Raw genomic sequence first — 111163 nt, 5'->3', positions numbered from 1 at the left:
AGGCGGGTCAGCCGGGTGCGGCCCTGGCGGGAGAGGTGGGCGGTGATCCGGCGGCGGTCCTGGTCGTCCTGGCGCCGGTAGACCCAGCCGGAGTCGCACAGCGAGTCCACCAGCCGGCTCAGGCTCGCCTGCGGGATCAGCAGGGCCTGGGCCAGCTCTCCCATCGCGTGCCCCAGGCCGTCCGCGAGGGCGCGCAGCAGCCGCCACTGGTCGACGGTGCAGTCCTCCTCGGCCAGGGCGGCGGCGAGGCCGCCGGAGAGCCGGCGGTGGGCCAGCGTCACCAGCTCGACCAGCAGTGGCTCGGGGGCGGCGGGACGGTCGCCGGAGGGCTCACTCGTGGACGCGCCCGCGGACTCGCCCGGGGACCGGTTCGTGGCCGGGCCGACGGGATCACCGGGACGGGCGTCGATCCCCGGCGCGGCACCAGCTGCGGTCATCGGACGCTCCCTCTCCGGCCTTTCCCGATATCGGCGGTACGACGATACTCGCACCGTGAGCGTCGAGGTGAGCTTGATCGATCCGCTCGACGCGCTGCACTCGGTACGGGAGGGGGCGGCGCTTCGGGTGGGCCTCGTCGTGCCGCAGTCCGGCCCGCTCGGTCTCACCGGCCCGTCCGCGCTGGACGGGGCGCTGCTCGCCGCGCACGAGGTCAACGCGGCCGGCGGTGTCCGGGGCCGCCCGCTGGAGCTGGTGCTGGTGGACGGCGGCGGAGCGCCGGGCCGGGTCGCCGACGAGGTGCGGCGGCTGCTGGACGCCGGGGCGCTGGACGCGCTCGCCGGGTGCCACACCAGCGATGTGCACCGGGCGGTGGAGAGCGTCGCCGCGGGCCGCGTCGCGTACGTCTTCACCCCGCCGCACGAGGGCGGTTCCCGGCTGCCCGGCGTGCTCTGCACCGGCATCGACCCGTACCGTCAACTCGGTTTCGCAGTACGGGATGTGACGGTTCGTCACAGAGTTAGCCGCTGGGCGCTGATCGGCAACGACTACATCTGGCCGCGCGCCGTCCACCGGGCCGCCGAGGGTCTCGCGGCGCGGGCCGGTGCCCGGGTGGTGCTGGAGCGGCGGGTCCCGCTCGGGGCGGTCGAGGAGATGCTCGACCCGCTGCTGGACGCGCTGCGCGCCGTCCGCGCGGACGCCCTGCTGCTCAGCCTGATCGGGCGCGACCTGGTGCACTTCAACCGGGCGCTGCGGCGCAGCGGTCTCGACCGCACGCTCGTGCGGCTCTCCGGCGCCCTGGAGGAGAACGGCCTGCTCGCGCTCGGCGGCGACGACACCGGGACGCTCTACGCCGCGATGCCCTCCTTCGCGACGCTGGCGGAGGAGTGCCGGCAGAGCCTCGCCGAGCGGCACCGGGCGCTGTGCGGCCCGTGGGCGCCGGTCCTGGACGCCTACGCGGTGGGCCTGTACGAGGGCCTGCACCTGCTCGCCGACCTGGCGGCCCGCGGGGCGCTGGCCCCGGACGGTCTGCTGGCGGCGGCCGGCCGGCTGCTGCGCCGCGAGGGCGCGGGCCGGGCGCGGATCCACCTCGCCCGGGCCGAGGGCCTCGGCTTCGCGGTGCTGCCGCACTGATTGCGGGTGCCTCCTTCCCGTCAGGTGGAATGCCGCGGCAAAACCCTTCCATCTGGAAATAGTTGCCTCTACAGTCTCCCCACACACCCGCAGGGTCGTCACGGAGAGAGAGCACCATGGCCGACACACCCGCGCCCCAGGGCATCGAGAGCTACGGCTACCAGCAGGAACTGCGCCGTTCGCTCGGCTTCACCGACCTGCTCGTCTACGGGCTGGTGTTCATGGTGCCGATCGCACCGTTCGGCATCTTCGGCGGCGTCTTCCAGGGCTCCGGCGGCATGGTCGCCCTGGCCTACGTCCTCGGCATGGTGGCGATGATGTTCACCGCCCTGTCGTACGCCCAGATGTCCCGGGCCTTCCCGATGGCCGGCTCGGTCTACACCTACGCGGGCCGCGGCATCGCCGCCCCGGTCGGCTTCCTGTCCGGCTGGATGATCCTGCTCGACTACGTGCTGGTGCCCGGACTGCTCTACCTGATCGCCGGCGTGGCCATGAACTCGCTGGTGCCGTCCATCCCGGTCTGGCTCTGGCTGATCGGCTTCGTGCTGCTCAACACCGTGGTCAACTACCTCGGCATCGAGACCACCAACCGGGTCAACAGGGCGATGCTGATCGGCGAACTCGTCGTGCTGGCCCTGTTCGTGGTGGTCGGGGTCATCGCCCTGGCCAACGGCAAGGGCCGGGGCTTCGACTTCACCCCGCTGTACGACCCGCACACCTTCTCGTGGAGCCTGGCCTTCGGGGCGGTCTCGATCGCGGTGCTCAGCTTCCTGGGCTTCGACGGCATCTCCACCCTCTCGGAGGAGAACCGCGACTCCGCCAAGGCCATCGGCCGGTCCATGGTCGCCGCGCTGCTGCTCGCGGGCACACTGTTCATCGTGCAGACCTGGGTCGCCTCACTGCTGGTCGCCGACCCCGACGCGCTGATCCGGGACGGCGACCCGAACGGCACCGCCTTCTACGACGCGGCCCGCACCGCCGCCGGCGGCTGGCTCGCCACGCTGACCGCCGCCTCCACCGCCGTGGCCTGGGGCTTCGCCAACTCGCTGGTCGCCCAGGCGGCCACCTCCCGGCTGCTGTACGCGATGGCCCGCGACCGCCAGCTGCCCGCCTTCCTGGCCCGGATCCACCCCACCCGCCGGGTGCCCGTCAACGCGACCCTGCTGACCGCCGGGATCTCGCTGGTGCTCGGCCTCTGGATGGCCTCGCGCGAGGACGGCATCACCCTGCTCAGCACCCTGGTCAACTTCGGGGCGCTGACCACCTTCCTGGTCCTGCACGTCGCCGTGGTCGTCCACTACCTCGTCCGCAGGCGCAGCAAGGACTACTGGCGGCACCTGATCGCCCCGGCGCTCGGCTTCGCGATCCTCGCGTACGTGGTCGTCAACGCCAACATCGCGGCCCAGCGGCTCGGCTTCGTCTGGCTGCTCGTCGGCGGGATCGTGCTCGCCGGGCTGATGGCGACCGGGCGCAAGCCCCGGCTGGCCGTCGCCGAGGCCGAGGCCGCCACCGACGGTTCCGCCGCCCGCACCGAGGCCGACACGAACGACGCCGCCACCGACGGTTCCGCCGCCACCGCCGCCGCCCCGAACACCGCCAAGGAGAAGCAGTGAGCCTGCCCGAGATCGTCCGGCTGAACCCGGCCCCGGAGGACTACGCCTACACCTTCGGCGGCCGCGACCCGCTGGTCACCGTCCGGCCCGGCACCGTCATCGAGCTGACCACCGAGGACTGCTTCGGCGGCAAGGTGCGCGGCACCGGCGACCTGCCCAGCCAGGTGTGCGTCTTCCCCTACCTCAACCCGGTCACCGGCCCGATCGCGGTGGCCGGCGCCGAGCCCGGGGACGTCCTCGCGGTGCACTTCGTGGAGATCACCCCGGCCCGGGAGTACGGCATCTCCAGCACCTTCCCGCACTTCGGCGCGCTGACCGCGACCCACTCCACCGCGATGCTCCACCCGCCCCTGGAGGAGCGGGTCTGGGTCTACGACCTGGACGTCAAGTCGGGCGTCTGCCGGTTCCGGGCCCGCACCGGCGACTTCACGGTGGAGCTGCCGCTCGACCCGATGCACGGCACGGTCGGCGTCGCCCCGGCGGCCGGCGAGGTGCTGGCCTCCATCACCCCGGGCGCGCACGGCGGCAACCTGGACACCCCCGAGATGCGGGCCGGCACCACCGCCTACTTCCGGGTCAACGCCGAGGGCGGCCTGCTGGCCATCGGCGACGGCCACGCCCGTCAGGGCGAGGGTGAGGTCTGCGGCACGGCGGTGGAGGCGGCGATGCGCACCACCGTGATCGTCGACCTGATCAAGGGCGGCGGCCCGGCCTGGCCCCGGCTGGAGAGCGACGACTTCCTGATCAGCACCGGCTCGGCCCGCCCGCTGGAGGACGCGTTCCGGATCAGCCAGCACGACCTGGTCGGCTGGACCGGTGAACTGCTCGGCCTCGACCAGCTCGACGCCTACCAGCTGGTCAGTCAGGCCGGGCTGGCTCCGGCGGCGAACGTCTGCGACACCAACTACACGATGGTCGCCAAGCTGCCGAAGAACCTGCTCGGCCGGGCCCGCGCCTACGACGGGCTGCACGACCGCCTGCGCGAGACCGCCGGGGCGTACCTGCGGCACCGGTAGCGGCGCCCCGCCGCTCCGGGCCCGCCGATCCGGACGCATCGGCCCGGACGTGCCGGTCCGGACGCACGACGTCGACCCGCGGGTTCGCCCGCGCGGGTCAAAGTCCCGGCAAATCCCACGGACCCCCACCCAGCCCCCACCCGGGGCCCGTCGGCACCCCCACGCCGACGGGCCCGCGGGGGCGCCCAGGGGCGCCCCGGGGTGTCTCAGGGGTGCGGCGCGCAGACCAGCAGGTACGGGAGCAGCGGCAGCACCGACACCCCGAACCGCCAGACCGGCCGGCGCCGTCCGGTCCCCGGCCGGGCCAGCCGCCGGACCCGGGCGAGCACCCCGGTGGACGCCACCCCCAGGGCCCCTCCGGCCCCGGCCCCGGCCCCGTCGGCCCCGGCGGCCGGAGCCGGGCCGCTGGTCGCCAACGCGCAGAGGGCGGACGCCAGTTCGTCGCGCGACGCCCGCTCCAGCGCCGCGTCGTCCGCCGCCATCTCCAGCAGCAGCGCCACTTCGGAGCGCCCCAGCCGGGCCAGCGGCAGCGGCCCGAGCAGCAGTGCGAAGGTGTCGGCCGGCAGCCGGAACAGGTGGTGGCGGCCGCGGATGTGCCCGTGCTCGTGCGCGACGGCCGCCGCGAGCTGCCGCTCGTCCAGCAGCCGCAGCGCCCCGCGCGACAGCACCACCCGGGAGCGGCGCCCGGGCAGGCAGTAGACGGTCGGTCGGCCGTGCTCCAGCACCAGCGCGTCCCAGCGCCGGTCCGGTACGCCGACCACGTCCAGTACCGTCCGATGCCGTCGCCGGTCCCGTCCGGTGCGCAGACCGACGGCCGTCACCAGGGCGGCGAACAGGGCCCCGCCGACGGTGAGCAGCCACCAGTCGTGGGTGTGCGGCAGGCCCGGCCCGGCCGGTTCGCCGTGCGGGGGGCGGCCGAACAGGTCGAGCAGCCCGAGCAGTCCGGCCGGCCGGTGGGCGAAGGGCTCCACCGCGTGGTGCGCGGTGAGCAGCAGGGCCACCGCGAACGAGGCCATCAGGGCGAGCCAGAGCGCCGCGCCCGTCGCCGGACGGGCCTGGAGCCGGACGGAGCCGGCCAGCCGGCGGGGCAGCAGGACGCCGGTCACCAGCAGGTGGAGGCAGAGCACCGCGAGGGTCACTCAGGGCCCCGGGACTTCACCTGTTCGAGGGCGGCGAGCAGGGCCGAGGCCTCGTCCCCGCTGATCCGGTCGATGAAGTGGAGCAGTGCGCCCGCCCGGTCGGGGGTGGTCTCCAGCGCCTGGTGCATCAGCCGGGCGGTGTACTCCTCGCGGGTGCAGGTCGGTTCGTACACCCAGGCGCGGCCGAGCTTGTCGCGGCGCAGCCAGCCCTTGGTGTGCAGGATGTCCGCGACCGTGGTGACGGTGGTGTACGCGACCGCCCGCTCCCGCTGGAGGTCGTCCACCACCTCGCGCACCGTGGCGGGCCGGCCCCAGGACCAGAACCGGTCCATGATCTCGGCCTCCAGATCGCCGAAGCCCCGTAGCACCGCCCTCTTCTCCCTCGCCGAGCCGACCACCGGCGCCTTTCGCCCGCCGGAACGCGGCCCATGGTACGGCGAGCGCCGGGCGCCCGCCCCCGGGTGAAGGGGACGGGCGCCCGGCGTGCCGCGGGTGGTGCCCAGGTGGTGGTCGGCGGGTGTGCAAGCCGTGTCCGAAGCCGCCGACCGGGGCTGGGGGCGGGCGGCTGCGGTCAGGGCGGCCACCCGCCCGGGACTCAGGACAGCCGCCGCCCGAGCGGGATGCGGGAGCGGGTGAACAGGGCCGCGAGCAGTCCCGCGACCACCGGCAGCAGCAGCACGATCAGCAGCAGCTCGCCCCAGGGCGCGGTGATCAGCGCGGGCTTGGCCCCGAACCCGCTGGCCCGGGACTTCAGCAGCCCCACCGCGGGCACGAAGCCGTTGACCGCGCCGAGCAGTGCGCCCAGCAGGGCGATCAGCGTGCACTGGAGGCCCGCCATGGTCCGCCGGATCCGCGGTGGCGCGCCGACCGCGGCCAGGGTGGCCTGGTCCTGCCGGGAGTCGGCGGCCGCCAGGCCGGTGGCGATCCCGGCCGCGCCGAGCACGACCAGTCCGGCGAAGCCGGTGAGCGCCAGGGTGAGCGCGTCGCTCTTCGGCTGGTAGCCGCGTTCGACCTCCAGCGTGGAGAAGCGGTCCAGTCGGGCGGCGGCCGCCTCGGCCCGTTGCTGCGCCTTGCGGTCGGGCGGGGTGGCGGGCAGCCAGACCGAGCCGGTCGGCCGGGCGGCGAGTCCGAGTCCGGGCAGGGCGGAGGGCAGCGCCAGGCCCTGGGCGAAGTCGGCGGCGGCCGGGTTGTCCACCAGCACCGCGTCGACCGGGACCTCCTGCAGGTCCGGCTTGGGTATCTCGCCGGGCTGCAGCGGAGCGCCGCCCCCGCCGCGCAGGATCATCACGGCCTTGCCGTCGGCGCCCACCAGGGCCCGGTCGAAGACCAGCAACTTCCCTGCGGCCAGAGCCTGTTCGGCGGCCGGGTCATGGATGCCGAACAGGTTGTGCAGCACGGTCGCGTCACCGGCGGCGAGGTGCGGCGGTGCGCCCAGGCCGCGCCGCTCCGGCGGGCCCTTGAGCTGGACGGTGCTGGCGCAGTTGTCGCAGAAGCGGTACTCCACCTGGCCGAGGTCGCCGCGCGGGCCGAGCCCGGACAGCTGCTTCTCCAGCTCGGCGCGCTCCTCGGCGAGCCGGGGCCCGTCGACGTGGCTGGTCAACTGGACGGCGCCGTACGGGGCCTGGGGCCGGTAGTCGCGCCGGTTCTCGGCGTCGGTGCTGGTGGTGTAGACGCCGATGGCGACGGCTCCGGCCACCGCGGCCATCACCGCGGCCACCGCCGGAGCGGTGCGGGAGCGGTGCCGCGCGGAGTCGCGCAGGGCCAGCCGGGGTCCGAGCGGCAGCCGGCCGGCGGCCCGGCCGATCAGCGCGATCAGCATCGGGGTGCACAGCAGCAGGCCGAGTTCGGCGATCACCGAGCCGCCGAGCACGGTGAGGGTGCGGGTGTCGTAGCCGCCGACGCCCGGCCGGTCGCGCTGCACCGAGGCCGCGCCGTACATCGCGAGCACCGCGCCGAGGGCGAGCAGTGCGAGGCCGGACACGGTGACCAGGCGGTTGGGGCCGCGGACGGTGTCCCGGCCGGTCAGCCCGGCGGTGACGCTGCGCCGGGCGGCCTGCAGCGCGGGCAGCGCGGCCGCGAGCAGCGCGGTGGCCAGGCCGATCCCGGCGATGGCGATCAGGTCCAGCGGCGGTACGGCGAAGTGGCCGAAGCGCGCGCCGCCGATCTGCTCGATCCACGGTCGCAGCACGGCGACCACCGCGGTGCCGAGCACCACGCCGACCACGGCCCCGGCCGCGCCGAGGACCAGGCCGCCGCCGAGCACCACCGCACCGACGTGGGCACGGCTCCCGCCGGCCGCGCCGAGCAGGGCGAGCTGGCGGCGCGAGCGGCGGGCGCCGACGGCGAACGCGGGCCCGGCGAGCAGGGCGACCTCCAGCAGGGCCATCCCGGTGACGGTGGCGACGACCATCCTGGTGTTGTTGGCGGCCGTCGGGTCGCTGTAGCGGTGGGCGTCCCGGTAGTAGGGGACGGCCTGCTCCGGCGGCGGGGAGAGTGCCACCGAGCGTGCGGTCAGGGTGTAGCCGTGGGCGTTGAACCGCTGGACCTCGGCCCAGCCGAGGGAGGCGCCGGACGGCAGCCGGACCAGCCAGGCGGACCGGGCGGCCGAGGGCTTCTGCGCGGTGGGTCCGGCGCCGGCCAGTGCGGTGCTCAGCGGGTCGACCAACTCGCCGGGCCGGGCGACGAGTTCGACCCGTCCCAGCTCGCCCGGGTGCTCCACGACACCGGTGATGGTGTAGGTGGTGCCCTCCAGGCCCTGGACGGTGGTGGTGGCGCCGGGCCGGAGCCCGGAGCGGTCCAGAAAGGCCCGGGTGACGGCCACCTCGTGCGGGGAGCCCGGGGCGCGGCCCTCGACCAGGTCGAGCCGGCCGCGCCAGACCGGGTCGCCGAGATCGGCCTCGGTGGTGAGGGTGCGGACCAGGCCCTCGGGCGAGGTCGCGCCGGCCTCCGGGCCGGGCCGGGCCGGGGTGAGCACGCTGCCGGGCGGCAGCAGCGAGGTGATCAGGGCGGCCGGGGCGGTGCTCGCGCCCTTCTCCTGCTCGGCCGTCGGCTGCTCCCCGGGGCGGGGCTGGACGGAGAAGGCGCCGTCCTCGGCGATCGGGGCCTGCTCGACCGTCTGGCCCGGGTCGAGCGAGGTGACCAGGGCGTCCGCGCCGCCCACCACCCGCTCGACCCGTTCGGCCGGGGTCAGCTGCCCGCTGCGGTGGACCACGTCGGCGCCGGTGACGCCGAGGACGGGCAGCGCGATCATGGCGGCGATCAGCGCGCTGCGGCCCTTGGCCCGCAGGGCGTCGCGGCGGGCGATGCGCAGGGCGACCCGCCAGGCTCCGATCCTCACGGTGCCACCTCGCCGAGCACGCCGGTCGGGTGCACCGCGGCGAGGCGGGCGGAGGACCGGCGGCCGGGGGTCTCCGAGGCGACCGCGCCGTCCCGCAGGTGGACCACCCGGTCCGCCCAACTGGCGTGGGCCGCTTCGTGGGTGACCATCATGGCGGCGGCGCCGGCGTCGCAGCGGGCGCGCAGGACGGCGAGCACCGCCTCGCCGGTGGCCGAGTCGAGGGCACCGGTCGGCTCGTCGGCGAGCACGAGCCGGCGCTCGCCGATCAGGGCCCGGGCGATGGCGACGCGCTGCTGCTGGCCGCCGGACATGTCGTCCGGGAAGCGGTCGGCGAGTTCCCCGATGCCCAGCTCCTCCAGCGCGGCCAGCGCCTCCCGGCGGGCCCGGCGGCCCGGGACGCCGTCGAGTTCGCGCGGCAGGGCGATGTTCTCGGCGGCGGTCAGGGCCGGGATCAGGTTGTAGTCCTGGAAGACGTACCCGATCGAGCGCCGCCGCAGGTCGGCGAGCCTGCCGCGGCCGAGGCCGCCGAGCGCGACCCCCTCCACCAGCACCTCGCCGCCGCTGGGCTGGTCCAGCCCGCCGGCCAGGGTCAGCAGGGTCGACTTGCCGGAGCCGGACGGGCCCATCACGGCGACGAACTCGCCCGGGTGGACGGCCAGGTCGATGCCGCGCAGGGCGTGCACCTCGGCGGCGCCCCGCCCGTGCACGCGGGTGACGCCCGCCAGGTGCAGGACGGGTGCGGGCCGGGTCGGATCGGTGTGGGACACACTTCCCCCTCGTGAGCTGCTCAACTGCATATGTCGGTGAACTATATATGCCGGAGGACGTGCTGCGCGGCGGGATGGTTCCCGGACGGTTTCCGGAGGGTTCTCCGGCGGGGGTGATCGGGTTCGGTCAAACTTCTACAAAGCTGTCGAGGATGTGGGCGGAAACCCGGCTCGGGTCGTTCGGGGGCGGTCTATGCTCGGGGCGGTTCGCGGTTCGCGGCTCGCGGTTCACCGCTCGGGGGGTCCGTGCCGTGCCGCGTCGCCGAGCGCGTCACCCGACGCGCGGTCAGCCCCGGGTGCGGCAACCGGCGGGGGGTCGGTGCGACCGCCCTGCGCGCCTACCCGTCGGCCGCGGCGGCGATGGCCATCATCGAGGTCGTCAAGACCGCGCGCCGAACCGTCGGCCGTGCCGACCGCACGTCACCGCCCGCCCCGCACGGACGGTCGGTGGGCGGCGGCTCGCCACCCGTCCGTACCCTCCTCCCGTGAAGGAGGTGCCGTCGTGCACACCCTGACCACCGTCGACTTCCTCGTCCGGCTCGCCACCGGCGTCGCCTGCGGCGCGCTGATCGGCGTCGAGCGCCAGTGGCGGGCCCGGATGGCCGGCCTGCGCACCAACGCCCTGGTCGCCGCCGGCGCCACCCTCTTCGTGCTCTACAGCGAGGCCGTCGTCGACACCGGCAGCCCCACCAGGGTCGCGTCGTACGTCGTCTCCGGCATCGGCTTCCTCGGCGGTGGCGTCATCCTGCGCGACGGCGCCGGCGTGCGCGGCCTCAACACCGCGGCCACGCTGTGGTGTTCGGCCGCCGTCGGGGTACTGGCCGCCGCCGGCAAACTGCAGCTGGCCGTCCTCGGCACGCTCGCCGTGCTCGCCGTCCACCTGGTGCTGCGCCCGGCCGGCCGACTGCTCGACCGGGCCCCGCAGTCCGGCAGCGACCCGGACTCCACCAGCCGCGCCACCATCCACCTGGAGTGCGACCGCAAGTCCGAGACCCACATCCGGGCCCTGCTGCTCCAGGCCCTCGCCGCCTCCGGACTCGCCCCGACCGGTCTGCGGGCCCGCCGCACCGACAGCGGGGACGCCACCAGCCTGCGGGCCACCGTCGCGATCACCGGGTCGGTCGCCCCGGCGCTCGAACAGGTCGTCACCCGGCTGTCGTTGGAGCCGGGCGTGCGCGACCTGCACTGGCACCTGGAGGACGAACCGGAGGACCCCGGCAATCCGGCGCTCGCCTGAGGCCGTAGTGCCGTAGCGCCGTAGCGCCGCAGTGCCGCAGTGCCGTGCAGCCGTGGCACCGAAGGCCCGGCACACCCCGGAACCGCCGCCCGACCCCACCCGAACCGACCGGAGGCCCGATGTTGACCCCCGACCCCGAGCACGGACCGCTGGTTCCGATGCTGCTGGTGCTGACCGTGGTCACCGGAGTGGTGGACGCGGTCAGCTACCTCGAACTCGGCCACGTCTTCGTCGCCAACATGACCGGCAACGTGGTGTTCCTCGGCTTCGCCCTGGCCGGTGCGGCCAACCTCTCCGCCACCGCGTCGCTGGCCGCCCTCGCCGCGTTCCTGCTCGGCGCGCTGGCCGGCGGTCACCTCGCCCGTCGCCTGCCCGGTCACCGCGGCCACCTGCTGACCGTCGCCGTCGCCGTCCAGTCGGCGCTGGTCGCGGCGGCCACCGTGCTGGCGGCCGCGGCCGGCCACACCGGCGACCCGGCCCGCTACACCCTGATCGGGCTGCTCGGCTTCGCCATGGGCGGCCAGAACGCGGTGGTCCGCGCCCTGAAGGTGCCCGACCTGACCACCACCGTGCTCACCATGACCATCACCGCCCTGGCCGCCGACCGCACCGGCCCCCGCCGTCTCGCCTCCGCCGTCTGGATGTTCGCCGGCGCCCTCCTCGGCGCCGTCCTCGTCCTCCGCGCGAACGTCCCGCTCGCCCTCGCCCTGGCCCTCGCGCTGCTCCTCGCCGTCGCCGCCCTCACCCACCGCGCGGCCGGGCCCACCCCCGCCCCGGCCTGGACCCGCCCCCGCTGACCGGGCGGCGACGCCCCCCGGAGCCGCGGTCCTCCCGGTACGCTGCCGTCCCGGCAGGCCGCGGCCTGCGGATCGTCGTGAGGGACAGGAGAGTTGCATGGGCGCCAGCGCCTGGTCGTACGCGGTTCCCCACCGGGAGGACCTCCAGGCCGCCCTGGACGCGCTGAGGGAGAAGGTCTTCGGCGAGGACGAGTCCTACCGGGAGGAGGGGCTCGGATCGCTCGCGGAGCTCATGGTCTCCGGCCGGCTCGACGAGCAGGGAGCCCATTCCGTGCTCGACGTGGTCACCGTGGTCCACTGCGCCGTCGACGAGGAGGACCACGGCGACGTCCGGGTGGTGGAGGGTGCCGAGGTCGTGGAGCTGTTCGGCACCGGCCGGCCTTCGCTGGACATCGTCCGCGCCGCCGAGGAGAAGGGCGTGGGTGACATCGACTTCCCGCCCTCCTTCCGGGGCTCGGGCTGCTGCACGGTCACCTATGGGCCGGACGGCGCTCCTGACGGCCTCTACTTCTGGGGCGTCACCGGCGACTGACGGACCGGGCCCGGGGCCCGGTCAGTCCTCGCTGCGGTGGCCGGCGCGGCCGCTCCAGCGGGGTTCGAGGCGGGCCCAGCCGGTGCTCCAGGCGGTCTCGGCGCGGCGGTCGAGGGCGTGCAGGCGCAGCCGGAGGGCGAGCGCGAGCAGGGCCAGGAGGGCGAGGAGGCCCCCGGCGCCCGTGCAGGCGGCGGAGACCGCGAGGGCCGCGCGGTCGGCCGGGGGAGCGGAGACGGCGCCGGCCCGGTCGACCCAGACGGGGACGCGGCTGCCGGTGACGGCGGAGTGCGGGGCCTGGACGGTGCCGACGTGCCGGGTGCCGTCGGGGGCGGTCCAGGCCGCGTCGGCGTCGATCCGGTTGCTGTAGCCGCCGGCGAAGCGGCTGCCGGCGGCGGTGGCGCGGTCCGGGACGCCGCGGACCACGGCGTCGACCTGCTGCAGCCGTGCGCGGTCGGTGTCGGCCAGGTGGGCGGTGGAGCGGTAGAGCAGCAGGGAGCCGCCCGCGGCGAGGGCGAGCGCGAGCACCGCGCCGAGCAGGGCGGACAGCCAGGCGCGGGCCCGGGAGCGGTCGAGGGGGCGGACGAGCGGCTCGTGCCGGGCACCGAGGGCCCGCCGCAGCTGTCGGCCGGCGCGTCGGGGGAGCGACGCGGGCCGGGCCGGACGGGGTGTGCTGGACACGGTGAGGGCTCCTCAGGGACGCGGGGGCGCAGGGTGGTTCCCGCCCCAATGTCCCCCCGGCGGGCCTCCGCGCACAAGACTCGTGCGCGCCCGGAGGATCGCCAGGGCCGCTCGGCCCCGCAGTCGGGACGTTCGGCCCTCGGCATCCGCCGGGCGGTCCGGGCAGGCTGGGGAGCGGCGGCGCCCTCCCGGTGCTTGGGCGCGGCCGTGGCCCGGTTCGGCCGTGGGGGCGCCGGGTCGAGGTATGGGGCAGGGGGTGGTCGTGGGGTCACCCCCTGCCTGTGCTGTGCCCGGCACCTGCCCGCTCTCCGCCCCTGCCCCGCAGGGAAGCTGACGACGTCCCAGTTCATGGCCGTATTCTGCCCAGATATACACTCGGGGTATACGCCGGGTGTATGTTTCCCACATGAGTGTTCCCTTGACCCTCCTGGGGCTGCTGGAGCGAGAGCCCAGCCACGGTTACGACCTCAAACGCGACTACGACGCCCTCTTCGGCCGCGGCAAGCCCCTTCCGTACGGCCAGGTCTACTCGACCCTCGGCCGGCTGGCCCGCGACGGCAAGGTGATGGCCGGCGAGGCGGAGCCCGGCGACGGGCCCGAGCGCAAGCGGTACGTCATCACCGAGACCGGGGCGACCGAGTTCGAGACCTGGCTGCGGGAACCGGTCGCACCCGAGCCCAACCTCCAGTCCGTGCTGTTCACCAAGGTGGTGCTGGCCCTGATGCTGGGCCGCGACGCCGAGCACTATCTGGACACCCAGCGCGCCGCCCACCTGCGCCGGATGCGCGAACTCACCGAACTGCGCCGCACCGGCGCCCTGGTGGACGCCCTGCTCGCCGACCACGGCCTGTTCCACCTGGAGGCCGACCTGCGCTGGATCGACCTCACCGCCGCCCGCCTGGACGCGCTCGCCGCGGAGGTGAACGGATGACCGCGGTCATCGAGGCCCGGGACGTCGCCCTCGCCTTCGGGGAGACGCCGGCGCTGCGCGGGGCGAGCCTGTCCGTGGAGGCCGGCGAGGTGCTCGCCGTCATGGGCCCCAGCGGCTCCGGCAAGTCGACGTTACTGCACTGCCTGGCCGGCATCCTGGTGCCCGACGCGGGCGAGGTGCTGTTCGACGGGAAGCGACTGGACGCGATGCCGGAGGCGCAGCGCAGCGCCCTGCGCCGCGACAGGTTCGGCTTCGTGTTCCAGTTCGGCCAGCTGGTGCCGGAGTTGACGGCCGAGGAGAACGTCGCCCTGCCGCTGCTGCTGAACGGTGTGCGCCGTGCCGCCGCGCTGGCGGAGGCCCGGCCGTGGTTCGCCCGGCTCGGCCTGGACGGCCTGGAGAAGCGCCGCTCCGGCGAGCTGTCGGGCGGTCAGGCGCAACGGGTCGCGCTGGCCCGCGGGTTGGTGGCCCGCCCGCAGGTGCTGTTCGCCGACGAGCCGACCGGCGCGCTGGACTCGCTGACCGGCGAGCAGGTGATGGAGCTGATGGTCGCCTCGGCCCGCGAGCAGGGCACAACCGTCGTCCTGGTGACCCACGAGCCCCGGGTCGCCGCCTTCGCCGACCGCGAGGCGATCGTCCGCGACGGCAGGGCCCGCGCGCTCTCGGCCGGAGCCGGAACGGTGGCCCCGTGATCGCCTTCTCGCTCCGCCTGGCCGTCAGCGGCGGCCGGGAGGCGGTCGCCCGGCTGCTGATGATCGCGGCGGCGGTCGCGATCGGCGTCGGGCTGCTGCTGTCCACGCTCGCCGGCATGAACGCGATCGAGCGGGCCAACCAGCGCCAGGTCTGGCTCGACACCGGTGCCGCGAGCCGGACCGGGACCGCGCAGGTCGATCCGCTCTGGTGGCGGCCGCACCAGGACTACTACGACGGCTCGGACATCCGCGAGATCGATCTCGCCGCCACCGGGGCGACCTCGCCCGTCCCGCCGGGGCTCGACCGCCTGCCGGCCCCCGGGGAGTACTACGCCTCCCCGGCCCTGGCCGAGCTGCTGCGCAAGGTCCCGGCCGCCGAACTCGGTGACCGCATCCCGGGCCGGATGGTCGGCACGCTGAACGACTCGGCGATGCCGTCCCCGGACACCCTGGCCGTGCTCGTGGGCCGGACGGTCGACGAGGTCAAGGGCGCGCACGGGGCCGTCGCCGTCACCACCATCGCCACCACCCGACCCGAGTGCGGGAACGGCGACTGCCTGAGCCGGGGCATCCGGGGCGATGCGATGGTGCTCATCCTGTCTGTCGTGGGCGGTGCGATGATCTTCCCGGTGCTGATCTTCATCGGCACCGCGACCCGCCTGTCCGCCGCCACCCGGGAGCAGCGGTTCGCCGCGATGCGGCTGGTCGGCGCCACCCCGCGGCAGATCGCGGTGATCGCCGCGGTCGAGTCCACCGTCGCCGCGGTGGCCGGTACGGTCGCCGGCTTCGGCCTCTACCTCGCGCTGCGCCCGCTGACGGCCGACGTGCCCTTCACCGGCGGCCGCTTCCACCTCGACGACCTGACCCTGACCGGGCTCCAGATACTGGGCACCGCCCTGGCCGTGCCGTTGGCCGCAGCGGTCGCGGCCCGGTTCGCGCTGCGCCGGGTCGCCATCTCCCCCCTGGGCGTCAGCCGGCGGGTCACCCCGCGGCCGCCCCGGGCCTGGCGGCTGATCCCGCTGCTGGCCGGGCTCGCGGAGCTGGTGTACTTCGTCGGCCGCCGCCCGGCCACCGGCAACGGGCAGGCCGCGGCCTACCTGCCCGGGTTCCTGCTGGTGATGCTGGGTCTGGTGATCGCCGGGCCGTGGCTGACCATGGTCGCCGCCCGTACGGTCGCCCGCCGCACCGGCCGCCCGGCCACGCTGATCGCGGTGCGCCGGCTCGCGGACGACCCGAAGACCGGGTTCCGCGCGGTCAGCGGCCTGATCCTGGCACTGTTCGTCACCACGTCCACGGTGTGCATCATCGGCACGATCAACGCCAACCGCGACTCGCTGGACGGCGATCCGATGTCCCGGGCGTCCGTGGTGCAGGGCGAGTTCCGGGACGGCCGGCCGCCGCTGGCGCGCTCGACGCCGGAACAGGTGCTGGCCGAGGTGCGGGCGGTGCCGGGCTTCAAGGGCCTCGCGGTGGTCCACAGCAATCCGGACGGGCTCGCGAAGCTCCCCGTGAACCCGCGCCCGGACGCCCCGCTCATGACCCCCGGCCTGGTGTCCTGCGCGGACCTCGCCCGGATCCCCGTGGTCGGCCACTGCGCGGCCGGGGCGAGCGTCGCCGCCGTCCCGCCGCGCGACTTCCTCAACCTCACGTCGCACCCCGACGCCGAGTGGCCCGCCGCCCCGATCTCCGCGGAGGAGGTCGCCGGGCTCCCGGTCCAGGCGCTCTACGCCACGACCGACGGATCGGCGGCGGCGAAGGAGCGGGTCCGGACGGTCTTCACCGCGGCATGGCCGGACCACGACGCGCACACGGTCGGCGACTGGGCCACCGAAGGGCAGCAACGGCTCGCCGGATGGCGGCAGTTGGCGAACGTCGTGCTGCTGACCACGCTTCCGATCGCCGGGTGCAGCCTCGCGGTCAGTGTGGTGGCCGGGCTCTCCGACCGCAGGCGGCCGTTCGCGATGCTGCGGCTCGCGGGGTCGCCGCTGCGCCTGCTGCAGCGGGTGATCGCGCTGGAGAGCGTGCTGCCGCTGCTGGCGGTGGCGGTGATCTCGCTCGGCGCGGCCTTCGCCGCCGCGGCCCTGTTCCTCTCGTCCCAGATGGACTACGGCCTGGTGTCGCCCGGGGCGGTGTACTTCGGCGTCGTCGCCCTCGGCATCGGCGCCTCGGTCGGGATCATCGCCTCCACCCTGCCGCTGCTGAGGCGGATCACCGGGCCGGAGGCGGCCCGCAACGGCTGACCGCCCCGCCCCGCCGCCCGCCCCGCCGCCCGCCCTCAGCGGGCGACGGGGTAGCCGTGCGTCCCGGCCCGCATCCGCGGGGACAGCCCCGGCAGCCAGCTGCCGAGGACCAGCGCGGACGGGTAGAACATCGGCTCCGGCAGCGCGTCCACCGGGAAGCGCTCCCAGCCGGCGCAGGCGTGCGGCTCGGTGACCACGGCCTCGGCCAGGCTGGGCGGCGCCAGCACGGCGGCGGTCAGCCGGGGCCTCCCGAGCTCGTGGTCGAGGTGGACGGCGAGCACCCGCATCTCCTCGGCGGGCAGCACGATGCCGGTCTCCTCGGCGAGTTCGCGGGCCGCGGTCCGCTCGAAGGACTCGCCGAGGTCGACCTTGCCGCCGGGCAGGCTCCAGGTGGGCGGCTCGCCGGCGGTGGTCCGGCGGCCGATCAGCACCCGGCCGTCCCCGGTGGGCACGATGATCCCCGCGCCGAGCAGCGGTGCGGTCGGTGCTGTGCTCAACTCGCCATCTCCTTCAGCAGGTCACCAGTTGGCGCGGTCGTAGTCCTTGAGGAAGCAGCCGTACAGGTCCTCGCCGGCCTCGCCGCGCACGATCGGGTCGTACACCCGCGCCGCGCCGTCGACCAGGTCGAGCGGGGCGTGGAAGCCCTCGTCGGCGAGCCGCATCTTGTCCGGGTGCGGGCGCTCGTCGGTGATCCAGCCGGTGTCCACGGCGGTCATCAGGATGCCGTCGGTCCGGAACATCTCCTCCGCGCTGGTGCGGGTGAGCATGTTGAGCGCGGCCTTGGCCATGTTGGTGTGCGGGTGGCCGGCGCCCTTGTAGCCGCGCGCGAACACGCCCTCCATCGCGGAGACGTTGACCACGTACTTGCGGCGGGACGCGGAGGCGGCCATCGCCGGGCGCAGCCGGCTGATCAGGATGAACGGCGCGGTGGAGTTGCAGAGCTGGACCTCCAGCAGCTCCATCGGGCCGACCTCCGAGACGGTCTGCACCCAGCTGTTGGTGTCCGCGAGGTCGGGCACCAGGCCGCCGGCGTCGATCGCGGTGCCGGCCGCGATCCGGGCGGGCGTGGCGGAGCCGGTGACCAGGGCCAGCGAGGTGACGTCCTCGGCGGTGATCCGCTGCACGTCGCCGCCCGCCTGGTGGGGGAGTGCGGGCAGGTCGACGCTGCCGCTGCCGAAGCGGCCGATGGTGGTGGCCTGCGGCAGCTCGCCGGCCGGCAGCGGCGCGGACTCGGCGTTCACCAGCTCGCGGTAGGACTCCGGCGGGCGGCGCACGGTCTGCGCGGCGTTGTTGATCAGGATGTCCAGCGGGCCGTCGGCGGCGACCTCGTCGGCCAGTGCCAGCACCTGGGCCGGGTCGCGCAGGTCGATGCCGACGATCTTGAGGCGGTGGATCCACTCGGCGCTGTCCGGCATCGCCTTGAAGCGGCGGATCGCGTCGTTGGGGAAGCGGGTGGTGATGGTGGTGTGGGCGCCGTCGCGCAGCAGCATCAGCGCGATGTACATCCCGATCTTGGCGCGGCCGCCGGTGAGCAGCGCGCGCTTGCCGGTGAGGTCGGCGCGGGCGTCCCGGCGGGCGCGGTTCCTGACCGCGCAGTTCTGGCAGAGGTTGTGGTAGAAGGCGTCGACCTCGACGTACCGCTGCTTGCAGGTGTAGCAGGAGCGCGGGCGCTCCAGGATGCCGGCGATCTCGGTGGTGGTGACGGTGGTCAGGCCGAAGGCGCCGGCCGTCTCGTCGTCGATCCGGCTCGGCGCGCCGGTGGCGGTGCGGGCGGTGACCTCGCGGTCGTTGGCGGTCTTGCGGGCCCGGGTCTCCTGGCGGCGCCGCTGCTTCAGGGTGCGGAATATGCCGCCGACGGCCTGGCGGACGGTGATCGCGTCCGGGTGGTCCACGTGCAGCTCGTCGAGCTCGGCGATCACCTCCAGGCAGAGCTTCAGCCGCTCGGGGTCGAGGCCGGGACCGTAGTCGATCTCCTCGGCGTCCCCGATCCGGTCCGGCGCGATGTCCGGCCGCGCGATGTCCGTCTGTTCGATGTCCGTCTGCCCGATGCTCACGCCTGCTGCCGCTTTCCCGTTCGCCACGCCCACACGCGTGAAGCCATGCCCGTTACCGCGTGAATGCTACGGGAGCGGTCCGGACCGGGGCGAAAACCGGACGTCGGAGGGGGTCTTTGGATGATCCTCCATGTCTACGCGCGGAGCATTGATCACGGTTTGTGGACAGCCCCAGCAAAGCTCCTCGAACTGGCTTTTGACCCCGCCCTCACGGAGAATCGAATGCTGGGTGCCGGGCGCCCGAGTGCGCTCCGGCGGCATCGCCGCAACCGCACCCGAGGTGTATCCCCCAGCCAGAGAGCCCTTCTTCATGCGCTTCCTGAACGACCTCAAGCCCTCGTACGACCTGACGTACGACGACGTCTTCATGGTCCCCAGCCGTTCCGCCGTGGGCTCCCGGCAGGGCGTGGACCTCTCCTCGAACGACGGCACCGGCACCACCATCCCGCTGGTCGTGGCCAACATGACCGCCATCGCCGGCCGCCGGATGGCCGAGACCGTCGCCCGCCGCGGCGGCCTGGTCGCCATTCCGCAGGACATCCCCACCGAGGTCATCGCCGAGGTCGTCTCCTGGGTCAAGCAGCGCCACCTGGTCTTCGACACCCCGATCACGCTCGCCCCGGGCGCCACCGTGGCCGAGGCCATCTCGCTGCTGCCCAAGCGCGCCCACGGCGCCCTCGTGGTGGTCGAGGACGGCAGGCCGGTCGGCGTGGTCACCGAGTCCGACTGCCAGGGCGTGGACCGCTTCACCAGCCTGGCCGACATCATGTCCCGCGAGCTGCTGGTGCTGGACGAGGGCATCGACCCGCGGACCGCCTTCGACAAGCTCACCGAGGCGCACCGCAAGCTCGCCCCGGTCGTGGACGGCGAGGGCCGGCTGGTCGGCCTCCTCACCCGCAAGGGCGCGCTGCGCGCCACCCTCTACACCCCGGCCGTGGACGCGGCCGGCAAGCTGCGGATCGCCGCCACCGTCGGCATCAACGGCGACGTCGCGGGCAAGGCCGCGGCGCTGATCGAGGCCGGCGCCGACGTGCTGGTGGTCGACACCGCGCACGGCCACCAGGAGTCCATGATCAGCGCGCTGCGCGCGGTGCGCGGCCTGGACCCGCAGGTCCCGATCGTGGCCGGCAACGTGGTCTCCGCCGTCGGTGTCCGCGACCTGGTCGAGGCGGGCGCCGACATCCTCAAGGTCGGCGTCGGCCCCGGCGCCATGTGCACCACCCGGATGATGACCGGCGTCGGCCGGCCGCAGTTCTCCGCCGTCCTGGAGTGCGCCGCCGAGGCGCGCCGGCTGGGCAAGCACGTCTGGGCGGACGGCGGCGTGCGCCACCCGCGCGACGTCGCGATGGCGCTGGCCGCCGGCGCCTCCAACGTGATGATCGGCTCCTGGTTCGCCGGGACCTACGAGTCCCCGGGCGACCTCCAGACCGCCGCCGACGGCCGCCAGTACAAGGAGAGCTTCGGCATGGCCTCGGCCCGTGCGGTGAGCAACCGCACCGCCCAGGACTCCTCGTACGACCGGGCCCGCAAGGCGCTGTTCGAGGAGGGCATCTCGCACTCCCGGATGTTCCTCGACCCGGCCCGCCCGGGCGTCGAGGACCTGATCGACTCGATCATCGCGGGCGTCCGCAGCTCCTGCACCTACGCGGGCGCCGCCAGCCTGGAGGAGTTCCACGAGAAGGCGATCGTGGGCATCCAGAGCGCGGCCGGCTACGCCGAGGGCAAGCCGCTGCACTCCAGCTGGGCCTGATCGCCGCCGGCGCCCGCCGCGCCCGCGTCCGTACCGCCGGCCGTCCGGCTCCTCGCCTCGGGGAGCCGGGCGGGCGCGGCCGTCACGGGGGCCTGCCGCCCGGTGCCCGGCACGTCTACCGGTCCGCTGCCCGGCCCGGCGTCCGGCACCTGGTCCGGCCCGGCGCCCGGCCCACCGTCCGGCCCGGGTGGGAGCAGTGCTCCGAGCGGGAGCAGCAGGGCGCGGCCGAGCAGTCCGACCGAACCGTCCAGCGCGGCGGCGAAGGCCCGGGCCGCGCCCGGCAGGTACCGCAGCTCCCACAGCGCCTCCACGGCGCTCCAGGCGCCCTCCCGGGCGGCCCCGACCGACCAGACGCCGAGCAGGTGGGGGAGCGGCTCGGCGAGCTCCAGCAGGTCGGGCCCGGGCATCAGCTGCTCCCGGACGGCCGTCTCCACCTCGGCCAGCACCCGGTTGATCCGGTGGTAGTCCTCCTCGACGGCGGCGGGCTCGCAGCCCCGGCGGCGGCAGGTTTCCACGACGGCCAGCGGCAGGTCGTGCTGGATGTGGGCGTTCATCCCGGCCAGTGCGAACTGCAGCGGATGTACTCCCGGGTGGGCGCGCAGCGCGAACAGCGGCCGCCAGCAGGCGGGCGGCTCCCGTCCGGCCGCGTCGGCGGCCACGGCCCGCAGGTAGTGCCCGGCGAACACCACGTCCAGCTCGGCCGTCGCCCGCGGGTCGGCGAAGCACCCGCGGTCCAGCCGGTCGCGGACCGCCTGCGTCACGGTGAGGTAGATCCGGTTGAAGACGGCCACCCCGTCGGCCGGGGGCAGCCCCGCCCCGATCCGCCGCAGCCGGTCGATCACCCGCCCGACCGCGGCCGTCCTCGTGGCCGCCCGCGCCGGCGCTGCCGTCGTACGATCCACCGCCGTGCCGGGCATGCGCCACCCTCCGATGCCGATCGTGCACTGATCGCATCATCGTGACAGCGTGGGCGGGTGCCCGGGGGACGCAGCACGAGCCCGGCGAGCCGGTGTCACACGATCAGGCTGATTCCGTCCGTGGCACGGCAGGTATTCGGTCATGACGGTGCAGGGGCTTTGCCGATTCCCCACCCCCTGCCATCATCCCTGCCGTGATCAACCGACGAACCCTCATCGCCGCGTTCGCCGCGGCCCCGGCCCTCGGCACCCTCGGTGCCGTCGTGGGAAGCACCCCCGCGAGCGCCGCCGCCGACCTGTACCCCTCCAACACGGCCCTCTACGCCAGCCCGACCGTGGTCGAGGGCGTGGACTACGGCCGCCGCTACCGCCGGCACCTGATGGACGACCAGAGCCTGCAGGGCCGCACGTCCGTCGTCCGGACCACCGTCGTCGCTCCGCACGGCGGCGGCATCGAGGTCGGCACCTCCGAACTCTGCCTGGCCGTCGCCGGCTACCACCCGGCCGACCTCGCGCCGACCCCGGCCGCCGGGCCGACGCACGACTTCTGGATGTTCGAGGGCCTGCGCTCCTCCAACAACGGCGAGCTGCACGTCACCTCGACCCACTGCGACGACGGCGTGGCCCGGGCGATGTGCGGCGGCAGCCTCAACGTGGTGTCGCTGCACGGCTGCACCGCCGCCCAGGCCGGTCTGGAGGCCGGTGCCCAGGCCGTGCTGGTCGGCGGCCTGAACGCCACCCTCCGCCAGTACCTGATGGAGGAGTTCGCGGCGGCGGGCATCCGGGCGGTGACCGCCTCCGGCGAGGAGGAGATCGCGGGCATCTCCCCGGAGAACATCTGCAACCGCAGCCTGCTCGGGATGGGCGCCCAGCTGGAGATGACCACCGAGCTGCGGGCCGCGATGTTCGCCCCGGGCAAGAACACCCGCGCCGACCGGGCGACCAACACCCTGCCGCTGTTCTGGAGCTTTGCGACCGCGGTCCGGGCCGCGATCCGGCGGCTGGAAGCGGGCCAGCCCGTCCTCTGACGGGCCGGTCAGCCGGTCAGCCGGTCAGCCGGACAACTGGGCAGCCGGCCGTGGCACGCGCGGCCGGCGTCAGCCCGGCCGGCCACTCCAGGACGTGGCGTCAGCCCAGCTCGTACTCCAGGACGTAGGTGTGGGCGCCGGACCCGTCGACGGTCAGCCGGAACTCCCCGGTGATCCCGGACAGCTCGCCCGCGCCCGTGCCCGGCACCACGCGTATCGTCGTGCCGGTGGTGTCCCAGGCCGTGTGCTGGAGCACGAACGAGCCCGCGCGCCCGTCCAGTTCACCCGTCACGTGCTCCACCGCGACGTACGAGGCCGGGCTGCCGGAGGGGCCCGCGACGGAGAGCATCCGCACCTCGCTCGCCCCGCTCAGCCCGCCCGTGAAGGTCTTGGCGATCCGGACCCGCCCGAAGGCCGCGCCCTCCCGCTCCTCCGTCTCCACCGGCTCGAACGCGGTGAGCTCGAACGACCCGCTCGCCCTGTTCCCCATGGCACCGTCCCCTCGTCGACCGTCCACTGCTGGGCGGCCGGCTCCCCGCCGACCGCGAACCGAGCCTTGCACACCCCACTGACAATCGCGTCCGGGCCGCCCGCCGGAGCAGCGAGCAGCTGGAACCGCCGGAGCCGGCGGCGCGGCCCGGTCACGGCTCCCAGCGGATCGCCAGCACCGCCGCGTCGTCGGCCAGCCCGGTGGCCCCGACCCAGTCGCCGACGTCCTCCAGCACCGCGTCCAGCAGGTCCGCCGGCGAGCCGCCGTGCAGGCCGGGCAGCCGCTCCGCGATCGGGTAGAACCGGCCCCCGGCGTCCCGGGCCTCCGACACCCCGTCGGTGTGCAGGAGCAGGACGTCACCCGGCTCCGGCTCGAAGCGCCGGGCCGGGTACCCGCCGCCCGTGAGTCCGAGCAGCCCCAGCGGCGGCGCCGGGAACGGCGGCTCCAGCTCGCTCACCCGGCCCGCCCGGCGCAGCAGCGGGGGCGGGTGGCCGCAGTTCACCAGCCGCACCGGCCCCCGGTCCGCCGCCACGTCGAGCAGCAGCGCGGTGGCGAACCGCCCCTCGTCCGACGGCCGGGCGGCGAGCGCCGCGTCCAGCCGCTCGGCGAGCCGGCCGGGATCGGGTTCGGTCCGGGCGGCCTCCCGGAACACCCCGAGGACGTCCGCCGCCGTCTCCACCGCCGGCAGTCCGTGCCCCTGGACGTCCCCGAGCAGGATGCGCACCCCGAAGCGGGTCTCCACCACGGCGTACAGGTCCCCGCCGATCCGCGCCTCGGCGGCCGCCGCCACGTACCGCACCGCCACGCGCAAGGGCCCGATCCGCTCCGGCGGCGGGCGCAGCAGGGCCCGCTGCGCCGCCTCGGCCACCGTCCGGACCTGGAACAGCTCCCGCTCGCGGGCCGCCACCAGGACGACACTGGCGGCGCTGGCCAGGGTCGAGGCCAGGACGGTGACCGGCACGCTGATCCGGACCGAGAGCGGCAGCTGCGCGTTGGCCGACTCCAGCAGCCCGACGGTGAGCAGCGCGACCGCACCGACCAGCAGCGGCACCCGGGCCCGCCGGGTGGTCGCGCCGGCCAGCACCGGGGCCACCGCGAGCAGCGGGGCCAGGGTGGTTCCGGGCCCGATCGCCAGTGCGGCCACGACGGCGGCGACCAGCAGCAGGAGCGCGCCGTAGAGCAGCAGCCGGGTCCGCCTCGGCAGGTGCAGCGGCGGCACCCCGTCCGGGCCGTCGGCGGTCACGCGTCCTCCAGTGGTGCCGGTCGGTCGGTCCGGCGGGTCGATCCCGGGGGTGGTCCGGCCGGCCGGTGTGCAGGTCGGCCGGGTCCGGCCGGGTCGGTCCGGCCGCACCCCGGTCCGCCGGCCGCCCGGCGTACGGTCGGAGGCCCCCGGCGGAACGAGGGCCTCCGGTCCACTGTCCCTGCCCGGCCCCGGGTCAGCACCTCGGCCGCGGGACGCGCGCCGGCGCGCACTACGCTGGGCCGGGAGATGAGACGCAAGAGCCGCCGACCGGCCTCCCCCCTCCCGCAGCGCCACGGTGTGGACCCGGTGCACCTCCGGCTGCCGCTCGAAGGCCCCTGGCCGACGGTGCGGGACCACCTGGTGGACCGGCTGCCCGCCGTCCCGGCCGAGCGGATCGACGCGGCCCTGCGGGACGGCGAGATCGTCGGCGAGCACGGCCCCGTCGCCCCGGCGGAGCCGTTCCGGCCCGGCGCCCACCTCTGGTTCCACCGGGACCGGCCCGAGGAGGTGCGCGTCCCCTTCGAGCTGGTCGTGCTGCACCGCGACGAGCACCTGGTGGTCGTCGACAAGCCGCACTTCCTGGCCACCACCCCGCGCGGCCGGCACGTGGCCGAGACGGCGCTGTCCCGGCTGCGGCACAGCCTCGACCTGCCCGCGCTCAGCCCCGCCCACCGCCTGGACCGGCTCACCGCGGGCCTGGCCATGTTCGTCGTCCGCCCGGAGGACCGCGGTGCCTACCAGACGCTGTTCCGGGACCGCCTGGTGCGCAAGGAGTACCGGGCGATCGCCGGGTACGACCCGGAGCTGAGCCTGCCGCGCACCGTGCGCAGCCACATCGTCAAGGAGCGCGGGGTGATCGCCGCGCGGGAGATCGACGCCCCGCCGAACAGCGAGAGCCGGATTGACCTGCTGGAGCGCCGCGACGGCCTGGCCCGCTACCGGCTGCGGCCGCTGAGCGGGCGCACCCACCAGCTGCGGCTGCACATGTGCGGCCTCGGACTGCCGATCCTCGGCGACCCGGTCTATCCGGTGGTGCTGCCCGAGCCGGCCCCGGACGACTTCCGCGGCCCGCTGCAGCTGCTCGCCTCGACCGTCGAGTTCACCGACCCGCTGACCGGCCGCGAGCGCCGTTTCGAGACCCGTCGCACGCTGGCCGCCTGGACCGACCCCCAGGGCTGGGCCGACGGTGCCGCGACCGGGTCCCAGGATGTTCACAGGCCCTGAGGGGCGGTCCGCGCGGCGCGGGCCGTGGTCAGGCCAGCAGCGTCCGGGCCACGTGGTCGGTGTCCAGGTACTCGCGGACGGCGGTGATCAGGCCGTCCGTCACGGTGAACACCCCCAGGCAGCGGTTCTCGTACGCGGCGCCGTTGGCGGCCGTGCCGACGGTGGTCCACTCGGCCACCGCCTGCGGGCCGTCGGCGAGGACGTGGGTGAGGGTGATGACCGGCAGGCCGTCGGCGGCGAACAGGGCACCGACCCGGCCGAGGAAGTCCCCGAAGATCTCCTGCTTGCCGTGCCAGGTGCGGGAGAGCGGGAGGCCGCCCGGGTAACTCCAGGTGGCGTCCTCGGCGAACAGGGCGATCGCGGCCTCGCGGTCGCCCGCCGCGAGGAGGGTGACGTAGTCGGTGACGACGGTGCGGGCGTCGGGGTGCTGCACGGTGGGCTCCTGCGGTTCGTCCGGGCGGGGCCGTCCCGCTCGTGGCACCAGACAACCGCCGGGGCGGCCCGCCGGGCCAACAACCGCGGCGGCGGCCCGACAACCGTCCGTTGTCCACGCGGGTGGGGCGGCCGCTCGGGCGGGTGGGGAGGCCGTTCAGGCGGGCGGGGCGGTCCCCGGGGGCAGCTCCAGCTCGAACCAGACCACCTTGCCGTCCTTGGTCCGGCGGCTGCCCCAGCGGTGCGCGAGCTCGTTGACCAGGTGGATGCCCCGGCCGCCCTCGTCCTCGGTGCGGGCACGGCGGATCCGCGGCACCTCGGACTCCTGGTCGGCGACCTCGACGGTGAGCACCCGGTTGCAGTACAGCCGCAGCTGGGTGGGCGATCCGGCGTGCACCAGGGCGTTGGTGATCAGCTCGCTGGTGAGCAGCTCGGCCCAGTCGGCGAGCGCGTCGAGCCCCCAGGCGGTCAGCGTCTCGCGGGTGAAGCGGCGCGAGTGGGCGACCATGGCGTGGTCCCCGGTGAGCGGGAGGGTGGCGATCCGGTCGGCTCCCCGCGGCCGGACCTGCGCCATGATGACGGCGATGTCGTCCTCGCCGGTGGTCTCGGTGAGCCGGCTCAGGACGGCCTCGCAGGTCTGCTCCAGCGAGTCTCGCCGGTCGGCGACGGTCCGGCAGAGCAGCTCCAGCCCCTCGTCCAGGTCCTGGCCCCGGCGCTCGACCAGGCCGTCCGTGTAGAGCGTGAGGATGCCCTCCTCGGGGAGGGTGAACTCGGCGTTCTCGAAGGCGACTCCGCCCACCCCGAGCGGAAGGCCGGACGGCAGCTCGACCAGGTGCGCCCGCCCCTCGGTGTCGGCGACCACGGGCGGCAGGTGCCCGGCGCTGGCCGCGGTGCAGTGGCGGTCCACCGGGTCGTACACCACGCAGACGCAGGTGGCGAACTGGCCCTCGCCGACCGTCGCGGTCGCCTCGTCCAGCCGGTACAGCACCCGCGCCGGGTCCAGGTCCAGGGTGATCAACGTCCTTGCCACCGTGCGGAGCTGGCCCATCGTGGCGGCGGCCCGGATGCCGTGGCCCATCACGTCGCCGACGATCAGCGCGACCCGCCCGGAAGACAGCGGCACCACGTCGAACCAGTCGCCGCCGACCTCGCTGACCACGCTGCTCGGCAGGTAGCGGTAGGCGAGGTCCAGCCCGAGGGTGCGGTGCACCTCCTGCGGCAGCAGACTGCGCTGGAGGGTGAGTGCGGTGTCCCGCTCGCGGCGGTAGAGCCGGGCGTTGTCGATCGCCAGCGCGGTGCGGGCGGCCAGCTCCTCGGCCAGCGAGCGGTCCTCCGGGCCGAACGGTGCCGGGTTGCGGGTGCGGACGAACTCCGCGCCGCCCAGCACGTGTCCGCGCGCCACCAGCGGCACCATCAGGTACGAGTGCACCCCGGCGTCCAGGCTCGGCTGCACCCGGTCGGGTGAGGCGACGATCCGGCGCAGCTCCTCCTCGGTCACCTCGGCGACCAGGATCGAGCGCCGGGTGCGCAGGCTCTGCGCGTACAGGCCGGCCGACTGCGAGGTCTCGCCCACCTCGTCGGCGGCCTCGTGCATGGTGCCGTCCGAGCCGGTCTCGCCGACCGCGACCGCCCGCATCAGCACCGGTCCCTCCGCCGGGACGGCCCCGGGCTCCTCGCCGCTGAGCACCGCCTCGCGCAGGTCCACGGTGACGAAGTCGGCGAAGCGCGGGATCACCACCTCCACCAACTCCCGGGCCGTGCGGTACAGATCGAGCGTGGTGCCGATCCGGTTGCTGGCCTCGTTCAGCAACGACAGCCGCTGCTGGGCGGCCCACGCCTCGTCCAGCGCCCGCTGCCGGGCGGCGGCCGCGTCGCGCTCGCGGGTGAACAGCAGCGCGTTGTCGATCGAGACGGCCGCCCGCAGCGCCAACTCCCCGGCCAGCGCCACGTCGGCCTCCTCGTACGGGCGCTCGACCAGCGTGCGGTAGAAGCCCGCCACGCCGACCGGCGTGCCGCGCGCGATCAGCGGGACCGCCATGAACGACTGCACGTTCTGCTCCCGGACGGCGGCCCGGCGCACCGGGTCCTCGGCGAACCAGGCCATGCCCTCCTCGTCCATCCGCGGCACCAGCACCGGCTTGCGGTGCGCCAGGCACCACGCGTACGGCGAACCGGGCAGGAAGCGGTGCAGGTTGCCGGTGCGGTCGATCGGGGACAGGGTCGAGCCGCGCACCGAGTGGAAGGCCATCCGCCGCAGCAGCGCCGAACCGTCCACCGGGGCGGTCGCCTCGCGCTCGCCGCGGACCAACTCCTCCAGTACCTCCACCACCACCGTGTCGGCCAGCCTCGGCGTCGCGACCTCGGCCAGCTCCTGGGCGGTCTGGGCGAGGTCGAGCGTGGTGCCTATCCGGGTGGAGGCCACGTTGACCAGCGCCAGGCGCTCCTGCGCGGCCTTGGCCTCGCGCAGCGCCTGCTGCCGGGCCAGCACCGTCCGGTGCTGGCGCAGGTACAGCCGGGCGTTGTCGATCGCGACGGCGGCGCGCGAGGCCAGCTCGTCGCCGAGCGTGATGTCGGCCGCCGCGAAGGATTCCCGCGAGCCGCGCCGCGAGTACACCACCATGCCGAGCGTCGTGCCGCGCGCCACCAGGGGGGTGATCCGCACCGAGCGCGGGCGGTCGCCGAAGAAGGCCTGGCGGCGGCTCTCGTTGAGGCGCTCGCTCAGTGCCGGCAGCTCCCAGGACGGCACCACCACCGTGCGCCCGCCGGTCAGCGCGCGGGCGTACGGGGAGTCCGGCGGCAGCTCGTACACGGCGTCCAGCGGCAGCGCCTCGGCCGGGTACTGGTTGTCGGCGGAGGCGATCGCCAGGCGCCGGACCAGCAAGGGGGCCTCCGGTGGGGACGGCTCGACGCTCCGGCCGGCCACCAGTTCCTCCAGCCCGAACACCGCGCTGATGTCGGCGACCCTGGGCACCATCGCGTCGACCAGTTCCCGGGCGGTCTGCCGCAGGTCCAGCGTGGTGCCGATCGAGGCGGTCGCGTCGACCAGCAGGGACAGCCGCTCCTGGGCGCGGGCCGCCCGGGCGTCGGCGTGGAACCGCTCGGTGATGTCGATGACGGTCGCGCACACCCCGAGCACCCGGCCGCCGCGGTCCCTCAGCCGGAAGTAGGAGGCCGACCAGGCGTGGTCGTGGCTCGGGTCGCCCGGGGTGCGGCCGTGCGCGAGGTCGTCCACCACCGGCTCGCCGCTCTCCAGCACCCGGCGCATCACCGCCTCGGACTCGGGGCCGTTGATCCTGGGCAGCACCTCGGTGAGCCGTCGGCCCAGCGGGCCTTCGACGCTCAGGCCGTTGGCCTCCGCCAGCGCCCCGTTCAGCCGGACGAAGCGCAGGTCGGTGTCGAACACCGCCATGCCCACCGGGGACTGGGTGAAGAACCCGTCGAGGAGGGCCAGGTCGGCCTGGAGCCGGTGCAGCGTGGTCACCTCGGAGGCGACCGCCAGCACCATCGGGGCGCCGCCGGGGCCAAGGATCGGATGGGTGCGGAACTCCAGGTCCACCAGGTGCCCGTCCCGGTGCCGGACCGGGAAGACCCCGGACCAGGGCCGGCCCGCCAGGATCTGCCGGAACAGCTGGAGCACCTCCGGTCGGTGCTCGTCGGAGGTCAGCAGGGTCGCCGCCCGGGCACCCACCGCCTCCTGCGCCGGGTGTCCGAGCAGCGCCTCCGCGTCACTGCTCCAGTGCAGGATGCGTCCGTCGGCGTCGATCAGCGCAGTGGCGATCGGCACCATCAGCAGGGCGTCCCGCCGAGGCTGCCCCGCGCGCTGCGCGTAGTGGTCCACCATGGCCAGAGAACCGTCCCAGATGCCGTCCGGAGATCGTTCCCACCAGCATCTGCCATCTTCGCACGCGCTCCCGGGCGGCCGCTCACCGTGGCAGCGGGCGCTCGGGGCGCTCGGGGCGTTCCGGGCGTTCCGGGTGGACGTCCGGCCACGGTCCGGGGTCGGCGTCCGGTGACCGGCCCGGGTGGCGCCCAAGCGGCGGCGCCGTCGGCGGGAGCCCGGTCCGGCGGGAGCCCGGTCCGGTGGGTGGGCGTCCGCCGGGGCCGACGTCCGGTGCGTCACCGCGGGGCCGTGGGCCGGCGGGCCGGCCGTGCGGCGTCCGTCCCCGCGCCCGAGCGGGCTTCGGCGGTGCGGGCGGCGAGGGCGAGCAGCGCGCCGGCCAGGCAGAGGGCGGCCGCGACCAGGACGGCCCGGTCGGCGCCCGCCGCCAGGGCGCGGGCCGCGGCCCCGGGCTCGGACGAGCTGGGCCGGGCGGATCCGGCGACGGCGACCGTGACCGCCACGCCGAGGGCCGAACCCAGGTAGCGGGAGGCGTTGTTGGCGCCGGAGCCCATCGCCGCCCGGTGCGCCGGGACGCTGCCGATCGCCAGCCGGGCCAGGGCCGCGTTGAGCACCCCGCTGCCGACGCCCGCGACCGCGAGCCCCGGCACCAGCCGCAGCCAGGACGAGCCGGGCGCGAGCCCGTACAGTCCCAGCTCGCCCGCGCCGCAGGCCAGCAGGCCGAGGGAGACCTGGGTGGTGGCGGACAGCCGGGCGGCCAGGCGGCGGGCCTGGAGCGCGGAGACCACCGACAGGCCCGACCACACGGTCAGCACGCCGGCCGCGGCCGGACCGGAGAGGCCGAGTACGCCCTGGAGCAGGGTGGGCAGGTAGCTCATGAAGCCGACCAGCGACAGCCCGGTGAACAGCGCCCCGCCGGTGGCCGCGACGAAGCCGGGCTCGCGGAACAGGGCGAGGTCCAGCATCGGCTCCCGGGCCGTCGCCTCGACCACCGCGAACGCCGCCAGCAGCAGCACCCCGCCGGTCAGCAGTGCCACCGCGGTGGGCCGCCCCCAGCCGTCGCGGCCCTCGGCCAGTCCGGCGATCAGGCAGGAGGTGCCGGCGGCGAGGGTGAGCACCCCGTACGGGTCGAGCGCTCGCGGCCGCTCGGCCCGTGACTCGGTGAGGACGGCGACGGCGAAGCCGGCCACCACGGCCGAGCCCGCCGCGATGCCGCCGCCGACGGCGCGCCACCCGGCCCACTGCTGGACCAGCGCGCCGTACACCGGCCCGACCGCGATGCCGAGGCCGACCGCCGCGCCCCAGACGCCGAGTGCCCGGATCCGGTCGGGCCCGGGCGGGTGGGCGTGGCCGATCAGGCCGAGCGCGGGTGCCAGGACGGCTGCCGAGGCGACACCGAGGAGCACCCGGGAGGCCAGGTAGACGGCGCCGCCGGGGGCGAGTGCGGCCAGTGCCTCGGCGGCCGTGAACAGCAGCACGCCGAAGGTGAAGACCCGCTTGCGGCCGTGGTCGTCGGCGGCGCTTCCGGCGGTGAGCAGCAGCGCGGAGATGCCGACCAGGGTGCCGGTGAGGATCCAGGTGCGGCCGGCGGCGCCCAGGTGGGCGGCCTGGGCGGTGGCGGCGAGCGAGGCGGTGGGGGCGGTGTACGCGACGGTGGTCAGGGCGGTCGCCGCCGCGGTGGTCGCCAGCGTGGCGGCGGGCCGGAGGCGCGGGCCCGGGGCGGTGGGGGCGGTGGGCGAGGCGGGTGAGGAGCCAGGTGGTGTGGGGGACATGGGTGTTCCCTCCGGGGGCCGGACCCTTTGGTCTGGTGAATGAACCTTCTCTCGGGCGGCACGCTACCACCGTCAGTCTGTTCATTGAACCCTCAATGGCGGTGGACTAGGCTGACGCCCATGGCCCTGGGAACCGACTACGAGCTGCAGGAGTGCGCACTGGCCCGCGCCCTGGAGGTGGTCGGCGAGCGCTGGAGCCTGCTGATCGTGCGCGACGCGTTCTACGGGGTGCAGCGTTTCAACGACTTCCTCGCCCACCTCGGCATCCCGCGCGCCGTCCTCACCTCGCGCCTCAACGCCCTGGTCGCGGCCGGGGTGCTGCGCAAGGAGCCGTACCAGCGGGCGCCGCTGCGCCACGGCTATCTGCTCACCGGGACCGGCCTCGAACTCTGGGGCCCGCTCTACCAGCTGAGCCGCTGGGGTGGCCGGCATGCCACCGACGGCGGCTCGTACCACCTCTTCGCGCACGCCGACTGCGGCACCGACCTCGACCTGGTCGGCGTCTGTCCCGCCTGCGGCGGCGGGCCCGTCCCGCCGACCGCGGTCGTCATGCGGCCCAACCCCGCCCGCGCCGGCTCCCACCGGGAGGACCCGGTTTCCCGCGCCCTGGTCCGCCCCCACCCGCTGCTCGAACCGATCGCCTCGGCGGCGCCCCCGACCGGCTGACCGCCGGCCCGCGCGCCGCCGGCCCCACGCCGCCGGGCCCGCACGCTGACGGGCCCGCACGCCGACGGGGCCGCCGGCGTAGTGCCGACGGCCCCGCCCGGGACCGCTGTCACCCGGGAGCGGCGACCGGGGACAGCCCTCAGGAGGTGAAGCGCACCTCCGGGTTGGCGGCGCTCGGCCCGTCGAGCAGCGGCTGCGGGACGCCCTTCAGTTGGAGGTCGAAGAAGGCCCCGACGTACTGCCGGGTGAGCGCGAGGGCGCGCCCGCTCCCGAGCGTGGTGTACGGGCCCTTGGGGAGGCCGAGTCCCTCGAAGAAGACCGGGAGGTCGGTGAAGCTGCCGTGGTCGGAGCCGTCGACGGTCAGCAGGCGCTTCCAGCCGTCCAGCCGGGCCCAGCTCGTGACCCAGGACGGGTCCTCGGCGCCGTCGGCCAGCGGGTGGCCGATCATCATGAACGGCTTGCCGCCGAGGCCGGACGCGGGCACCAGGTAGTGCATGGTGCCGTCCAGGTTGACCCCGGCCCGGATCCGGTCGTCGGTGAGCAGGGCGGGGACGGTGGAGGCGCCGCCCGCGGAGTGCCCGGCCATGCCGATCCGGTCGCGGTCGATCAGCCGGGCGTAGCGCCAGGCCGGGTGCGGGCGGTCGGTCAGCCGGTCGATGACGAAGGAGACGTCCTTCGCCCGGCCCGCCTCCAGGCGCGCCGCGGCCGCGTCGCCGACGACGATGCCGCAGGCCGTGCAGGGGAGCGTCCGGCCGTCGGGGAAGGTGGTCCCGGTGTTCTCGTAGGTGTGGTCGATCACCGCGACGACGTAGCCGTGGCTGGTCAGGTCCTCGGCGAGGCCGCTGAGCGTGGCGCGCGGCATGGTGAAGCCGGGCGACAGGACCACCAGCGGGTAGTGGCCGCCCTGCGGGCGCGCCCCGGACTCCGACCACGTCCGGGTTCCGGACACCGCCTCGGTCGGGATGGTGTTGCCCGCCACCTTTCCGTCCAGCAGCGCCCGGGCGGCCGCGGGCGTCATGTACGGGGCGGGGGTGCCCGTCCCGGCGTGCGCGGGGTAGTACATCGAGACCATCAGCTGACGCGGACCGGAGGCGGGCACCCACGGGTCCGGACGGTTCCGGTCCACCAGGTGCAGGACCTCCTGCCCGACCGCGTACGGCCCGGTCGGGCGGGGGAGTTCGATCCGGGCGGCGGCCCGGTCGGCCGGGCCGGCGGCGGTGTCGGCGGCTGTGGTGCCGGAGTTGACGGGCGGCGCGGCCAGGGCCGGCGCGGCGGCGGCGACGGACAGCGGAAGTGCGAGCAGCAGGGCCGCCGCGGCGGCGGTCGTACGGAGTCGGCTCATGCCAGCGACGGTAGGTCGTGGGCAAGGGAACTGACGTCCGCTCAGCGGCGTACTGATCCCTTCCGGGAAGGGCTGCCGGCGCCCCTTAGGGGTGGGCGTCGGAAGGGCGGGCGGGTGCCCGCCCGGCGGCGGTCGACCGGCGGCGGCCGACCGACGGGAGTCAACCGGCGGCGGCCGCCCTGAGGTCCTCCAGGAAGTCCGCGGCCGCACGGGCGTTGGGCACCGCGAGGGCCAGCGGGAGACCGGCCGAGTGGGTCAGGATCTCCAACTCTCCGAGGCCGGACGCCCGGGCCGAGCGCACCTCCGCCCACCGGTGGGCCTCCGTCGCGGCGAGCGGGTGCGGCGGCCGGTGCACCAGCCCGCCGGCCGTCACCGTCAGCCGCCCCCGGACGAAGCGCACGCTCCCCTCGGTGCGCAGCGTCTCGTGCAGCGCGGCCCGGAACCCGGGGGAGAGGCGCTCCTCCAACTCCCGGAACAACGCGCCCAGGCCGCGCAGGTGCACCAGCTCCAGCGGCTCGTCCGCGCCCGCCGGCCATATTCGCCCGTGCTCGGGCACCCCGCGCGGCCCGCCGGGGGAGTACTCGGTGGCCTCCACGGCGCCCCAGGGCAGCGACGTCTCCCCGCCCTCGGCCGGGACCAGCACCAGCCCGCCCTCGTGGACCCGGACGGAGCGCAGCCCGGGCGCGGGGCGCAGCCGCTCGTAGCCGCTCACCGCCACCACCGCGGCGGCGGCCAGCACGGGCGAGGGCCACCACCCGCCGAGTGCCACGCAGACCGCCACGGAGACGACCACTCCGCAGGAGTGCAGCCACACCCGTGCCGGCCAGGACAGCGGCCGGCACCTCCGGTGCACCCGCACCACCGGGCCGAGCCGACCGGCACCACCGCTCGTTCCGGTGGTGCGGGAAGCGCCGGTCGCACCGGCCGAACCGGAAGCGCCGGCCGACCGCACGCGCGTCGGCGACCACGTCACCGCCATGGCGACCCCCTCTCACTCGGCGGAATCCCCCGTCGGAACCGCGACCGCCGGATCCCAGCATCAACCGCTCGTCGCCGCTGGCGACAGTGCCAATCGGCACCTTTTGGACCGAATCGGCCCCGCCATCATCGCGCCCCGGCCGGGGCCGCCCACCAGCGGGGGTGCGAACGGGGCGGGCCCGCCCTCACCCCGCCGTCGCGAACCCGTTCTGCAGCTCGCGCAGCAGCGCCGTGCCCGCCGGATCGGCCGACCGGCGGGTGTTGACCAGCACCACCACGCCCACCTGCTTCTCCGGGTCGAAGGCGACGAAGGAACGGAAGCCGCCCGTGCCCCCGTTGTGCCAGATCTGGAGGTGCCCGCCCTGCTGGGCGCGCAGCCGGTGCCCGAGCCAGCCCAGGTGCGTCCAGGCGAACGGGTTGACCCGGTGGCGGGTCTCCCGGGTGAGGGCGATCGCCGGCGACAGCGGCGCGTCCGGCTCGCGCGCGGCGGCCAGTTGGGCCCGCAGGAACACCGCCAGGTCGGCGGCGGTCGAGCGGAGCCCGCCCATGCCGGGCACGGCCGCGAAGGTCCAGGGCGGCACCGGCCGGCCGCCCGGCGTGTGACCGTGCGCCAGGCGCGCGGACCGTTCCCCGTCCGGCCGCAGACCGGTGTCCGCCAGGCCCAGCGGCGCACCGACCTCGCGTGCCACCAACTCCTCGTACCCGAGGCCGGACCGCTGCGCGAGGGCCAGGCCGAGCAGGCCCGCGCCGAGGTTGGAGTAGCGGAATCCACGCCCGGGCGCGGACCGCAGTCGCGTCCGCGCGAGCCCGTCGAGTACCCGCTCGGCGGTGCAACCGGCGTACGGATCGGGCATGTTGGGGGACAGCAGCGACTGCAGCGCCATGCCCCGGGGCAGTCGGGGGAGCCCCGAGGTGTGGGTGGCGAGGTGCCGCAGGGTGATCGGTTCCCGGCCCTTGGCCGGGACGACGGCAGGACCGCCCGAGGGCCCGGTGAGCACCTCGGCGAGCGGGTCGTCCAGCCGGACCGCACCGTCGAGGGCCAGCCGCGCGAGCGCGAGCGAGGTGAACACCTTGGTGACGGAACCTATCTCGAACAGGGTGCGCGGCCCGGGCACCCCACCACCCGGACCGGTCCGCCCGGCGCCGCGGATCTCCACAACACCGCCGGCCAGCCCGGCGACCACCGCGCCGACGTGGCGGCCCGCGAGCCGGTCGGCCGTCTGCTGCACGAGGCAGGCGAGTTCGTTCATGGTCGCGAGCCTAGACACCCTCACCGGCCGGATCGTCCGCCCGGAAAACGATATCGACCCCCGCCGGTGCTCCCGCAGACGTACGCCCGCCGGTGCTCCCGCAGGCGTGCGCCCGGCAGTGGCCCGCAGGCGTACGCCCGGCAGTGGCCCGCACGCCGGCGACGTCCTCGACCCGCCGCGCCCCTCAGCCCTCCAGCGCCTCCCGCAGCCGGCCCGCGATCTCCGCCGCCCCCGCCTCGTCCGGATACCGCCGCCGCGGCCAGAAGAACCCGCGCAGCCCGTCCTTCGGATTGCGCGGCACCACGTGGACGTGCAGGTGCGGCACCGACTGGCTGATCCGGTTGTTCGCCGCGACGAAGCTGCCTGCCGCGCCCAGCCCGCGCTCGACGGCCGTCGCCACCCGCTGCACCCGCAGGAAGAACGGTCCCACCTCCGCGGCCGGCAGGTCGGCCAGGGTCGGGTGGTGGGCGCGCGGTACGACCAGCACGTGCCCGGGGAACAGCGGCCGGCGGTCCAGGAAGGCCACCGCGGCCTCGTCGTCCAGCACCCGGTGCGCCGGCTCCTCGCCCGCCACCACCGCACAGAAGACGCAGTCCATCCGTCCATTCAAACCACGGGCGGCCGTCCCGGCACTCCCGCCGACCCCCGCGGATCCGGCTTCACCCGTCCGGCTCCCGCCCGGGTGCGGCCGCTCCGGCGCCGGGCGCACGGTGGCGCCGGGGGCAGGACGGCGGGCGCATCGAGCGTTCCGCGAGGCGGCCCCGCGAGGAGGTGGCCCGGATGCCGGGCAAGTTCGAGGTCTATCAGGACGCCGGCGGCAAGTACCGGTTCCGGCTCAAGGCGGGCAACGGCGAGATCGTCGCCACCGGCCAGGGCTACGCCAGCAAGGACGCCGCCCACAAGGGTGTCGAGGCGGTCCGGCGGGCCGCCGACGGCGCGGCCGTGGAGGACCTTCCCAGGGCGGCCTGAGCGCGCGCCGCCCGGCGACCGGTCCGCCCCGGGGCCGGTCGCCGGGCGTCCCGCGCGGAGCGGGGTCCGTACGGAGCGGGGTCCGTTTGGAGCGGGGTCCGAGCGACCCCGGCGCCCCACTCGTCTCACTCGTACCGGTACAGCAGTGCCTCCCGCTCGTACTGCTCGATCAGCTCCACGGTCAGCGACTCGTCCCGCAGGTGCGAGAGCGTGACCTCCGCCGAACTCGGCTGCGCGTCCTTGGCGAGCCAGTTCTCCGGCTTCCACGCCGAGGAGCGCAGGAAGGCCTTCGGGCAGTGCCCGTACACCTCCTCGACGGCGACCACGATCGCGCTGCGCGGCGGCTTGCCGACGGCGGTCAGCTGCCGCAGCAGCTCGGGGTCGGTCGAGACGCAGGCCCGCCCGTTGACCCGCAGTGTGGTGTCCCGGCCCGGGACGACGAAGAGCAGCCCGACCCGGCCGGTCTCCAGGATGTTGTGCAGGGTGTCCAAGCGCTTGTTGCCGGTGGCGTCCGGAATGGCCAGGGTGTACGGGTCGAGCACCGAGACCAGCCCGGCGGGCCCGCCGCGCGGGGAGACGTCGCAGCGTCCGGCGGCGTCGGTGCTGGCCACGAACACCAGCGGGGAGCAGGCGATCAGGTGCTGGGCGACCTCGTGCAGGTGGTCGACCTGCTTGCGGCGGGCCTGGTCGCCGGGCTGCTCGTAGATCTCCCGCAGCTGGGCGGGGTCGCTGAGCGCGCCCGCGTGGAGGGCGTCGAACAGGCCGCCCGGCCGGTCCGGCGCGGAGGTTGACGAAACGGCAGATTCCGGTGTGGTCGTCATACCGGGAATGTAGCCGAGGCCGCTCGGCGCACCCCGCCCCCGCACTCCCGCGGCCCGCCGTGAAATTCCGCCCTCACCCCTCCCCACCAGCGGTTCCACGTTCATAATGGGGGCCAGGGAGCACTGGGACAAGGCCCGCCGGGCAGCCGGAGGTGGTGGTCGTGATCGTCAGAATCTGGGCCGGGCAGGTCCTCGCCGATCGACTCGATGAGTTCTGCGCGCACCTGGCCGCCCAGGTGATCCCGCAGCTCGGGCGGACCGAGGGCTGCCTCGGCGGCGAGCTGCTGCGCTCGGTGTCCGAGGACCGGCACCGGGTGCTGGTGCTGAGCCGCTGGCGCGACGAGGAGGCCCTGCGCGGGTACGCGGGGCCGATGTGGCGGATCCGGCCGGTCTGGTCGGAGGGTGAGCTGAGCTACCTCGCCCACCCGCCGGAGGTCACCCACTTCTTGCAGATTGCCGCACCGGCCACGCTCTGAGCCGGGCTCTCACACCGACAGCGGCACCGAATGGATCTCGTCCGCGGGGTGCCCGGAGCGGTCGTGGACCCGCTGCACGGCTTCCTTGGACGGCGCGTCGGAGAGGCAGTACACCGTGCCCGATTCCGGGTCCGCCCAGGCCTGCTGGAAGTGGACGCCCTCCTCGCCCTGGATCGCCAGATCGGCCATGTGGGCCTGTTTGAGCTGCTCCTCCGTGATGCCGGTCATCCCGTGGTGGACGTCCATGAACTTCGCCATCGCCCTCGCCTCCGTAGCTTCGACGTGTCATCGACAGGGCCCCGACTACCAGCCTCGCCCCGGCCGTCCGCCTGCGCCACCAGACCGCCGGGCCCGTGCCCGCGGACCGGCTCGCGCGAGCGGCGGACGGCACCCGCCGCGCATTCCCCGCACGCCCGTGAAACAGACCACAGGCACGGGGCCTCCCTGCCGTTGCGCCGACCGTGGCACAATGACGGCATCAAGCAGTGACGTTCAGCGCACTCCGGGGTCGGTGAAAATCCGAACCGGCGGTTACAGTCCGCGACCCGTCCGCAGCCAGCGGCCGGTTGACCAGGTGAAATTCCTGGACCGACGGTTAAAGTCCGGATGGGAGGCGTGCGCGGGCGGACGAAGAGCAGTACCCGTGGGTCCAGTGGCGGAGAACCGTCCTCCGGGCCCCGGTCAGGTGAACGACGGGAGCGGTGTCTCCCGTGCCGGGCGAGCGATCTCCCGGCGGCCTCGGCATCCCCGGCGACGGGTGGTGTCCCCGGCCCGTACGCCGGTGCCCGTCCGTGTCATCTCCCATGCCGCCCCGGAGTCCGCGCCCCAAGCGCGAGGAGAACCCGGGTGTTCACCGGCATCATCGAAGAGCTCGGCGAGGTCGTGTCGATCCAGGAGATCGGCGACTCCTCGCGGATCCGCCTGCGCGGCCCGGTGGTCTGTACGGGTGCCCGGCACGGCGACTCCATCGCGGTCAACGGCGTGTGCCTGACCGTCGTCGACGGCCCGGCGGAACTGGCCGCCGGCACCGGCGAGTTCAGCGCCGACGTGATGGCCGAGACGCTGCACCGCTCCAGCCTCGGCGAACTGGCGCCCGGCTCCCGGGTCAACCTGGAGCGCGCCATGGCGCTCGGCGACCGGCTGGGCGGTCACCTCGTCCAGGGCCATGTCGACGCCACCGGGCGGCTGTTGAGCCGAGAGCCCGGCGAGCGCGACGCGGCGGGCGACCTGCGCTGGGAGGTGCTGCGGTTCTCGCTGCCCGGGACCATCGCCCGCTACCTGGTGGAGAAGGGCTCGATCACGGTCGACGGCGTCAGCCTCACCGTGGTGGAGGCCGCGCGGGACAGCTTCACCGTCAGCCTCATCCCGGCCACCCTCGCGCTCACCACGCTCGGCGCCAAGGGCGTCGGGGAGAGCGTCAACCTGGAGGTGGACGTGCTGGCGAAGTACGTCGAGCGGCTCCTGGAGTCCCGCACCCTCCCGAACCTGGCGAACCTGCCGAACCTCTCCAACCCGTCGGGCCTGTCCGACCTGTCCAACCCGTCCGGCCGGCCGGTCGACGGAACCCCGGGGGAGTCCAAGTGAGCTGGCTCAGCGGCGAGGCGTTCACCGTCCTCGGCGAACACGTCAAGTGGGCCGACATGTTCGGCAACATCCTCGGCCTCGGCGGGCTCGCGCTCGGCTGGCGCCGCTCGGTCTGGAGCTGGCCGGTCCAGCTGCTGTCCGGCGCCGTGCTGATCGCGGCCTACTTCGGCGGCCACGTCCCCGGCCTGATCGGCAAGCAGCTGATCGTTATCGCCACCGCCGCCTGGGGCTGGGCGCAGTGGCGGCGGGGCCGCCGCGACGGCGGCACGATCGCCGTACGGTTCGCGAGTTGGCCCGAGCGGCTCGTGCTGGCGGCAGGCACCGCGGCGGGCACCGTCGCGCTCGCCCTGCTCTTCACGTCCTTCCCCAGCCTGTCCTGGAGCCCCTGGTCGGACGCCTACATCTTCGTCGGCACGCTGGCCGCGATGGTCGCCCAGGCCCGCGGCTGGGTGGAGTTCTGGTTCGCCTGGATCGCGGTCGACGCGGTCGGCGTGCCGTTCGCCTTCAACAGCGGCTACACCTTCTCCGGCCTCACCTACTCCGTCTACTTCGTCCTGGTGCTGCTCGGCCTGCGTTCCTGGTGGCTGAGCACCCGTGAGCCGCGCGCCAAGTCCGCCACCGTCCCGCAGGGAGCCACGGTATGACCGAGATGACCGAGAACCAGTCCAGCAACGGCGCCACCGGGTCCGAGCCCGAACTCGTCCTCGACCCGGTCGAGCGGGCGATCGCCGACATCGCCCTCGGCCGCGCCGTGGTCGTGGTCGACGACGAGGACCGCGAGAACGAGGGCGACATCGTCTTCGCCGCGTCCGCCGCGACCCCCGAGCTGATGGCCTTCACCGTCCGCTACAGCTCCGGCGTGATCTGTGCCCCGATGACCGGTGAGGAGCTGGACCGCCTCAAGCTCCCGCCGATGACCCAGGTCAACGAGGACCGCAAGGGCACCGCGTACACCGTCTCGGTGGACGCCCGCGAGGGGGTCGACACCGGCATCTCCGCCGCCGACCGCGCCCGTACCGTACGGCTGCTCTCCTCGTCCGGCACCCAGCCCGGCGACCTCACCCGCCCCGGGCACGTCTTCCCGCTGCGAGCCGTCGAGGGCGGCGTGCTGGTCCGCCCCGGGCACACCGAGGCCGCCGTCGACCTGGCCCGGCTGGCCGGGCTGCCGCCGGCCGGCGCGATCGCCGAGGTGGTCAACGACGACGGCAGCATGGCCCGGCTGCCCGAGCTGGTCGCCTTCGCCCGCGAGCACGGCCTCGCGATCATCTCCATCGAGGACCTGATCGCCTACCGCCGCCGTACCGAGCTGCACGTCGACCGGGCCGCCGTCACCGCCCTGCCCACCGCGTTCGGGGAGTTCACCGCCGTCGGCTACCGGGGCACCATCGACGGCGTCGAGCACCTCGCGCTGGTGGCCGGCGGTCTGGACGCGCAGGGCCGGCTGCCGGACGACGAGGACGTCCTGGTGCGGGTCCACTCCGAGTGCCTGACCGGTGACGTCTTCGGCTCGCTGCGCTGCGACTGCGGCCCGCAGCTGCAGGCCTCGCTGCAGCGGGTCGCCGAGGCCGGGCGCGGAGTGGTGCTGTACCTGCGCGGCCACGAGGGGCGGGGGATCGGCCTGGCCCACAAGCTGCGCGCGTACGAGCTGCAGGAGCGGGGGCGGGACACCGTCGACGCCAACCTGGACCTCGGTCTGCCCGCCGACGCCCGGGACTACAGCATCGCGGCCCAGATGCTGGTGGACCTCGGCGTCCGCTCGCTCACCCTGCTCACCAACAACCCGCAGAAGCTGACCGCGCTCACCGAGCACGGGCTCAAGGTCAAGGGGCGCGAAGCGGTCGAGATCGCGCCCGGCGAGCACAACCTGCGCTACCTGCGCACCAAGCGCGACCGGATGGGCCACGAGCTGCCCGGCCTCGATTCCTGACCCCGGCCCCGGCCCGGCCCCGGGCCCTGAGCACCCGAACCCGCACGACAGCCACCCGCACCCGCACGACAGACAGAACGGACGTAGAGACATGAGCGGCCACGGAGCCCCCGAGCTGACCATCGACGGCGCCGCCGACCTCAAGGTCGCCGTCGTCGCCGCCCAGTGGCACGACACGGTGATGAACGGCCTGCTGGACGGCGCCCACCGCGCGCTCAAGGAGCTGGGCGTCGCCGAGCCGACCGTGCTGCGGGTGCCCGGCACCTTCGAGCTGCCGGTCGCCGCCAAGCGCCTCGCCGAGCGCGGCTACGACGCCGTGGTGGCCCTCGGTGTGGTGATCCGCGGTGGCACCCCGCACTTCGACTACGTCTGCCAGGCGGCCACCGCCGGCCTCACCCAGGTCAGCGTCGACACCGGCATCCCGGTCGGCTTCGGCGTGCTGACCTGCGACAACGAGGAGCAGGCGATCGACCGCGCGGGCCTGCCCGGCTCCGCCGAGGACAAGGGCCACGAGGCCGTCACCGCCGCCGTCGCCACCGCCGCGGTCCTGCGCGCGGCGCTCTGACGACGAACCGCCCGGTCCCGGAGCACGGACGTCCACTGGACTGTCCACGCTCCGGGACCGTTTACCGTCCGTCCGCCCGCACGCCGTAAGGTGGGCCCATCATGGCTTCGAAGACATTCGAGGAGCTCTTCGCCGAGCTCCAGCAGAAGGCCGCCACCGGCGACCCCTCGTCCTCCCGTACCGCGCAGCTCGTCCAGCAGGGCGTCCATGCGATCGGCAAGAAGGTCGTCGAGGAGGCCGCCGAGGTCTGGATGGCCGCCGAGTTCCAGTCGGACGAGCAGACGGCGGAGGAGGTCTCGCAGCTCCTCTACCACGTTCAGGTGATGATGATCGCCCGCGGACTGACGCTCGACGACGTCTACAAGTACCTCTAGAAACCCCGCTCCCAGAGCACACCCATCCTCCCAACAGGTAAGGAAGCAACCTCCCATGCTGCGCATCGCCGTCCCCAACAAGGGTTCTCTCTCGGGTCCCGCGGCGGAGATGCTCCATGAGGCCGGCTACCGCCAGCGGAAGGACCCCAAGGAGCTCGTCCTCGTCGACCCGAACAACGAGGTGGAGTTCTTCTTCCTCCGCCCGCGGGACATCGCCGTCTATGTCGGCTCCGGCCGCCTCGACGTCGGCATCACCGGCCGCGACCTGCTGCTGGACTCGCACTCCAACGCGGAGGAGGTGCTCGCCCTCGGCTTCTCCGGGTCGACCTTCCGCTTCGCCCGCCCCGAGGGCGTGGACGTCGAGGACGTCAAGGGCCTGGAGGGCCTGCGGATCGCCACCTCCTACACCGGCCTGGTCGAGCAGCACCTCGCCGACCACGGCGTGAAGGCGACGGTCACCAAGCTGGACGGCGCGGTCGAGACCGCGGTGCAACTGGGCGTCGCCGACGTGATCGCCGACGTGGTGGAGACCGGCACCAGCCTGCGCAACGCCGGCCTGGAGGTGTTCGGCGAGCCGATCCTGATCTCCGACGCCGTGGTGATCCGGCCCAAGGGCGCGGGCGAGGACACGCGGGTGGAGCAGTTCCTGCGCCGCCTCCAGGGCGTGCTGGTGGCCCGCCGCTACGTGCTGATGGACTACGACATCCGCGCCGAGAAGGTCGGCTCCGCCGTCGCGCTCACCCCGGGCCTGGAGTCGCCGACCGTCTCCCCGCTGCACACCGAGGGCTGGGTCGCGGTCCGTTCGATGGTGCTCCGCAAGGAGGCCCAGCAGATCATGGACGACCTGTGGAGCATCGGCGCCCGGGCCATCCTGGTCACCAACATCCACGCCTGCCGCCTCTGACCAGGGGGCCCGCCGCCCTCGCACCGCGTGTCCGGGCGACCTGCCCGCCGGCCCGCGGGTAAAGAACGGTTCAATGGGGCGGGGACGCCGACCGCGTCCCCGCCCCTCGTGCTGCCGCAACCAGAACCACCCCGGAGACCCCACGTGTCCACGCCGCCCGTCCAGTTCCCCGTCACCTGGGCGCCGCGCCGCACCCGCGCCGTGCTGCTGCCGGTCTGCGTGCTGCTGGTGGCGCTGTTCTCCGCGATGGCCGTGCTGCTCCCGGAGAACTGGCAGCTCAACGACCGGATCATGATGATGGCCAGCGGCGTCCTGTTCGCCGGCGTCGGCCTGATGCTGGCCCGCCCCCGGGTGAGCGCCGACGCGGAGGGCGTGACGGTGGTCAACTTCGTCCGCCGCCGCCGGCTCGCCTGGGCCGAGATCGTCCGGGTCAACTTCCGCCAGGGCGACCCGTGGGCCACCCTCGACCTCGCCGACGGCACCTCGCTCGCCGCGGTCGGCATCCAGTCCGGCGTCGGCAAGGACCGGGCGATCGCGGACGCCCGCGCGCTGCGCGACCTGGTCGAGCAGCACGCCCGGGTCTGAGTCCGGACCCGCCCCCACCGGGGGTTCTCCGTTCCCGGCGGGCCGAACAGGCTCCTTACCCCCATCCGGGTATGGTCTACGCTGGTAAAAGTAGGGCAAAGTTCGCCCTGCCCGAAATCGAGTGCCCGAACCCGACCAGAGGAGTGACACTCCCCCTCGATGGACGATCCGTCCGGTAGTACCTGCGCCGCCTCGCTTCCCGATCCCGGAAGGCAGGCGGCACTGTGATCACCGCTTGGCTGCTGTTGCTCGCGGCCGTTCTCCTGATCCTCGCCAATGGCCTCTTCGTGGCCGCCGAGTTCGCCTTCGTGACCGTGGAGCGCGGGGAGGTCGACCGGTCCGCCGAGGCGGGCGACGCCAAGTCCCGCCGCGTCGCCGGGGCCCTGCGGCACCTCTCCTTCGAACTCTCCGGTGCCCAGCTCGGCATCACCGTCACCTCGCTGGTGGTCGGCATGCTCGCCGAGCCGGCGCTGTCCACCCTGCTCGCACCCGTGATGTCCGCCATCGGGGTGCCCGACTCGGCCGCCCGCGGCGTCTCCGTGATCGTCGGCATGGTGCTGGCCACCGTCGTGCAGATGGTGATCGGCGAGCTGGTGCCGAAGAACTGGGCGATCTCCCGCCCGCTCCAGGTGGCCCGCGCGGTCGCCGCCCCGCACATGGCCTTCTCCTTCGCCTGCCGCCCGCTGATCAGCTTCCTGAACGGCGCCGCCGACCGGACCGTCCGGGCCTTCGGCATCGAGCCGCAGGAGGAGCTGGCGCACGCCCGCACCCCGGACGAGCTGGTCTCGCTGGCCCGTCACTCGGCCAAGGCCGGCGCCATAGACGAGGAGTCGGCGACCCTGTTCGTCCGGACCCTGGGCCTGCGCGAGCTGACCGCGGAGTCCGTGATGACCCCGCGCGTCGACGTGGCCGCGCTCCAGCGCGACGCCACCGCCTCCGACGTCATCAACCTGACCCGGGCCACCGGCCTGTCCCGCTTCCCGGTCTACACCGACAGCCTGGACGAGGTCACCGGCACCGTCACGCTCAAGGACGCCCTGGCCGTCCCGGCCGCCCGGCGCGGCCTGGTGCGGGTCGGCGAGCTGGCCTCGCCGCCGCTGCTGGTGCCCGAGACGCTGCCCGCCGAGCGGCTGCTCGACCAGCTGCGCCGCCTGCAGCCGATGGCCATCGTGGTCGACGAGTACGGCGGCACCGCCGGCGTCGTCACCGTCGAGGACATCGTCGAGGAGATCGTCGGTGAGGTGCAGGACGAGCACGACCCGGACGACCACCCCGAGCTGTTCCCGCTGCCGCCGGTCAACGGACTGCCGGTCTGGGAGGCCGACGGCCGCGCCCGGATCGACCAGCTGGAGCGGATCGGCCTGAACGCCCCGGACGGCCCGTACGAGACCCTGGCCGGTCTGGTCTCCGACCTGCTCGGCAAGCTCCCCGAGGTGGGCGAGCAGGCCGAGCTGCCCGGCTGGCGCTTCACCGTCACCGGTGTCGACCGCCACCGCACCACCGAGGTCCGGGTGGAGCGCACCACCGCGCCCGCGCAGTTCGACGAGGACCGGGAGGAGGGCCGGTGACCGCCCTGCAACTGGCCGTCGCGCTGCTGCTCCTGCTCGGCAACGCCTTCTTCGTCGGCGCCGAGTTCGCCGTGGTGTCGGTGCGCCGCAGCCAGATCGAACCGCTCGCCGAGGCCGGGCACAAGCGCGCCCGCACCGTGCTGCACGCGCTGTCCAACGTCTCCGCGATGCTGGCCGCCGCCCAGCTCGGCATCACCGTCTGCTCGCTGGGCCTCGGCGCCCTCGCCGAGCCGACCATCGCCTCCCTGCTGGAGGGCCCGTTCCACGCGATCGGCGTCCCGTCCACGCTGATGCACCCGCTCTCGTACGGGATCTCGCTCGCCGTCGTGGTCTTCCTGCACATGGTGATGGGCGAGATGGTGCCGAAGAACATGGCCATGGCCGGCCCGGAGCGGGCCGCGCTCTGGCTCGGCCCGCCGCTGGACCGGCTGGCCCGCTGGCTCGCCCCGGTGATCCGGGTGCTGAACGCCCTCGCCAACGGCATCCTCAAGCTGTTCCGGGTGGACGCCAAGGACGAGGTCGAGTCGGTCTTCACCACCGAGCAGCTGATGTACCTGCTGGTGGACTCCCGGGACGCCGGGCTGCTCGACGAGGGCCGCCAGGAGCGCCTGGAGGACGCGCTGGAGCTGGGCCACCGCCCGGTCACCGAGGTGCTGCTCAAGCCCGAGCAGCTGGTCACCGTGGACACCAAGGCGACCGCCGCCGAGGTCGAGGAGCTGGCGCTGCGCACCGGCTTCTCGCGCTTCCCGGTCACCGACGGCGACCCGGCCGGCCACGGCTACCTCGGCTACATCCACCTCAAGGACGTCCTCGACGTGGAGGACACCTCGGCGCCCGTCCCGGCCCGCCTGTGGCGGCCGATCACGGTGCTGCGCGGCAGCCTCCCGCTGGACGACGCCCTCGGCGCGATGCGCCGGGCCACCTGCCACCTGGCCGCCGTGCTGGACCAGGACGGGCGCACGCTCGGCGTGGTCATGCTGGAGGACGTGCTGGAGGAGCTGGTCGGCGAGGTGCACGACCCGGACCACCGCGCCACGGCCTGACGCCCGCCCGGCAGGTCCGGGCCCCGCTGACGGCGTGTTCGCTCCCGGCGATTTCGCCCAGAGCATGCAGCCGTTCCATGCCGGCCACCCTGGGAGCAGGGTGGTCGGCATGAGACTTCTCCTGCTGGGTGGAACCGAGTTCGTCGGACGGGTCGTCGCCGAAGAGGCGCTGGCCAGGGGATGGGAGGTGACGGCCCTCAACCGCGGCACGCGGCCGGCGCCCGAGGGCGTCCGGACACTGCTGGGCGACCGCACCGCCGAGGGCGGCCTCGCGGCGCTCGGCACCGGGGAGTGGGACGCCGTGGTGGACACCTGGTCCTGGGCCCCCGCGGCGGTGCGCGACAGCGCCCGCCTGCTGAACGGCCGGGTCGGCCACTACGCGTACGTCTCCAGCCGGTCGGTGTACGACTACCCGCTGCGGGCCGGGGCCGGCGAGGCCGCGCCGGTGGTCGCCTCCTCCCCGGACCTCACCGGCGAGGTGCCCTACGCCGAGGCCAAGCGCGGCGCCGAACTGGCGCTGGAGGCGGAGTTCGGCGGGCGGGCGCTGCTGGCCAGGGCCGGGCTGATCCTCGGCCCGCACGAGAACATCGGCCGGCTGCCGTGGTGGCTCAACCGGATCGCCGAGGGCGGCCCGGTGCTCGCCCCGGGGCCGCGCGGGCTGGCCCTGCAGTACATCGACGTCCGCGACCTCGCGGCCTGGACCCTGGACGCCGCGGCGGCCCGCCTCGCCGGCCCGTACAACCTGGTCGGCCCGTCCGGCCACGCCACCATGGGCGAGCTGCTGGAGGCCTGCGTACAGGCCACCGGCTCGGACGCCGAGCTGCGCTGGACGGACCCGGAGCGGATCCTCGCGGCGGGCGTCGAGCCGTGGACCGAGCTGCCGATCTGGCTGGCGCCCGGCGAGCTGTACGACTTCCTGCACACCGGCTCGGTCGAGCGCGCGCTCGGCGCGGGGCTGCGCTGCCGCCCGGTCGCCGAGACCGTGGCGGACACCTGGGCCTGGCTGCGGTCGATCGGCGGCAGCGCGCCGCGGCGGGCCGACCGGGTCACGGTCGGGCTGGACCGGGAGCGGGAGGCGGCGCTCCTCAACGGCTGAACGGGCGGGCGGGCCGGTCCCCGGGCGGGCGGGGGCCGGCCTCCGCCCGTTGCCAGGCACCGCCCGCCGGTCAGCTCCGGCCGTCGATCAGCTCCCCGTACGCCTGGACCAGGTCCGGCAGCCGCAGGGTGGCCAGGTCCTCCCGGCCCGGCGGCTCGCGAAGCAGCGACAGCCGCAGGTCCCGGTAGGCGCAGGACTTCTCGTACAGGGTGCGGATGAACCGGCCGTTGCCCAGCTCGTCGATCCAGCCCTCGCGGACCACGTGGGCGCAGATGCTGGCCAGCTCCTCGGCGGCGTCCTCGTCCCAGCCGTCGCCGTCCCGGCCGGCCAGCGAGGCGCCGATCGCGGTCAGTTCGCCCGGGCGGTAGCTGGGGAAGTCGACCCGGGTGGTGAAGCGGGAGTTGAGGCCGGGGTTGGTGGCGAGCAGCCGGTTCATGCCCTCGGGGTAGCCCGCCAGGATCACCACCAGCCGGTCGCGGTTGTCCTCGGCACGCTTGAGCAGCACCTGGAGTGCCTCGTCGCCGTACGCGTCGCCCTTGGTGTAGCCGGAGTTGGAGAGGCTGTACGCCTCGTCGATGAAGAGCACGCCGTCCAGCGCGGAGTCGATCAGCTCGTTCGCCTTCACGGCGGTCTGGCCGAGGAACTCGCCCACCAGGTCGGCGCGTTGGGCCTCCACCAGGTGGTCGCCGGAGAGCAGCCCGAGGGCGTGGAAGACCCGGCCGAGGATGCGGGCCACGGTGGTCTTCCCGGTGCCCGAGGGGCCGGAGAAGACGAAGTGGCGCTTCGGCGGCTGGACGGGCAGGCCCTGCTCGGCCCGCAGCCGCGACATTCTCAACTGCGCGGACAGCGCCCGCACCTGGCGCTTGACCGGCTCCAGGCCGACCATCAGCGAGAGTTCGGCCAGGGCCGCGTCCAGCTCCCGTTCGTCGCCGGCGGACCGGGGCTCGGGCACGGCGGCGGTCCGGGGCTGTGCCCGGCCGAGGGCGGGCAGCGGCGGGGGCGCGGCGGAGGCCGGCGGCGCGCCCGAGCCGGAGCGTTCCCCGGCGGCCTGGGCGGCGCCGTCGGCCGCGCCGCCGTCCAGCAGGGCGCCGCCGGCGGTCAGGGCGCCGTCCGCCGGGGGCACGTCCACCAGTCCGGCGTCCACCAGCCCGGCGTCCACCGAGGGCCCGCCGCCCGACGGGAAGCCGCCGGACAGGGCGCCGGTCGACACCCCGTCGCCGGAGACGGTCGGCCCGCTCGGCCCGCCCGCGTCCCCGAACTCCTCGCCGTACCCGGGCAACCCGCCGTACCCGGGCAACCCGGTGAACCCGGCCTCGTCCGGGTACTCGGCGTCGAAGCCGGGGGCGTCCGGCAGGGCGGCGTCGGCCGCTCCCGGGCGCCCGCCGGCCGGCAGTCCGTCCGCGATTGCGTCCATGAGTCCGTCCGCGAGCGCGTCCTCGGCCGCGATGGCCGTCAGCCGGGTCGCGGTGTCCATGAACGCCGGGTCCGCCCGGTGCACCGCCCGGTAGAGCGGCAGCGCCGCGGCGCTGCGTCCGGCGCCCTCGTACGCCCGGGCCAGCCAGTACCGCAGTTCCTTGCGCTGGGGCTGTTCGGAGCGGCAGCGGGCCAGCGATACGGCCAGCGGCGCCTGAGCCTGGGCGCACATGTCGAGGCGCACCCGCGCCATGCCGGCGAACAGCCCGGCCTCGATGCCGAGCAGCGGGTCGTCCAGCAGGCGGTCGGTGTCCCTGATCAGCTGCTCCCAGTCCTTGAGCAGGTAGGACCGGCAGGCGTACAGGAAGCGGGCGCAGGGGTCCTCGCCGGGCGCCGGGCACTGTTCCAGCGCCCGGTCCAGCTCGGCCAGGTGGCGGCCGTCCAGCCAGTGCGAGGCGTGCGCCAGCGCGAGGTCGCGGGCGTCCTCCAGCACCGGCTGCACCCACCAGCCCAGCCAGTACCAGGAACTGAGCGGCCGTCGGTGCAGCCGCCGCTGTTCGCCGAACCGCTTCTGGTGGCGGTACATGGCCAGCAGCGCGGCCGAGGTGTCGCTGCGCAGCGCGTGCAGTCCGAGCCAGGCGTCGGCCATGCCCGGGTCCAGCCGGACGGCGGCCCGGAACTCCTCCTCGGCCCGGGTGTACGCACCGGCCGTGTAGGCGTCCATGGCGCGCAGCCAGGCGCGGTCGGCGAGCCGGTCGGGCCCGCCCGCCGTGCTGTCGGAACTGTCCACCGTCGTCACTCACGCCCCCCGCGGTGCGGCCCGGGGCTCGGCCGGCGGGTTGCCTGCGCCTAGCCTGGCCGGTGGTCGTCGACCCCCTTGCGGCGCATCTGCGCCTGCCAGGAATCGTACCGGCGCGGCGCTGATCCGGAAGGGTGCCGAACAGGGTCAAATGCGATCGCACGAGCGGCCGTTGAGCGGCCGGGCGACGAAACGGGCTGCCGGGGAGCGAGTTTCGGAAGGGGACCGGACGGCGTCCCCGGCTCACGGGGGAACAAGCCGGGGGCGCCGGGTCCGAGGCAACCGGAAGCTTTCGTTCCGGCGGCTGAGGAGAACCTAGATCCTGGCGATGTCGCAGGTCAAGGCGGTGGTTGAAGTTTCACCGACGGTGCCCGGGGCGATCCGGCCGGTCACCCCGTCGACCCGCGTCGCGGCGTACGGACGGCTCGGATCGGCGGCGAAATGCGCCGATTCGGCCCGGGCCCAGCCCGCCCAGAACTCGGCCAGTTCCGGACCGTCCCGCTCCTCCCCGCGCCGCCGGGCCGAAGCGGCGTCCAGCTCCATCCAGATCACCCGGGCCAGCCACGGCCGCACCGCCCGCCGGCCCGCGCCGACCCCCTCGACCAGCACCACCGGGGCGGCCGGCACCGCGGCCGTGCCCGCGAAGCGGCGCAGCGTCCAGTCGTACACCCGGTACTCGGCGTCCCGCCCGGCCGCCAGCGGCTCCAGCACCTGCCCGCGCAGCCGTCCGGTCCACCCGAACGGCTCGCGGTGGGTGGCCAGGTCGTCGAGGTGGACCACCGGGGCCCCGCCGAGCGCCGCCGCCAGCCGTCCGGCGAAGGTGGTCTTGCCGGACCCCGCGTGCCCGTCCACCGCGACCAGCCGCACCGGCCCGCAGGAGGGCGGCAGCGCGCGCAGCTCCGCCGCGAGCGCGGCCGGCAGGTCCTCCGGAGCGGGCCGGAGCGGGGGCGGGAAGGGTTCGAATGCAGCCACAACGTCAACCCTACGGTGCCGTAGCCCGCCACTGCGGACAGTTCATCTGTGCAGGTCGTGACGGCAGCGCGGGTTTCGGGCATACTCGCCTTCGCCACGACTGTGAACGGCCGTTCACCGCAACCCGGTGCCGGTCGGTCCGACAAGCCGCACCCCGCCGGGTCAGCCGACACCTCGGTCCGGCGCCCGATCGAGGAGGCGACCACCGCCATGACCCCCTCCCCTGTGAAAGCCGTGGAGCGCCAGCTGCCGAGCGAGGAGGCCCGCGAGCTGCTGAGCCTCACCCGCGACCTGGTCCAGCGCGAGCTCCAGCCGCGTGCGGCGGAGGACGAGGCCGCCGACCGCTTCCCACGCGACGTCTTCCGCACCCTCGGCGACGCCGGCCTGCTCTCCCTCCCGTACGACGAGAAGTACGGCGGCGGCGAACAGCCCTACGAGGTGTACCTGCAGGTGCTGGAGGAGCTCGCGGCCGGCTGGCTGGCCATCGGCCTCGGCGTCAGCGTGCACACCCTCTCCTGCCACGCGCTGGCCACCTTCGGCACCGACGAGCAGCGCGACGCGTGGCTGCCCGCCATGCTCTCCGGCGAGCAGCTCGGCGCCTACTGCCTCTCCGAGCCGCAGTCCGGCTCGGACGCGGCCGCGCTGCGCACCCGCGCCGACCTCGACGGCGAGGCGTACGTGGTGAACGGCACCAAGGCCTGGATCACCCACGGCGGCCAGGCCGACTTCTACAGCGCCCTGGTGCGCACCGGCGTCGACGGCCCCAAGGGCATCAGCTGCCTGCTGGTCCCCGGCACCCAGCAGGGCCTGTCCGCGGCCCCGCCGGAGCACAAGATGGGCATGCGCTCCTCGCCGACCGCGCAGCTGCACTTCGACGGCGCGCGCGTCCCGAGCGAGCGGCTGATCGGCGAGGAGGGGCAGGGCTTCCAGATCGCGCTCGCCGCGCTGGACTCCGGCCGCCTCGGCATCGCCGCCTGCGCGATAGGCGTGGCCCAGGCCGCGCTCGACCTCGCGGTCGACTACGCCCGCACCCGGCGCCAGTTCGGCCGCCCGATCGCCGAGTTCCAGGGCCTGTCCTTCATGCTCGCCGACATGGCCACCCAGATCGAGGCCGGGCGCTCGCTCTACCTGTCCGCCGCCCGGCTGCGGGACGCCGGCCGGCCGTTCTCCAAGGAGGCGGCGATGGCGAAGCTGTTCTGCACCGACGCGGCGATGCGGGTGGCCACCGACGCCGTCCAGGTGCTCGGCGGCTACGGCTACACCCAGGACTTCCCGGCCGAGCGCTACATGCGCGAGGCCAAGGTGCTGCAGATCGTCGAGGGCACCAACCAGATCCAGCGCCTGGTGATCGGGCGCCACCTCACCAAGGGCTGACGCCCGGGGGCCGTCCGGCGGGGGAGCCGCCGGACCGCCCCGATCCCCCCGTACGGCCTCCGGCCGTCACTCCAGGGTGCGGAGTGACGGCCGGAGGCGTTCCCGGCGGAGCGTCAGCTCGCCTTGGCGGTGCGGCCGGTCAGCGCCGGACGACGGCGGCGCTGCTCCGGGATGGCGGCCCGCAGCGCCGCGACGGCCGGGACGGCGGGCGCCACCGGGGCGGCCTCGGGGACCGCGGCGAGCCGTACCGGGCAGTGCGCGACGGCGTGCGAGAACGGCTGGGTGCGCCAGTCCAGCCCGCTCGGAAGCTTGAACAGCGCGTCGAAGCCGGCCGGTTCGGCGTCCTCCTGGGCCTCGACCTCGGCCAGGTCGTCCGTCGGCGTGCCCGAACCCGGGCAGATCGCGGGGGAGAAGGGGTTCCAGGCGGTCGGCAGCAGCGCGTGTTGCGGCAGCCGCTCCTCGTCCGCCACCAGGGCGATCGGGCGGCGGCACTCGGGGCAGTCGACCCGGAAGATGTCCCAGGTCTCCGCCTCGCCGGGGTCGGTGCCCGGCAGGTGGCCGACCGCGAGGTCCTCGCGGTCGGCCATATCGTCGGTCTCGTCGGAGCCCAGCACACGCTGGTCGGTAGCAGGCATGAGGATCCCCCTAGGATCGGGCCCGGCGTGGTCGTCCAGGGCCACAACCAGCACTTCCCTGTGATCCGGACTCATAATCCTGCGGTCCCGTGCACCGTGATGCACCGGGTGTGTCCTTGGCCACACCGGATGCCACATTCGCCCGGCATGTGCCCGCCCGGCACCTGCGAACCCGTCCCGTGCCACCGCGTGCGCCCCCCGTGCTCCCGACCGGGTAGGTTTGCGCACTGTGGAGGATCTCGACCAACGCATCGTCCAGCTGCTCCTCGAGGACGGCCGGATGAGCTACACGGACCTGGGCAAGGCCACCGGCCTGTCCACCTCGGCGGTGCACCAGCGGGTGCGCCGCCTCGAACAGCGCGGGGTGATCCGCGGCTACACCGCGATCATCGACCCCGACTCCGTCGACCTGGCGCTGACCGCGTTCATCTCGGTCAAACCCTTCGACCCGAGCGCCCCGGACGACACCCCCGAGCGGCTGGCCGGCCTGCCCGAGATCGAGGCCTGCCACAGCGTCGCCGGCGACGAGAACTACATCCTCAAGGTCCGCGTCGGCGCCCCCGGCGACCTGGAGGACCTGCTCGCGCGCATCCGCAGCGCCGCCGGCGTCTCCACCCGCACCACCGTCGTCCTGTCCACCCCGTACGAGGCACGCCCCCCGAAGCTCTGACCGCGAACCGGTGGGGTGCAGACTTGGCGGCATGACCGAACGCACCTCCTGGACCGTCCTGCTGCGCGGCGGCGCCGTCTACAGCCCCGCCGACCCCTTCGCCACCGCGATGCTCGTGGAAGGCGGGCACGTCGCCTGGGTCGGCAGCGACGGCGCCGCCGAGGCGTACGCCGCGACCGTCGACGAGATCGTCGAGCTGGACGGCGCCCTGGTCACCCCCGCCTTCGTGGACGCCCACGTGCACGCCACCGCCACCGGCCTGGCGCTCACCGGCCTCGACCTCACCGGCAGCCCCTCGCTGGCCGCCGCCCTGGCCGCCGTCACCGCCTTCGTCGACGCCCGGCCCGAGCCCGGCGGGGTGCTGATCGGCCACGGCTGGGACGAGACCGGCTGGCCCGAGGGCCGCCCGCCCACGCTCGCCGAACTCGACGCCGCCGCCCGTGGCGCCGCGCTCTACCTCTCCCGCACCGACGTGCACTCCGCGCTCGCCACCACCGCGCTGCGCACCCTCACCGAGGGCCTGGCCGGGGCGCCCGGCTTCGACCCCGAGGGCCCGCTCACCAAGGACGCCCACCACGCCGTGCGGCAGACCGCGCTGGCCCGCCTCACCCCCGGGCAGCGCCGCCGGGCCCAGCGCGCCACCCTGGCCCGCGCCGCCGAACTCGGCATCGGCGCCCTGCACGAGTGCGCCGGCCCGGAGATCTCCTCGGAGGCCGACCTGGCCGCCCTGCTGGCCCTGGCCGCCGAGGGTGAGGGGCCCGAAGTCTTCGGCTACTGGGGCGAGTTGGGCGGTGTCGACACCGCCCGCAGGCTCGGTGCGGTGGGCGCCGGAGGCGACCTCTTCGTGGACGGCGCGCTCGGCTCGCACACCGCCTGCCTGCACGCCCCGTACGAGGACGCGGAGCACACCGGCACCGCCTACCTGACCGCCGAGCAGGTCGCCGACCACGTCGCCGCCTGCACCGAGGCCGGGATCCAGGCCGGGTTCCACGCCATCGGCGACGCGGCGGTCACGGCGGTCCTCGACGGCGTCCGGGAGGCCGGCGCCCGGGTCGGCGCCGCCCGGGTCAAGGCCCTGCGCCACCGCGTCGAGCACGCCGAGGCCCTGGACGACAAGGCCGTCGCCGCCTTCGCCGAACTCGGCCTGACCGCCTCCGTCCAGCCCGCCTTCGACGCCGCCTGGGGCGGCCCGGAGGGCATGTACGTCCAGCGCCTGGGCGCCGAGCGGGCGGCCGCCCTCAACCCCTTCGCCGCGCTGCTGCGGGCCGGCGTCCCGCTGGCCTTCGGCTCGGACGCCCCGGTCACCCCGCTCGACCCCTGGGGCACCGTCCGCGCGGCCGCCTTCCACCGGACCCCGGAGCACCGGATCTCGGTCCGCGCGGCCTTCACCGCCCACACCCGCGGCGGCTGGCGCGCGATCGGCCGCGACCAGGACGGCGTGCTCGTCCCCGGTGCCGTCGCCAGCTACGCGATCTGGGCGGCCGGCGAGCTGGTCGTCCAGGCCCCCGACTCCCGGGTGGCGGGCTGGTCCACCGACCCGCGCTCGGGCACCCCCGGGCTGCCCGACCTCACCCCGGGCCACCCGCTGCCCACCTGCCTGCGCACCGTGGTCCGCGGCCGCACGGTGCACCAGCGGTAATCCCCGTGGAACGTCGGGCGGGCACGCCCAAGGGCGTGTCTGACCATTCGCGTCGCGAACCCGGCGGGAATTGTCAGACACGCCCTAGGTTGATCGGCATGACCGAACCGGTGCCCGCCGACTTCACCGTCCCGCGCGAGCTGCTCGCCCCGGAGTTCCGCCTGGAGCCCCTGGGCGAGCGGCACAACGCCTCCGACCACGCCGCCTGGACGAGCAGCATCGACCACATCCGCGCCACCCCCGGCTGGGCCGGCCGCGGCTGGCCGCCCGCCGACGGAATGCCCCCGGAGCGCAACCTCGACGACCTGCGCCGCCACGCCGCCGACTTCGAGGCCCGCACCGGCTTCACCTACACCGTCCTGGAGCCGGACCGCGACGAGGTGATCGGCTGCGTCTACATCTACCCGGACCGCGAGGACCCCTCGGTGGTCTCGGTCAGCTCCTGGGTCCGGGCCGACCGCGCCCACCTGGACGCGCCGCTGCACCGCGCCGTCTCCGACTGGCTCACCGGGCACTGGCCGTTGCGGGATTTCCGCTACGCCCCGCGCTGACCCCGCCGTCACCCTCACCGCACGGGCCACCGACGTTCCGGGGTACCTTCTTCGCACAGCGTCCGAACAGCAAGCCCCAGGAAGATGGTGCGCCGGTGGCCACTCCCGTCACCCAGGAACGGCCCGAGGCCGTACCCGAGCCGCAGGAGCCGGCGCCCCGACCGAGCCGCGGAGCCCGCGCGCTCGCCAGGATCCGCGCCGGGCTCCCGCGCACCGGCCTCGCCGTCCTGGCCGGCCTGCTGCTGGCCCTCGCCTTCCCGCCGTACGACCTGTGGCCGCTGTCGCTGCTCGGGGTCGCCGCGCTCTCGCTGCTGACCCGGGGCCGCACCTTCCGCCAGGGCCTGTGGACCGGCTTCGCGTTCGGCCTGCCGTTCTTCCTGATGCTGCTCAGCTGGCTGCGGGTGGTCGGCTGGGACGCCACGATCGGCCTGTCCGTCGTGGAGGCGCTGTTCCTGGCCCTGCTGGGCGGCGCCCTGGCCGTCACCTCCCGGCTGCCGGGGTGGCCGCTCTGGGCGGCCTGCCTGTGGGTCACCCAGGAGTGGGCCCGCGACCGGCTGCCGCTCGGCGGCTTCCCCTGGGGCCGGCTCGCCTTCGCCAACACCGCCAGCCCGTTCACCCCGCTGGCCGCGCTCGGCGGCGCACCGCTGGTGACCTTCGCGGTCGCCCTCTGCGGCGCCCTGCTGGGCTGGGCCGCGCTGCGGGTGCGCGGGCCCGGCAGGGCCCCGAGGGCGGCCGCGCTGGCGGCGCTCGGCGCGGTGGCCGCGCTGCTGGCCGGCTACCTCGTCCCGGTGCCCACGGCCGCCGACGACACCGTCAAGGTCGCCATCGTCCAGGGCAACGTGCCCAACCCGGGCATGGACTTCCTGGGCCGCCCGATGATGGTCCTCAACAACCACGCCTCGGCCACCGAGCGGCTCGCCGCCGACATCAGGGCCGGCAAGGTCGAGCGCCCCGACATCGTGATCTGGCCGGAGAACTCCTCCGACCTCGACCCGTTCAGCGATCCGCTGGCCCGCCAGCGGATCGACCAGGCGGTCAAGGCGGTCGGGGTGCCGACCCTGGTCGGCACCCTGGTGGACGGCCCGGACGCGCAGCACGTCCAGAACGAGGGCATCGTCTGGGACCCGGTCACCGGCCCCGGCGCCTCCTACACCAAGCAGCACCCCGTCCCGTTCGGCGAGTACGTGCCCTTCCGCGCCCAGCTGATGACGGTGATCACCCGCCTCCAGCGGGTCGCCCGGGACTTCTACCCCGGCGACCACAACGGCGTGATGCAGCTCGGCCCGGCCAGGATCGGCGACGTGATCTGCTTCGAGGTCGCGTACGACGAGATCGTCCGCGACACCGTGGACAGCGGCGCCCGGGTCCTGGTCGTCCAGACCAACAATGCGACCTACGCGAAGACCGGGCAGCCCGAGCAGCAGCTGGCGATGAGCCGGCTGCGGGCCGTCGAGCACGGCCGGGCGGTGCTGATCGCCGCCACCAGCGGCATCAGCGCGGTGATCGCCCCGGACGGCAGCGTCCAGCAGCGCACCGAGGAGCTGACCGCGGCCGAGCTGTCGGCGACCGTCCCGCTGCGCGACGGCACCACCGTCGCCGACCGGGTCGGCGCCGCCCCGGAGTGGACGCTGGCCGTCGGCGGCCTGCTGGCCTGCGGCGCGGCCCTGCTGGCCGGACGGCGCCGGAAGGCGTAGGGCGCGCCACCCGGGCCCGGCCGCCGGAACACCGGCGGCGCGGGAATCGTTGGAGCAGGTGGTGCCGTAGCCGGCCCGGACCTCCCGTGCGGCGCGCAGAGCACCGCTTGGAGTGGATTCGTACCGTGACCCAGCAAGCTACCCCCACCCGTCCGGCCCCGCGCAGCAGGCTCCGCCGGGTGCTGCCGCTGCTGATCACCGCCTGGCTGGTGCTGGAGATCTGGCTGCTGGTCCAGGTCGGCTCCTGGCTGGGCGGCTTCACCGTCGTGCTGCTGCTCGTCGCGGGCGTCCTGATCGGCGGCTCGCTGATCAAGCGGGCCGGGCTGAAGGCGCTGTCGGCGGCGATCGAGCAGAGCAAGAACCCGCAGTCCCAGCAGCCGCAGACCGGCACCAGCATGACCGTGCTGGGCGGCCTGCTGCTGATCGTCCCCGGCTTCCTGTCCGACCTGCTGGCCCTGACCCTGCTCCTCCCGCCCACCCGGGCCCTGTGGCGGGTGCTCGGCCGCCGGGTCGCGGACAAGGCGCTGCGCAGCGCCTCGGTGGCCGGCGCCGACCCGTTCGCGGACGCGATGCGGCTGCAGGAGCAGCTGCGCATCCACCGCCCGGACGGCAAGGTGATCCAGGGCGAGGTCGTGGACCCGGAGGCCGGTCCGCGCGGCCCGCAGGGCCCGGACACCACCTACCGCCCGCCGATCGCCGGCTGACCCGCCCGTTCCGACGGGAGCCCCCGGGGGTACGGAGAACCCGCCCCCGGGGGCTCCTCGCGTGCACGGCACGGCCCGGCGGACGGCTCCGGGAAGGCGGGCGCGGCGCCGGACAACGCGAAAGGGACCCTGGTGACCAGGGTCCCTTTTCGCGTCCTCCCGCTCGGGGCGGGAGAGAGGTGTCAGGCGCTCTTACGGGTGTCTCGCGGGTGCACCGCGAGGTTCATCCCACCGGAGCGGAGCACGGCCAGCCGTTCGGCCAGCACCTCCTCCAACTCCTCGCGCGTCCGGCGCTCCATCAGCATGTCCCAATGGGTGCGCGTCGGCTTGATCTTCTTCTCCTCCGGCTCGTCGCCGTCGAGAAGTGCCGCCTCCTGGCCGCAGAAGCGGCATTCCCAGGTCGCGGGGATCTCCGCCTCGACCGAGAAAGGAACCTCGAAACGGTGTCCGTTCTGACATGCGTACTCGACGGTCTGGCGGGGAGCCAGATCGATACCACGGTCGGTCTCGTAGCTAGTGGCCCCGAGTCGCGTGCCGCGGAGAGCTCGCTCGCTCATGAATCGTGCCTCCCGGGCTTATGGCCCACAGGACTAGTGGTCGCTGTTCTTCGTCGTTCGGTCAACGCTCGGCTTCCGACGAAGATTCCCGTCCCGGGACATGCGTCGTCTTGTAGTGCCGCCCCTGTTTGTACCCACCCGCGCCCGATTTGTCACATCTGGCCGGTGATATCACCCCAGGTGTCACCTATTTCACATCTGGTGATCGAGCGGACTTTCCGTGACGAGCGTACCGGGACGGGATTCGGAGCCGGGCGCCGACCCCTGCCGGGAGCCGAGAACCGGCCGGGGAGGCGGCCCGGGGAGGCGGCCCGGCCCGGCCGTCAGGAGATCGGCCGTGAACGGATCATCGGCTCGCCCTTGGCCAGGTCGACCGGACGGGCCGGATCGGCCGCGGGCACCACCGGCGGGCGGTCCGGGCGCGGCGGCTCGGCGGCGGCCGCCTCGGTGCGGGTGTCCCGGTGCGGCAGCAGGGCGATCACCGCGTCCCGCAGCGCGGCCGGGGCCTCGTCGTCCAGCGGATCGACGGTGGCGGGCACCTGGAGCCGGACCGGGGCGCCGTTGCCGATCCGGGCGTAGCCGCGCCCGATCGGGGCGCGGGCGGCGGGCACGATGTCCAGCGGCGCGCCGAGCGCTTCGCGCCCCTCGTCCGGGCCGGCCGGGCCGAGCACCACGCGGGCCCGGGTGGTGGCGCGGACGGTGGCGGTGATCCGGTCCCGGGCCTCCAGGTCGTCGGCGACCACCACGGTGACCCGGGCGGCCCGGCCGTGGCGCAGCGGGAGCTCCAGGAGGTCCTGCGGGTCGGGGCGGCCCTCGGCCCGGGCGAGCTCGCTCAGCTCGGTCGGGTGGTCCAGCAGCAGCCACAGCGGCCGGGTGACGTCCTCGGGCGGGGCGGTTCCGGCGTGCCGGGCGGCGTTGAGCGCGGCGAGCCTGCGCTCGGTCTCGCCGACGGCCCAGTCCAGGGCGGCCAGCGCGCCGTGCAGGCTGGTCTCCACGGTGTGCACGCCGGGCCGGTTCACCAGGCAGGCGTGCTCGCCGGTGCCCGCACCGTCGACCACCACCAGGTCGGCGTACGGGAGGGCCTGGAGCGCCACCGAGCGCAGCAGGCTGGAGGTGCCGTAGCCGGTGACGCCGAGCACCAGCAGGTGCGGCTCGGCGGAGCGCGGGCCGGTGCGCCAGACCACCGGCGGCTGCTGGACGGTGGTGCCGCCCCGGACGACCGGGATGGTCCGGGCGGTGCCGTCCTCGTCGGTGAAGCCCAGCACGATCTCGCCGGGGGCCGCCACGAAGCGCTGGGCGGCGATGTCGGCGGCCAGCGGGGCGAGGGCGGTGATCCGCAGCCGGTTGGACTCCTCGTCCCAGTCGAAGCGGTACTCGCGGGCCCGGCCGGCCTTGCCCTGGACGACCTGCTCGATCCGGGCCCGGGCGGCCGGCTCGGTGTCGGTGAAGTAGGCGGGGTAGGTCATCTCCAGCCGGGAGAGCCGGCCCTCGCCGTCGAAGTCCCACGCGCTGAAGGCGTTCTTGTGGCTGCCCTCGAAGTGGTACAGCGGGTTGGCGTCCTCGGGTCCGCACAGGTACGGGGTGAGCGCCGAGTAGAGGGCGGCGAGCTTGACGTCGGCGACGTCCGGGGCGGGCGGTGCGGGCGTCGCCCTGGGGGTCCGGCCGGCCCAGGCGGCGCTGGCCATCAGGGTGATCAGGGCGAACAGCAGGCCGTGCGGCAGCAGGTAGACGCCGATCAGCAGGGCGGCGGTCAGGAACAGCGTCGGCCCGCGGCGGTCCTTGGGGGTGGCCTGCCAGCGGGACTTGGCCCAGTCCACGTGGTGGCGCAGGCCGCGGCCGATCACGGAGAGCGGGGCGAACATGTCGGAGGCGTGGTCCCCGGCGGTCCGGGCGATCGTGCGGCCCTTGGTGAGGTGGCGGTGGAGCGGCATTCCTTGACTCCCCGAACGGCGGGACGGGTGGGGTGGCGGGGGTGGGCAACGACGGGGCCCGGGGCGGTGGGATCCGCGCCCGGGCCGGTACGGAGGAGATCTGGACGCGGTCAGAACTTGATGCCGCTGAGCAGGCTGGCGAGGCTCGCGCCGCCCGCGGTGATGCTCGGTGCGATCGAGGAGCCCGCGATGTAGAAGCCGAAGAGGGCGCAGACGATGGCGTGGGAGACCTTTAGTCCGTCCCGGCGGAAGAAGAGAAAGGCGATGGTGCCGAACAGGACGATGCCGGAAATCGAGAGGATCACGTTCCGCTCCTCAGGAAGGGGGACAAGCAGGGGCGTTACAGAAAGTGCACCAATCGTGACAAAAAGTAATAGATGATGGAACGGTGCAAATGGGTGGTTCTGCCGTCCAATACCGTTCCGGTGGCCGGGTGGCGGTATGCGGCCCGGCCGGGGTGGGGCCGGGCGCCGAGGGGATTCGATGTGCCGAGGCATTCCCGGGCGGAGGGCGGGAAGTTTCCGGGGGGTCCGGGAAGTTCGCTCGAATGGCTGCGCAACGCGCGCGGCCGTGTGTCGTGGCGGGCGCGGGCCGTCATCCGGATTCCGGACGCCCGCTGGCCCGTTCCGGCGCCGACCGCTACCGTGCCCTGGGCGCAGCCCCGAGACCGCCCGACGACCCGACCGGAAAGGCCGCCCGCCATGACCGACGCCGCCAGCCAGCAGCCCGCCGACGCCCCCGACGCCGAGGTGACCGCGCTCGCCGGGAAGCTCTTCGACGCCGCCCGGGCCGGGGAGACCGAGACCCTGTCCGCCTACCTGGACGCCGGGGCCCCGGCCGACCTCACCAACGGCCGCGGCGACACCCTGGTGATGCTCGCCGCGTACCACGGCCACGCCGCGACGGTGGCGGAGCTGCTCCGGTACGGCGCCGACCCGAACCTCGCCAACGACCACGGGCAGACCCCGCTGGCCGGGGCCGTCTTCAAGGGCGCCACGGACGTGCTGGACGTCCTGCTGGCCGGCGGCGCCGACCCGCGGGCCGGCGCCCCGAGCGCCGTGGACACCGCCCGGATGTTCGGCAAGGACGACCTGGTCGCCCGGTTCGAGGCCCGCTGAGCGGGGATCGTAGGCTTTTCGACATGAGCACCAGCACCGCCCGGGACACCGGCACCGTCGAGTTCCGCATCACCGGCTACGCCCACCCCGACGCCCAGACCCTGTCGGCCGAGGTGCAGCAGGAGTACGTGCGCCGCTACGGCGACCCGGACGAGACCGTCATGCGCCCCGAGGACTTCGAGGCGCCGGCCGGCCTGTTCATGATCGCCTACCTGGACGGCCGTCCGGTCGCCTGCGGCGGCTGGCGGGCCAAGCAGGCCGGCCCGGACGGCCTGCGCGACGGCGACGCGGAGCTGAAGCGGATGTTCGTGGTCCCCGCGGCCCGCGGCCGCGGCCTGGCCCGCGCGGTGCTGGGCCGCCTGGAGCGGACCGCGATCGAGGCCGGGCGGACCCGCTTCATCCTGGAGACCGGCACCGAGCAGCCCGAGGCCGTCGCGCTGTACCGGTCCGAGGGCTACGACGCGATCCGGAAGTTCGGCATCTACAAGGAGCACGCGCAGAGCATCTGCCTCGGCAAGGAGCTGGCCGCGGCGGTCTGAGCGACCGCTGCGCGGGGAAGGCTCCCGTCGGCCCGAAGGGGGAGACGGATGAGTCACCGAGCACCCGGAGCCGACCGGCTCCCCGACCCGGCCGCGCCCGGCGGGGAGCTGGACCGGCTGGTCGGGGAGGGCGCGCGCACCGTCGGGGCGGGAGCCGTCTGGGCCGTCGGCGACGCCGGCGGCACACTCGGCGGCGGCAGCCACGGTGTGCTCGGGCAGGGGCCGTACGCGCGGCTGCGGCCCGGGCCCGACACGCTGTACGACCTCGCCAGCCTCACCAAGGTCGTCGCACTCTGGCCCTGCGCGGGGGTGCTGCGGCAATCCGGGCGGCTCCCGCTGGACGAGCCGCTCGGCCGCTGGTGGCCGCCGGCCGCCGGACACCCCGCCGGCGAGGTGACGGTCCGTCAACTCCTCGCCCACACCGCGGGGATGCTCCCGTACACCCGCTTCGAGCAGCTCTACGGACGCGACCCCGCGGCGATCCGGGCCGGAGTGCTCGCCGCCCCGCTGCACCGCCCGCCGGGCACGGCCGTCGAGTACACCGACCGCGCCGCCGTCCTGCTCGCCCACCTGGTCGAGGACCTCGGCGGCGCGCCGCTGGACGAGCTCGCCGCGCGCTGGGTCTGGGGGCCGCTCGGCATGACCGACACCCGGTACGGCCCGCTCGGCGGCGCGCTCGCCGCCCGCACCGCGCCCACCGAGTACGAGGAGGGCGCCGGCACCCACCTGTGCGGCGTCGTCCACGACCCCTCCGCCCGGCTGCTCGGCGGGGTCTCCGGCAACGCCGGGGCCTTCTCCACCGCCCGCGACCTCGCCCGCTTCCTCACCGCGCTGCTCGCCCCGCCGCCCGGGGCGCCCTGGGGCGAGCCGTGGATAGACGAATCGCTGCGCGAGCACACCGGCGGCCTCGCCCCCGCCCGCGGCCTGTCCTGGCTGCACGCTCCCGGCACCGACCCGGCCGAGGGCACCTTCGTCCACTACGGCTTCACCGGCACCGGCTTCTGGGTCTCCCGCAGGCTCGGCCGCTGGGCCCTGCTGCTCACCAACAAGGTGCACTACGACCGGGGGATCCAGCAGCTCACCGACCTGCGCAACGCCTTCCGGCGGGCCGTGTTCGGGCAGGCGTCCCCACCGGCACTCATTCGGGTGGATTAGGAGCCGACCGGCTTTCCCGGGGCCGCGATCACGGCAGAGTGGCCGCGAGGACGGGAACCCGGCGGAGGAGGCGCGATGACGGACACCTGGGCACTCTCGGAGGAGGAGTGGCTCGCCGGGATGGTGCGCGCCTACGTCGGCTGCAGCGTCCTGCTCACCGACGGGGCGGGCCGGGTCCTGCTGCTGAAAGCCAGCTACCGCGACCAGTGGCAGTTCCCCGGCGGCGGGATGGACCGGGAGGAGGGGCCCGCCGAGTGCGCGGCCCGCGAACTGTACGAGGAGACCGGGCTGTTGGCCGGGCCGCTGCGGCTGCTCGTCGTGGAGTGGCGCGACTCGATCCCCGACCAGGGCGAACACGCCCACCCCGCCGTGCAGTTCATGTTCGACGGCGGGACGGTCGCGGACGGCACGGCGGTCCGGGCGCAGGCCGAGGAGGTCGCCGACCACGGCTGGGTCACCCCGGCCCGGGCCGCCGTCCTGCTGCAGCCCGGTGCGGCGCGCCGGCTCACCGCGGCCCTGGAGGCCCGGCGGACCGGCGCCGCCGCACTGCTGCACTCGGACGGGTACGTGGGGTGACGGGCGGTCAGAGCAGCGTGCTCCAGTAGGACCAGAACCGGTTGAGGACCAGCAGCGCGATCACCGCCGCCCACAGCACCGGCAGCGCCCAGTGGTAGCGCGCCGCCTCCCGGACGACCACCCCCGCCCGCGGGCCCGCCGGGATCACGCCCGTGCGCAGGTTGTGCAGCGTCGTGTACCAGAACAGCACCACCACCGTGGCCCACACCACCATGCAGTACGGGCACAGCGCGCCGATGTCGTACAGCGCCTGGTAGATCAGCCAGTGCGCGAACACCACGCCCAGCGCGGTGCCCGCGTTCAGGCCCAGCCAGAACCAGCGCCGGTACCCGGCACCGGCGAGCAGCCCCGCGCCGATCGCCGTCAGCGCGCCGAAGGCGGCCAGCCCGAGCAGCGGGTTCGGGAAGCCGAAGACCTCCGCCTGCTCGGTGCGCATCACCGAACCGCAGCTGATGATCGGGTTGATGTTGCAGCTGGGGACGTAGGAGGGGTTCTCCAGGATGCGGAGCTTGTCGAAGGTCAGGACGGCCGAGGCGGCCAGCCCGACCAGGCCGCCCAGGAACAGCAGCAGGGCGTAGGCCCGGCTCGCGCCGATCGGGGCCCGGGCGGCGGCGGAGTCGGAAGCGGAGCGGGACGGGTGCACGGTGGTAGCGGCGGTCATGACAGCACACTCCGGTGGCTGGCTGGGAGGAGCCGGCCCGGCCGGGAGTTCGGCCGGGCCGGGTGGTGCCGTACGGTGCGGGGGTGCGCGGGGGCGGAGGCGCGGCCTACTGGAGGCCGGCGGCCTGCTTCACCTGCGCGGTGAACTGCTCCGGCGGGACCACGGCGTTGCCGGCGAACAGGGTGATCTGCTTGCCGTCCACCTTGACGGTCGGCGTGCCGGTCACCCCGCTGCCGTTGAACGCGTCGGAGACCTTGGCCGCCCACGGGGCATAGGTCTTGTCGGTCACCGCCTTCACGAAGGCGTCCGTCTTCAGCCCGGGCACCTGGCCGGCCAGGTCCAGGATGTGGTCGACGTCGCCGAAGCCGTCCTCGCGCTCGTCCGGCTGGTTGGCGTACAGCACGTCGTGGAACGCCTTGAACTGGTCCACGCCCTCGTTCAGCGCGGCGCCGGCCGCGGCCAGCGCGGTGCGCGAGCCCTTGCCGCCGAGGTTCTTGTCCAGGAACGCCGCCAGGTGGAACTCCACCTTGATCCGGCCGTCCTCGGTGAGCTTCTTGACGGTCTCGCCGTTGGCCACCTCGAAGTGCTTGCAGACCGGGCAGCGGAAGTCCTCGTAGATCTCCATGGTGTGCGGGGCGTCGGCCTTGCCGTAGGTGATCACCGTGCCGTTCGGGCCGGAGGCGTTGGCGGGGGTGACCAGCGGGGCCGACGCGGCGGCGGAGGACTTGTCGTTCTTGTCCGAGGCCGAGTTGATCGCGACGGCGACACCGCCCGCGAGGGCCAGCACGACGACCGCGGAGACCGTCACGACGATCCGCTGACGGCGCTTGGCGGCCTGCTGCTCGCGGCGCTGCGCCTCCTGGATCCGCTCACGGGCACTGATGCGCTTGGCCTGCTGCTTGCTGGGGGCCTGAGCCATGGGGAAGTCAACTCCTGTACGCGGCGCGCGGGTGCGCGCGGGGAGCCGCACCGGGTGCGGCGGGGTCGGTGAACGCGGGAGTCGTGCGCACTGCCTGCGGGCGTACCGGGGCCGTCCGGCCGGGTACGGGGGTGATCAGATCGGGACGGTGATCAGCAGGCAGGCGCGAAGGCGGGCGGGCCGCGCCGGGGCGCCGGGCTCAGCACCACGTCCTCGCGGCGCGGCCGGGCACGGTCCGACACCGGCAGCGGCACCCGCAGCACCGGACGCACCGGCGCGGGGAGCAGCAGGACGACCAGAGCGCGCAGCGGGCCGGCCAGCGACTCGCGCAGCGCGCACAGCGCCCGGGCCAGGCCGGACAGGGCGGCGTCGCCCATCCGCAGCCAGGCCGAGGCGGCGAGGGCGATTACCACGTGCACCAGCAGGAGCAGCAGCTGGGTCGCGGCGGGGGCCAACTGCCCGGCGTGGCCCAGCGGGCCGCTCAGCAGCGAGCCGTCCACCGACCCGCCGCCGCAGACCAGCAGGTTCACCCCGCGGGCGGGCACCTGACCGGCCAGCACCGGCGAACAGCCGGCCTGGCCCAGGTTGAACGTGGTGTTGAGCAGCAGCTCGACCGGCACCATCACGCCGGAGATGTGCAGCATCCGCCGTTCCCCGCCGGCCAGGACGGCCGCGACCAGGAAGACGACGGCACCGGCCGAGGCCACCAGCGACAGCGGCAGCGGGCGGCCCGTGATGACGACCTGGCCCAACGCGGCCATCGGCACGGCGAGCGCGGTGAACACCGCGGCCCGCAGGGCCCTGGTCGCACGGGAGGAGGTCGTCACGCTCCGGAGTATGTCATGGCGCTCGCATCCGGCACGAGGGCCCGTAGGTCCCTGGTCCGGCTGACGCGCGATCAGTAGCCTGCGGGGTTCGACAGCGGGCTCGACGGCGGGCCGGGCCGCCCGCGGGGTCGCCCGCCCGGCTGCCGCGCGGTCGACAGCGGCCCGACGCGGATTAGCCTGGAAGGCGTTCCCGCTGACCCGACGAGGGGGCGAGCGTCCATGGCGAGACCCGACACCACGGTGGGGCAGGTGCTGCTGGCCCGCCTGGAGGCGCAGGCGGCAGTGCTGGCCGGCCTGGACGACGCCGTCCGGGCGGACGAGCCGGACGCCGTGCACCGGATGCGGGTCGCCTGCCGGCGGCTGCGCAGCGCCCTGCAGACTTTCCGGCGGCTGGTCGCCCCCGGAGCGACCGACGAACTGGTCTCGGAGCTGCGCTGGCTCGGCGGCGTCCTGGGCAGGGCGCGGGACCGCGAGGTGCTGGCCGCACGGCTGGCCGCCGAGGCCCGCGAGCTGCCCGCCGGGTGCGGCCCGCAGCGGGTCGCCGCAGCGCTGGACCGGTGGGGCGAGGCCGAGTACCGCGCCATCTGGCCCGAGGTGGTCGCCGCCCTGGACAGCCCCCGCCGCCGGGCGCTCGGCGAGGCTCTCGCCGGCTTCCTCGCGGACCCGCCGCTGCGCCGGCGTGCCGCCCGCAGCGCCGTCCCGGAGCTCTCCCGCATCGCCGCCCGCGAGCAGCGGCGTACGGCCGGGCGGGTCGGGGCGGCCCTTGCCGCCGCCCCCGACGAGCGGACCCGCGCGCTCCACGAGGCCCGCAAGGCGGCCAAGCGCGCCCGCTACGCCGGCGAGGCCGCCGCCCCGGCGGCCGGCGCCCGGGCCGAGCGCTACGCGAAGCGGATGAAGGCCGTCCAGGAGGTGCTGGGCGAGCACCAGGACGCCGTGGTGGCCGCGACCGCCCTCGCGACCCACGCGGTCACCGGTGGCGAGCCGTTCGGGTACGGCGCCCTGTACGGGCGTCAGCTGGCGTCGGCCGAGGCCGCCCGGCGGCGGCTGCCGGACGTCTGGCGGCGGGCGGGCGAGCGGAAGCTGGCCCGGTTCGGGTAGGGCGTGTCCCGCGGATCTCCGCTCGCCGCCGGGTGCGCGAAGAGTCGCGGCCACCCCCGGGGCGGCGGCTACCCCGGGGCGGCGGCGGTCCGGGGCCGGTCCCCGCCGGCCGCCGCGAAGGCGTGCCGGGTGGGGCTGTCGGGCGGGGCGAGGAAGGCGAAGAGGTGGCGGCCGTCCTCGGGGAGGGGCAGGACGGTGTAGTCGAGGACGGTGGCGGCGAGGGCCGGGTGGCGGACGTGGAGGCGGCCGGGGCGGGGCGGGGCGGCGCGGTGGCGGTCCCAGAGCTCGGCGAAGACGGGGCTGTCGGCCGACAGCCGGTGGACCAGGGCGAGCAGGGCGCGGTCGCGGGGACGGTCGGCGTGCTGGGCGCGCAGTGAGGCGACCAGGTCGGCGCCGATCGAGCCCTCGGCGGCCGTGTTGCCCTGCGAGCGGTCCCGGTACGGGCAGCAGAACACCTGCCAGAGCAGGTTCCGTTCACGGGCCGGCCGTCGTTCCGGCCCGGCCAGCAGCAGGGCGGCGGGCCGGTTCCAGGCCAGCAGGTCGAAGGTGGGGCCGGTGACGAAGGCGGGCGCGGCGTCCAGGGTGTCCAGCAGGGCGAGGGTGGTCGCGGGGAGCGCCGGGGCTTCGGCGGGCGGCGGGGCCGGGCGGTGCGGGCGGGCGGCCAGCCGGTGCAGGTAGCCGCGCTCGGGGGCGGTCAGTTGCAGGGCCTCGGCGAGGCCGTCGAGGACCGGGCCGGTCGGCACCCGCTGGCGGCCCTGTTCCAGGCGGGCGTAGTAGTCGGCCGAGATCCCGGCGCGGGCGGCGACCTCCTCGCGGCGCAGTCCGGGGGTACGGCGGCGTCCGGAGGCGGGCAGGCCGGCGTCGGCGGGCGCGAGTCGGGCGCGGCGGGCGCGGAGGAAGGCGCCCAGCGGGGTCTCGGGCATGCGCGTCAGGCTGCCACAGCTCGCCCGGGACAGCCAGGACCTGGCTGTCCCAGGAAGCCGGTTCCCGGGGAGCGCCCGGCCGCTGGTGGGCCGGCGGGTACGGCGGCAGGCTCGCCGCATGGGACTTCTCGACGACAAGGTCACGATCGTCACCGGCGCCGGGCGGGGCATCGGCGCGGCCGCCGCCCGGCTGTTCGCCCGGGAGGGCGCGCTGCTGGTGCTCGCCGCCCGCTCCGGCACCGAGGTGGAGGAGCTGGCCACCGAGTTGCGTGCCACCGGGGCCGAGGCGGTGGCGGTCGCCGCCGATCTGACCACGGCCGCCGGTGCGCAGCGGACGGTGGACACCGCGCTGGAGGCCTTCGGCCGGCTGGACGCGGCCTTCGACAACGCGGGCAACGGCCTGCCGCCGGCCCCGCTCACCGAGCGTTCGGAGGCGGAGTGGGACGACACCCACGCGCTCAACCTGCGCGGCACCTGGCTCTGCCTGCGGGCCCAGCTGCGGGCGATGACGGAGGCCGGGCGCGGCGGCGCGGTGGTGCTCAACTCCGGTGTGGGGGCGCTGGTCGGGGGCTTCGGCGACGGCGCCCAGCAGGCCGCCAAGCACGGCCTGAGCGGTCTGGTGAAGGCGGCCACCGCCGATCACGCCCGGCACGGCATCAGGGTCAACGCCGTCGCGCCAGGGGTGGTGCGCACGCCGGGCACCGAGCCGTTCTTCGGGTCCGGGCCGGAGTTCGCCGCGCTGGTGGAGCGCTCCACGCCGCTGGGCCGGCCGGGTACGGACGAGGAGGTGGCGCAGGCGGCCGCCTGGCTGCTGAGCGACCGGGCCTCGTACGTCGCGGGTGTGACGCTGCCGGTGGACGGCGGGATCACGGCCACCCGGCGGTTCGACTGACCGGGCCGCGCGAGCGCGGTTGAGCGGGCGAGGCCATCGATGGGGGCGGGCTACCGGGGGTCGAGCCCCGCCGAGCGGGCCGCCTCGCGCAGCAGGTCCCGGAGCATCGGGGTGGTCAGCCGGCCGGTGTTCGTGTTGCGCGGGCTCACGTGGTAGCAGCCGTACATCCGCAGGTCCGGGCCGCCGTCGCGGGCCGGGAAGACGGCCAGGGCGGCGTGGCCGAAGGCGGGGCGGGGGCGGGGGACCCGCCAGCCGGCGTCCGCGATCACCGGCAGCATCGCCTGCCAGGCGAAGCCGCCGAGGGCGACGACGGTGCGCACGGTGGGGCGCATCAGCTCCAGCTCCCGGGTGATCCAGGGCCGGCAGGTGTCGCGTTCGGCGGTGCTGGGCCTGTTGTCCGGCGGGGCGCAGCGGACCGGGTCGGTGATCCGGACGCCGGACAGCTCCAGGCCGTCGCCGTGGCGGACGGACTCGGGGCGGTTGGCGAACCCGAGCTCGTACAGGGCGGCGTAGAGCAAGTCGCCGGAGGGATCGCCGGTGAAGATCCGGCCGGTGCGGTTGGCGCCGTGGGCGGCGGGGGCGAGGCCGACCAGGACGAGCGGGGCGTCCGGCGGCCCGAAGCCCGGGACGGGGCGGGCCCAGTAGTCCCAGTCCCGGTAGGCGCGGCGCTTGGTCCGGGCGGTCTCCTCGCGCCACTGGACCAGGCGCGGGCAGGCCCGGCAGCCGGTGACGACGCGGTCCAGCGCGGCGAGTCCGCCGGCCCGGACGGCCGCCCCGGCGGGATGGCGGGGGTCGTCGGGATCGAAGGCGGGGTCGTCGGCGGGCGAGGAGGACGCGGCCACGGTCGGCATGGCCAGGATCCTAGGGCGTGGGACGTTCGCTCCGGCGCGGACCGGGCAGGCGTAGCGTGGAATCAGTTGCTCCGGCGGTCCCCGGCCGGTCAGGGTCGGCGCAGGCCGGACACGCCGGTGTGCGCGCAGGCCGCGAGGAGGCCGCCATGATCGTCGATGCGGTGCTGGGGGCCCTCGGAGCGCTGGCAGGGCTGGGGGCGATCTGGGCGGGCCTGAGCATCAGGGTCGTCCAGCAGTTCCAGAAGGGCGTGGTGTTCCGCTTCGGGAAGGTGCGCGACGAGGTGCGCGATCCCGGGCTGGTGGCGCTGATGCCGATCGCGGACCGGCTGCGCAAGGTGAACGTGCAGATCGTGACGATGCCGATCCCGGCGCAGGAGGGCATCACCCGGGACAACGTGACCGTGCGGGTGGACGCGGTGGTCTACTTCCGGGTGGAGGACCCGGTGAAGGCCACGGTCAACGTGCAGGACTACAACTTCGCGATCTCCCAGGTCGCGCAGACCTCGCTGCGCTCGATCATCGGCAAGAGCGAGCTGGACGACCTGCTGGCCAACCGGGAACCGATCAACCAGGGGCTGGAGTTGATGATCGACAGTCCGGCGCTGGGCTGGGGCATCGAGATCGACCGGGTGGAGATCAAGGACGTCGCGCTGCCGGAGTCGATGAAGCGCTCGATCGCCCGGCAGGCGGAGGCCGAGCGGGAGCGGCGGGCCCGGATCATCACGGCGGACGGCGAGTACCAGGCCTCGGAGCGGCTGTCGGACGCCGCGGCGGTGATGAGCAAGACCCCGGCCGCGCTCCAACTGCGGCTGTTGCAGACCGTGGTGGAGGTGGCCGCGGAGAAGAACTCGACGCTGGTGCTGCCCTTCCCGGTGGAGCTGCTGCGCTTCCTGGACAGCGCGACGGAGGTCCAGCAGCGGAACCTGCTGACGGCTGCCGCGGTCGCGGCCGGGGCGAAGGCCGTGGAGGAGGCGGTGGAGAGCGGCGAGGTGTCGGAGGAGGAGCTCGAACCGGAGCAGCCCAGGCACGAACCCCCGCCCCTGGAGGAGGTGTTGGAGAAGTCGCCGCTGGTCGGTCCGGAGTCGCCGGACGGCCGGGTCGGGCAGGGCGGCCGGGTCGAGGAGAGCGGCCGGGTCGAGGAGAGCGGTCGGGTCGAGCAGGGCGGCGGGGCCGAGCAGGGCGGCCGTACCGGCCCGGCCGGGGGCGGCTGAGCGCGCCGGCCCCGGTGGCGTCGGTCACCGGCCCGGACCACGATGGACGGGGGAAGGGAAGCCAGGCCAGGAGGCGGACCATGACCATAGCCAGCGACATCATGCACCCGGGCGCCGAGTGCATCCGCGAGCACGAGACGCTCGCGGCCGCCGCCCGGATCATGCGGGAACGCCATGTGGGCGCCCTGCCCATCTGCGGGCCGGGCGACAAGCTGCTGGGGATCGTGACCGACCGCGACATCGTGCTGCGCTGCGTCGCCGAGGGCCGTGACCCGGCGTCGGTGACGGCGGGCGAGCTGGCGCAGGGGCGCCCGATGACGGTGGAGGCGGACGAGGACTGCGAACAGGTGCTGCGGGTGATGGAGCAGTACCAGGTGCGCCGGCTGCCGGTGATCAACCACCCCGAGCACAAGCTGGTCGGCATGATCAGCGAGGCGGACATCGCGCGCGGTCTGCCGCGGGCGCGGGTCGCCGAGTTCGTCTCGGCGGTGTGCGCGGAGCAGGAGCCCGCGGGGGCCGCCCAGGGCTGACACCGTCGAGCGCCCGCGGGCGCGGAAGCCGGTTGCCGGATGCCGGGCGGGTCATCCCAGGGCGTAGACGGCGGTGGCGTGCGCGGCGGGATCCTCGGTGCCCCCGGTGCCGCCGGCGCCGCCGGCGCCTTCGGTGCCCTCGGTGGCGAGGGTGATGTCGAGGAAGGCGAGCCGGCGGCCGAGCCTGGTGATCCTGGCGTGCACCAGGACGTCCCGGGCGAGGACCGCGCGCTGGAAGGTGGTGGACTGCTGGACGGTGGTCATCGGGCCGAATCCGCCGCGGGCCGCGCACAGCGCGATCACGCAGGCCGTGTCGGCGGCGGCCATCAGTACCTGGCCGGACAACGCGCCGCCCTCGCGGGCGAGCCGGTCGGACCAGGGCAGCCGCAGGACGGCGTGCTGCTCGCCGGCTTCGACGGTCGACAGGCCCAGGTCCTGCACCCAGGGCGCGAAGTGGTCGGCCAGAATCCTGTCCGCCTCGGCGGTGGTGAGGGTCATCGCGCCATTGTGCCGGGGGTGTTGGCGCGGTGTCAGGAGGCCGGAGCGGCCAGGGTGTCGAGGTGGCGGCGCAGCACCGCGCGCAGCTCGTCCGGGCCGATCAGGTCGGGGTGCTGGACGGCCTGGAGGGTGAGGCCGTCCAGCAGGGCAGAGAGTCGGCGGGTCTCGACGTCGAGGTCGAGGCCGGGGGCCAGGCCGCCGGAGCGCTCGGACTCGGTGAGGACGCGGCGGACCAGGTCGTCGAGTCCGGCCTGCATCTCGGCGGCGCGGGGCCGCAGGTCGGGCCGGGTCCGGGCGGCGGTGACGAAGGAGAGCCAGAGCGCGGACTCCTCCCGGCGTCCGGCGTCCAGGGGGAGGGTCTCGGCGAGCAGCCGGACGGTCCGTTCGCGCCGGTCGGTGCCGGCGGTGGCCGGGTCGAGCAGGACGGCGGCGTGGGTCCGGATGCGGGCCTCGATCCGGTGGGCCAACTCGCCCATCGCGAAGATCATCAGCTCCGGGCCGCCGGCGAAGTAGTGCCGTACCGAGCCGATGGCCAGTCCGGCCTCCTCGGCGACGTTGCGCAGGGAGGCGTGCTCCAGCCCTTTCCGGGCCGCGACGCGCAGGACGGCGTCGGCGACGGCCTGGCGGCGCTCGGCGGGGTCGACGATCTTCGGCATGTTGCCGTTATAGCACGGGCGAGCTAAATTGCTGATTTAGCACGGTCGAGCTACAAAACTCCGGGGGAGCGGGAATGGACAACTGGGTCTACGTGGGGCTGGTCGCCGCCGTGGTCGTGGTGGTGGTGATCAGGCGGCTGCGCGGCGAGCCGCTCAACGCCCGGGACCTCTTCGCGGCGCCGGCGATCCTCACCGGCCTCGGCGTGTGGGCGCTCGCCCAGCGGCACGGCCTCGGCGCGGCCGACTACGGCTGGATCGCGGCGGGTGCCGCGCTCGGCCTCGCGCTGGGGGCGGTGCGCGGCGCCACCATCCAGGTCCACGAGCGGGAGGGCGTGCTGTGGCAGCGCTACACCGGGCGGACCTTGCTGGTCGCGGCGCTCTCGCTCGCCGTGATGGCCTGCTTCGCCGCGCTCGCCGGGCACTTCGGCCTGGCCCCGGACGCCAGGCCGGTCCAGCTGTCGATCGGCGTGGGCTTCCTGGGGGAGGCCCTGGTGGTGGGCTGGCGCGGGGTCTCCTCGGGGACTCCGTTCGCGCCCGAGCAGCGGGGTTCGAGCCCCCTCGATCGACTCCGGCGGTAACTTTGGTTGTCAGAATGGGACTTGGTAACTAAAGTTGTCGGCATGACGATCGCGGAGATCACCCATGAGGAACAGGCCGAGCTGGCCAAGGCCCTTCTCGACGCCCTCGGCCCCCTTGCCGCCGCCGTACGCGCCCGCGCGACCGGCCTGCCCGCGGAGCGGATGTGGGACGCCGAGCCGGTCGAGGCCGCCCTCTCGGTGCTGTCCGCCTGGAAGCTGGTGGACGCCGAGGTCAAGCGGCTCACCGCGGGCGCGGCCGCCACCGCGGGCTCCTACGGCGCCGGGTACGAACAGCTCGGCGCGGCCTGGGGCATCACCCGGCAGGGTGCCCGGAAGAAGTGGCCGGAGGCCGTCAGCCGTCCGGTGGCGCGCCCGGGATCGCTTCGACTGTTCGGCGGAACAGCCGAGTTGATCGAGGACGCGGCCGCCGGCGGCTGGCGCTGGACGGCCACCGGCGCCGACGGCACGACCGGCGGGGCCGCCGTCGGCCACCCGACCCGGGAGGAGGCCGCGGCGCACGCCGGGGCCTTCCTCGCGGCGCACGCACCCGGCAAGGAGCCGCAGGGCACCCGATAGGGCGTGCCGGAGGCGCCCTCGTCAGCTCCCGGGCCGCAGCTCCCGGGCGATCAGCTCCGCCAGGTGCAGAGCCTGCCGCCCGTCGGCGAGTTGGGAGATCTGGGTACGGCAGCTGAAGCCGTCCGCGAGGACCACCGTCCGCGGCCCGGCGGCCCGCACCTCGGGCAGCAGCACCCGCTCCGCGATGGCCTCGGACACCTCGAAGTGGCCCCGCGCGAAGCCGAAGTCGCCCGCCAGGCCGCAGCAGCCGGATTCCAGCACCCGGTTGTTCAGGCCGAGCCGGGCCTCCACCCGGCGGTCGGCGGCGCTGCCGAGCACCGCGTGCTGGTGGCAGTGCGTCTGGGTGACGGCGTCCAGCGGGATCCGGGGGAGCGGGGCGTCCGGGGCGTACTCGTCGAGGAACTCGGCGAAGGTCCGGGTGCGGTCGGCGAGCGGGCGGCCCTGTGCGCCGAGCAGCCGGGGCAGGTCCTCGCGCAGCATCGCGGTGCAGCTGGGGTCCAGGCCGACCACGGGGGTGTCGGCCTGGATCCCGGCTACCGTCAGCGCCCGCAGGCTGCGCCGCAACACCCGGCGGGCGGTTCCGAGTTGGCCGGTGGAGTACCAGGTGAGGCCGCAGCAGACCGGTCCTGCGGGCAGCCGGACGTCGAAACCCAGGTGCTCCAGCACCTCCACGGCCGAGCGCAGCACGTTCGGCTGGAGGTGGTCGGAGAAGGTGTCCGGCCACAGCAGCACCGGCCGGGCGCCCGCCGGGGCCGGGTGGGCGGCGCGGTGCCGCCGGTACCAGGCGGTGAAGGTCTCCGGCGGGAGGACGGGCAGCACCCGGCGCGGGTCGATCCCGCCGAGCCGCTTGATCGGCCCGCCGGCCCGGGAGCGGGCGATCGTGTTGGCCGCCCCGGGGGCGAGCGCGACGGCCCGCAGCCAGAGCGGCAGCCAGCCCATCGAGTAGTGCGCGAGCGGCCGCGGCCGGTGCCGGTAGTGCTGGTACAGGAACTCGGACTTGTAGGTCGCCATGTCGACGTGGACCGGGCAGTCGCTCGCGCAGCCCTTGCAGCTCAGACAGAGGTCCAGCGCCTCCCGGACCTCCTCCGAACGCCAGCCGTCCGGGACGGCGTCCCCGCGCAGCATCTCGGCGAGCAGCCGGGCCCGCCCCCGGGTGGAGTGCCGCTCCTCGCCGGTGGCCAGGTAGCTCGGGCACATCACCCCGCTGCCCGGGGCCACGCACTTGGCGACGCCCACGCAGCGGTGCACCGCCTTGACCAGGCTGCCGCCGTCCTGTTCGTAGGGGAGGGCCAGCGGCAGCGTGCGGCGCGGGGCGGTGACGAAGCGCAGGTCGGCGTCGAGCGGGCGGGGATCGACCAGGGCGCCCGGGTTGAGCAGGTTCTCCGGGTCCCAGATCCGCTTGAACTCGCCGAAGAGGCCGATGACTTCGGGTGGGTACATGCGTGGCAGCAGCTCGGCCCGGGCCTGGCCGTCGCCGTGCTCGCCGGAGAGCGAACCGCCGTACGAGACCGCCAGATCGGCCGCCTGCTCCAGGAACTCCCGGAAGACCAGCACCCCTTGGGGTTCGTCCAGCGGGAAATCGATCCGCAGGTGCACGCAGCCGTCGCCGAAGTGCCCGTACGGGACGCCGCGCAGGCTGTGCCGGCGCAGCAGGGCGCGCAGGTCCCGCAGGTAGTCGCCGAGCCGCTCGGGCGGGACGGCGGAGTCCTCCCAGCCGGGCCAGGCCTCGCCGCCCCCGGGCAGCCGGGTGACGATTCCCGCGCCGGCCTCCCGGACGGCCCACAGCTGGCGCTGCTCGACCGGGTCGGTGACCAGGGCGACGGAGGCCGAGCGCTCGCGGCGCACCGCGTCGCCCAGCCGGCGGGCGGCCTGGTAGGCGGCCAACGGGGTGTCGCCGCCGGTCTCCAGGAACAGCCAGCACTCGCCGGCGGGCAGCCGGTCCAGGGCGGGCGGGCGCGGGCCGGCGGCGAGCAGCGCGGCGATCAGGTCGGCCGCCATGCCCTCGGCGGTCAGCGGACCGTACGGGAGCAGCGCCGGGACGGCGTCGGCGGCGGCGCCCTCGTCGGGGTAGCCGGCCACCACCAGGGCCCGCGCGGGCGGGTCCTCGACCAGGCGGACGGTGGCGCCGAGCAGCAGCGCGCAGGTGCCCTCGGTGCCGGTGAGCGCCCGGGCCAGGTCGTGGCCGTGCTCGGGCAGCAGGGCGTCCAGCGGGTAGCCGGAGGTGCGGCGGGGCAGTTGCGGCATGCCCTGCCGGATGACGGCGAGGTTGCGGTCGGTGAACTCCTGCAGCTCGGTGTGGAGTTCGCCGATCCGCCCGGGCCGTGCGGCGAGCGCGGCGCGCTCCGCGGCGGTGAGCCGCCCGCCGACGGTCAGCTCGGTGCCGTCCGCGAGCAGCAGCTCCAGCCGCTCGACGTTGTCGGCGGTGCGCCCCCAGGCCAGCGAGTGCGAGCCGCAGGAGTCGTTGCCGATCATGCCGCCGAGGGTGCAGCGGCTGTGTGTGGACGGGTCGGGGCCGAAGCGCAGCCCGTGGGGCCGGGCGGCGCGCTGGAGGTCGTCCAGCACGGTGCCGGGCTGGACGCGCGCGGTGCGGGCCCGCGGGTCGAGCTCCAGCACCGCGCCGAGGTGGCGGCGGAAGTCCAGCACCACCGCCCCCGGGCCGATCGCCTGCCCGCCGATGCTGGTCCCGGCCCCGCGCGCCACCACCGGCACCCGGTGCTCGCGGCAGAGCGCCAGCGCGGTGCGCACGTCGTCGAGGTCGGCGGGCTTGACCACGCCGAGCGGCAACTGCCGGTAGTTGGAGGCGTCCTGACTGTAGACGGTGCGTTCGGCGGCGCCGAAGCGGACCTCGCCGCGCAGCACGGCGGACAGCGCGCGGGCCAGCTCGGCCCCGGGGGCGGCGGACGGACGGCTCACCAGGGACCTCCCAGGAGTACGGCTCCGCCGATGATCGCAGCCGTACCGCCGCACCGGTACCGGGCACGACGGGGTACCGCCGACAGGGTGTCCTGTGGCACGCTCGGCGGTCATGATCGAAGAACCCGCGGCCGCGGACCCGGCCGGCCCCGACGCCTACCTCGCCCGCCTCCCGATCGGCGAGCCGCTGCCCTTCCCGGCGGACGGCGCGCCCTCCTGGGAGATCTTCCCGTACGAGGGCGAGCTGACCGTCCGGGGACTCCGGGCGCCGGAGCTGCCCGAACCGCCCCGGAACGGCGAGGACGGCCCGGAGAGCTGCCCGGACTGTGCCCGGCCGGACACCGACTTCCTGTGGACGGACGAGCACTGGCGGCTCGGCACCACCGAGGAGCCGGACGGACTGCCCGCCACGCTGCTCCTGTGGCCGCGCGCCCACCACGACCTGCTGGACCTGCCGGCCGAACTCTCCGCGGGGCTGGGCCCGATGCTCCAGAGGGTGGAGCGGGCCGTACGGTCGCTCGGCGGCATCGGCCGGGTCCACGTGAACCGCTGGGGCGACGGTTCCGCGCACCTGCACCTGTGGCTGCTCGCCCGGCCGGAGGGGATGTCGCAGCTGCGCGGCTCGACCCTGCCGCTGTGGATGGACGTGCTGCCGCCGATGCCCGCCGGGGTCCGGGCCGAGCGGGCCCGCCGGATCGCCGCCGCGATGGCCGCCGAGGGCGGCGTGGCGCAGGTCTGAGCGGGGTCATTTCCGCCCGGTGAGCGTGCCCCGCGCGATGTGGGAGAGCTTGGCCACCTCGAAGGCCGGGTAGGCGCCGCCCGCCAGCAGCGAGAACTTGATCCCCTCGCGGCCGCCCGGCCGGCGGTGGCCGGGCGGCTGGAAGCGGCGGTGGTGCTCGGCGGCGCGGTGGAAGAACTGCGGCCGCTCGGCACGGGTGACGCAGCCGGCCAGGTCGAAGACGAACAGGTAGTGCCGGATCATCCGGACGAACAGCGCGTCGCGCACCGCGTACAGGTGCGGCTGCTCCTCCAGCAGGGCGAAGCTGCGCTCGTACTGCTCGAACAGGTCGAAGACGCTGCTGCCCGGGCCGCCCGCCGGGTGGACGGTCTCCCGGCGGCGCAGCTGCACGCACTCGCGTGCCAGCACGGCGGCCTTCCGGGCGCCGAGCAGGGCGGCGTGCGCGACCGGGACCTCCTCGTAGCGGCCGGGCGGGAAGGACAGGCCCAGTTCGGCCCAGTGGCCGCGGCGGATCAGCCGGTCCCAGATCAGCGGCGGCGCGCCGAACAGGGCGGGCCGGTCGAAGGGGGCGAACGGTTCGGGGCCGGCCTCGGCGAGCAGGGCCTCGGCCCCGCCCGGCCAGTCCCGGTCCTGGTGCCGGCGGGAGTGGCCGAACAGCAGCACGTCCACCGGGCCGGTCTGCTCGAGCCGGTCGGCGAGCGTCCGGAGCGCGTCCCGGGGCAGCAGGTGGTCGGCGTCCAGGAACAGCAGGTACTCGCCGCTCGCCCGGGCCGCGCCCGCGTTCCGGGCGGCCCCGACCCCGACCGCCGCGGTCAGGTGCAGCACCGACACCCGTGGGTACCGGGCCGCGTACGCGTCGGCGAGCCCGCCGGCCGTCCCGGGGGACCGGTCGGTGACGACGATCACCTCGACGTCGGCCAGGGACTGGGAGAGCAGCGAGTCCAGGCAGTCGGCGAGCTGTTCGTGCTGGTCGTAGGCGGGGAGCACGACGCTGATCAGGGGTGAGGGCATGACGCCGGAGCGTAAGAGGGCCTGCGGACCGTCGCAAAGCCCTGACGGTCCGTAATTCCGATCAATCAGTGGCAAACCGTACGAGTGCGCGCCATATCTTCACGCCGCCTTCCGGACGTGTCCACGCCCGTACCGGCTCCCGGCCTGCGGGAACGCGCGCCGGGGCCCGCGACGCGGGGTGCGTCACGGGCCCGGGGGAGCCGAACCGGTGGTCCGGTCCAGGGCGTGTCTGACCATTCGCGTCGGATCAGGGCGCGGCGTTGGGGTGCGTGCATCGCAAGGCGGAGGAGGGAGCCACTGCGGAGCATTGGCGACCGACGACAACGCGGCGAGGTGCGTGCCCCAACGCCGCGCACCCGGCGGGAATTGTCAGACACGCCTTAGTACCAGTGGTGGGCCTGCCAGAACGACCAGGCGGCGCAGGGGCTGCCGTAGCGGGTGTTCATGTAGTTCAGGCCCCACTTGATCTGGGTGGCCGGGTTGGTGCGCCAGTCGGCGCCCGCGGAGGCCATCTTGGAGCCGGGCAGGGCCTGGACCAGGCCGTAGGCGCCGGAGGAGGCGTTGACCGCGAGCGGGTTCCAGCTGCTCTCGCGGAACACGATGTTGCTGAAGCACTGGAGCTGGCCGGCGGGGACGATCTGCGCGGCGATCTGCTGCGGGGTGCCGGAGTAGGCGGCCGGGGCGCTGGTGAGGTCCTGGCGCTCCTGGGAGCGGGAGGCGGCGGCCTCGGCGTCGGCCTTGGCCTTGGCGTCCGCCTGGGCCTGCGCCTCGGCCTGGGCCTGGGCGGCGGCGTCCGCCGCGGCCTTGGCCTGGGCCTCCTGGGCGGCCTGTTCGGCGGCAGCGGCAGTGGCGGCGGCGTCGGCCGGGACCTGGTCGGCGACCGGCTGGCTGTCCACCGAGACGGCGGCCACGGGGGCGGCCCCGGTCGCGTTCCCGGCCTGCGGGATGGCGAGGGCAGCGGTGGCGGCGCTCGCGACCACGAGGGTGGCGACACCGGTGATCAGGGAGTTGCGGCGGGCATGGCTGAGCTGCATGGGGCGGGCGATCCTTCTCCGTCGGGGGCCGTGCCGGTGGCACCGGGGGCGGGGCGTCGCACGGGCTCCGGGCGGGCGGGGCTCGTGCGGCCGCCCTGGGCGGCCGTGGCGCCCCGGCGGCGGGGCGGGCGGGCCGTGCGGCGGCGGAGGTGGTCGGCTGCGCTGCCTGGCGACGGGCCATTCTTGGCAGGGCCGAGGACGGGTGGCAAAGGCGTTCGCTACTACGCGGCATCGTGGTTGCGGGGCGGCCGCGGCGGGCTTCGATGATGGCTTTGGTGGTATTTGTCCGAATTGCACACCTGAGGTGGAGGTCGGGTCGGCGGCGACGGATCGCAGGGCCGGCAGCCGTGGTGGCCTGTGTTCTTCAGGCGGGGCGGGGTCGTGGGCGGTCCGGCCCGGGTGCCCCGACGGCGCCGGGCGGGGCGTTCGAGGGGGCCCGTCCACTATCGGGGATCGTGGATGGCGATCCTCCTGTGGGCGGGCTCACACGCGGGCGGGGGCGAGGTCGGCGCAGCGTGACCGGCCGGTGACGGCCTCAGGGGGTCGCGTACGGGTTGCCCGGAACGGGCCGCGCGGTGGCGGTGGGGAAGTCGGGGGCCGGGTCCGGCCGCTCCTCCTCCTTCTCCTCCTCCGGTGCGGTCGGGACGAGGTCGCGGGCCAGCAGGGTGGCCCCGGCGACGGCCCCCGGCATGGCGAACACGGTGACCAGCGGCACCAGGAAGGCCAGCACCAGCGGCGTGCCGAAGCCCAGTGCCAGCCCGAGCCGGGCGCGCAGCAGCCGGATCCGCTCCGGCTGCGGCACCCGGCGCCGCTGCAGGGCGACGGCCGTCAGCTCGACGGTCAGGAAGAAGCCGGACACCAGGAAGCCGAGCGCGGGGACCACCGTCTGCCCGACCAGGGGGATGAATCCGCAGGCGAACAGTGCCACGCCGAACGCGGCCACCCGCGCCAGCACGTACACGCTGTCGCGCACCGCGATCAGCAGCTCCCGCCAGAGTGCGGTGTCCGGCGGGGTGGGCGCGCCGCCCTCGGTCTCGTCGACCGCGGCGCAGAGCGCCTCGTAGAAGGGCTGTCCGACCAGCAGGGTGACGGCGGTGAAGGTGAGCAGGGAGAACAGCAGGCCGCCGCCGAAGACGACCGCGGCGAGCGCGTCGCGCAGCAGGCCCCGCCAGGGAGTGCCCCAGTGGTCGGCGAACGGGGTGGCCCAGTCCGCGAGGTCCCGGGACCAGGCGCCGAGGAAGGCGAGCGCGACGACGTAGCCGACCAGCGCGAGCAGGGCCGGCAGCATGCCGAAGCCCCACCAGCGGCCGTGCCGGCCCACCCACTTCTGGCCCTCGACCAGGTACTTCATCCCCGCCGCAAGATCTCGCATGGGCGATCACCCTAGGGCTTCCGTACCCGGAACCGCGCATTGCCGTGTTCCTGCCAGTTCCGACCGGCAAGGGCCACCCCCTCCTGCCGCGCCGCCCGCCGGGCCACTCTCGGTCTTCCCCCACCTGCAAGGAGGATCTGATGAAGCGTCAATTCGGCAGATTCGTCGGCCTGCTGGCCGGCCTGGTGCTCGGCGCCGGCATGCTCGTGCTGCCCGCCGCCGCCTCGCCCGCGCCGTCGCCGAGCGTGGTCGGCGGCACGCGGGCGACGCAGGGCGAGTTCCCGTTCATGGTGCGGCTCTCGATGGGCTGCGGCGGCGCGCTGTACACCTCGCAGATCGTGCTCACCGCCGCCCACTGCGTCGACGGCACCGGTGCCGACAGCAGCATCACCGTCACCGCGGGAGCGGTCGACCTGAACAGCGGCAGCGCGATCAAGGTCCGCTCCTCGTACGTGTACCAGTCGCCCTCCTTCACCGGCGCCGAGAACGGCGACGACTGGGCGCTGATCAAGCTGGCCTCACCGGTGAACAGCAGCCTGGTCAGCACCCTGCCGATCGCCACCTCCACCGCCTACGACACGGGCACCTTCACCATCATGGGGTGGGGTGCCGCGCGCGAGGGCGGCGGCCAGCAGCGGTACCTGCTCAAGGCCTCCGTGCCGTTCGTCGACGACGCCACCTGCGCCCGCGCCTATCCGGGCCTGAACACCGCCGGCTCGCTCTGCGCGGGGTACGTCGCCCAGGGCGGCGTCGACACCTGCCAGGGTGACTCCGGTGGCCCGATGGTCCGCAAGGACGCGGCGGGCCGCTGGGTCCAGGTCGGCATCGTCAGCTGGGGCAACGGCTGCGCCCGCGCGGGCTACCCGGGTGTCTACAGCCAGGTGAGCACGTACGCGGCCGACATCGCGGCGGCGGCGGCCGGCCTCTGAGCCGACCCGCCGGGCCCGGTCCGACCGGTGCGGCAGGGCCGGCCACCACTCCCGCAGGTGGTGGCCGGTCCTGCTGTTCCGCGGCGGACCGGGCGCCGCCGTGTCAGGGCAGGCGCAGCCGTGTCCCGGCCGGGGCCGCCGGGTCCGGGCCGGGGGGCTCGGTCCGGGCGTTCACCGGCGCAGCCACTCCCCGGCCCGCCGCTGCTCGCGGGCGATGCGGCCGGTGGTGGTCGGAGGCAGCCGGGCGAGCAGGGCGAGGGCGGCGTCGGCGTGACCGGCGAGGGCGTGGGCGCCGGCGAGGCGGGCGGTGACCAGGGCGTGGTCGCGCGGGTGGGCGGCCCGGTCGAGGAGCCGCAGGGCCGCCTCCAGCCGGGCCGCCGCGGTGCGGGCGTGGGCGGTGCGGCCGGTGCGCAGGGCGAGGTCCCGGTGGCAGGTGCCGTGGGCGACGGCCAGGACCAGCTCGGCGCGCACCGTCCAGGGCGTCGGCACGCCGGTGAGCAGTGCGGCGCCGGTCAGCCGCCGGGCGTCGGCCAGCGTCCGGTCGGCCTGCGCCGCCCGGCCGGCCAGTGCGTGGGCGTGGGCCTGGACGAGGGCGGCCCAGGCCCGCAGCCCGGGCAGGGGAGGGGCGGTGCTCCGGGCGGCCTCGGCCAGGGCGAGTGCGGTGGCCGGGTCGCCGAGCCACCAGTACAGGGCGCTCTGGCGGACGAGCAGGCAGGCCGCGGTGGCCCGGTCGCCGGTCGCGCGGGCCCACTCCAGCCCGGTGGCGTACCAGCCGAGCGCGCGGGCGGGGCGGTCGCCCTCGAAGTGGGCCCAGCCGGCGAGCTCGGCGTACTGGGCGGCGAGCGAACGGTCGGCGGCGGGGGCCTCGCGGGGGCCGGGGCGCCGCCCGCCGAGCAGGGTGTGGGCGTGGTGCTCCAGGACGGCGGCCAGCTCCTCGCCGCCGATCCGGCCCGCGGCGGCGCGGTAGGCGGCGAGCAGGTGGGCGAGCACCTCGACGGTGGCGGCGTCCGGTGGTGCGGCGCGGGCGGCGGGCGGTGTCCGGGCGGCGGCGCGTTCGCCGAGGCGTTCGCGCTCCTGCCGGACGGTCTGCCAGAGTTCGGCCAGCTCGCCGTCGGCGAGCAGGAGTTCGTCGGCCCGGGCGGGCATCCCCGGCGGCGGCCAGCGGCGGGCGTTCTCCACCCGGCTGATCAGCGAGTCGTGGTAGCCGAGCAGCCGGCCGAACTCGGCCTGGCTGAGGCCGCGGGCCTCGCGCCAGTGGCGCAGCCGGCGGCCGAAGCGCAGGCGGGCGGACTCGGGTTCCGTACGGGGCGGCGGCGGCGGTGGTGGCGGGGCCGGGGGCGGTGGGGGCGGCGCGGGAGTGGGCAAGGGCGGCACGGGGTCTCCCGGAGGGGGCGGGGGAGCGCTCGTGGGGGAGCGTCATGCCCTGGTATCCCCGTTGACGTGCCTTGGTCAAACGAGAGGGGCGGGTGGCGGGCCGGGAACGGCGCCGGGCCCGGGAGCCTCCGCAACGGCTCCCGGGCCCGGCGTTCCCGCGCGGGGCGGACGGGTCAGGAGCCCGCCGCCACCGCGGCCCGCCGCCGTCGGCCCACCACGGCCGAGGCCACCAGCACGATGGCTGCGGCGACCAGCGACAGGTACATCTGCTTGCGCCCGTCGGCGTCGGTGAACATGTACGCCATGACGAACCCGATCATGCCCATGGCCGTCCAGGTCAGGTACGGGTACAGCCACATCCGGACGGTGTGCCGCTCGGGCATCTCGCGCTCGATGATCTTCCGCATCCGCAGCTGGGTGGCGCAGATCACCAGCCAGACGAAGAGCGCCACGGCGCCGGAGGAGTTGAGCAGGAAGGCGAACACGGTGTCCGGCGAGGTGTAGTTGAAGAAGACCGCGACGAAGCCGAAGACCACCGAGGAGAGGATGGCCACCCGCGGCACGCCGCGCGAGGTCACGGTGGCGAAGGCCTTGGGCGCGTCCCCGCGCTGGCCGAGCGAGAAGGCCATCCGGGAGGCCGTGTACATCCCGGAGTTGAGGCAGGACAGCACCGCCGTCAGCACGATCACGTCCATCACCTGGCCGGCGCCCGGGATGCCGATGTGGTCCAGCACCGCCACGTACGGGCTGGACTTGACGTCGGCGGAGTCCCACGGGAGCAGGGTGACCACGAGCAGGATCGAGCCCAGGTAGAAGATCCCGATGCGCCAGATGACGCTGTTGGTGGCCTTGCTGACCGCCTTCTCCGGGTCCTCCGACTCGCCGGCGGCCAGGGTGACGATCTCGCTGCCCATGAAGGCGAAGACCACGGTGAGCATGCCGGTGAACACCGCGCCCACCCCGTGCGGCAGGAAGCCGCCGTGACCGGTGAGGTTGCTGGCGCCGACCGCGTGGGTGCCCGGCAGCAGACCGAAGGCGGCGAGGGTGCCGATCACCAGGAACGCGGCGATCGCGACCACCTTGATCCCGGCGAACCAGAACTCGAACTCGCCGTAGGAGGCGACCGAGAAGAGGTTGGTGGCGGTCAGCACCGCCATCACTATCAGCGCCCAGCCCCACTGCGGCACGCCGGGCACCCAGTTGTTGAGGATCTTCGCGCCGGCGGTCGCCTCGACCGCGAGCACCACGACCCAGAAGAACCAGTACAGCCAGCCGATGGAGAAGCCGGCCCAGCGGCCGAGCGCGCGGTCCGCGTACGCCGAGAAGGAGCCGCTCTGCGGGTCGGCCGCGGCCATCTCGCCGAGCATCCGCATCACGAGCACGACCAGCGCGCCGGCCAGCGCATACGAGAGCAGGATGCCCGGGCCGGTGGTCGCGATGCCCGCGCCGGAGCCGACGAAGAGGCCGGCGCCGATCACGCCGCCGATGGCGATCATCGACAGGTGGCGGTTCTTGAGTCCGGCCTTCAGGTGGTTGTCGCCGCCCTCTCCGGTCGGACCCGGCTGGTGGGGGAGCCTGGTGGCCGTCGTGGGCTTGGTGGTGTCCGCACTCATCAAGGTGCCCTGTGCCTTTCCAGCGCGGTGTGACCCTCGACTCGTCTCGCCGGAGGGTGGGGGACTTGCCCGCGCATTGCGTCGCAACCTAACTTCTACGCCCGAGTATCGGAACAATGCTTTGATAACTGTTCGCTTACCGGACGTAAAAAGCCTGGTCAGGGTGGGTGGAAAGGTGGCCTGGAAACCTCAGATCTGACGCATCGTCAGTATTGGAAAAGGTTGCCAAGCTCTGTTGGGGCTCAAATCGCCCGCACCTGCGCGGTCAGATCGGCCGCGCGTCGAGGACGGTGATCGCGGCCCCGTCCGCCGGTCGCCCGGTCAGCCGGGCGGCCAGGATCCGGGGGATGTCCTCCTCCTGCGAGTATCCGGGCAGGACGGTCACCTCCGCGCGCCGTGTGCCGGGCTCGCCCCGCACCGCGTACGTCACCAGGTAGCCGTACCGCTCCGGCGGCGGCGCCTGGTCCGGGTCCTGCCGGTCCTGCCGGCTCCGGACGGTCATCCGCATCGACCTCCTCGGCCCATTGTCGGCGCGGTGTGGACGATCCGCGCGAATCCGGGCAGAGTGGGACTCTCGGGACATGCCGCAGGAGCATCCCGAGCGTGCTCGGCGCCGGCCGGTTCCGGGCGCCGGTCAGGAGCGACCCCATGCAGACCACCTGGAAGGGGACGATCAGCTTCGGGCTGGTCAGCATCCCCGTCCACCTGTACTCCGCGACCCAGGAGCACGACGTCCCGCTGCACCAGGTGCACGCCAAGGACGGCGGCCGGGTGCGGATGAAGCGGTACTGCGAGCAGGAGGAGAAGGAGGTCCCGTACGCGGAGATCGCCAAGGGCTACGAGTCCCCCGACGGGCGGACCGTCACGCTCTCCGACGAGGACCTCGCGGACCTGCCGCTGCCCAGCAAGAAGATCATCGACGTGCTGGCCTTCGTGGACGAGGGCGAGATCGATCCGCTGATGTTCTCCAAGGCCTACTACGTGGGCGTCGCCGACAAGGCCGCCGCCAAGCCGTACGCGCTGCTGCGCGACGCGCTCACCGAGTCCGGGCAGATCGCCGTCACCAAGATCGCGCTGCGCACCCGGGAGTCGCCCGCGGTGCTGCGGGTGCACGACAACACCCTGGTGCTCCAGACCTGCATCTGGCCCGACGAGGTCCGCCCGGTGGCCGGCATCGCGCCCGAGGGGGACGTCACCGTCCGGCCGCAGGAGCTCAAGATGGCGCGGTCGCTGATGGACACCCTCTCCGAGGACTTCGACCTGGCCCAGCTCCACGACGACTACCAGCAGGCGCTGCAGCAGGTGATCACCGCGCGGCTGGACGGCGTGGAGGTCCCTCACGAGGAGGAGCCGGGCGAGGCGCCGGACAACGTGATCGACCTGATGGAGGCGCTGCGCAGCAGCCTCAAGCAGGCCAAGGGCGGGCGGGGCGCCGAGGGCGCCGGAGCCGGGGAGGCCGGCGCCGAGGAGGAGCCCGCGCCGCGCAAGCGCGCCCCGGCGAGGAAGACCGCCGCGAAGGCGGGCCCCAAGCCCTCCGAGAAGACCGCCGAGAAAGCCGCCGCGAAGACCTCCGGGACGGGCGCCACGAGGAGCCCGGCGGCAAAGAGGACCACCACCCGGAAGTCCTCGGCCCCCCGCAAGGCCTCCTGACCCTCCCGGGTCAGGCGTTCCTCCCATCCAGCCGTCCAGCCTTGGAGGCGATCCCGATGGACCTGCTGACGTACCAGGAAGTCGAAGCCCAGGCCGACGCCGCCGAGGGCCCCGAAGCCCGCAGGGCCCGGGGATTCGGGCACCGCGTCTGGCACTGGCTGCTCAGCCTCAGCCCCACCGTGGTGACGTTCATGATCGCGCTCTCGATCGGCCTCTGCATGGTGGCCGTCCAGGTGAGCCTGCTGCCGGTGCTGGTGCCGATGGCGATCTTCTGGGGCCTGACGCTCATCGCGATGGGCGGCGTGATCGCCCGCTGGATGACCCCCGGGCCGGGCCGGCACCGCATGGCGTCCTGACCCGGCCGGGACGGGCACGGGGCCGGGTGGCCCGGCTCGGCCGATCCACACCGTGGTGACGTTGCAGAACTCCCGGATCCCGTGCCCGGACAGCTCCCGCCCGAACCCGGAGCGCTTGACGCCGCCGATCGGCAGCGCCGGGTGGGAGGCCGTCATTCCGTTGAAGAACACCCCGCCGGCCTGGATGTCCCGGACGAAGCGCTCCCGCTCGGCCTCGTCGGTGGTCCAGACGTTGGAGCTGAGCCCGAACGGGGTTCGGTGCCCTCGTCCGCCGGGTCGCCAGCCCTCAGCGCGCGCATCGCGTCGGCGAAGGCGGCGGGGGTGGTCGGGACAGCGGGGGCCCGCGGCGTGCGGACGCCCGGCGTGCCGAGGCTGTGCATCGAGTCCTCCCGGTCCGGGGGCCCGCCCGGTCCCCGGTTTCCGACCTTACGGAACGCAGGTATCGCACCGATCGATGAGTCCACCCGATTGACAGCAATGTGCCGAAACCAACCGGACGGTCGGCAATCTGCTGCAGGATCCGGCAATTCTGCCGTTCCGGCCCCGGGCCGGGGCGTGGTGTCAGCTTCATGCCCGGTTCTCGTCCGGTCGGCGACGCGCGGCGGGCCCGCTGCTCTACTGGTCGGCACTTCGAATCGCCGGCTCCCGTACCGGGTGATCCGCCACCGTCGACCGCGACGGTGCCGATCGCCTCGGGAGGGTCAATCTGTCGTGACCACGTCCGAAATCTGGTGCGCATTCCGGAGCGGATTCCGGCAATCACCCGCGACCGGATGGGGACTTTCGCCGATGGCGACCACTGACGCTGCCCGTGTGTACCGGGAATTCGACCGGGTCGAACTGGCCGTGGCCTATTCCCCGAGTTCCCGCATTGAGGACCTGCCCGGCGAGCTGGCGGCCTATGCCAGGCACAGCGCCGCCGCCCGCGCGCGGCTGACCGTCCGTCGGGACCTGCGGTACGGGCCCGAGGCACCCGAACTGCTGGACTTCTTCCCGGCGGCCGTCCCGGGTGCGCCGCTGCAGGTGTTCGTCCACGGCGGCTACTGGCAGGAGCTCGGCAAGGCGGACGCGGCGTTCGCCGCGCCGGACTTCGTGGACCGGGGAGCCGCCTTCGCCGCCGTGGGCTACGGGCTGGCGCCTGCTCACCCGCTGGACGACATCGTCGCGATGGTGCGCCGCGCGGTGCGCTGGCTGGCCGTCAACGCGCCCGCGCTGGGCGTCGATCCGCGCCGCATCCACCTCAGCGGCAGCTCGGCCGGGGCGCACCTGGCGGTGATGGCGCTGCTGGACCCGGCGGGCGGGGTGGACGGGCGGATCGCCGGCGCGAGCCTGCTCAGCGGCGTCTACGACCTTGAGCCGATCCGGCTGACGTACGTCAACGACGCGCTCGGCCTGGACGCGTCCGACGCGTACCGCAACAGCCCGTTGCACCACCTCCGACCCGGCCTGCCACCGCTGGTGATCGCCCGGGGTGACAACGAGACGGGGGAGTTCGGCCGTCAGCACGAGGACTTCGCCGAGGTGGCGCGCCGGGTGGGCGCGCCGGTGGTCAGCATCGTGGAGCCGGCGCGGCACCACTTCGACCTGCCCTTCGACCTGGGCCGCCCGGAGTCCCGGCTGGGGGCCGCGGTGTTGGCGCAGATGGGGCTGCCGAGATACCCGGCGGGGCGCCGGGCGGGGGGGTCGGGGGTGTCGACGATTTCCCGGACCGAGTGATTCGGCCACGATGGCTGGAACAGTACCGTCCGGACATCGTATGTTGCCCCGGAAGCCACTACCAGGGAGGTTGACGTTCTGTTAGCGGTCTTATCCGGAGAAATTTTTGTTGATCGTTCACCGACCGCGAGTGCGTTGACGGAGCATCGGCGTGAGCGTTAGCGTTCGCCTCGAATTCGGGATGATCACCCCGGTTCACCTCCCGTCGTCTTTTCGTCGCCCAATCACGGGATCGCCGCCCGCGCGCGTGGCCGGCGGGGGGAGAGCGATACGCTCCGTAGTCAAATGATCTGACTGGGGAGTTTTTCGGGGCGGAGGATCCCAACGTGACCGGGATCACCTGGACGACGCGTTCGTCGAGCCGGGGAGCACCGGAGTTCAGCCGGACATGACGGGGATGTCAATGAGCAGCTTGTTAGTCGTATTCGGATCTCCAGATGACGGTCAGCCGGAATTCCGGAGCCCGCTGTGGAGGCTGGTGCGTTGATGGATTTGATACTGCCTCGGGACGAGCAACCGCCGACGGCCGGTGCTGCAGTAGTGGGGGACGAGGTCGTCCAGGCGTTGCTGGAGGTCCGCACCCTCGTCGAAGCGACCGTGGCCAGGCACCGCGACCGCAGGGCGAGCCAGTCGCCGGTGGTGCTGGTGCCGGCGGACGACAGCACGGTGCTGGACACGGTCGGGGAGATGATCGCGGGGGCCGAGCGGTCGGTCGACGTGATCTTCGCGAGCGACGTGGTGCACGCCAGGGCGATCCACCGTGCGCTGCACGGGCTGTTGTCCGCCAAGGGCGACGGGGTGAAGCTCCGGCTGCTCTGTCCGCCCGCGACGTTCGACCGCGAGTTCCTGCGGGTCCACTCGGCGCGCGGGCGGCAGCTGGAGGTGCGGCTGGCCAGGATGCCGATGCTGGAGGCCGTCCTGGTCGACGACAGGTCGGCGCTGGTGTGCGTGGAGTCGACGGCGGGCACGCGCGAGGCTTCGGTGATTCGGGCCGCCTCGTTGCTGTGCACGCTGTACACCCTGTTCACCGGGGTGTGGCGGCACGCCGTACCGGCCAGCGAGCACGTCGACTTCGGCGACCGGGCCCGGACGGAGTTCGCGGTCCGCATCCTGGGCTGGCTGAACGCGGGGGTCACCGACGAGGTGGCGGCCCGCGAGTTGTCGGTCTCGGTGCGCACCTACCGCCGGTACGTCGCCGAGATCATGGAGCTGCTGCGCGCCAACTCCCGGTTCCAGGCCGGGGCCAGGGCCTTCGAACTGGGCCTGCTCCCGGTCAACTCGCAACACCCGGGCCACCCCGGGCCGCCGGCAGCGAAGAGCAGTCGGCCGGCGGAACGGCCGTGGGAGATCACGGGCCGCCCGGTGGAGGACGCCGGCCGCCACGCCACGGGCGGCCTGCCCGCGGCGCCGCGCCTGCTCCGGTAGATCCCGGGCGTCACGACCCCCCGGTGCCCCGGCACCGGGGGGTCGGTCGCGTTTTCGCCGGGTCCCGGAACATTGTCGGGCAACAACCCCCGGCCCGGAATTCCGGCCCGGCCCCTGGCAGCTTCCTGTAGCCGCCGTTGCGGCCCGCCACCGGCGGCGGTTAGAAATGGTCCGGGAATTCCGCCCGATGCCGTGCCCCGGCGAATTTCGGGCACCCGGGAGCGGAATTCCCCGTCGGTGTCGCCCGGGTCCCTGACGGGGCCCCACCCCGGCCCCGCCGTGCAGGACGCGAGCGGCCCGACGGAACCGATGGCGGAGGCCCGCGGCCCCGATTCCCCGTGAGGGGTCCGGGCCTCCGCCCGGGCACGCGCCGGTCCGGTCCGGTCCGGCGCCGACACAGGGTGTGGAGGGTGGATCCGTGAGTCCGGAACCGATCGGTTTGGTGTTCCCCGGGCAGGGGACGCAACGGCAGGCGATGGGCGCGCCGTGGCGCGACACCGAGTCCTGGGTGCTGGTGGAGGAGATCTCCCGGCACGCCGGCGAGGACGTCGAGGAGCTGCTGCTGCGCACCGACGCCGAGCGGCTGCGCCGCACCGACCTGGCCCAGCTGGCGGTCTTCGGGGTGACGATGGTGGCCCACGACCAGGCCCGCCGGGCCGGCCTGCTGACCGGCGTGGCCGGCTGCGCCGGGCACAGCCTGGGTGAGTACTCCGCGCTGGTCGCCGCCGGCGCGCTCAGCCTGGCGGACGGCGCCGCGCTGGTGGCCGCGCGCGGACGGGCGATGCGCGCGGCGGCCGAGGCGGCGGACGGCACCATGGGCGCGCTGGTCGCCGCCCCGCTGGAGCGGGTGACCGAGTTGGTCGACGGGCTGCGCGCGGCCGGGGTGCCGATCTGGGTGGCGAACGTCAACGCCCCGGGCCAGGTGGTGCTGTCCGGCTCGCGCGCGGGCGTGGAGCGGGCCGCGCTGGAGGCGCCGGGCATCGGCGGCAAGCTGATCACCCTGCCGGTCGGCGGCGCCTTCCACAGCCCGTTCATGGCGCCCGCCGCCGAGCGGCTGGCCGACGCCCTGGCCGAGGTCCGGTTCGCGGCCCGGCACACGCCGGTGGTCGCCAACACCGACGCCCGGCCGTACCACGGGGACGGCGACTGGCGGGAGCTGGCGGTGCGCCAGCTGACCTCCCCGGTGCGCTGGGAGGAGAGCGTGCGCACCCTCACCGATCGGCTGGGCTGCGCCCGGCTGATCGAGCTCGGCCCGGGCCGCACGCTCACCGGGATGATCCGCCGGATCCGCCCGGACACCGAGGTGATTGCAGTGGACGGCCCGGAGGCCCTGACCGCCCTGGCCGCCCGGGAGGCGCTGGCATGACCGGCCCCGACGCCGGCCCCGGCAGCTGGTTCCGCCGTCATCCGGCGCCGGACGGCCGGCCCGCCCGGCGCCTGGTCTGCCTGCCGCACGCGGGCGGTTCGGCCGGCCTGTTCCACCCCTGGGCCGGCCGGCTCGGCCCCGGCGTCGAGCTGCTGGCCGCCCGCTACCCCGGCCGCCAGGAGCGGATCGCCGAACCCTGCGCGCAGAGCATGCCGGAGCTCGCGGACGCCCTGACCGCCGCCCTGCTGCCCGAACTCGACCTGCCGATCGCCCTGTTCGGCCACAGCATGGGCGCCTCGCTGGCGTACGAGGTCGCGCTGCGGCTGGAGCGGCTGCATGGTGTGCGCCCGTACGGCCTCTACGTCTCGGCCCGCCGGGCGCCGCACCTGGTCCGGCCGAAGCCGGTTTACCTGGGCGGTGACCGGGCGATCGTCGAGGAGGTTCGCCGACTGGGCGGCACCGACGCGGAGCTGTTGGCCGATCCCGACCTGTACGAGCTGGTGATGCCCGCCATCCGGGCGGACTTCCGGATCGTCGGCACCTACCACCCGCAGCCCGGGCATCCGGTGCACTGCCCGGTGGCCGGCTACCTGGGCGACGGTGACCCGGAGGTCGGTCCGGAGGACCTGCGGGGCTGGTCGGAGGTGACCGCCGGCGGGTTCGAGCTGGTGGTGCTGCCCGGCGACCACTTCTACCTGAACCGGCAGCGGGACGCGCTGGTGCGCGACCTGGCCGAAAGACTGGCCTGAACCGATGACCGGCACGACGGCGGGCCGAGCGGCGGCCGGACCGGACACCAGCGGGGTCGGCGTCCTCGACAAGACCTCGCAGCTGCTCGGCGCGCCGGCCCGCGGCCCGGCCTCACTGCGGACCCTGACCGAGATCACCGGCCTGACCCGCCCGACCGTGCACCGGCTCGCGGTGGCGCTGGAGAACCTGCGGCTGCTCACCCGCGACCGGCAGGGCCGGTTCGTGCTCGGGCCGCGGTTCGCCGAACTCGCGGCCGCGGCCGGGCCTTCGTCGGCACGGCGCAGCCGATGAAGGCCGGTGCCGCTGCCCAGGTGCTGCTGGCCTGGGAGGAACCGGAGGTGCTGCACCGGGCGCTGTGCGGGGCCGGGTTCGGCGCCGCCACGCCGGCCGGGGTGCCCCGGCAGGGCTGGGCGCAGAGCCTGGCGGCGGGCGAGGCCGGGGTCGCCTCGCTGGCCGCGCCGGTGCGCGGGCTCGGCGACCGGGTGGTCGCCGCGGTGACCTTGGACGGGCCGGTGGCGACCCTGACCCGGACCCCGGCCCTGCGCTTCGCCGGCGCCCTGACGGACGCCGCCGTCCGGCTCTCCGAGGGCCTGGTCCGGTAAGTTCCGGCCCCCGCCGGACCGGGGCCGGGCGGCCCTGGCAGCTTGCTGCAGCGGTTCTTGCGGGCACTCGAACAGGATTGTTAGAAATTGTCCTGCGGAGCCCCGGCGGAATCCCGGCGCGAATTCGACCCGTCCGGCCGGCAGGCCCGGTGCATTCGAATTCACCGGCGCATCCGATTTCATCCGACTTAATTTCGCGTTCATTCGCGTCACTCGAGAGGTAGCGGAATCATGACCACCAGCACGCGTGCCGACCGCCTTGCGACCATCAAGGAAATCGTCTGCGACATCCTGGAGATCGAGGAGGACGAGGTCACCGAGACCAGCCTCTTCAAGGAGGACCACGGCGCGGACTCGCTGCGCGCGATCGAGATCCTGGCCGCGCTGGAGAAGGAGTTCGGCGTCGTCATCAACCAGACCGAGCTGCCCCGCATGGTCAACCTGGACGGCGTCTACGCGGTCGTGGCGGAGCCGGCCGGCTGGTAGCCGTCGGCCCGTGCGGGCACGGGCGGCAGGCCAGCAGTCAGGCGGATCGGGAGGTCGGAATGTCGGCACAAAACGGCGTTGACCCGGAGGGGGAAGGGCCGCACCGGGTGGTCCTCACCGGGCTCGGTGTGGTCTCCAGCATCGGGCTGGGGGCGGCGGAGTTCCTGCGGGGGCTGCGCGAAGGACGGAGCGGGGCCAAGCCCATCACGGTGTTCGACACCGAGGGGTACGCCCACGCCAATGGTTGCGAGGTGGTGGGCTTCGACCCGAAGGAGTGGGTCCGCCGCCTCGACGCCGAACAGCTCGGCCGGGCCACCCAGTTCTCGGTGGCCGCCGCCCGGATGGCGCTGGAGGACGCCGGCCTGGACGCGGGCGAACTGCGCGAACGGCGCGGGCTGATCTCCATCGGCACCACCGACGGCGAGTCCTACGACCTGGACCAACTCGTCCAGGCCGAACTGGAGTCGGGCCCGGAACAGATCGACCCGGCGGCCGCCCGCCGGGTGCCGGCCGGCCGCCTGTCGGCCGCCGTCGCCCAGGAACTGGGCCTGGAGAACGTCGAGGCGGTGACCGTCCCCACCGCCTGCGGGGCGGGCAACTACGCGATCGGCAACGGCTTCGACGCGGTGCGCTCCGGCGAGGCGGAGTTCGCCTTCTGCGGCGGCGCCGACGCGATGTGCCGCAAGACCTTCACCGGCTTCTACCGGCTGGGCACCATCGCTCCGGACCGCTGCCAGCCCTTCGACGTCGACCGCAAGGGCATCCTCACCGGTGAGGGCGCGGGCGTGCTCGTCCTGGAGCGCCTGGAGTCCGCGCTCGCCCGCGGGGCGCGGATCTACGCCGAGGTGCTCGGCTACGGGCTCAACTGCGACGCGTACCACCAGGTCGCGCCGAACCAGGCGAGCCTGGCCCGGTGCATGGAACTGGCCCTGGAGAACGCCGGGGTGAAGCGCGAGGAGGTCGACCTGATCTCCGCGCACGGCACCGGCACCAAGGCCAACGACGTCACCGAGGTCGCCGCCATCCGGGAGGTGTTCGGCGCGCAGGCGCCGCGCACCGTCTCGATGAAGTCGATGCTCGGCCACTCGATGGGCGCCGCCAGCGCGCTCGCCGCGATCGGCTGCGCGCTGGCTATCGCCAACCGCTTCGTCCCACCGACCATCAACCACGTCACCACCGACCCGGAGTGCGACGTGGACTGCGTGCCCAACGAGGCCGTCGAGGCCGACCTGCGGATCGTCCAGAACAACGGCCTGGCCTTCGGGGGCAACAACGCGGTGGTGCTCCTCGGCAAGTACGACGGACAGGAGGAGAGCCCGTGCTGAGCCACGCCATCACCGGCATGGGCGCGGTGGCCAGCACCGGCCGCGGCGTCGACGAGCTCTTCGAGAGCCTGTGCGCGGGCCGCACCGGCCGGGCCGAACTGCGCGGCTTCGACCGCAGCCGGTTCCGCGCCCAGTACGCCTACGAGGTCGACGACCGCCCGGAGCCCGGGCAGGACGAGCCGGGCCGGGCCACCGAGCTGCTGAGCGCGGCGATCGCCGAGGCCGTGCGGGACGCGGGCCTCGACGAGGACCTGAGCGGCGTGCCGGTGCTGATCGGCACCGGCCTGCGCGAACTGCGCTCGGCCGAACTCTGGTGGCGCGAGGACACCAAGTTCTCCGACGCCGGGCTGCACTTCGGCACCGCGCTGCGCGAGCGGTTCGGAGCCGACCACACCCACACCTTCTCCAACGCCTGCTCCGCCTCGCTGTACGCGCTCGCGCTCGGCTCCGACCTGCTCGAGCAGGGCGGGGCGGACACCGTCGTGGTGGCCGGCGTGGACGTGCTCACCGAGAGCATGTACGGCCTGCTGGAGCGCGTCCACCCGGCCCCGCCGGACCGGGTGCGGCCCTTCGACCGCAACCGCACCGGGGTGCTGATGGGAGACGGTGCCGGCGCCGTGGTGCTGCGCCGCACGGACGGCGGGCGCCCGGCGCACGGCCGGCTGCGCGGCGTGGCCGTCAACTGCGACGCCTACCACGTCACCGCGCCCGACGCGGCCGGCATCGCCGAGGCGATGCGCACCGCCCACCGTCTCGCCGGGGTCGGGCCCGCCGACGTCGACCTGGTGATGGCGCACGGCACCGGCACCCTGCTCAACGACGAGGCCGAGGCGACCGCGCTGGCCGAGGTGTTCGGTGCGGACGCCGGCCGGCCGCTGGTCACCGCCGTCAAGTCGATGACCGGGCACACCTCCGGCGCGTCCGGTCTGCTCAACCTGATCATCGGCCTGCGGGCCCTGAACGAGGGTCGGGTCCCGCCGACCGTGGGACTGGAGGACCCGGTGGACGAGGCCGCGGAGTTCCGCTTCGTGATCGGCGAGGCCGCCACCGAAGAGCTGCGGGTGGCCCAGCTGAACGCCTTCGGCTTCGGCGGGATCAACGCCGTCGCGATCGTGGAGGCCGGCCGGTGAGCGCGACCGTCGTGGTGAGCGGCGCCGCCGTCCTGCTGCCCGGCGCGGACTCCGTGCGGGCGCTGCTGGCCGGCCCCGAGCAGGGCGCGCCCGCCGTCGTCCCGGCCGACCTGGTCGGCCGCAAGGGACTGCGCTACAAGGACCGCGCCACCCAACTCGGGTACGCGCTGGCAGCCCTCGTGCTGGCCGACGCCGGGCTCACCGGCGAGGACGGCACCGCGGCCGGCACCGGCGTGGTCGCCAGCTCCAACTTCGGCAACCTGGACACCGTCACCCGCGCCCTGGACACCATCCGCGCGGAGACCGTCACCGGTACCAGCCCGATGGACCTGCCGAACGCCTCCAGCAATGTCATCGCCTCCTCGGTGGCGATCCGGCACGGGCTGCGCGGCCCCAACCTGATGGTTTGCAACGGCCCGACCTCCGGCCTGGACGCCGTGCACTGGGCGGCCACCCTGCTGCGGGCCGGCCGGGCGGAGCGGATGCTGGTGCTCGGCGTCGAACCGGACAACGAGGTGGTCCGCCGGCTCACTGGCGGCCGCCCCGGCATCGACGGCGGCGCGGCCCTGCTGCTCGAGCGGGAGGACGCCGTCCACGCGCGGGGCGGCACCGTCCGCGCGGTGCTCGGCGGCTACGCCCGCGCCGGCGCCGTCCGGGACGTCCTGGACCGGCTCGCCGCCGAGGGCGAGCCCGCCCGCTGCGAGGCACCGGCCGGGCTCGACGCCGCCCTGCTGCCCGGGGTTCCCCGGGCCGGGCTGCCCGAGCACTGCGGCGAGGCCTCCGGCGCGCTCGGCGTGGTGCAGTGCGCGGCCGCCGTCGGCTGGTTCGAGGACGGCGGCAGCGGTCCGGTGTACGCGCTGACCGGCGGCGCCGACGCCGACGCCGGCGCCGGGTTGGCGCTGCTGGCCCCCGGGACGCCCTGATGCCCACCGACGGCAACGCGCCCGTCGTGGTCCGGAAGCTGGCGGGCAGCGGGCGGCGCACCCTGCTGGTGCACGGCCTCGGTGCCAACGCCAGCGTCTGGGACACCTGCGCCGGCCCGCTGGCGGCCGGCCACGAACTCTGGACCGCCCAACTCCCCTGGCGGGGCGAGGGCGTGGACGACTGGGCGCGCGGCCCCGAGCTCGGCCACTGGCTGGCCGAGGCGCTGCGGCTGGTGCCGGGCGGCGCCGAGGTCGTCGTCGCCCACTCGATGTCGGCCAACGTGCTGCTCGACCTGCTCGACCGGGAGAGCCGCCGGGGCACGGACCCCTTCACCCGCTTCGGGATCCGTGCCCTGGTCCTGGTCTCCCCGTTCTACCGGGGCTCGGCCGAGGACTTCGACTGGCCGACCATCAGCTACTACCTGAACGACTTCCACCTGATCCTGGAGGAAGGCCTCAGGGCCCACTCGGGGGGCCGGCTCGGCGCGGACATCCAGCGCGCCATGGCCCACCGGGTGCGCGACCGGATCGGGCCGTACGGCTGGCTCCGGTTCTTCGACCTCTACCTGGGCACCCCCGGCCTGCAGACCGGCCGGATCGCCGTCCCGTGCCTGGTGTTCGGCGGCGGGCGCGACTTCGCCGCGCCGCCCGGTGAGGCCCGGGCACTGGCGGCCGCACTGCCCGACGCCCGGCTGCGCGTCCTGCCCACCGGGCACTTCCCGATGATCGAGCGGCCCGAGGAATTCGCCGCCGAGATCCGGGAGTTCCTCAACTCGATCCCGGCCGGAGACCCGCAGCACGGGCCCGGCCCCCGGACAGTCCTGGAGCACCACTGATGACCATCGTGACCGACACCGCCGTCAAGGAGCTGCTGACCACCGTCAGCACCACGCAGGTCCGCCCCCGCTACGAGGGGTCCAACATCTGCACCTGGATCGGCTTCAAGCACGTCAACTACCTCGTCGAGGAGGCCGTGCTGGACCACTTCCGGCAGGCCGGCCTGCCGGCCCGCGCGCTGTACGAGGAGTACGGCCTCGGCCTGGACCTGGTCACCATCGACACCCGCATCCTGCACGCCTTCCACATGGACGATGTGGCCGAGGCCGAGGTCGTGCCGTGGACCAAGGACGAGGACGGCACGATCGGCTTCAAGGTCACCATCCGCTTCGAGCGGAACGGCGAGGTCCACAAGGCCGTCACGTCCAAGGTCCGGGTCTCGCTGCGGATCGACACCTACCTGGAGGCCGCCGGCGACGTCCCGGAGCAGCTGGCCCGCTTCGCCGTCGCCAAGCTCGGCGACGACCTGGAGCGGCAGGAGCCGGCCGCCGCGCCCGCCGAGGAGGAGATCCTGGCCGCGCTCACCGAGGGCCGCAACGCCTACGCGTGGAAGTGGAACATCCCGTACCCGTACTGCCACTTCACCGAGCGCATCCAGATGTCCGGCTACCTGCGTCTGATGGAGGAGGGCAAGGACCGCTTCGTCGCCGACCGCGGCATCTCCATCAAGACCCTGCTGGACGACCGCAAGTGGATCCCGGTCGTGCCGCGCTCCGACATCCGCATCCTCGACGAGGCGCTGATGGAGGAGGACCTCTACATCGTCTACTCCGTCGAGGACGTCTTCAAGGATTTCACCTACACCTCGCGGATGGACTTCTACGTGCTGCGCGACGGCGCGCTGGTCAAGACCGCGACCGGCAGCATCGTGCACGGCTACGCGGTGATCGAGAACCGCCGTGACTGGAGCCTGGTCAACTTCGACCAGCGCGTCGTGGACGCGATCAACGGCGAGGTGCGGGAGTCGTGACCGACGCCTGGGCCACCGTCGGGCCGGGCACGCCGTGGTACCTGCTGGTCGAGAGCCAGGGCCACAGCGCCCCGCAGGAGGCGGGCTTCCGCCGCGACGCGCTCGCCCAGGCCGAGGCGGGCCGACCCGTTCTGATGTTCCTCGTCCAGGACGGCGTCGCGCTCGCCCTGCCGGGCAGCGACGCCACCCTGGACGACTTCCAGCGGGCCGGCGGCCGACTGGTCGCCGACGACTTCTCGCTCACCCAGCGCGGCCTGGACGGGCGCGCGCTGCGCCCGACCGTCCGGGTCACCGGGATGGGCGAGATGGCGGAGTGGATGCTGGACCCGGACGTCAAGGTGGTGTGGCACTGATGGCCCGCCGCATCCCGCCCACCGACCTGCTCATCACCCTGATGGGCACCCCGCACACGGACGACAAGGTCACCACCGTGCTGCGCCTCGCCCAGGCCGTGCTGGAGCGCGGAGCCAGCGTCCAGATCTGGACCTGCGGCTACGCGACCCTGCTCACCCAGCAGGGCCTGGGCGAGGACAAGCCGCGCAACCTCGCCGACTGGAACACCTCGTACCCCAGCACGGTGGGGCTGGTCCGGAGCATGCTCCGCGCGTACCCGGACCGGCTGTACTGGTACGGCTGCCGTTTCTGCAGCGACGACCGGGGCGCCGTCGACCACCTGCCCGAAGTCGTCCTCAGGCCCCCGGCCGGCTACGCCGCGAACGTGGCGGCGGCCGACAAGACCGTGATGGTCGGAGTGATCTGATGGACAGTCAGTCATCGGCCGAGGGTCGGACCCTGGCCGTCGTCGAACGCGCCCACCGGGGCGCGCTGGAGAAGCAGTTCTTCGACGCGCTCTACCTCGCCACCGAACTGAACCGCCAACTCGGCGGCCTGGACGTGCTGTTGCGCGGCCAGGCGGCCACCCATGCGGTGCGGGCCCGGCCGCTGCCGGAGCTGCGGCTCGGCGACACCACCGTCACCACCCTCGCCGACCCGCGGAGCGGCCTGCGCACGCTCATCGAGGCCGGGGTACGGGTCTGGGTCGAGGAGTCGGCGCTGGCCGCCTTCGGCTTCACCGGCCCGCTGGACGGCGTGCTGTTGGACGGCGTGCGGATCGCGGCGGACGGCGAACTCGCCCTGCGCTGGCCGGAGTACCGGATGGTCTGCTTCCTGTGAGCGCGGGGCCCGAGCGCGGGCCCCGCTCACCCCACCGAAACCGCACTGAACCAAACCGAAAGGAGTCGGAGCGGGTATGACTAGCACCCGGACCGGCGCGCGACGCCCGGTCATCACCGCCTGGTCGGCGGTGTCGCCGTTCGGGATCGGCCGGGCCGCCTTCGCCCAGGGCCTGCGCGAACGGCGCGCCACCGCGACCGCCCTGGCACCGGAACTCGCCCGGACCTCCGACGGCACCGCCTGCGTCGTCCCCGGCTTCGACCCGCGCACCGTGCTCGGCCGCAAGGGCACCCGGTCGATGGACCGGGTCACCGGCCTCGCCGTCACCGCGGTCGGCGCGCTGCTCGACGACGGCGGGCGCAACCGCGCGGTCGGCACCGGCGAGCGCGCCGCGCTCGCCCTCGGCACCACCACCGGCAGCGCCCAGAGCATGATGGACTTCACCCGGGACTCCTTCACCGGCGAGATGCCGTTCTTCGTCGACCCGGCCAAGTTCCCCAACACCGTGATGAACTGCGCCGCCGGCCAGTGTGCCATCTGGTACCAGCTCAAGGGCCCCAACGCGACCATCGCCGGCGGCCGGGTGGCCGGCCTGCACGCACTCAGCTACTCCCGCCGCCTGCTCGGCGCCGGGCGGGCGCAGACCGTGTTGTGCGGCGCGGCCGAGGAGTTCTCCGCGGCCCGCGCCTGGCTGGAGCACCACGCCGCCGAGGGCGCCGGCGCGGCCGCGCTCGGCGAGGGCTGCGCCGTCCTGCTCGTCGAACCGCCGGCCGACGAGGGCGCCGAACAGCCGGTGCTGGCCGAGGTGCTGGCCGTCGAACTCGGCGTGGCCCTGAATGGCGACGTCCGGCCCGCGCTGGCCCGGACGCTGCGCCGGGCGCTGGACCAGGCCGGGATCGAGCCCGGCCGGGTGGCCGTGGTCGCCCGTTCCGGGGCCCCCGGGCCGGAGGGCGACGCGGAGCGCGCCGCTCTGCACGAGGTGCTGGGCGGCGCGGATGCCGTCGACCTCACCCCGGCCGAGCTGATCGGCGACACCGGCGCGGCCGCCGCCGCCTTCCAGGCAGCCGCGCTGCTCGCGTACGCCGAGGACCGGGCGGGCGCCGCGGCCGGGCAGATCGGCCTGATCACCTCGGTGGACCGCGCCGGGTCGGTCGGCTGCGCCGTGCTGGGCCTGCGCTGACGATTCCCGTCAGCCGAACGAACGCCAACAACGCATCAACGGAAAGAAAGAGGGCCGACCGATGACGAGCGCACCGCTCGCTGTGCTGGACCTGGAGGAGCTGCGCGAGGTGGTCGCGAAGGTCCTCGACATCGAGGTGGACGAACTCACCGACGACGCCGACTTCATGGACGACCTGGAGGTCGACTCGCTGATGGCCCTGGAGGTCGTCGTGGTGCTGGAGAAGAAGTACGGCGTGAAGATCCCCGAGACCGAGCTGAAGCAGTTCACCTGCCTCGCCAAGGCGTACGAACTGCTGCTGGCGAAGGTGCGGGCGAGCTGATGGTGCTCGCCACCGCACGCCCGGTGCCGGCGCGGGCCACACCGCTGGCCGGTCCGGTCGAGGTGGTCGCGGCGGACTGGCCGCGCGCCGCCGTCCGGTTCACCGTCGCGGCCGGGGAGCCGGTGCTGCCCGGCCACTACCCGGGCTTCCCGATCTTCCCCGGGGTCTGCCTGCTCGATCTCACCCACGCCGCGGTGCTCGCCACCGCCGCCGACACGGACCCGGTACCCGAGCTCGCCGAGGTGGAGTCGACCCGGTTCATCGGCCCGGTCTACCCCGGCGACGTCCTCGGCGTCGAGCTCGACTGGCGCGAGAAGGACGGCGGCCGGCAGTGCCGCGCGGTGATCCGCTCGCCCCGCGGTGACGCCGCCAAGCTGCGGCTGCGCTACACCGGCGAGGTGACCCGATGACCGGACAGGCGCAGATCCGCGCCCGGCTGCCGCACCGCTTCCCGATGCTGCTGGTCGACCGGGTGCTCGAGCTCGAACCCGGCCGGCACCTCACCGCGGTCAAGGCGGTGACCTGCAACGAGCCCTGGTACGCCGAGCTCGGCCCGGACACCCCCGAGGAAGGCTTCGGCTACCCGCAGTCGCTGCTGGTCGAGTCCTGGTGCCAGAGCGCCGGGCTGCTCGCCACCTGGGACGACCCCAACCCCGACGTGCTCACCGGGCAGGTGATGCTGTTCGGCAGCATGTCCGGGGTGGTCTTCCACCACCCGGTGCTGCCTGGGGACGTCCTGGAGCACCGGGTGCGGATCTCCCGCGCGGTCGGCGACACCGTGATCTTCGAGGGCGAGAGCCTGGTCGCCGGCCGGCCGGTTCTGACCGTGGGCTCCGTGGTGGTCGCGATGCGCCCGGCCGAGGTGCTGCGCCCGAACCCGGGGGCAGAGGCGTGAAGTCGACCCACGACACCGATGGAGGAGCGATGGAGGAGAACACCTCGCGGGTGGCGCTGGTCACCGGGGGATCGCGCGGGATCGGCCGCGCCACCGTGCTGGCGCTGGCCCGGGACGGCTTCGACGTGGCGTTCTGCTACCGGGCCGACGAGGAGGCCGCGCGCCGGCTGGAGGAGGAGGCCGCGCAGACCGGCGTCCGGGTGCTGGCCCGGAAGACGGACGTGACCGCCGCCGCCCCGGTGCGCGAGCTGGTCGCCGAGGTCGAGGAGAACCTCGGCCCGGTCGACGCGCTGGTCACCGCGGCCGGCATCACCCGGGACAACCCCCTGGTGCTGATGACCGACGAGCAGTGGCAGGAGGTCATCGACACCAACCTGGGTGGCGTCTACCACGTCTGCCGCGCCGTGGTGTTCGGCATGATGAAGCGCAAGTCCGGCGCCATCGTGAACATCTCCTCGGTCGCCGGGGTGTACGGGCACGCCACCCAGTCCAACTACTCGGCGTCCAAGGCCGGGATCATCGGCTTCTCCCGCGCGCTGGCCAAGGAGACCGGCCGGTACGGGATCCGGGTCAACACCGTCGCGCCGGGCTTCATCGAGACCGACATGACGGCGGCCATCGAGGGCCGGGCACTCAAGGACGTCATGGCGTCCATCCCGCTCAAGCGGATGGGCCGGGCCGAGGAGGTCGCCGACCTGGTCGGCTACCTGGTCTCGGACCGAGCGCAGTACGTCACCGGCGCCGTGCTGCAGATCGACGGCGGCATCACCATCTGACCAGCCGAACCACCGAGAGAGGCGGCACCATGGCGCGCAAACCGCCGCGCTGGTACTTCTCGTTCCGCAGCCCGTACTCCTGGATGGCCTACCGCGACCTGATCGGGCGCTACCCGGACGTCGCCGAGGCGGTCCAGTGGCTGCCGTTCTGGGAGCCGGACGAGCAGCACCACGAGCACCTGGAACACAGCGGCGTGCGGCTGCCGTACGTCCCGATGTCCCGGGAGAAGCACCTGTACATCCTTCAGGACGTCCGGCGGCTCGCCCGTGAGCGCGAGCTGGAGATGGTCTGGCCGGTGGACCGCGAACCCCGCTGGGAGGTCTCCCACCTGGCCTACCTGGTGGCCGAGGAGCACGGCCGGGGCCGGGAGTTCATCGACCGGGTCTACCGCGCCCGCTGGCAGGACGGCCTGGACATCTCCGACCCTGCCGTGATCGCCGCCCTCGGCCCCGAGCTCGGCCTCGACCCCGACCTGCTCGGCGGCGCGAGCGCCGACCCGGCCGTCCGCGAGCGCGGCCTGACCGCGCTGGCCGCGGTGCACCGCGACGGCGTCTTCGGCGTGCCGTACTTCATCGACGGCTTCGAGAAGTTCTGGGGTGTGGACCGGCTGCCCGGCTTCGTCGCCTCGGTGCGGGCCCGCACCGCCACCGGCGTCACCGCCTGACCGCACCGCACCACCACCAGCCCGCATCAACGGAAGAGGAACCCGACACCATGGCCACCAACCCCTTCGAGGACGACAGCGCCTCCTACTACGTCCTCGTCAACGAGGAGAACCAGCACTCGCTGTGGCCGGTCTTCGCCGAGGTGCCGGCCGGCTGGACGGTCGTGCACGGTCAGGCGGGCCGGCAGGAGTGCCTGGACTACGTCAACGAGAACTGGATCGACATGCGCCCCCGCAGCCTGGTCACGGCGATGGGGGAATGATCCCCGGCGAACTCGTGCCCGGCCCGTGCATTTCGCGCGGGCCGGGCGTCGTCGTGCATGGGAATGCCGGATCCGGACGCGCGCCGGGGGCCGTGCGGCCCCCCGTTGGCAGCTTGATGCACCGAGGATTGTGACCCCCCCTCGGTGAGTGCCACAGTGGTCCGTAGCTGCCCCGAACGGACCTGTCGGCTTCCTGCGAGACATTGCCGGGCCGTCCCGGGGCCGATGACGAATCTCCCAAGAATTCGATTTCCGGGATTCCGCGACAGCGGTTCGATCCCGCTCGAAACGACGGCCAGGGGTGGAACGAAAAGCATGTTCGGCGGAGACAGGACAGCCCTGACAGCCGCTCAGGCGGGAATTTGGTTCGCCCAGCAACTGGACCCCGACAATCCGGTCTTCAACGCCGCCGAATACCTGGAGATCCGGGGCGGCGTCGACGCGGCGCTGCTGGAGACCGCGCTGCGGCAGGTGGTCACCGAGGCCGAGACCCTGCGGGTGCGGATCGAGCAGGACGGCGAGCAGCTGTGGCAGACGGTCGGGCCGGTGCCCGGCCGGGTGCTGGAGGTCGTCGACCTCACCGGCGAGCCGGATCCCGAGGCCGCCGCCCTCGCCCGGATGCGCCAGGCCATGGCCGTCCCCGTCGATCCCGGCCGCGACCCGCTGTTCCGTTTCGAACTGCTGAAGGTCGCCGCCGAACGGCACCTGTGGTTCTACTGCTACCACCACGTGGTGGTGGACGGTTTCACCGTCGCCCTGCTCGCCCGGCGCGCCGCGGAGGTCTACACCGCGCTCGCCACCGGTGAGCCCTGCCCGGCGAACCCGTTCGGCCCGCTGGCCGACCTGGTCGCCGCCGACCAGGAGTACCGGGCCTCCGCGCTGTTCACCGAGGACCGCGACTGGTGGGCCGACAAGCTCGCCGACTGCCCGGAGCCGGCCGGCCTGGCCGCGCGCAAGCCCGTCCTTGCGCACGGACTGGTGCGCCGCACCGCCTTCCTGCCCGCCGAGCACCTGGACGCGCTGCGCGACACCGCCCGCGAGGCCGGAGCCACCTGGCCCGCCGTCGTCGCCACCGCCGCCGCTCTCTACCTCCAGCGCGCCACCGGTGCCGCCGAGGTGGTGCTCGGCCTGCCGGTCGCCACCCGGCTCGGCCGGGCCGCCCGCACCCTGCCCGGCATGGTCTCCAACGTCGTGCCGGTGCGGATCGTGATCGACCCCGCCACCACCCACGCCGAGGCCCTGCGGCAGGTCAGCGCCGAACTGCGCGGCGCGCTCAAGCACCAGCGTTACCGCTACGAGGACCTGCGCCGCGACCGCCGGCTGCTCGCCGACGACCAGCGGCTCACCGGGCCCGAGATCAACATCATGATGTTCGACTACGACCTGTGCTTCGGGCCGCACCGAGCCGTCGTGCACAACCTGTCGATCGGCCCCTCCGACGACCTCTCGATGATCGTCTACGACCGCTCGGACGGCCGCGGCCTCCAAGTCGACTTCGACGCCAACCCCGAGCTGTACACCGAGGCCGAACTCGCCGCCCACCAGGACCGCTTCCTCGGCTTCCTGGCCAACCTTGCCGCCACCGGTCCGGAGCAGCCGGTCGGCCGCACCGACCTGCTCGGCGCCGCCGAGCGCGAGCTCGTCCTCGACACCCACAACGACACCGCCCACGACGTCCCGCCGGCCACCCTGACCGACCTGCTGGCCGACCGGGCCGCCGCCTGCCCCGAGGCCGTCGCGCTCGCCTTCGAGGGCCGCACCCTCAGCTACCGCGAACTGCACGAACGTGCCGACCGGCTCGCCCACCTGCTGGCCGGGCGCGGCGCCGGTCCCGAGCGGCGGGTCGCCCTCGCCGTGCCCCGCTCCGAGGAGCTGGTCGTCGCGTTGCTCGCCGTGCTCAAGACCGGCGCCGCCTACCTGCCCGTCGACCCGGACTACCCCGCCGAGCGGATCAACCTGCTGCTGACGGACGCCCGGCCCACCCTGCTGCTCACCACCACGGCCGTCCACGACCGGCTCCCGGCCGACCTTCCCGTCCCGCACCTGCTGCTGGACGACCCCGGCCTTGCCCCGCGGCTCGCCGAGTGCCCCGCCGGGCCGCCGGCCGTCCGCCGGCACCCGGACCACCCGGCGTACGTCATCTACACCTCCGGCTCCACCGGCCGCCCCAAGGGGGTCCTGGTCCCGCACCGGGGCATCGTCAACCGACTGCTCTGGATGCAGGACGCGTACGGGCTGCGCGCCGACGACCGGGTGCTGCAGAAGACCCCGTCCGGCTTCGATGTCTCCGTCTGGGAGTTCTTCTGGCCGCTGATCCAGGGCGCCACCCTGGTGCTGGCCCGGCCCGAGGGCCACAAGGACCCGGCCTACCTCGCCGAGCTGATCCGTGAGCAGGGCGTCACCACCGCGCACTTCGTGCCGTCCATGCTCCAGGTCTTCCTCCAGGAGCCGGCCGCAGCCCGGTGCACCGGCCTGCGCCGGGTGATCACCAGTGGCGAGGCGCTGCCCGAGGAGACCCAGCGCCGGCTCCTGGGCCTGCTCCCCGGCACCGAACTGCACAACCTGTACGGCCCCACCGAAGCCTCCGTCGACGTCACGGCCTGGCCGTGCGCCGACCGTCCCGGCCCGGTGCCGATCGGCCGTCCGGTCTGGAACACCCGCGTCTACGTCCTGGACGCCGGCCTGCGCCCGGCAGCCCCCGGCGCGCCCGGCGAGCTGTACCTGGCCGGTGTCCAGCTGGCCCGTGGCTACCTCGACCGTCAGGGCCTGACCGCCGAGCGCTTCGTCGCCGACCCGTACGGCCCGCCCTGCTCCCGGATGTACCGCACCGGCGACCTCGCGAGCTGGGGCGAGGACGGCGCGCTGCGCTACCTCGGCCGCACCGACGACCAGGTGAAGATCCGCGGCTTCCGGATCGAACTCGGCGAGATCGAGGCCGTGCTGGCCCAGCACCCGCAGCTCGCGGCGGTCGCCGTACTGGCCCGCGAGGACCGCCCCGGTGACCGCCGGCTGGTCGGCTACCTGGTGCCCGTCCCCGGCACCGCCCCCGACCACGCCGAGGTCCGCGCCCACCTGGCCGCCCGGCTGCCCGACCACCAGGTGCCCGCCGCCCTCGTCACCCTCGACCGGCTGCCCGTCACCCCCAACGGCAAGCTCGACCGCAAGGCCCTGCCCGCACCCGACCTCGCCGCCGCCGTCTCCTCGCGCGGCCCGCGCACCCCGCGCGAGGAGATCGTCTGCGAGCTGTTCGCCGAAGTGCTCGGCCTGCCCCGGATCGGCGTCGACGACAACTTCTTCGACCTCGGCGGACACTCCCTGCTCGCCACCCGCCTGATCAACCGCGTCCGCGAGACCTTCGGCGTCCAGCTCACGATCCGCAGCCTCTTCGAGGCCCCCACCCCGGCGCTGTACGGCGCACGGCTCGACGACGACAGCCGCAGCGAGGACCCGCTCGACGTCCTGCTGCCGCTGCGGCCGTACGGCGAACGCCCCGCGCTGTTCTGCGTGCACCCGGCCGGCGGGCTCAGCTGGTGCTACGCCGGGCTGATCAAGCACCTCGGCGCCGGGCACCCGGTCTACGGCCTGCAGGCGCGCGGCCTCGACGGCGGCGGCGAACTGCCGGGCAGCTTCGAGGAGATGGCGCAGGACTACCTGCGGCAGATCCGCAAGGTCCAGCCGACCGGGCCGTACCACCTGCTCGGCTACTCCTCCGGCGGCATCGCGGCCCACGTGATCGCCTCCCAGCTGGAGCGCGAGGGCGAACAGGTCGGGCTGCTCGCCATCCTGGACACCTATCCCGGCCAGACCCTGGCCGAGCTCGGCGAGCAGGAGATCCTGGCCGACCTGCTGCGCTGGGTCGGCTACGACCGGCGCCGACTCGGCCGCAAGCCGCTGGAGTTCGACCAGGTGGTCGAGCTGCTGCGCAAGCTCGGCAGCTCGCTGGCCAGCCTGGAGCGGCACCACATCGAGGCGATCGGCCGGGTCTACGCCAACAACCGCGAGCTGGTGCACGAGTTCGAGCCGGCGCGGTACGGCGGGGACGCGGTGGTGATCGTCGCCTCGCGCGACAAGGTCGACATCTCGCCCACCCCGGACACCTGGAGCCCGTACGTGGCCGGGCGGATCACCCCGTACTACCTGGAGCGCAACCACAACGACCTGATGAAGCCCGGTGCGCTCGCCGAGATCGGCCGGATCCTCGCCGACGAGCTGCGCGCCCTCGAGGCCCGGGGTCTCTGACCTCGGCCCCGGCCCGTTGGCCCGGGCCGTGCCCGCAGCTCCTCCTGACGCAACACCGAACCGTTCGAGGGTGGATAAACCATGTCCGAAACCGGGAACGCCCGGGTGCCCCTGCCCGCCGCCGACATCACCGACCTGATCGCGGCCCAGGCGGCGCGCACCCCGGACGCCGTCGCCGTGCTCAGCGGCGGGCGGCAGCTGACCCACGCCGAGCTGGACGCCCGGACCAACCGGCTCGCCCGGTTGCTGGTGCGGCACGGGGTCGGTCCCGAGCGGTTCGTCGCGGTGGCGCTGCCCCGCACGGTGGACCAGATGGTCGTGCTGCTCGCCGTGCTCAAGACCGGCGCCGCGTACGTGCCGCTGGACCCGGACTACCCGGCGGACCGGGTCAGCTACATCCTCCAGGAATCCTCGCCCGCAATTGTGTTGACGGATCGTCAGTTCGGGATGCCGGACGCGGGTGCGCCCGTGCTGTACCTCGACGAGGCACTGGCCGCCGCCGAGGAGCTGCCCTCCGGTCCGCTGACCGGGAGGAAGCTGCACCCCGCCAACCCGGCGTACGCGATCTACACCTCGGGCTCCACCGGGCGGCCGAAGGGTGTGGTGATCCAGCGCTCCGGGCTGCTCAACCTCCTGCTCGGGATGGCCGAGCTCTTCCCGATGGCCGAGACGGACCGGATGGCCGCCGTCACCACCATCGCCTTCGACATCGCCGAACTGGAGCACTACCTGCCGCTGCTGGCCGGCGCCGGCGTGGTGATCGCGTCGCGCGAGACCGTTCGCGACCCGGCCCGGCTGGCCGAGTTGATCGCCGGCGCCGGCGTGACCCACCTTCAGGCCACCCCCGCGCTCTTCCAGGCCATGGCCGCCGAACAGCCGGACTCCCTGCGGGGGTTGCAGATGATGGTCGGCGGCGAGGCGCTGTCGCCCGCGCTCGCCGACGCCATGGCCGGGCTCGGCGACCGCGTCACCAACGTCTACGGGCCGACCGAGACCAGCATCTGGTCCACCACCGCCGAGGTGACCGTCGGCGGCGGCCGGCCGGCCATCGGGCGGCCGATCCGCAACACCTGGGTGCGGGTGCTGGACGCCGCGCTGCGGCCCGTCCGCGACGGCGAGACCGGCGAGCTGTACCTCGCGGGCGACGGCCTGGCGCGCGGCTACCTGGGCCGCCCCGGTCTGACCTCCGAGCGCTTCCTCGCGGACCCGTACGGCCCGGCCGGCACGCGGATGTACCGCACCGGCGACCTGGTGCGCCAGGACGCGGACGGCCTGCTGCACTACCTCGGCCGGGTCGACGACCAGGTGAAGATCCGCGGCTTCCGGATCGAGCTCGGCGAGATCGAGTCGGTGCTGGCCCGGCACGAGTCCGTCGCCCAGGCCGCCGTGGTGGCCCGGGAGGACCGGCACGGCGACAAGATGCTCGTCGCCCATCTGATCCCCCCGGTCGGCGACGAGCTGCCGGAGGAAGCAGAACTGCGTTCGTACATCGGTGAGTTGCTCCCGGACCACATGATTCCGGCGGCGTTCGTCGGGATGGACGCGTTCCCGATCACCCCGAACGGCAAGCTGGACCGCAAGGCCCTGCCCGCGCCCGACTTCGGCGCCGCCCGGACGGCCCGGCGGCCCCGGACGCCGCACGAGGAACTGCTCTGCGCGATGTTCGCGGACCTGCTCGGCGTGCCGGACCTCGGCATCGACGACGACTTCTTCAAGTTCGGCGGGCACTCGCTGCTCGCCACCCGCCTGGTCGGCCGCGTCCGGGCGGCGCTCGGCGTCGAACTCGCCGTCCGTACGGTCTTCGAGGCGCCCACCGTCGTGGCCCTGGCCGCGCGGCTCGCCGACGCGGGCACCGCCCGCCCGGCGGTCGAGGCCCTGGCCGCCCGGCCGGAGCGGGTACAGCTGTCGTACGCGCAGCGGCGGCTCTGGTTCCTGCACCGGCTGGAGGGGCCGAGCGCCACCTACAACCTGCCGTACGCGCTGCGGCTCTCGGGCGCGCTGGACCGGGCCGCGCTGGCGCAGGCGCTGGCGGACGTGGTCGGGCGGCACGAGAGCCTGCGCACGGTGTTCCCCGAGGACGGGGGCGTGCCGTACCAGCGGGTGCTGGAGGGCGTGGCGCCGGAGTTCACGGTCGAGGAGACCGCCGAGGCGGAGCTGACGGGGGCGCTGTCGGCGGCCGCCGGGGTCGGCTTCGAGCTGGAGACTGAAATCCCGGTGCGCGCGCGGCTGTTCGCGATCGGCGAGACCGACCACGTGCTGCTGCTGACCATCCACCACATCGCCGCGGACGGCTGGTCGCTGGCACCGCTGGGTGCGGACCTCGCGGCGGCGTACGGGGCCCGCCTGAACGGCACGGCCCCGCAGTGGGCGCCGCTGCCCGTCCAGTACGCCGACTTCACCCTCTGGCAGCGCGAGCTGCTCGGTGAGGAGGGCGACCCGGAGAGCGTGATCGCCCGGCAGCTGGAGTTCTGGAAGAGTGAACTGGCTGGCGCCCCCGAGCAGGTGGAACTCCCGACGGACCGGCCGCGTCCGGCGGTGGCGACCTACCGGGGCGGCAACGTGCCGTTCGCCGTGCCGGCCGAGGTGCACCAGGGCCTGCTGGCGCTGGCGCGCACGGAGCGGTCGACGCTGTTCATGGTGGTGCAGGCCGGTCTGGCCACGCTGCTGAACCGGCTGGGGGCGGGGGAGGACCTGCCGATCGGCGGCGCCGTCGCGGGCCGCTCCGACGAGGCGCTGGACGAGCTGGTCGGCTTCTTCGTGAACACGGTGGTGCTGCGGACGGACGCGTCGGGCGACCCGACCTTCCGCGAGCTGCTGGGCCGGGTCCGGGAGTCGGACCTGGCGGCGTTCGCGCACCAGGACGTGCCGTTCGAGCGGCTGGTGGACGCGGTCAGCCCGGACCGTTCGCTGGCCCGGCACCCGCTGTTCCAGGTGATGCTGGTCCTGCAGAACAACCAGCAGGCCCGCTTCGAACTCCCGGGGATCCAGGCCGGCCTGGACCGGGTGGACGCGGGCGTGGCGAAGTTCGACCTCGCCTTCGAGCTGACCGAGCGGGCCGGGGGCGGGATCGAGGGTCTGGTCGAGTACGCGACCGACCTGTTCGACCACGGTACGGTGGAGCGGATCGTCGAGCGGTTCGTG

General features: G+C 74.5%; 106 protein-coding genes, 3 pseudogenes and 1 riboswitch (1 of these 110 cut by a window edge). Of the genes and pseudogenes, 68 read left to right on the top strand and 41 right to left on the bottom strand.

Going from position 1 to position 111163, the window contains the following annotated elements:
- Positions 1-437, bottom strand: the 5' portion of a protein-coding gene (locus tag ACFVUY_RS28265) for a MarR family winged helix-turn-helix transcriptional regulator (RefSeq protein WP_387734500.1). 94 nt of this gene lie to the left of the window's left edge; only the first 437 of its 531 coding nucleotides appear in the window; it begins with the start codon at positions 435-437; its stop codon lies off the left edge, out of view.
- Between the two features lie 55 nt (positions 438-492).
- On the opposite strand from ACFVUY_RS28265, the gene ACFVUY_RS28260 reads away from it, so the two are divergent.
- From ACFVUY_RS28260 to ACFVUY_RS28250, 3 genes are all read left to right on the top strand, one after another.
- Complete coding sequence (locus tag ACFVUY_RS28260) at positions 493-1569, top strand: substrate-binding domain-containing protein (RefSeq protein WP_387734498.1); 1077 nt, start codon at positions 493-495, stop codon at positions 1567-1569.
- A gap of 116 nt (positions 1570-1685) precedes the next feature.
- Positions 1686-3182, top strand: a complete 1497-nt coding sequence (locus tag ACFVUY_RS28255; RefSeq protein WP_387734495.1) for an APC family permease — start codon at positions 1686-1688, stop codon at positions 3180-3182.
- The gene (locus tag ACFVUY_RS28250) at positions 3179-4198 is read left to right on the top strand and encodes an acetamidase/formamidase family protein (RefSeq protein WP_387734493.1); all 1020 of its coding nucleotides are present in this window, start codon (positions 3179-3181) and stop codon (positions 4196-4198) included. Before ACFVUY_RS28255 ends, ACFVUY_RS28250 begins: the two co-directional genes overlap by 4 nt.
- Positions 4199-4404: 206 nt before the next feature.
- Here the strand turns inward: ACFVUY_RS28250 and ACFVUY_RS28245 are convergent, their stop codons facing one another.
- The 4 genes from ACFVUY_RS28245 to ACFVUY_RS28230 all read right to left on the bottom strand — a co-directional run bounded on the left by ACFVUY_RS28245 (position 4405) and on the right by ACFVUY_RS28230 (position 9471).
- Positions 4405-5337 (bottom strand): M56 family metallopeptidase, encoded by a 933-nt coding sequence (locus ACFVUY_RS28245; RefSeq protein ID WP_387734490.1) that lies wholly within the window; start codon positions 5335-5337, stop codon positions 4405-4407.
- Positions 5334-5705 carry a BlaI/MecI/CopY family transcriptional regulator gene (locus tag ACFVUY_RS28240; protein WP_387734487.1) on the bottom strand — a complete coding sequence of 124 codons (372 nt, stop codon included), beginning with the start codon at positions 5703-5705 and terminating at the stop codon, positions 5334-5336. The genes ACFVUY_RS28245 and ACFVUY_RS28240 overlap by 4 nt, the downstream gene beginning before the upstream one ends.
- A 227-nt stretch (positions 5706-5932) precedes the next feature.
- Complete coding sequence (locus ACFVUY_RS28235; RefSeq protein ID WP_387734484.1) at positions 5933-8674, bottom strand: FtsX-like permease family protein; 2742 nt, start codon at positions 8672-8674, stop codon at positions 5933-5935.
- Entirely contained in the window at positions 8671-9471 is an 801-nt protein-coding gene (locus ACFVUY_RS28230; protein ID WP_387688458.1) for an ABC transporter ATP-binding protein, read from the bottom strand. The genes ACFVUY_RS28235 and ACFVUY_RS28230 overlap by 4 nt, the downstream gene beginning before the upstream one ends.
- A gap of 472 nt (positions 9472-9943) precedes the next feature.
- Between ACFVUY_RS28230 and ACFVUY_RS28225 the strand changes: the two genes are divergently transcribed.
- The 3 genes from ACFVUY_RS28225 to ACFVUY_RS28215 all read left to right on the top strand — a co-directional run bounded on the left by ACFVUY_RS28225 (position 9944) and on the right by ACFVUY_RS28215 (position 12007).
- Positions 9944-10678 carry an MgtC/SapB family protein gene (locus tag ACFVUY_RS28225; protein WP_359898728.1) on the top strand — a complete coding sequence of 245 codons (735 nt, stop codon included), beginning with the start codon at positions 9944-9946 and terminating at the stop codon, positions 10676-10678.
- A gap of 119 nt (positions 10679-10797) precedes the next feature.
- Positions 10798-11475: a YoaK family protein gene (locus tag ACFVUY_RS28220; RefSeq protein WP_387734481.1), complete on the top strand. Its 678-nt coding sequence runs from the start codon at positions 10798-10800 to the stop codon at positions 11473-11475.
- 97 nt (positions 11476-11572) lie between these two features.
- Entirely contained in the window at positions 11573-12007 is a 435-nt protein-coding gene (locus ACFVUY_RS28215; RefSeq protein WP_387734478.1) for a hypothetical protein, read from the top strand.
- Positions 12008-12028: 21 nt separating this feature from the next.
- Here ACFVUY_RS28215 and ACFVUY_RS28210 read toward each other — a convergent pair whose 3' ends face one another.
- The gene (locus ACFVUY_RS28210) at positions 12029-12685 is read right to left on the bottom strand and encodes a hypothetical protein (RefSeq protein WP_387734476.1); all 657 of its coding nucleotides are present in this window, start codon (positions 12683-12685) and stop codon (positions 12029-12031) included.
- 406 nt (positions 12686-13091) lie between these two features.
- On the opposite strand from ACFVUY_RS28210, the gene ACFVUY_RS28205 reads away from it, so the two are divergent.
- From ACFVUY_RS28205 to ACFVUY_RS28195, 3 genes are read left to right on the top strand one after another with little or no spacing between them, the layout of a single operon-like run.
- Entirely contained in the window at positions 13092-13616 is a 525-nt protein-coding gene (locus tag ACFVUY_RS28205) for a PadR family transcriptional regulator (RefSeq protein ID WP_387734474.1), read from the top strand.
- A complete protein-coding gene (locus tag ACFVUY_RS28200) occupies positions 13613-14305 on the top strand; it encodes an ABC transporter ATP-binding protein (protein WP_387734472.1) in 693 nt (230 codons plus the stop codon). The genes ACFVUY_RS28205 and ACFVUY_RS28200 overlap by 4 nt, the downstream gene beginning before the upstream one ends.
- Positions 14302-16545, top strand: coding sequence for an FtsX-like permease family protein (locus ACFVUY_RS28195; protein WP_387734469.1), 2244 nt, complete (start codon positions 14302-14304; stop codon positions 16543-16545). The genes ACFVUY_RS28200 and ACFVUY_RS28195 overlap by 4 nt, the downstream gene beginning before the upstream one ends.
- Before the next feature lie 35 nt (positions 16546-16580).
- Here ACFVUY_RS28195 and ACFVUY_RS28190 read toward each other — a convergent pair whose 3' ends face one another.
- A complete protein-coding gene (locus ACFVUY_RS28190) occupies positions 16581-17042 on the bottom strand; it encodes an NUDIX hydrolase (protein ID WP_387734467.1) in 462 nt (153 codons plus the stop codon).
- Between the two features lie 21 nt (positions 17043-17063).
- On the bottom strand, positions 17064-18533 hold the full coding sequence (locus tag ACFVUY_RS28185) for an SDR family NAD(P)-dependent oxidoreductase (protein WP_387688758.1): 1470 nt from the start codon (positions 18531-18533) through the stop codon (positions 17064-17066).
- Positions 18534-18909: 376 nt separating this feature from the next.
- Here ACFVUY_RS28185 and ACFVUY_RS28180 point away from each other — a divergent pair, with 376 nt between their 5' ends.
- Positions 18910-20349: a GuaB1 family IMP dehydrogenase-related protein gene (locus tag ACFVUY_RS28180; RefSeq protein ID WP_387734464.1), complete on the top strand. Its 1440-nt coding sequence runs from the start codon at positions 18910-18912 to the stop codon at positions 20347-20349.
- 203 nt (positions 20350-20552) lie between these two features.
- Here the strand turns inward: ACFVUY_RS28180 and ACFVUY_RS28175 are convergent.
- Positions 20553-21266: pseudogene (locus ACFVUY_RS28175) on the bottom strand (DUF5995 family protein); the annotation flags it as partial.
- 197 nt (positions 21267-21463) lie between these two features.
- Between ACFVUY_RS28175 and ACFVUY_RS28170 the strand changes: the two are divergent.
- Positions 21464-22294 carry a poly-gamma-glutamate hydrolase family protein gene (locus ACFVUY_RS28170; protein WP_387688756.1) on the top strand — a complete coding sequence of 277 codons (831 nt, stop codon included), beginning with the start codon at positions 21464-21466 and terminating at the stop codon, positions 22292-22294.
- 100 nt (positions 22295-22394) lie between these two features.
- Here ACFVUY_RS28170 and ACFVUY_RS28165 read toward each other — a convergent pair whose 3' ends face one another.
- Both ACFVUY_RS28165 and ACFVUY_RS28160 read right to left on the bottom strand, forming a co-directional pair.
- Positions 22395-22784 (bottom strand): DUF3224 domain-containing protein, encoded by a 390-nt coding sequence (locus tag ACFVUY_RS28165; protein WP_387734461.1) that lies wholly within the window; start codon positions 22782-22784, stop codon positions 22395-22397.
- A 151-nt stretch (positions 22785-22935) separates the two neighbouring features.
- Positions 22936-24027, bottom strand: a complete 1092-nt coding sequence (locus ACFVUY_RS28160; protein ID WP_387734459.1) for a PP2C family protein-serine/threonine phosphatase — start codon at positions 24025-24027, stop codon at positions 22936-22938.
- Positions 24028-24273: 246 nt separating this feature from the next.
- Here ACFVUY_RS28160 and ACFVUY_RS28155 point away from each other — a divergent pair, with 246 nt between their 5' ends.
- Positions 24274-25251, top strand: coding sequence for a pseudouridine synthase (locus ACFVUY_RS28155; RefSeq protein WP_387734457.1), 978 nt, complete (start codon positions 24274-24276; stop codon positions 25249-25251).
- A 28-nt stretch (positions 25252-25279) separates the two neighbouring features.
- Here the strand turns inward: ACFVUY_RS28155 and ACFVUY_RS28150 are convergent, their stop codons facing one another.
- From ACFVUY_RS28150 to ACFVUY_RS28140, 3 genes are all read right to left on the bottom strand, one after another.
- Positions 25280-25684, bottom strand: a complete 405-nt coding sequence (locus tag ACFVUY_RS28150; protein WP_380543927.1) for a nuclear transport factor 2 family protein — start codon at positions 25682-25684, stop codon at positions 25280-25282.
- Between the two features lie 156 nt (positions 25685-25840).
- Positions 25841-29524 carry a SpoIIE family protein phosphatase gene (locus ACFVUY_RS28145; RefSeq protein WP_387734454.1) on the bottom strand — a complete coding sequence of 1228 codons (3684 nt, stop codon included), beginning with the start codon at positions 29522-29524 and terminating at the stop codon, positions 25841-25843.
- 275 nt (positions 29525-29799) lie between these two features.
- Positions 29800-31293, bottom strand: coding sequence for an MFS transporter (locus tag ACFVUY_RS28140; RefSeq protein WP_387734451.1), 1494 nt, complete (start codon positions 31291-31293; stop codon positions 29800-29802).
- Between the two features lie 120 nt (positions 31294-31413).
- On the opposite strand from ACFVUY_RS28140, the gene ACFVUY_RS28135 reads away from it, so the two are divergent.
- Positions 31414-31959: a winged helix-turn-helix transcriptional regulator gene (locus ACFVUY_RS28135; RefSeq protein WP_380349656.1), complete on the top strand. Its 546-nt coding sequence runs from the start codon at positions 31414-31416 to the stop codon at positions 31957-31959.
- Positions 31960-32098: 139 nt separating this feature from the next.
- On the opposite strand, the gene ACFVUY_RS28130 is transcribed toward ACFVUY_RS28135, so the two are convergent.
- The 4 genes from ACFVUY_RS28130 to ACFVUY_RS28115 all read right to left on the bottom strand — a co-directional run bounded on the left by ACFVUY_RS28130 (position 32099) and on the right by ACFVUY_RS28115 (position 36127).
- Complete coding sequence (locus ACFVUY_RS28130) at positions 32099-33301, bottom strand: alpha/beta hydrolase family protein (RefSeq protein WP_387734449.1); 1203 nt, start codon at positions 33299-33301, stop codon at positions 32099-32101.
- A 160-nt stretch (positions 33302-33461) separates the two neighbouring features.
- A complete protein-coding gene (locus tag ACFVUY_RS28125) occupies positions 33462-34094 on the bottom strand; it encodes a hypothetical protein (RefSeq protein WP_387734447.1) in 633 nt (210 codons plus the stop codon).
- 370 nt (positions 34095-34464) lie between these two features.
- A complete protein-coding gene (locus ACFVUY_RS28120; RefSeq protein ID WP_387734444.1) occupies positions 34465-35529 on the bottom strand; it encodes a serine hydrolase domain-containing protein in 1065 nt (354 codons plus the stop codon).
- Positions 35530-35713: 184 nt separating this feature from the next.
- Positions 35714-36127 (bottom strand): HIT family protein, encoded by a 414-nt coding sequence (locus ACFVUY_RS28115; RefSeq protein ID WP_387688421.1) that lies wholly within the window; start codon positions 36125-36127, stop codon positions 35714-35716.
- Between the two features lie 182 nt (positions 36128-36309).
- On the opposite strand from ACFVUY_RS28115, the gene ACFVUY_RS28110 reads away from it, so the two are divergent.
- A complete protein-coding gene (locus tag ACFVUY_RS28110; protein ID WP_359898688.1) occupies positions 36310-36498 on the top strand; it encodes a DUF1508 domain-containing protein in 189 nt (62 codons plus the stop codon).
- Positions 36499-36623: 125 nt separating this feature from the next.
- Here ACFVUY_RS28110 and ACFVUY_RS28105 read toward each other — a convergent pair whose 3' ends face one another.
- On the bottom strand, positions 36624-37319 hold the full coding sequence (locus tag ACFVUY_RS28105; protein WP_387688419.1) for an MSMEG_1061 family FMN-dependent PPOX-type flavoprotein: 696 nt from the start codon (positions 37317-37319) through the stop codon (positions 36624-36626).
- 161 nt (positions 37320-37480) lie between these two features.
- Here ACFVUY_RS28105 and ACFVUY_RS28100 point away from each other — a divergent pair, with 161 nt between their 5' ends.
- The gene (locus ACFVUY_RS28100; protein WP_359898684.1) at positions 37481-37795 is read left to right on the top strand and encodes an antibiotic biosynthesis monooxygenase family protein; all 315 of its coding nucleotides are present in this window, start codon (positions 37481-37483) and stop codon (positions 37793-37795) included.
- 9 nt (positions 37796-37804) lie between these two features.
- Here the strand turns inward: ACFVUY_RS28100 and ACFVUY_RS28095 are convergent, their stop codons facing one another.
- A complete protein-coding gene (locus ACFVUY_RS28095) occupies positions 37805-38053 on the bottom strand; it encodes an SCO4226 family nickel-binding protein (protein WP_387688417.1) in 249 nt (82 codons plus the stop codon).
- 236 nt (positions 38054-38289) lie between these two features.
- Positions 38290-38417: riboswitch (FMN riboswitch) on the top strand.
- 224 nt (positions 38418-38641) lie between these two features.
- Between ACFVUY_RS28095 and ACFVUY_RS28090 the strand changes: the two genes are divergently transcribed.
- The 10 genes from ACFVUY_RS28090 (at position 38642) to ACFVUY_RS28045 (ending at position 47441) form a co-directional block, all read left to right on the top strand.
- The gene (locus ACFVUY_RS28090) at positions 38642-39379 is read left to right on the top strand and encodes a riboflavin synthase (RefSeq protein ID WP_387734441.1); all 738 of its coding nucleotides are present in this window, start codon (positions 38642-38644) and stop codon (positions 39377-39379) included.
- Between the two features lie 56 nt (positions 39380-39435).
- A complete protein-coding gene (locus ACFVUY_RS28085) occupies positions 39436-40023 on the top strand; it encodes a nicotinamide mononucleotide transporter family protein (RefSeq protein WP_359898858.1) in 588 nt (195 codons plus the stop codon).
- Positions 40024-40028: 5 nt separating this feature from the next.
- Positions 40029-41306 carry a bifunctional 3,4-dihydroxy-2-butanone-4-phosphate synthase/GTP cyclohydrolase II gene (locus tag ACFVUY_RS28080; RefSeq protein WP_387688754.1) on the top strand — a complete coding sequence of 426 codons (1278 nt, stop codon included), beginning with the start codon at positions 40029-40031 and terminating at the stop codon, positions 41304-41306.
- A gap of 91 nt (positions 41307-41397) precedes the next feature.
- A complete protein-coding gene (gene ribH, locus ACFVUY_RS28075) occupies positions 41398-41871 on the top strand; it encodes a 6,7-dimethyl-8-ribityllumazine synthase (protein WP_387734439.1) in 474 nt (157 codons plus the stop codon).
- 101 nt (positions 41872-41972) lie between these two features.
- A complete protein-coding gene (locus ACFVUY_RS28070) occupies positions 41973-42245 on the top strand; it encodes a phosphoribosyl-ATP diphosphatase (RefSeq protein WP_280685086.1) in 273 nt (90 codons plus the stop codon).
- A gap of 55 nt (positions 42246-42300) precedes the next feature.
- Entirely contained in the window at positions 42301-43149 is an 849-nt protein-coding gene (hisG, locus tag ACFVUY_RS28065) for an ATP phosphoribosyltransferase (RefSeq protein ID WP_387688413.1), read from the top strand.
- Between the two features lie 144 nt (positions 43150-43293).
- Positions 43294-43734: a PH domain-containing protein gene (locus ACFVUY_RS28060; RefSeq protein ID WP_359898675.1), complete on the top strand. Its 441-nt coding sequence runs from the start codon at positions 43294-43296 to the stop codon at positions 43732-43734.
- A gap of 224 nt (positions 43735-43958) precedes the next feature.
- Positions 43959-45302, top strand: coding sequence for a hemolysin family protein (locus ACFVUY_RS28055; protein WP_387688411.1), 1344 nt, complete (start codon positions 43959-43961; stop codon positions 45300-45302).
- Positions 45299-46345, top strand: coding sequence for a hemolysin family protein (locus tag ACFVUY_RS28050; RefSeq protein WP_387734437.1), 1047 nt, complete (start codon positions 45299-45301; stop codon positions 46343-46345). Before ACFVUY_RS28055 ends, ACFVUY_RS28050 begins: the two co-directional genes overlap by 4 nt.
- Positions 46346-46454: 109 nt before the next feature.
- The gene (locus ACFVUY_RS28045; protein WP_387734434.1) at positions 46455-47441 is read left to right on the top strand and encodes an NAD-dependent epimerase/dehydratase family protein; all 987 of its coding nucleotides are present in this window, start codon (positions 46455-46457) and stop codon (positions 47439-47441) included.
- Between the two features lie 70 nt (positions 47442-47511).
- Here ACFVUY_RS28045 and ACFVUY_RS28040 read toward each other — a convergent pair whose 3' ends face one another.
- Both ACFVUY_RS28040 and ACFVUY_RS28035 read right to left on the bottom strand, forming a co-directional pair.
- Positions 47512-49578 (bottom strand): AAA family ATPase, encoded by a 2067-nt coding sequence (locus ACFVUY_RS28040; RefSeq protein WP_387688752.1) that lies wholly within the window; start codon positions 49576-49578, stop codon positions 47512-47514.
- Positions 49579-49968: 390 nt separating this feature from the next.
- Positions 49969-50625, bottom strand: coding sequence for a uridine kinase (locus ACFVUY_RS28035; protein ID WP_387734431.1), 657 nt, complete (start codon positions 50623-50625; stop codon positions 49969-49971).
- A gap of 210 nt (positions 50626-50835) precedes the next feature.
- Between ACFVUY_RS28035 and ACFVUY_RS28030 the strand changes: the two genes are divergently transcribed.
- Positions 50836-51999, top strand: a complete 1164-nt coding sequence (locus ACFVUY_RS28030) for an acyl-CoA dehydrogenase family protein (RefSeq protein ID WP_387734428.1) — start codon at positions 50836-50838, stop codon at positions 51997-51999.
- 113 nt (positions 52000-52112) lie between these two features.
- Here the strand turns inward: ACFVUY_RS28030 and ACFVUY_RS28025 are convergent, their stop codons facing one another.
- Positions 52113-52634 (bottom strand): hypothetical protein, encoded by a 522-nt coding sequence (locus ACFVUY_RS28025; protein ID WP_387688403.1) that lies wholly within the window; start codon positions 52632-52634, stop codon positions 52113-52115.
- 229 nt (positions 52635-52863) lie between these two features.
- On the opposite strand from ACFVUY_RS28025, the gene ACFVUY_RS28020 reads away from it, so the two are divergent.
- The 5 genes from ACFVUY_RS28020 to fxsA all read left to right on the top strand — a co-directional run bounded on the left by ACFVUY_RS28020 (position 52864) and on the right by fxsA (position 57892).
- On the top strand, positions 52864-53304 hold the full coding sequence (locus tag ACFVUY_RS28020; RefSeq protein WP_030243361.1) for an Lrp/AsnC family transcriptional regulator: 441 nt from the start codon (positions 52864-52866) through the stop codon (positions 53302-53304).
- Positions 53305-53335: 31 nt separating this feature from the next.
- Positions 53336-54943 (top strand): amidohydrolase, encoded by a 1608-nt coding sequence (locus ACFVUY_RS28015; protein WP_387734426.1) that lies wholly within the window; start codon positions 53336-53338, stop codon positions 54941-54943.
- A gap of 98 nt (positions 54944-55041) precedes the next feature.
- Positions 55042-55494: an N-acetyltransferase gene (locus ACFVUY_RS28010; protein ID WP_387734423.1), complete on the top strand. Its 453-nt coding sequence runs from the start codon at positions 55042-55044 to the stop codon at positions 55492-55494.
- A gap of 95 nt (positions 55495-55589) precedes the next feature.
- On the top strand, positions 55590-57188 hold the full coding sequence (lnt, locus tag ACFVUY_RS28005) for an apolipoprotein N-acyltransferase (protein WP_387734421.1): 1599 nt from the start codon (positions 55590-55592) through the stop codon (positions 57186-57188).
- Between the two features lie 125 nt (positions 57189-57313).
- Positions 57314-57892, top strand: coding sequence for an FxsA family membrane protein (gene fxsA, locus ACFVUY_RS28000; RefSeq protein ID WP_387734418.1), 579 nt, complete (start codon positions 57314-57316; stop codon positions 57890-57892).
- 182 nt (positions 57893-58074) lie between these two features.
- Here the strand turns inward: fxsA and ACFVUY_RS27995 are convergent, their stop codons facing one another.
- From ACFVUY_RS27995 to ACFVUY_RS27985, 3 genes are all read right to left on the bottom strand, one after another.
- The gene (locus tag ACFVUY_RS27995) at positions 58075-58449 is read right to left on the bottom strand and encodes an RNA polymerase-binding protein RbpA (RefSeq protein WP_049655293.1); all 375 of its coding nucleotides are present in this window, start codon (positions 58447-58449) and stop codon (positions 58075-58077) included.
- Positions 58450-58772: 323 nt separating this feature from the next.
- Entirely contained in the window at positions 58773-60380 is a 1608-nt protein-coding gene (locus tag ACFVUY_RS27990) for a hypothetical protein (RefSeq protein ID WP_387688392.1), read from the bottom strand.
- A gap of 110 nt (positions 60381-60490) precedes the next feature.
- Entirely contained in the window at positions 60491-60685 is a 195-nt protein-coding gene (locus tag ACFVUY_RS27985; protein WP_359827363.1) for a hypothetical protein, read from the bottom strand.
- Between the two features lie 396 nt (positions 60686-61081).
- Here ACFVUY_RS27985 and ACFVUY_RS27980 point away from each other — a divergent pair, with 396 nt between their 5' ends.
- The 4 genes from ACFVUY_RS27980 to ACFVUY_RS27965 all read left to right on the top strand — a co-directional run bounded on the left by ACFVUY_RS27980 (position 61082) and on the right by ACFVUY_RS27965 (position 63768).
- Complete coding sequence (locus tag ACFVUY_RS27980; RefSeq protein ID WP_387734415.1) at positions 61082-61498, top strand: ankyrin repeat domain-containing protein; 417 nt, start codon at positions 61082-61084, stop codon at positions 61496-61498.
- A 23-nt stretch (positions 61499-61521) separates the two neighbouring features.
- Positions 61522-62037 carry a GNAT family N-acetyltransferase gene (locus ACFVUY_RS27975; protein WP_387734413.1) on the top strand — a complete coding sequence of 172 codons (516 nt, stop codon included), beginning with the start codon at positions 61522-61524 and terminating at the stop codon, positions 62035-62037.
- Between the two features lie 48 nt (positions 62038-62085).
- Positions 62086-63192, top strand: coding sequence for a serine hydrolase domain-containing protein (locus ACFVUY_RS27970; protein ID WP_387734410.1), 1107 nt, complete (start codon positions 62086-62088; stop codon positions 63190-63192).
- A gap of 75 nt (positions 63193-63267) precedes the next feature.
- The gene (locus ACFVUY_RS27965; protein ID WP_387734408.1) at positions 63268-63768 is read left to right on the top strand and encodes an NUDIX domain-containing protein; all 501 of its coding nucleotides are present in this window, start codon (positions 63268-63270) and stop codon (positions 63766-63768) included.
- 7 nt (positions 63769-63775) lie between these two features.
- Here the strand turns inward: ACFVUY_RS27965 and ACFVUY_RS27960 are convergent, their stop codons facing one another.
- The 3 genes from ACFVUY_RS27960 to ACFVUY_RS27950 form a co-directional block, all read right to left on the bottom strand.
- Positions 63776-64429, bottom strand: coding sequence for a vitamin K epoxide reductase family protein (locus ACFVUY_RS27960; protein ID WP_387734406.1), 654 nt, complete (start codon positions 64427-64429; stop codon positions 63776-63778).
- Positions 64430-64535: 106 nt separating this feature from the next.
- The gene (locus tag ACFVUY_RS27955; RefSeq protein WP_387734403.1) at positions 64536-65348 is read right to left on the bottom strand and encodes a thioredoxin domain-containing protein; all 813 of its coding nucleotides are present in this window, start codon (positions 65346-65348) and stop codon (positions 64536-64538) included.
- 152 nt (positions 65349-65500) lie between these two features.
- Positions 65501-66175 carry a hypothetical protein gene (locus ACFVUY_RS27950; RefSeq protein WP_387734400.1) on the bottom strand — a complete coding sequence of 225 codons (675 nt, stop codon included), beginning with the start codon at positions 66173-66175 and terminating at the stop codon, positions 65501-65503.
- A 219-nt stretch (positions 66176-66394) separates the two neighbouring features.
- Here ACFVUY_RS27950 and ACFVUY_RS27945 point away from each other — a divergent pair, with 219 nt between their 5' ends.
- Positions 66395-67273 carry a CHAD domain-containing protein gene (locus ACFVUY_RS27945; RefSeq protein ID WP_387734397.1) on the top strand — a complete coding sequence of 293 codons (879 nt, stop codon included), beginning with the start codon at positions 66395-66397 and terminating at the stop codon, positions 67271-67273.
- Positions 67274-67341: 68 nt separating this feature from the next.
- On the opposite strand, the gene ACFVUY_RS27940 is transcribed toward ACFVUY_RS27945, so the two are convergent.
- Positions 67342-68196 carry a helix-turn-helix domain-containing protein gene (locus ACFVUY_RS27940; protein ID WP_387688375.1) on the bottom strand — a complete coding sequence of 285 codons (855 nt, stop codon included), beginning with the start codon at positions 68194-68196 and terminating at the stop codon, positions 67342-67344.
- Between the two features lie 118 nt (positions 68197-68314).
- On the opposite strand from ACFVUY_RS27940, the gene ACFVUY_RS27935 reads away from it, so the two are divergent.
- Positions 68315-69088 (top strand): SDR family NAD(P)-dependent oxidoreductase, encoded by a 774-nt coding sequence (locus tag ACFVUY_RS27935; protein ID WP_387734394.1) that lies wholly within the window; start codon positions 68315-68317, stop codon positions 69086-69088.
- 50 nt (positions 69089-69138) lie between these two features.
- Here the strand turns inward: ACFVUY_RS27935 and ACFVUY_RS27930 are convergent, their stop codons facing one another.
- Positions 69139-69939 (bottom strand): uracil-DNA glycosylase, encoded by an 801-nt coding sequence (locus ACFVUY_RS27930; protein ID WP_387734392.1) that lies wholly within the window; start codon positions 69937-69939, stop codon positions 69139-69141.
- Between the two features lie 146 nt (positions 69940-70085).
- On the opposite strand from ACFVUY_RS27930, the gene ACFVUY_RS27925 reads away from it, so the two are divergent.
- Both ACFVUY_RS27925 and ACFVUY_RS27920 read left to right on the top strand, forming a co-directional pair.
- Entirely contained in the window at positions 70086-71150 is a 1065-nt protein-coding gene (locus ACFVUY_RS27925) for a slipin family protein (protein WP_387734389.1), read from the top strand.
- An 80-nt stretch (positions 71151-71230) separates the two neighbouring features.
- Positions 71231-71680, top strand: a complete 450-nt coding sequence (locus ACFVUY_RS27920; RefSeq protein WP_359909066.1) for a CBS domain-containing protein — start codon at positions 71231-71233, stop codon at positions 71678-71680.
- A 51-nt stretch (positions 71681-71731) separates the two neighbouring features.
- Here ACFVUY_RS27920 and ACFVUY_RS27915 read toward each other — a convergent pair whose 3' ends face one another.
- The gene (locus ACFVUY_RS27915; protein WP_387734386.1) at positions 71732-72178 is read right to left on the bottom strand and encodes a PaaI family thioesterase; all 447 of its coding nucleotides are present in this window, start codon (positions 72176-72178) and stop codon (positions 71732-71734) included.
- Positions 72179-72210: 32 nt separating this feature from the next.
- Entirely contained in the window at positions 72211-72834 is a 624-nt protein-coding gene (locus ACFVUY_RS27910) for a TetR/AcrR family transcriptional regulator (RefSeq protein WP_387734383.1), read from the bottom strand.
- Between the two features lie 74 nt (positions 72835-72908).
- On the opposite strand from ACFVUY_RS27910, the gene ACFVUY_RS27905 reads away from it, so the two are divergent.
- Together ACFVUY_RS27905 and ACFVUY_RS27900 are read left to right on the top strand one after the other, a co-directional pair.
- Positions 72909-73412, top strand: a complete 504-nt coding sequence (locus ACFVUY_RS27905; protein WP_387734380.1) for a DUF1453 domain-containing protein — start codon at positions 72909-72911, stop codon at positions 73410-73412.
- Between the two features lie 42 nt (positions 73413-73454).
- On the top strand, positions 73455-73988 hold the full coding sequence (locus tag ACFVUY_RS27900) for a hypothetical protein (protein ID WP_387688363.1): 534 nt from the start codon (positions 73455-73457) through the stop codon (positions 73986-73988).
- A gap of 21 nt (positions 73989-74009) precedes the next feature.
- Here the strand turns inward: ACFVUY_RS27900 and ACFVUY_RS27895 are convergent, their stop codons facing one another.
- Positions 74010-76901, bottom strand: a complete 2892-nt coding sequence (locus ACFVUY_RS27895) for an FAD-binding and (Fe-S)-binding domain-containing protein (RefSeq protein WP_387734377.1) — start codon at positions 76899-76901, stop codon at positions 74010-74012.
- 112 nt (positions 76902-77013) lie between these two features.
- Here ACFVUY_RS27895 and ACFVUY_RS27890 point away from each other — a divergent pair, with 112 nt between their 5' ends.
- Positions 77014-77640, top strand: coding sequence for a hypothetical protein (locus tag ACFVUY_RS27890; RefSeq protein WP_387734375.1), 627 nt, complete (start codon positions 77014-77016; stop codon positions 77638-77640).
- A gap of 6 nt (positions 77641-77646) precedes the next feature.
- Here the strand turns inward: ACFVUY_RS27890 and ACFVUY_RS27885 are convergent, their stop codons facing one another.
- From ACFVUY_RS27885 to ACFVUY_RS27875, 3 genes are all read right to left on the bottom strand, one after another.
- Positions 77647-78651, bottom strand: a complete 1005-nt coding sequence (locus ACFVUY_RS27885; RefSeq protein ID WP_387734372.1) for a glycosyltransferase family 2 protein — start codon at positions 78649-78651, stop codon at positions 77647-77649.
- 380 nt (positions 78652-79031) lie between these two features.
- Positions 79032-79685, bottom strand: a complete 654-nt coding sequence (locus ACFVUY_RS27880) for a transglycosylase SLT domain-containing protein (protein WP_387734371.1) — start codon at positions 79683-79685, stop codon at positions 79032-79034.
- 535 nt (positions 79686-80220) lie between these two features.
- Positions 80221-81057 (bottom strand): EI24 domain-containing protein, encoded by an 837-nt coding sequence (locus tag ACFVUY_RS27875; protein WP_387734369.1) that lies wholly within the window; start codon positions 81055-81057, stop codon positions 80221-80223.
- 140 nt (positions 81058-81197) lie between these two features.
- Here ACFVUY_RS27875 and ACFVUY_RS27870 point away from each other — a divergent pair, with 140 nt between their 5' ends.
- Entirely contained in the window at positions 81198-81986 is a 789-nt protein-coding gene (locus tag ACFVUY_RS27870; protein ID WP_387734367.1) for a S1 family peptidase, read from the top strand.
- Between the two features lie 171 nt (positions 81987-82157).
- Here the strand turns inward: ACFVUY_RS27870 and ACFVUY_RS27865 are convergent, their stop codons facing one another.
- The 3 genes from ACFVUY_RS27865 to ACFVUY_RS27855 all read right to left on the bottom strand — a co-directional run bounded on the left by ACFVUY_RS27865 (position 82158) and on the right by ACFVUY_RS27855 (position 85475).
- Positions 82158-83351 (bottom strand): helix-turn-helix domain-containing protein, encoded by a 1194-nt coding sequence (locus ACFVUY_RS27865; protein WP_387734364.1) that lies wholly within the window; start codon positions 83349-83351, stop codon positions 82158-82160.
- 182 nt (positions 83352-83533) lie between these two features.
- Positions 83534-84973 (bottom strand): amino acid permease, encoded by a 1440-nt coding sequence (locus tag ACFVUY_RS27860; protein WP_387734361.1) that lies wholly within the window; start codon positions 84971-84973, stop codon positions 83534-83536.
- Between the two features lie 265 nt (positions 84974-85238).
- Positions 85239-85475 (bottom strand): hypothetical protein, encoded by a 237-nt coding sequence (locus ACFVUY_RS27855; protein ID WP_387688345.1) that lies wholly within the window; start codon positions 85473-85475, stop codon positions 85239-85241.
- Between the two features lie 146 nt (positions 85476-85621).
- Between ACFVUY_RS27855 and ACFVUY_RS27850 the strand changes: the two genes are divergently transcribed.
- Positions 85622-86623 (top strand): Ku protein, encoded by a 1002-nt coding sequence (locus ACFVUY_RS27850; protein WP_387734358.1) that lies wholly within the window; start codon positions 85622-85624, stop codon positions 86621-86623.
- Positions 86624-86679: 56 nt separating this feature from the next.
- Positions 86680-86979, top strand: a complete 300-nt coding sequence (locus tag ACFVUY_RS27845; RefSeq protein WP_359909114.1) for a hypothetical protein — start codon at positions 86680-86682, stop codon at positions 86977-86979.
- Between the two features lie 39 nt (positions 86980-87018).
- On the opposite strand, the pseudogene ACFVUY_RS27840 reads toward ACFVUY_RS27845, so the two are convergent.
- Positions 87019-87234 (bottom strand): annotated as a pseudogene (locus ACFVUY_RS27840) (aldehyde dehydrogenase family protein); the annotation flags it as partial.
- A gap of 534 nt (positions 87235-87768) precedes the next feature.
- Here ACFVUY_RS27840 and ACFVUY_RS27835 point away from each other — a divergent pair.
- From ACFVUY_RS27835 to ACFVUY_RS27725, 23 genes and pseudogenes are all read left to right on the top strand, one after another.
- Positions 87769-88695 (top strand): alpha/beta hydrolase, encoded by a 927-nt coding sequence (locus ACFVUY_RS27835; protein WP_387688340.1) that lies wholly within the window; start codon positions 87769-87771, stop codon positions 88693-88695.
- 540 nt (positions 88696-89235) lie between these two features.
- Positions 89236-90120, top strand: coding sequence for a LuxR family transcriptional regulator (locus ACFVUY_RS27830; protein WP_387734355.1), 885 nt, complete (start codon positions 89236-89238; stop codon positions 90118-90120).
- 418 nt (positions 90121-90538) lie between these two features.
- The gene (locus ACFVUY_RS27825; RefSeq protein ID WP_387734353.1) at positions 90539-91486 is read left to right on the top strand and encodes an ACP S-malonyltransferase; all 948 of its coding nucleotides are present in this window, start codon (positions 90539-90541) and stop codon (positions 91484-91486) included.
- A complete protein-coding gene (locus tag ACFVUY_RS27820; protein WP_387734352.1) occupies positions 91483-92235 on the top strand; it encodes a thioesterase II family protein in 753 nt (250 codons plus the stop codon). The genes ACFVUY_RS27825 and ACFVUY_RS27820 overlap by 4 nt, the downstream gene beginning before the upstream one ends.
- A gap of 4 nt (positions 92236-92239) precedes the next feature.
- A pseudogene (locus tag ACFVUY_RS27815) lies at positions 92240-92838 on the top strand (IclR family transcriptional regulator C-terminal domain-containing protein).
- A gap of 231 nt (positions 92839-93069) precedes the next feature.
- Entirely contained in the window at positions 93070-93324 is a 255-nt protein-coding gene (locus ACFVUY_RS27810; protein ID WP_363383345.1) for an acyl carrier protein, read from the top strand.
- Positions 93325-93383: 59 nt separating this feature from the next.
- Positions 93384-94649 (top strand): beta-ketoacyl-[acyl-carrier-protein] synthase family protein, encoded by a 1266-nt coding sequence (locus tag ACFVUY_RS27805; protein ID WP_387688330.1) that lies wholly within the window; start codon positions 93384-93386, stop codon positions 94647-94649.
- The gene (locus ACFVUY_RS27800; protein ID WP_387688748.1) at positions 94646-95779 is read left to right on the top strand and encodes a beta-ketoacyl-[acyl-carrier-protein] synthase family protein; all 1134 of its coding nucleotides are present in this window, start codon (positions 94646-94648) and stop codon (positions 95777-95779) included. The genes ACFVUY_RS27805 and ACFVUY_RS27800 overlap by 4 nt, the downstream gene beginning before the upstream one ends.
- Positions 95776-96702 carry a beta-ketoacyl synthase N-terminal-like domain-containing protein gene (locus tag ACFVUY_RS27795; RefSeq protein ID WP_387734349.1) on the top strand — a complete coding sequence of 309 codons (927 nt, stop codon included), beginning with the start codon at positions 95776-95778 and terminating at the stop codon, positions 96700-96702. Before ACFVUY_RS27800 ends, ACFVUY_RS27795 begins: the two co-directional genes overlap by 4 nt.
- Positions 96702-97538 carry an alpha/beta fold hydrolase gene (locus tag ACFVUY_RS27790; RefSeq protein WP_387688326.1) on the top strand — a complete coding sequence of 279 codons (837 nt, stop codon included), beginning with the start codon at positions 96702-96704 and terminating at the stop codon, positions 97536-97538. Before ACFVUY_RS27795 ends, ACFVUY_RS27790 begins: the two co-directional genes overlap by 1 nt.
- The gene (locus tag ACFVUY_RS27785; protein WP_387734346.1) at positions 97538-98509 is read left to right on the top strand and encodes a hypothetical protein; all 972 of its coding nucleotides are present in this window, start codon (positions 97538-97540) and stop codon (positions 98507-98509) included. Before ACFVUY_RS27790 ends, ACFVUY_RS27785 begins: the two co-directional genes overlap by 1 nt.
- The gene (locus ACFVUY_RS27780) at positions 98506-98862 is read left to right on the top strand and encodes a hypothetical protein (protein WP_387688322.1); all 357 of its coding nucleotides are present in this window, start codon (positions 98506-98508) and stop codon (positions 98860-98862) included. The genes ACFVUY_RS27785 and ACFVUY_RS27780 overlap by 4 nt, the downstream gene beginning before the upstream one ends.
- Positions 98862-99269 (top strand): hypothetical protein, encoded by a 408-nt coding sequence (locus ACFVUY_RS27775; RefSeq protein ID WP_387734343.1) that lies wholly within the window; start codon positions 98862-98864, stop codon positions 99267-99269. Before ACFVUY_RS27780 ends, ACFVUY_RS27775 begins: the two co-directional genes overlap by 1 nt.
- A complete protein-coding gene (locus tag ACFVUY_RS27770) occupies positions 99269-99682 on the top strand; it encodes a hypothetical protein (RefSeq protein ID WP_387688318.1) in 414 nt (137 codons plus the stop codon). The genes ACFVUY_RS27775 and ACFVUY_RS27770 overlap by 1 nt, the downstream gene beginning before the upstream one ends.
- Positions 99683-99758: 76 nt before the next feature.
- Positions 99759-100862, top strand: a complete 1104-nt coding sequence (locus ACFVUY_RS27765; protein WP_387734341.1) for a beta-ketoacyl synthase N-terminal-like domain-containing protein — start codon at positions 99759-99761, stop codon at positions 100860-100862.
- 61 nt (positions 100863-100923) lie between these two features.
- Positions 100924-101184 (top strand): acyl carrier protein, encoded by a 261-nt coding sequence (locus tag ACFVUY_RS27760; protein ID WP_387688314.1) that lies wholly within the window; start codon positions 100924-100926, stop codon positions 101182-101184.
- Positions 101184-101594 (top strand): hypothetical protein, encoded by a 411-nt coding sequence (locus ACFVUY_RS27755; RefSeq protein WP_387734338.1) that lies wholly within the window; start codon positions 101184-101186, stop codon positions 101592-101594. Before ACFVUY_RS27760 ends, ACFVUY_RS27755 begins: the two co-directional genes overlap by 1 nt.
- A complete protein-coding gene (locus ACFVUY_RS27750) occupies positions 101591-102079 on the top strand; it encodes a beta-hydroxyacyl-ACP dehydratase (protein ID WP_363383330.1) in 489 nt (162 codons plus the stop codon). Before ACFVUY_RS27755 ends, ACFVUY_RS27750 begins: the two co-directional genes overlap by 4 nt.
- 29 nt (positions 102080-102108) lie before the next feature.
- On the top strand, positions 102109-102855 hold the full coding sequence (gene fabG, locus ACFVUY_RS27745) for a 3-oxoacyl-[acyl-carrier-protein] reductase (protein WP_387688310.1): 747 nt from the start codon (positions 102109-102111) through the stop codon (positions 102853-102855).
- Positions 102856-102884: 29 nt separating this feature from the next.
- The gene (locus tag ACFVUY_RS27740; protein ID WP_363383327.1) at positions 102885-103520 is read left to right on the top strand and encodes a DsbA family protein; all 636 of its coding nucleotides are present in this window, start codon (positions 102885-102887) and stop codon (positions 103518-103520) included.
- 50 nt (positions 103521-103570) lie between these two features.
- Positions 103571-103783 carry an MbtH family protein gene (locus tag ACFVUY_RS27735; RefSeq protein WP_363383325.1) on the top strand — a complete coding sequence of 71 codons (213 nt, stop codon included), beginning with the start codon at positions 103571-103573 and terminating at the stop codon, positions 103781-103783.
- A gap of 315 nt (positions 103784-104098) precedes the next feature.
- Complete coding sequence (locus tag ACFVUY_RS27730) at positions 104099-108022, top strand: amino acid adenylation domain-containing protein (protein WP_387688307.1); 3924 nt, start codon at positions 104099-104101, stop codon at positions 108020-108022.
- Positions 108023-108103: 81 nt separating this feature from the next.
- Positions 108104-111163, top strand: a 3060-nt coding sequence (locus ACFVUY_RS27725) for an amino acid adenylation domain-containing protein (protein WP_387734335.1), incomplete at its 3' end; no start/stop codon positions are given.

The sequence above is a fragment of the Kitasatospora sp. NPDC058063 genome, from assembly GCF_042885395.1.
GTDB classification, from domain to species: domain Bacteria; phylum Actinomycetota; class Actinomycetes; order Streptomycetales; family Streptomycetaceae; genus Kitasatospora; species Kitasatospora lactacystinica.
The sequence above is the reverse complement of the archived record's forward strand: the minus strand, read 5'-3'. Positions and strand labels throughout refer to the sequence as shown.

Coding starts and splice junctions, on each gene's coding strand:
- ACFVUY_RS28255 (WP_387734495.1), top strand. CDS start 1,686: ATGGCCGACACACCCGCGCCCCAGGGCATCGAGAGCTACGGCTACCAG.
- ACFVUY_RS28230 (WP_387688458.1), bottom strand. CDS start 9,471: ATGCAGTTGAGCAGCTCACGAGGGGGAAGTGTGTCCCACACCGATCCG.
- ACFVUY_RS28220 (WP_387734481.1), top strand. CDS start 10,798: ATGTTGACCCCCGACCCCGAGCACGGACCGCTGGTTCCGATGCTGCTG.
- ACFVUY_RS28215 (WP_387734478.1), top strand. CDS start 11,573: ATGGGCGCCAGCGCCTGGTCGTACGCGGTTCCCCACCGGGAGGACCTC.
- ACFVUY_RS28205 (WP_387734474.1), top strand. CDS start 13,092: ATGAGTGTTCCCTTGACCCTCCTGGGGCTGCTGGAGCGAGAGCCCAGC.
- ACFVUY_RS28200 (WP_387734472.1), top strand. CDS start 13,613: ATGACCGCGGTCATCGAGGCCCGGGACGTCGCCCTCGCCTTCGGGGAG.
- ACFVUY_RS28180 (WP_387734464.1), top strand. CDS start 18,910: ATGCGCTTCCTGAACGACCTCAAGCCCTCGTACGACCTGACGTACGAC.
- ACFVUY_RS28165 (WP_387734461.1), bottom strand. CDS start 22,784: ATGGGGAACAGGGCGAGCGGGTCGTTCGAGCTCACCGCGTTCGAGCCG.
- ACFVUY_RS28155 (WP_387734457.1), top strand. CDS start 24,274: ATGAGACGCAAGAGCCGCCGACCGGCCTCCCCCCTCCCGCAGCGCCAC.
- ACFVUY_RS28145 (WP_387734454.1), bottom strand. CDS start 29,524: ATGGTGGACCACTACGCGCAGCGCGCGGGGCAGCCTCGGCGGGACGCC.
- ACFVUY_RS28140 (WP_387734451.1), bottom strand. CDS start 31,293: ATGTCCCCCACACCACCTGGCTCCTCACCCGCCTCGCCCACCGCCCCC.
- ACFVUY_RS28135 (WP_380349656.1), top strand. CDS start 31,414: ATGGCCCTGGGAACCGACTACGAGCTGCAGGAGTGCGCACTGGCCCGC.
- ACFVUY_RS28130 (WP_387734449.1), bottom strand. CDS start 33,301: ATGAGCCGACTCCGTACGACCGCCGCCGCGGCGGCCCTGCTGCTCGCA.
- ACFVUY_RS28120 (WP_387734444.1), bottom strand. CDS start 35,529: ATGAACGAACTCGCCTGCCTCGTGCAGCAGACGGCCGACCGGCTCGCG.
- ACFVUY_RS28115 (WP_387688421.1), bottom strand. CDS start 36,127: ATGGACTGCGTCTTCTGTGCGGTGGTGGCGGGCGAGGAGCCGGCGCAC.
- ACFVUY_RS28110 (WP_359898688.1), top strand. CDS start 36,310: ATGCCGGGCAAGTTCGAGGTCTATCAGGACGCCGGCGGCAAGTACCGG.
- ACFVUY_RS28105 (WP_387688419.1), bottom strand. CDS start 37,319: ATGACGACCACACCGGAATCTGCCGTTTCGTCAACCTCCGCGCCGGAC.
- ACFVUY_RS28095 (WP_387688417.1), bottom strand. CDS start 38,053: ATGGCGAAGTTCATGGACGTCCACCACGGGATGACCGGCATCACGGAG.
- ACFVUY_RS28085 (WP_359898858.1), top strand. CDS start 39,436: ATGTTCGGCAACATCCTCGGCCTCGGCGGGCTCGCGCTCGGCTGGCGC.
- ACFVUY_RS28080 (WP_387688754.1), top strand. CDS start 40,029: ATGACCGAGAACCAGTCCAGCAACGGCGCCACCGGGTCCGAGCCCGAA.
- ribH (WP_387734439.1), top strand. CDS start 41,398: ATGAGCGGCCACGGAGCCCCCGAGCTGACCATCGACGGCGCCGCCGAC.
- ACFVUY_RS28070 (WP_280685086.1), top strand. CDS start 41,973: ATGGCTTCGAAGACATTCGAGGAGCTCTTCGCCGAGCTCCAGCAGAAG.
- hisG (WP_387688413.1), top strand. CDS start 42,301: ATGCTGCGCATCGCCGTCCCCAACAAGGGTTCTCTCTCGGGTCCCGCG.
- ACFVUY_RS28045 (WP_387734434.1), top strand. CDS start 46,455: ATGAGACTTCTCCTGCTGGGTGGAACCGAGTTCGTCGGACGGGTCGTC.
- ACFVUY_RS28040 (WP_387688752.1), bottom strand. CDS start 49,578: ATGGACGCCTACACGGCCGGTGCGTACACCCGGGCCGAGGAGGAGTTC.
- ACFVUY_RS28030 (WP_387734428.1), top strand. CDS start 50,836: ATGACCCCCTCCCCTGTGAAAGCCGTGGAGCGCCAGCTGCCGAGCGAG.
- ACFVUY_RS28025 (WP_387688403.1), bottom strand. CDS start 52,634: ATGCCTGCTACCGACCAGCGTGTGCTGGGCTCCGACGAGACCGACGAT.
- ACFVUY_RS28015 (WP_387734426.1), top strand. CDS start 53,336: ATGACCGAACGCACCTCCTGGACCGTCCTGCTGCGCGGCGGCGCCGTC.
- ACFVUY_RS28010 (WP_387734423.1), top strand. CDS start 55,042: ATGACCGAACCGGTGCCCGCCGACTTCACCGTCCCGCGCGAGCTGCTC.
- ACFVUY_RS27995 (WP_049655293.1), bottom strand. CDS start 58,449: ATGAGCGAGCGAGCTCTCCGCGGCACGCGACTCGGGGCCACTAGCTAC.
- ACFVUY_RS27990 (WP_387688392.1), bottom strand. CDS start 60,380: ATGCCGCTCCACCGCCACCTCACCAAGGGCCGCACGATCGCCCGGACC.
- ACFVUY_RS27980 (WP_387734415.1), top strand. CDS start 61,082: ATGACCGACGCCGCCAGCCAGCAGCCCGCCGACGCCCCCGACGCCGAG.
- ACFVUY_RS27975 (WP_387734413.1), top strand. CDS start 61,522: ATGAGCACCAGCACCGCCCGGGACACCGGCACCGTCGAGTTCCGCATC.
- ACFVUY_RS27970 (WP_387734410.1), top strand. CDS start 62,086: ATGAGTCACCGAGCACCCGGAGCCGACCGGCTCCCCGACCCGGCCGCG.
- ACFVUY_RS27965 (WP_387734408.1), top strand. CDS start 63,268: ATGACGGACACCTGGGCACTCTCGGAGGAGGAGTGGCTCGCCGGGATG.
- ACFVUY_RS27960 (WP_387734406.1), bottom strand. CDS start 64,429: ATGACCGCCGCTACCACCGTGCACCCGTCCCGCTCCGCTTCCGACTCC.
- ACFVUY_RS27955 (WP_387734403.1), bottom strand. CDS start 65,348: ATGGCTCAGGCCCCCAGCAAGCAGCAGGCCAAGCGCATCAGTGCCCGT.
- ACFVUY_RS27945 (WP_387734397.1), top strand. CDS start 66,395: ATGGCGAGACCCGACACCACGGTGGGGCAGGTGCTGCTGGCCCGCCTG.
- ACFVUY_RS27940 (WP_387688375.1), bottom strand. CDS start 68,196: ATGCCCGAGACCCCGCTGGGCGCCTTCCTCCGCGCCCGCCGCGCCCGA.
- ACFVUY_RS27935 (WP_387734394.1), top strand. CDS start 68,315: ATGGGACTTCTCGACGACAAGGTCACGATCGTCACCGGCGCCGGGCGG.
- ACFVUY_RS27930 (WP_387734392.1), bottom strand. CDS start 69,939: ATGCCGACCGTGGCCGCGTCCTCCTCGCCCGCCGACGACCCCGCCTTC.
- ACFVUY_RS27925 (WP_387734389.1), top strand. CDS start 70,086: ATGATCGTCGATGCGGTGCTGGGGGCCCTCGGAGCGCTGGCAGGGCTG.
- ACFVUY_RS27920 (WP_359909066.1), top strand. CDS start 71,231: ATGACCATAGCCAGCGACATCATGCACCCGGGCGCCGAGTGCATCCGC.
- ACFVUY_RS27915 (WP_387734386.1), bottom strand. CDS start 72,178: ATGACCCTCACCACCGCCGAGGCGGACAGGATTCTGGCCGACCACTTC.
- ACFVUY_RS27910 (WP_387734383.1), bottom strand. CDS start 72,834: ATGCCGAAGATCGTCGACCCCGCCGAGCGCCGCCAGGCCGTCGCCGAC.
- ACFVUY_RS27905 (WP_387734380.1), top strand. CDS start 72,909: ATGGACAACTGGGTCTACGTGGGGCTGGTCGCCGCCGTGGTCGTGGTG.
- ACFVUY_RS27900 (WP_387688363.1), top strand. CDS start 73,455: ATGACGATCGCGGAGATCACCCATGAGGAACAGGCCGAGCTGGCCAAG.
- ACFVUY_RS27890 (WP_387734375.1), top strand. CDS start 77,014: ATGATCGAAGAACCCGCGGCCGCGGACCCGGCCGGCCCCGACGCCTAC.
- ACFVUY_RS27885 (WP_387734372.1), bottom strand. CDS start 78,651: ATGCCCTCACCCCTGATCAGCGTCGTGCTCCCCGCCTACGACCAGCAC.
- ACFVUY_RS27880 (WP_387734371.1), bottom strand. CDS start 79,685: ATGCAGCTCAGCCATGCCCGCCGCAACTCCCTGATCACCGGTGTCGCC.
- ACFVUY_RS27875 (WP_387734369.1), bottom strand. CDS start 81,057: ATGCGAGATCTTGCGGCGGGGATGAAGTACCTGGTCGAGGGCCAGAAG.
- ACFVUY_RS27870 (WP_387734367.1), top strand. CDS start 81,198: ATGAAGCGTCAATTCGGCAGATTCGTCGGCCTGCTGGCCGGCCTGGTG.
- ACFVUY_RS27860 (WP_387734361.1), bottom strand. CDS start 84,973: ATGAGTGCGGACACCACCAAGCCCACGACGGCCACCAGGCTCCCCCAC.
- ACFVUY_RS27855 (WP_387688345.1), bottom strand. CDS start 85,475: ATGACCGTCCGGAGCCGGCAGGACCGGCAGGACCCGGACCAGGCGCCG.
- ACFVUY_RS27850 (WP_387734358.1), top strand. CDS start 85,622: ATGCAGACCACCTGGAAGGGGACGATCAGCTTCGGGCTGGTCAGCATC.
- ACFVUY_RS27845 (WP_359909114.1), top strand. CDS start 86,680: ATGGACCTGCTGACGTACCAGGAAGTCGAAGCCCAGGCCGACGCCGCC.
- ACFVUY_RS27835 (WP_387688340.1), top strand. CDS start 87,769: ATGGCGACCACTGACGCTGCCCGTGTGTACCGGGAATTCGACCGGGTC.
- ACFVUY_RS27820 (WP_387734352.1), top strand. CDS start 91,483: ATGACCGGCCCCGACGCCGGCCCCGGCAGCTGGTTCCGCCGTCATCCG.
- ACFVUY_RS27810 (WP_363383345.1), top strand. CDS start 93,070: ATGACCACCAGCACGCGTGCCGACCGCCTTGCGACCATCAAGGAAATC.
- ACFVUY_RS27805 (WP_387688330.1), top strand. CDS start 93,384: ATGTCGGCACAAAACGGCGTTGACCCGGAGGGGGAAGGGCCGCACCGG.
- ACFVUY_RS27790 (WP_387688326.1), top strand. CDS start 96,702: ATGCCCACCGACGGCAACGCGCCCGTCGTGGTCCGGAAGCTGGCGGGC.
- ACFVUY_RS27785 (WP_387734346.1), top strand. CDS start 97,538: ATGACCATCGTGACCGACACCGCCGTCAAGGAGCTGCTGACCACCGTC.
- ACFVUY_RS27775 (WP_387734343.1), top strand. CDS start 98,862: ATGGCCCGCCGCATCCCGCCCACCGACCTGCTCATCACCCTGATGGGC.
- ACFVUY_RS27770 (WP_387688318.1), top strand. CDS start 99,269: ATGGACAGTCAGTCATCGGCCGAGGGTCGGACCCTGGCCGTCGTCGAA.
- ACFVUY_RS27765 (WP_387734341.1), top strand. CDS start 99,759: ATGACTAGCACCCGGACCGGCGCGCGACGCCCGGTCATCACCGCCTGG.
- ACFVUY_RS27760 (WP_387688314.1), top strand. CDS start 100,924: ATGACGAGCGCACCGCTCGCTGTGCTGGACCTGGAGGAGCTGCGCGAG.
- ACFVUY_RS27755 (WP_387734338.1), top strand. CDS start 101,184: ATGGTGCTCGCCACCGCACGCCCGGTGCCGGCGCGGGCCACACCGCTG.
- ACFVUY_RS27750 (WP_363383330.1), top strand. CDS start 101,591: ATGACCGGACAGGCGCAGATCCGCGCCCGGCTGCCGCACCGCTTCCCG.
- fabG (WP_387688310.1), top strand. CDS start 102,109: ATGGAGGAGAACACCTCGCGGGTGGCGCTGGTCACCGGGGGATCGCGC.
- ACFVUY_RS27740 (WP_363383327.1), top strand. CDS start 102,885: ATGGCGCGCAAACCGCCGCGCTGGTACTTCTCGTTCCGCAGCCCGTAC.
- ACFVUY_RS27735 (WP_363383325.1), top strand. CDS start 103,571: ATGGCCACCAACCCCTTCGAGGACGACAGCGCCTCCTACTACGTCCTC.
- ACFVUY_RS27730 (WP_387688307.1), top strand. CDS start 104,099: ATGTTCGGCGGAGACAGGACAGCCCTGACAGCCGCTCAGGCGGGAATT.